Origin of the sequence: Methylobacterium pseudosasicola, from assembly GCF_900114535.1 — a bacterium.
Classification (GTDB): Bacteria; Pseudomonadota; Alphaproteobacteria; order Rhizobiales; family Beijerinckiaceae; genus Methylobacterium; species Methylobacterium pseudosasicola.
Window position 1 is genome coordinate 1 of record NZ_FOTK01000002.1, and the last position, 111112, is coordinate 111112.

Below are 111112 nucleotides of genomic sequence, written 5' to 3' on the forward strand. Positions count from 1 at the left end.
ACCTCCGCCGCGGGGGCGGCCCCCAAGGTGTCCTTGTATCACCTCGTCCTACAGATCCGCGGCGGCTACGAGGGGCTGCTGATCGCTCTGCCCCCTGAGCACTGGACGGCCTGCGGTGCGACCGACCCACCGGCCCTGGCCGCGCGCCTGCTGAGCTTGGCCCGCAGGATCGACCCCGGGCGCGTGACGGTCGGCAGGCGAAAACCCAAAGACCCCGCGGCAGAACCTAAGCGCGCCAGCAGAGGTCACGTCGCAACCGCAAGGATCCTCAACAGCCAAACACCTTAAAAGGGCTGGTCCCGGACCTTTCGAATCCGGGACTTCCGATTGCGCATGATAGACCTGGGGGGAGTAGCCCGCCCCCGGCGCGTCTCTATAATGGCGTGACAAACGCCATAACGAGTCACCGCCATGACCACCCGCATCCCGAACTTCGCCGAGATTCCCTGGACCGGCGAGCCGCTCGCGGTGGCATCGCCGGCCCTCGGTGAACCCTGGATGACCCCGGAGGGCATTCCGGTGAAGGGCCGGTACGGGCCGGAGGACCGGGAGGGCATCGAGTTCCTCGACACCTACCCCGGCATCGCGCCGTTCCTGCGCGGCCCCTACCCGACCATGTACGTGACCCAGCCTTGGACGATCCGGCAATATGCCGGCTTCTCCACGGCCGAGGATTCGAATGCGTTCTACCGGCGCAACCTCGCGGCCGGCCAGAAGGGCCTGTCGGTGGCCTTCGATCTCGCCACCCACCGCGGCTACGATTCCGACCACCCGCGGGTCTCCGGCGATGTCGGCATGGCCGGCGTGGCGATCGACTCGATCTACGACATGCGGACGCTGTTCTCCGGCATCCCGCTCGACGAGATGACCGTGTCGATGACGATGAACGGCGCGGTGCTGCCGATCCTCGCCCTCTACATCGTCGCCGCGGAAGAACAGGGCGTGCCGCCGCAGAAACTCGCCGGCACGATCCAGAACGACATTCTCAAGGAGTTCATGGTCCGCAACACCTACATCTATCCACCCAAGGGATCGATGCGGATTATTTCCGACATTTTTGCCTATACTTCTAAAAATATGCCGAAGTTCAACTCGATCTCGATCTCTGGCTACCACATGCAGGAAGCCGGGGCGACGAACGACCTGGAGCTCGCCTACACGCTGGCCGATGGCGTCGAGTACATCAAGGCCGGTCTCGCCGCCGGCCTGACCATCGACCAGTTCGCCCCGCGCCTGTCGTTCTTCTGGGCGATCTCGACCAATTTCTTCATGGAGATCGCCAAGATGCGGGCCGCGCGCCTGATCTGGGCGAAGCTGGTGAAGGGGTTCGATCCGAAGTCCGACAAATCCCTGGCCCTGCGCACCCACTCCCAGACCTCGGGCTGGTCCCTCACCGCCCAGGACGTGTTCAACAACGTCACCCGCACCAACATCGAGGCGATGGCGGCGACGCAGGGCGGCACGCAATCCCTGCACACCAATGCCCTCGACGAGGCGCTGGCGCTCCCCACCGACTTCTCCGCCCGGATCGCCCGCAACACCCAGCTGTTCCTGCAGCAGGAGAGCGGCACCAGCCGGATCGTCGACCCGTGGGGCGGTTCCTACTACGTCGAAAAACTCACTGCCGACATCGTGGCCCGGGCCTGGGAGCATATCCGCGAGGTCGACCAGCTCGGCGGCATGGCCAAGGCCATCGAGGCCGGCATCCCCAAGCTGCGGATCGAGGAGGCCGCCGCCCGGGCCCAGGCCCGGATCGATTCCGGCCGGCAGACGATCGTGGGCATCAACAAGTTCAAGGCCGACGACGACATGGCCATCGACCTCCTGCGGGTCGACAACGGCAATGTCCGCCGCCTCCAGATCGACAAGCTCAAGCGCCTGCGCTCCGAGCGCGACGAGGCCGCCGTCACGGCCCGGCTCGAGGCGCTGACCAAGGCCGCCGACACCAACGAGAACCTGCTGGCGCTGGCCGTCGACGCCGCGCGTGCCAAGGCCACCGTGGGCGAGATTTCCGAGGCCCTGGAGAAGGCCTGGGGCCGGCACCGCGCCGAGATCCGCTCGATCTCCGGCGTCTATAAGCGCGAGGTTGGGGGCATGTCGCCAGTGGTCGAGGAAGTCCGGGCGCTGGTCGAGGCGTTCGAGGAGAACGATGGCCGCCGGCCGCGCATCCTGGTCGCCAAGATGGGTCAGGACGGGCACGACCGCGGCCAGAAGGTCATCGCCTCGGCGTTTGCCGATCTCGGCTTCGACGTGGATATCGGGCCGCTCTTCGCCACCCCGGCCGAGGCGGCCCGGCAGGCGGTGGAGAACGACGTGCACATCGTCGGCGTCTCGTCGCTCGCGGCCGGTCACCTCACCCTGGTGCCGGAGCTGAAGGCGGCGCTCACCGAGCAGGGCCGCGACGACGTGATGATCGCCATCGGCGGCGTGATCCCGCCAGGCGATTACGACGCCCTGGTGGCGGCGGGCGCCTCGGCGATCTTCCCGCCCGGCACGGTGATCGCCGAGGCCGCGGTCAAGCTGATCCGCGCCCTGAACGAGCGGCTGGGCTACGCGGCGCGCCAGGCGGCGGAGTAGGGTCGGGTCCCGTCTCCCCGATGGTGGGGAGACGGGGCGACGCTCAGTTCAACGCCTGCGGGTCGGCCTCCGTGAGGAAGGCGGCGACCGCGTGGAGGAACTGCATGCGGTTCTTCTCCATCATCACCGTATGCGTGCCCTCCCCGAGCTCGATGAAGCGCTTGTAGGGGGCGTGCGTGAGCTTGGTGAAATATTCCTGCGCCTGGTAGCTCGGCAGATCCGCGTCCCACTCGGCGTGGATGAGCAGCACGGGCACGCGGATGTCGCCCGGGTCGTAGAGCGGCTTGCCCGCCGCCCAGTACGCGTCCTTGTCGGCCACGGTGCCGTTCGGTGCGCGCAGCACCGGCGGCGTTTGCCGGGCGCCGACCGGATCGCTGGCGAAGGTCGCGTCGGCCCACTGGTCGAACCAGCCCGGCGGGATCAGGTCGGCCTGCTTGTCCTCGGGTACGCCGGTGAGCCAGCGCGCCTTGGCGCTGTCCCGGCTGACGCTGCGATAGGCGCCCAGCGGCCCGGGACCGCCGCTCATCAGGGCCGGCGTGCGCGCCAGCCATTGCGGCGCGTAGAGGACCAGCCGGTTGACCCGGTCGTTGTGGGTGCTGGTGTAGAGCCCCATGGTCGAGGTCCCCCAGGACCAGCCCATCAGGTCGATCTTCTCGACGCTGCGCCGCTTCAGGATGAAGTCGACGACCTGCCCCACCACCTTGGCCGCGTCCGGCGTGCGCATGAACGGCGGGTTGTCGGCGGCCGGCGCGCTCATCGGCGCCGGGCGCCCGGATCGCCCGTAGCCCGGCAGGTCCACGAGGTAGACGTCGAAACCCTGGCCGGCGAAGTAGTCCATCGCCGACATCCCGCCGAGCGGCAGGTCGAAGGCCGTGGAGGCCGGGTAGGTGGAGCCGTGCACGAACAGCAGGATCCGGTCGCCCGGGAACCGGTCCGTGCCGGCCGGGTGCTTGTTGCGCACGTAGATGTCGATGCCCGGCTCGCTCCACGGCAGGCGGAATTCCTCCGTCTGCAGCCGGGCCGACGGTGCGGCCGTCGCGGCGGAGGGTGGCAGGGTGCTGGCGAGGCCCGCCGCCGCGAGCGCTCCGAACATCTGTCGCCGCGGCAATCCGGTCTCCGGTCGTGTCCTGCCCTGGCGCGGGCGCGTCTGCGATGGTCCGTCCGACATGTATCCTCCCGGCCGCCTTATCTGGCGGGTCCGGCGATACAACCGTCGCGACCGAGCGGGCGCAACCGCTGGTGAACCGGATCGACACACGAGGAACCGGTTTCGTCGTCCGTTCGGTTTAAACCGCTGTGACAAAGCCGCCGCGATTGTGCGCTGCACGGGTGACGCCGGGTCCCCGGGCAGGCATTGAGGCGGCAGATCCAGGGAGACGCCCGTCCATGACGACTCCGACGACCGTCGACACCACGCCCTTCCCCGACCAGAAGCCGGGCACCTCCGGGCTGCGCAAGAAGGTGCCGGTGTTCCGGCAGCCAAACTACGTCGAGAACTTCGTCCAGGCGATCTTCGACACCCTGCCCGACAAGGCGGGCGCCACCCTGGTGCTCGGCGGCGACGGGCGCTTCCTCAACCGCGAGGTGGTGCAGAAGACCCTCCGGCTCGCCGCCGGCAACGGGTTCGGCCGGGTGCTGGTCGGGCGCGGCGGCTTGCTCTCGACTCCGGCGGCCTCCTGCGTGATCCGCAAATCCCGGGCGATCGGCGGCATCGTCCTGTCGGCGAGCCACAATCCGGGCGGCCCGGACGGGGATTTCGGCATCAAGTTCAACGCGGCCAATGGCGGCCCGGCGCCCGAGACCGTCACCAACGCGATCTTCGAGCGGGCCAAGGCGCTAACCCGCTACAGCCTGGTCGAGGCTCCGGATCTCGACCTCGACACCCTGGGCGAGACCCGGCTCGGCGCCATGACGGTCGCGGTCATCGACCCGGTAGCCGACTACGCCGAGCTGATGCGCACGCTGATCGACTTCGATGCGGTGTCGCGCCTGTTCGCCTCGGGCTTCCGCATGCGCTTCGACGCGATGAGCGCGGTCACCGGCCCCTACGCCACCGCGATCTTGGAGGGGATGCTCGGCGCGCCCGCCGGCACGGTGGTCAACGCGATCCCGAAAGAAGATTTCGGCGGCCATCACCCGGACCCGAACCCGGTCCATTGCCACGACCTGTTCGACCTGATGCAGGGGCCGGACGCCCCCGATTTCGGCGCGGCGTCGGACGGCGACGGCGACCGCAACATGATCGTGGCCCCGGGCCTGTTCGTGACGCCGAGCGACAGCCTCGCCCTGCTCGCCGCCCATGCCCACCGAGCCCCGGGCTATGCGGGCGGGCTGGCCGGCATCGCCCGGTCGATGCCCACGAGCCGCGCCGCCGACCGGGTCGCGGCCGCCCTCGGCATCAAGGCCTACGAGACGCCCACCGGCTGGAAGTTTTTTGGGAACCTGCTCGATGCCGGGCTGATCACCCTGTGCGGCGAGGAGAGCGCCGGCACCGGCTCGAACCACGTGCGCGAGAAGGACGGGCTCTGGGCGGTGCTGCTCTGGCTCAACATCCTGGCCGCCACCGGCGAGCGCGCCGACGCGCTGGTGCGGGCGCATTGGCGGACCCACGGGCGCGACTACTACGCCCGCCACGATTACGAGGAGGTCGAGTCCGACGCCGCCAACGGCCTGATGGCGGCTTTGCGCGAAAAGCTCGCCGGGCTGCCGGGCACGCGGCTCGGCGACCTCACGGTCTCGACAGCGGACGAGTTCGCCTATCGCGATCCCGTCGACGGCTCGCTGACCGAGCGCCAGGGCATCCGGATCAGCTTCGCCGAGGATGCCCGCGTGGTCTTCCGCCTCTCGGGCACCGGCACCGCCGGTGCGACGCTCCGGGTCTATCTGGAGCGCTACGAGGCCGATCCGGCCCGACTCGACCGCCCCGTCGCCGAGGTGCTGGCCCCGGTCGTGGCGGCCGCCCGCGCCATCGCGGAGATCGAGCCCCGCACCGGCCGGGCCGAGCCGAGCGTGGTGACCTGACCGGTTCGGGTTTCCAAAGGGCTCAGCCCTTTGGCGGGGTATCGGAGCGGAGCCCGATGGCAGCGCTCATTGATCCTAGGCGCGCGCATAGACCCGCAACCGGTGCCCGTCCGGATCGACGGCGACGAAGCTCCGGCCGAACTCGAGATCGGTGGGCTTCAGAAGGATCTCCGCCCCCTTGGCCTGCCAGTCGGCGTGGATCGCGTCCACGCGTGCGGCCGTGTCGACCCGGAAGCCGATCTCGCCGCCGCCGCCCGCTTGCGTGGGGGCCGGCACGACATCGTTTCGCACCCAGAGGCTCAGCGCCAGCCCCGAGGGCAGCGCGAACAGGACGAAGGTCGGGCTCGCCTCGACCGGCTCCCGGCCGAGCAGGCGCGCGTAGAGGCGCGCGCTGGCCTCCGGGTCGGTGACGTAGAGAAGGATGTTGCTGGGCTCAGTCATCGGTCGCTCCTGTCGGTGAGGGCGCAACCTCGGTATCCGGCGTAGCTGCCAGATTCCGGCAGCATCAAGCAGCGGGATCAGTGATCCCCTCGACCTGCCGCCAGTCCTTGAGCAGGGCCTGCCGGCGCTTCGGGTAGCGGGAATCCAGCAGCTCCGCGGCGGCGATCCGGTCGGTGCGGAAATGCCGGAAGCCCTGGCGCAGCTCGCACCAGCCCAGCAGGATGCGGGCGGCGTCGAAGAACGCCAGCGCGAACGGCCAGACGATCCGCTCGGACACCGCACCCGCCCCGTCGCGGTAGCGGAGCATCAGCTTGCGCTCGGTGCGGATCGCCCTGCGCAGCAGCGCGGGATCGACCGTCTCAGTCGGAGGGGACGTGCCGGGGCCGACCAGCAGCGCCGCACTCTCGAAGGTCTCGCGCAGGTCGTCGGGCAGGACCGCGCCGATCCGGGCGAGCGCGCTCCGGGCCGCGCCGCTCAGCCGGTCGTCGGCGCGGTCGGCGACCCAGCGGGAACCCAGGACCAGCGCCTCGATCTCCTCCGGGCTGAACATCAGCGGCGGCAGCAGAAAGCCCGGCTTCAGGACGTAGCCGAGTCCGGGCTCCCCTTCGATGGACGCGCCCATCGCCTGGAGGCTCGCGATATCCCGGTAGAGGGTGCGCAGGCTCACGCCGATCGCCTCCGCCAGCACGCGCCCGCTGACCGGGCGCCGGTGCCGCCGCAGGACGTGGAGCAGATCGAACAGGCGTTCCGAGCGGGACATCGGGCGTGTCTACACCCGCATCGCTGCCATCGAATGACAGCATCGGTTAGTCAGGCCCGGTGCTGTCCCGGGCCGAGGTCCTTGACCATGTGCACGGTGATGTCGTCGTCGAGCGTCCGGCCAGGGCCGGCATACAGCTCCTCGCGTTCCACCCGGTAACCGAGGGCGGCGTAGAGGCGCAGGTTCGCCGTGTATTTTTTATTCGTGTAGAGGCGCAACTGCGGCAGGCCGGCCTCGGCGGCGATCGACTCGGCGTGGGTCAGGAGCTCGGTGCCGAAGCCGCGACCTTGATAACTCGGATGGACAGCGACGTTGACGATCAGCAGATCGTCGTCTCTGCGCAGAGTCTCGATCAGCGCGGCCAATTCTTCGCCGGATTGCAGCAGGTCGAACCGGTGGTGCCGCACGGCCTGCGCATAGTCGGCCTGCATCGGCGTCGGCAGGCGGCCGATCAGCGGGATCCATTGGGCGTAGGCCGCCTCCACCAGCGCCCGGATCGCCGCCGCGTCCGCCGGCTCTCCGCGCCGGATCCCAACTGTCTCGGCCACCCCCAAAAAACCTCCTGTGGTTGACCCGGGCGGGTCCATCCCCTAAAGACCCGGCCGTCGATGGGGCTCCGCACGGGGCCCCGTCGCGTTTTCACGCGCACCCGTGGGCGGGATCCTCCCGCCCTGTCGTCCCGGCCTCCAGCGTCCGGGAAAAGGAGGGCGCGTTCCTCAATCTCGGTCACGAGAGGACGCGAAACAATGTCGAAGCGGATTCAGGCGAAGCACAAGCTCGACCGCCGCATGGGCCAGAACATCTGGGGCCGCCCGAAGAGCCCCGTCAACCGCCGCGAATACGGCCCCGGCCAGCACGGCCAGCGCCGCAAGGGCAAGATGAGCGACTTCGGCACGCAGCTGCGCGCCAAGCAGAAGCTCAAGGGCTATTACGGCAACATCACCGAGAAGCAGTTCCGCCGCTACTACGCCGAGGCGATCCGCCTGCGCGGCGATTCCGGCGAGAACCTGGTCGGCCTGCTCGAGCGGCGCCTGGACGCCGTGGTGTACCGGGCGAAGTTCGTGGCGACCCCGTTCGCGGCGCGCCAGTTCGTCAACCACGGTCACGTCAAGGTCAACGGCGTGCGGGTCAACATCCCGAGCTACCAGGTGAAGGCCGGCGATCTCATCGAGGTCAAGGAATCGTCCCGCCAGCTCGAGATCGTCATCGTGGCGACCCAGCTCCCCGAGCGCGACGTGCCGGACTACATCGAGGCCGACCACGCCAAGATGACCGCCCGCGTCACCCGCATCCCCAGCCTGTCCGAGGTGCCCTACCCGGTGCAGATGGAGCCGAACCTCGTCATCGAGTTCTACTCCCGCTGATCTTTTTCTGGGATCACACCCCGGGGCCGAGCCCGCGGGGTGTGTTTCGGAACGTCGACGGACAAAAAAGGGGCTGCCCGCAGGGGCGGCCCCTTTCCGTATCGGGCTCAGCAGCCGTTGCAGATCGTGCCCATCGTGTGGCGCATCTTGCTGTCCCAGGCCTTGGAGCGGGCTTCCGCGGCCTTCTGCGCCTTGATCATCTCGACCTCGTTGACGGGGCGGGGGGCGCCGGTGACGGCCGGACTCGGCGGCTTGGTCTGCCCGGTGGCCGTGACCCGGCGGCCGAGGCGGGTGCCGTCCGGTGTCGGGCTCTGGGCCAGGGCCGGCGCCGCCCCGAGCAGGACGCCCAGGATCACCGCGTGACGGATCGTTGCCATGGACCTGATCTCCCCGTCGGCGGGCTGTTTGACGATCCCGCCTCAACTGTCGATAACCTTAGAGCCGCATCCGATCGCGTTGCAATTGCGTGCGACCCTAAGCCTTTGTTGTGATGCGGCGATGCGCTCCGAGCCGGCATCCGGTTCGGCGGCGAGCGCTCTAGCCGACCGCGGCGGCAAAATCATGGTCCCTGGAGCCGAGCTCGGTCGCGTTGCAATCCGGCTCAGCTCTCAATCCTCGATGGAGCGCGCGCGCTTGCGCCGAACCGGGATCCACTTCGGCGGCGCGCGCTCTGGGCCGGAGGCCCCCCGATGAGCGGCCCGGAGAAGCTTCCCTTGCCCCCGCCCCGGAATCGCCGGGAGGCCGTGGCCGCGGCGCTCGCCCGCCTCGCCCCGCGCCTGCCCGCCTTCGAGGCCGACGCCACCCTCGACCGGGCGCTGGCGAGCCCGGGCCTGCGCGGCGCCGCCCCCGAGACCGCCGCGCGCCTCGCCCTGGTGGCCTATGCCCGCCACGTCTTCACCGATTACGACGACCTCCTGGACGAGGGCTACGACCGCGACAGCGCCCGGCACTTCGTCCTCGACGACCTCAACGCGACGCTGACCGCCTGGGGCGCCGCGCCGATCCCCGAGGAGGAGGCGGAGACCGATCCGGAGGACGCGCCGGGTTAGCGTTTCGTCCCGGTGGCGGGGGGCGGGATGGGGGAATGGGAAAGCCAGGTTTGGCTCACGCGCGACGATGCCGTCCGACAGCCGGGCACCCGTCGCCGGCACGCTGTCGCGGATTACGAGAACGGTGTGTTTTGGAGGAGCTGCTTTCGACCCAATTAAGACCCTGCCGCCATCAGTGTGATTGCTTCGAAGCGGACATCGCCATCTCCAAGCCGGTAGCGGTCTGATGGGAGCGATTGGTGTGAGCCGAAACGGGTCGCGCCCATGCCGCTCCCGAATGAATGTGGATCGGTATCGAAGCTTCGCAAATCGTCTTAAGTTTTTGAAATGAACATTGGTTTTGATCGCGAGGTGGGTCTCGATCGGCGCCGATCGAGACCCACTTCAACGTCAATTTCTGCATTTTGATCAAAGGTCGAGTTGCATTTATTCCGGTGTCAAGCTTTGGTGTCGATGCACAGTCATGGCCGTCTACGGAGCGCCGATCAGGGCTGCTTGCCGGTACTCGCGCGGGGTCACGCTGAAGCGATCCTTGAAGCGCTTGGAGAAATGAGGCTGGCTGCCGAAGCCGCTTCCGTAGGCCAGGACGCCGATCGACAGATGGGCGAAGCCCGGGTCGCACAGGCGCTTAGCTGCGACCTCCAGCCGGCGCCCCCAGATCCAATCGGAGATGTGCTGGTCACGCTCGTGGAACAGCTCCTGAAGCCGGCGCAGCGACACGCCGACCGCGGCGGCCAACTGGGGCGGATCGAGAGTCAGATCGGCGAGGTGGTCCTCAACATAGGCCTTGGCGCGCTGGACCACCACGGTGCCGTGAAGCGGTCTAGGCACGGCGCGCGCCAGCCGCTCGGCGATGTTGGCGACGATCAGGTCTGCGCCGATCAACGCCATGCGGTCGGCCGCATCAGGCGTAAGCTGACGACGCACCCGGATCAGATCATGGAAGAAGTTGGTCACCAGGATAGTGGAAGCGAGATCCGCCCCCATCGTTAGCGACGTGTAGAGCCGCGAGGGCCCGAGTATGCCCTCCAGTCGCTCGCGCGGCAGCTTGAGGAACAGCGCTTGGCTCCCCGCGCTACTCGTCACCACAGCATGGCGACGATCAAGCACGACAATGTCGCCCGGCTGCTGCACCGATTCCCGGCCATCCTGCTGGCACGTCAATGCACCGGCAAGGAGAAAGATGGTGGCGACCGTTCCACCCCCGTCGCGATGCCGCGCGGCATTGGGCATCATCTCGCTCCGTAGAGCGCCCTGTGTGAGGCGCTTCATCCGGAGCGGACCGACGCTGGCGAATTCCATCTTGCACGCGAACGGCCGGTCGTCGAGGCGCTCGATCTCGATGGGGACGAGACGTTCGAGCATGACCTTCCGCCAAGCCTTTAAGCCGTCTGCCGGATGAAGGCTCTCGGTCGAGAATAATATTTCCATATGTAATTCTTTTACATATCACCGTTGCGGAAAGTCGGTATATTTTCTTGAAATCAAGTTGATCGCTGTTTGGCGTAATTCTTTTACAATCCGGTTGCAATGAATAACGAATGCAACTTAGGATTGAGACGAGAAGCTCTAAGGGCGCATGCTGGACGCCGGCTTGATCGCTCAAGTTTATTTTTCAACTATTGATCGCCGACTGCAGAGCGGACATCACGGAAAGTTGTAGATCTATCCGAGGGCGCCGATGGTCCTCCGCTACCGGGGCGGGTTAGGCCTAAAGGGGGTAACGAGGCGAGCGGGCTCGATAATACCTTTCCCGTCGGCGACTGTTCGGGACGGATCATCTCATTTTTGCCGGCTGGTATGGTGGCGGCGAACCACAAAGCCGAGCACTCACTGTCCAGAGGTGCAGACGTGATGCTATTCACATCTATTCGGATCGCACGCTTTCTCGGATCGCATGAGCAAGCATTTGGGGCGGCGCTCCGTCCGCGAGATGAGAAGCGACAGGCGCCGGTCGCCAAGAGTTGTCGTGCGCCGGCGTAGCAGCAAGGTCCATTACGATACGCTTGCCGCTCGGAACCGGACCTTCGCAAATCCATCCGTCCCTGCTGTAGGTCCCTGCCTCATTGAGCAGCCTGCAAGCGGACGTTCTCCCCGTCTGCAACGGGTCGTGAGCGGGCTCGGCGACGATGTCCTCTTCCATGCATTGCCGCCCCAAAGCAGACAGGCCGCAATCCACCCCCAACAGACAATCCGCCCGCACTTCAACCGTCATCGCAACGAGCCGGATTCCGCCGTTGCGAATCATGTCCGGTTCTCCTAGCCTCGTCGCTGTCGCGCTCGCTTGAAGGAGGAGGCCGCATGAACACCGTCTATGCCGTCCTCCCCGTAGGAATCGCTGGCGTCGCCGCCCAGCTCGGCTAGCCGCCTTCCGTCCGCGCCCGGCCGCATGGCCCCGGCGCTCCTGAGCCCCCCTCCCGTCTGACCTCGCCGGTCCGCGTCATCTCCGATGCGGACTCCGCGCCTCTCGGAGCCGACGCCTGTGCGTCGGGCCTATGCATGTCTCTGTCCTCCCCCCGGCGGGCGGGCGCGTTTCGGCGCGTCCTCGCCTTCGTCGTCCACGGCTGGCGCCGGCGCTGGCCCCTCGTCGCCGGCGTCTCCGGCACCATCACGCTGGCCACCTTCGCGGAGGTGATGCTGCCGCTCTACGCGGGCCGGCTGGTCGATGCGTTGACCGGGCCCGAACGCCAGGCGGCCCTGGAGGCCGCCCTGCCCGCCTTCCTGGCGATGACTGCGCTCGGCCTCGCGACCGCGCTGCTGCGGCACGTCGCCTGGAGCCTCGTCGTGCCGCTCTCCCTGCACACCATGAGCGACATGGCCCGGGACGGCTTCGCCCGGGTCCAGCGCTTCTCCACCGAGTGGCACGCCAACACCTTCTCGGGCTCCACCGTCCGAAAGATCTCGCGCGGCATGTGGGCCCTCGACGGGCTCAACGACACGCTGCTGCTGGCGCTGCTGCCGGCCCTGGTCGTGCTCCTGGGCACCGCCCTCGTGCTCGGCCTGCATTGGCCGATCCTCGGCGCGGTGGTGGCGCTCGGGGCCGCCGCCTATGTCGGCGCGGCCGCCCTCCTGTCGACCCGGATCATCGCGCCCGCGGCCGCCCTCTCGAACGCCCTCGACACCCGGCTTGGGGGCGCCCTGAGCGACGCGATCGGCAACAACGCCGTGGTCAAGGCGTTCGGCGCCGAGGGCCGGGAGGAGGCGCGCCTCGCCAGGCTCCTGGCCAAGTGGCAGCGGCGCACGCACCGCACCTGGATGATCATCACCTGGAGCGGCACCGGCCAGCTCGGGCTGCTGCTGGCGCTGCGCACCGCCATCGTCGCCACCGCCCTGGGGCTGTGGTGGCGGGGGGAGGCGAGCCCGGGCGACGTCGCCTACGTGCTCACCACCACCTTCGTGGTGCACGGCTACCTGCGCGAGATCGGCGGCCACATCAACCACCTGCAGCGGGCGGTCAACGAGATGGAGGAGCTGGTCGCCCTGGCGGTCGAGCCCGTCGGCGTCGCCGACCGGCCCGGCGCGGTTCCGCTCGCGGTCGCGGGCGGGACGATCCGCTTCGAGGACGTGCGCTTCCATTACGGCGCGCACGGACACCCGCTCTACGACGGGCTGTCGGTGACGATCCCGGCGGGCCAGCGGGTCGGTCTGGTCGGCCGCTCGGGTTCGGGCAAGACCACCTTCGTCAAGCTGATCCAGCGGCTCTACGATGTCTCGGGCGGGCGGGTGACCATCGACGGGCAGGACGTGGCGGCGGCGAGCCAGGCGAGCCTGCGGGCGCAGGTCGCGATCGTGCCCCAGGAGCCGGTGCTGTTCCACCGCTCGCTGGCCGAGAACATCGCCTATGCCCGGCCCGGCGCCTCGGCCGAGGACATCGAGCGGGCGGCGCGGCTCGCCAACGCGCACGCCTTCATCGCGCGGCTGCCCAAGGGCTACGCCACGCTGGTGGGCGAGCGCGGCGTCAAGCTCTCGGGCGGCGAGCGCCAGCGGGTGGCGCTGGCCCGCGCCTTCCTGGCGGACGCGCCGATCCTGATCCTGGACGAGGCGACCTCGAGCCTCGACTCGGAATCCGAGGCCCTGGTGCAGGAGGCGATGGCGCGGCTGATGCACGGGCGCACCGCGCTCGTCATCGCCCACCGGCTCTCGACCGTGCAGGCGCTGGACCGCATCCTCGTGTTCGACCACGGCCGCATCGTCGAGGACGGCCCCCACGCCGCCCTGATGCGCCGCCCGGGCGGGGCCTACCGGGCCCTGTTCGAGCGGCAATCCGTCCTGGCGGAGAGCGCGTGAGGATCCTGTTCGTCTGCGGCCGGGCCCGCGCCCGCAGCCCGACCGCGGAGCAGGTTTTCGCGCGCCGCCCCGGGGTCGAGACGGCCAGCGCGGGTGTGTCGCCCGACGCCGACGAGCCGGTCGAGGCCGATCATCTCGCCTGGGCGGAGATTGTCGTGGTCATGGAGCGCGCGCATCGGCGCAAGCTGATGCGGCGGTTCGGCCCGGCCCTGCGCCGCGCCCGTCTCGTCTGCCTCGACATCCCCGATGCCTACGGCTTCATGGAGCCGGCGCTGGTGCGCCTGCTCGAGGCGCGGGCCGGACGGTTCCTGCGTACCGAGCGGGTGAGGTCTGATGCTTGATACCGTTCGCGCCCCACTCACAGAGATCTGAACACGGCCGATGCGCGAGGGCCGCCGAGCGCGCCCGCGCCCGCGCCTGCACCGGGCTGGCCTCCGCTCCGGCGATGCATCCCCGAGGTGGTCGCGCCTGTCCGCGCCATGTTGTAGGAGACCGCCGGAGGCCGCCCGGTGCGGCCCAGGGAGCTTTGCGGCACAGCATGAAGATCAGCGCGCGCAACGTCATCAAGGGCACGGTGGTGTCGGTCGACAAGGGCTCGACCACCGCCCATGTGAAGATCGAGATCAGCCCCGGCCAGGTGATCACCGCCTCGATCACCAACGAGGCGGTCGATTCGCTCAAGCTCGTGGCCGGCGGCCCGGCCTACGCGGTGGTGAAGGCCTCCGACGTGATGATCGCGGTCGACTGAGCGGCTTTTCGGCGTCCGGGCGGTCCTTGCACCCGCCCGGCACCCGGATTACCCCCGGCACGGCAGGCTCACGGGCGTGCAGGTCCGTTGACCCAGGGAGTGGCCGTTGAAGACCGTGCTCGGCATCGAGACCACCTGCGACGAGACCGCCGCTGCGGTGGTGTCCGTCGATGAGGACGGGCTCGGGCAGATCCGCGCCAACGAGGTGCTGAGCCAGATCGCCGAGCATGCCGTCTATGGCGGCGTCGTGCCCGAGATCGCCGCCCGCGCCCATGTCGAGGTGCTCGACCGGCTGATCGCCCGCGCCCTCGACAAGGCCGGGATCGGATTCGCCGACCTCGACGGGATCGCGGTGGCGGCCGGGCCCGGGCTGATCGGCGGCGTGCTGGTCGGCCTCGTCACCGCCAAGACCCTGGCGCTGGTCACCCGCAAGCCGCTGCTCGCCGTGAACCATCTCGAGGCCCACGCGCTGACCGCGCGGCTGACCGACAACCTCCCCTTCCCGTACCTGCTGCTGCTCGCCTCGGGCGGACACACCCAGCTCGTCGCCGTGCGCGGGGTCGGCGATTACGTGCGCCTCGGCTCGACGGTGGACGACGCCATCGGCGAGGCGTTCGACAAGGCGGCCAAGCTGCTGGGCCTCGGCTATCCCGGGGGCCCCGAGGTCGAGCGCATGGCCGAATCGGGCGATCCCGAGCGCTTCGCCCTGCCCCGGCCGATGCTTGGCCGGCGCGAGGCCGATTTCTCCCTCTCGGGCCTCAAGACCGCCCTGCGAATCGAGGCCGAGCGGATCGCGCCGCTGGCGGAGCGCGACGTCGCCGACCTGTGCGCCAGCTTCCAGGCCGCCGTGGTCGACGTGGTGGTGGACCGCGCCCGGGTGGCCCTGCGCGCCTTCTCGGGCGTCGCCGGCCGGCCCACCGCCCTGGTGGCGGCGGGCGGCGTCTCGGCCAACGGTGCGATCCGGCGGGCGCTGGCGGCGCTGGCCGGCGAGGCGGGCCTCGGCTTCGTCGCCCCGCCCCTGCCGCTCTGCGGCGACAACGGCGCCATGATCGCCTGGGCCGGGCTGGAGCGGCTGCGCCTCGGGCTCGTCGACGACCTGACGGCGCCCGCCCGCCCCCGCTGGCCGCTCGCCGCCGACCCGGCCCGGGACGCGGTCCCGGCCGGATGAGCGCGGCCGCGGATCGGCGCGCGCACTGGCGGGATCTCGTCGCGCGCCGCCTGCCCGAGGCCGCCCGGCCCGGCTGGCCGGTCCATCTCGACCATTGCTTCGCCCGCATCCTCCTCGACAATGCCTGCGGCGGCCCCTGGCGCGACAGCGTCAAACCGCCCGCCCACGCCACCATGTCGGCCGATGGCCTGGAGCACGCGATCGCTTTGGGCGAGGCGGTGCTCGCCGGCACCGCCGATCTCGCCCTGCTGAACCGGCAGTCTCTAGCCTGGCGCGGCAAGATCGCCACCGCCCCGGTGCCCGACGGCCTCCGGGACGGCGACCTGCTGCTGCGCCGCTGGCGCCCGGCGGATACGGCCCCGTTCGCGGCGCTCAACGCCGACCCGGCGGTGATGGAATTCTTCCCCCGGCTGCGGACGGAGCCGGAGAGCGCCGCCGAGGCGGGCAGCTATGACCGGCGCTTCGTGGCGGACGGGTTCGGCCCCTGGGCTTTGGAGTGGGACAGCCGGTTCGTCGGCTTCGTCGGCGCGTTTCGGATCATGCGGGCCATGCCGTTCCCGGGGGGCGAGCGGATCGGCGCGACCGTGGAGATCGGCTGGCGCCTCGCCCGGGATGCCTGGGGCCAGGGCCTCGCCACACGGGCCGCGCGGCTGACGCTGGCCGACCTCGCCGGGCGCTGCGGCATCCGCAGCGTCGTGGCCTATGCCGCCTCAGGCAATCGCCGCTCGCAGGCGGTCATGGAGCGCCTCGGCATGGTCCAGGCGGAGACGTTCGCGCATCCGGCGGTGCCCGAGGGGCCGCTGCGCAGCCACGTGCTCTATCGGCTCGAACCCGCGGAGATCTCGGCATGAGCGCACCCATCAACGTCGTCGGCGGCGGCGCCTGGGGGACGGCGCTCGCCAACGCCGCCGCCAGCGCCGGGCATCCCGTGACCCTCTGGCTGCGCGACCCGGAGGCCGCCGCCAAGCTCCAGGCCGAGCGGGAAAACCCGCGCTACCTGCCGGGCGTGCCGCTCCATGCAAGCATCCACGCGACCGCCCGGTCCGAAAAGCTCGCGGGCGCCCGGGCGACCCTGCTGGTGGTGCCGGCCCAGACCGTGCGCGGCGTGCTGAAAGCCTTGCGCGATCCCCTGGCCTCGGCCGGGCCGGTGATCCTCTGCGCCAAGGGGATCGAGCGCGGCACCGACAGCTTTTTGAGCGCAGTGGCCGCGCAGGTCCTGCCCCCGGGAACGCCGGTGGCGGTCCTGTCCGGCCCGAGCTTCGCGGCCGACGTCGCCCGCGGCCTGCCCACCGCCGTGACCCTGGCGGCGGCCGATCCGGGCCTCGCCGCCGCGCTGAGCACGCTGCTCTCGGGTCCGAGCTTCCGGCTCTACCACACCGACGACGTGCGCGGCGTCGAGATTGGCGGCGCCGGCAAGAACGTGCTGGCCATCGCCTGCGGGATCGTGGCGGGAAGCGGCCTCGGTGAGAGTGCCCGGGCGGCCCTGATCGCCCGCGCCTTCGCCGAGCTGATGCGCTTCGCCCGGGCCTTCGGCGGCCGGCCCGAGACCCTGATGGGCCTCTCGGGCCTCGGCGACTTGGTGCTCACCGCCTCCTCGCCGCAATCGCGCAACTTCGCCTTCGGCCAGCGCCTCGGCGCCGGCGCCAGCCCGGCGGAGGCCGCCGGCGGCAAGCTCGCCGAGGGCGCCTTCACGGCCGCGGCGCTCGCCGGCCTCGCGGCGGCCCGCGGCATCGAGATGCCGGTGGCCCAGGCCGTGGCCGCGATCGTGGCCGGCCAAGCCGGCGTCGAGGACGTGATCGCCGGCCTGCTGGCCCGGCCGCTGCGCGGCGAGACGGATTAGGGACTGAGTCTACGTAGCTTGATTATGAGGTTGCTGCTTTCGACCTGTTGCAGACGGTCGAGAACATTTAGGCCTATCCCGAAACCGGACGGACGAAAGCGAGGCGTGATCAGCGGTCCGTGCCCGTGAAGGCTTAGGTTTTCCCACGCTCCAACAGCGCGCGGTAATCGGCCAGGGTCATTGTCTCGGAACCGCTTGAATCGATGGTGAGCCGATCACGGTCAGGCAGGACTTCCGCGAACAGATCGATCCTCTTCCAAGCCGGAACCTCGCCCGCACGCTCCTGGCCCGGCACGAAGCCTGACGTCGCCTCCCGCCGGTACTGGTGGATGTAGCGTGGGCAATTCACGAAGACCTCGGCGATGTCGATCTTGATCACCAACTCGGCGCCGGGATGCCGTTCCAGGTCCATCGCCTCACGGGTGATCCGCGCCGTGCCATGGAGGCGGAGGCGATGCGGCGTCTCGAAGTCGATGAACAGGAGGCCGAGCTTCGGATTGGCCGCGAGGTTGCCGACAGTGAGGTACATGCCGTTGCCGTCGTAGCTCGGCAGCTCGATGACGCGCGGGCTCGCCACGCGCACGAAGCCGCTCGCACCCCCCTTGTACGAGCAGGTCGGAAAGCCACGGTGGTCGACGGAGGTGACGAAGACCATGTCCTGCCGCGCGATGAAGGCCTGCTGAGACGCGCTCAGTTCACTCGTCACCGACAGGCTGCGCAGCCGGTTCGCGAGGTCGCCCGTCTCGAATTCCTGCTGGAGGACGCGGTGACGGGGACCGTAGAGGTTGCTGATCGCTCCGAGCGGCGGCGCGAATACGGCCCCGTGGGGTTGAGGCGTGGTGCTCCAGCGCAGGCGCTCCAGGCAGATCGTCCATGCCGACCGGTACCGGTCGGCGATCTCCTGGCGGTCGAGCTGCGTGTGAGTGAGCGTCAACTCGGTCACGTCGGCCCCGAGGGGCCGCAGATCGATCTCGACCCGCGACGGCGGACCGGCGAGCGGTCCCTCGCCGACGTAGTGCCATGTCATCGCGAGGCGCCGCAGCGGTACGATCTCCAGATACTCCCCGGAGACCGCGTAGGCGCGCCCATCCGGGTTGCAGCCTTCGAGGCTGAAGCGACCGCCGACCCTCAGGTCGCAACTCACGTCGCCGACCTCGCCAGCCCCGGGCGTGAGCCAGCGGGCAAGGCGGCGTGGGTCGCTGCAGGCCTCGAACACCAGGGCCGCGGCGGCATCGAGCTGCCTGACCAGGGCGATGGCGATCCGCGGGGGACCTGACGGGGCGTCGGACATGTCGTGGGCGATCCGTCAGGCGATGGCGTCGAGGGCACGGCCCCGCGTCTCGGGCAGGCACAGCGCCGAGACGAGGAAGGCGACGGCGAGGACGACGAGCGCGTACCAGAGGCCGGCATAGATGTTCCCGGTCGCCGTGAAGGCGGAGAAGGCGATGGCCGGCAGGAAGCCGCCAAACCAGCCCCCGACGGTGTAGGGCAGGGAGAGGGCCGTGTTGCGGATGCGGGTCGGGAACAACTCGATCATCCAGGCGGCGAGCGGAGCGGAGGCCAGGGCCACGAACACGTTGAGCAGGCTGAGCAGGGCGATCAGCCCAGCCAAGTTCGTCTTGGCCGGATCGGCCTTCGCGGGGTAGCCCGCCGCCGCCACGGCGCTCGCCAGGGCCTTGGCGAGATCCGCCGTCCGCGCCCCGAGCGTGGGCTTGTCGAGCCCGGTCCCGTCGAAGGAGGCGAGGCTCGCCTCGCCGATCTCGATCCGCACCGGACTGCCGACCGGCAGATCGCGCGTCGCATAGGGCACGCCGAGCTTGGCGACGGCCCGGCGGGCGAGGTCGCAGGAGCTCTCGAACCGGGCGACGCCGAACGGGTCGAACTGACGGCTGCACCCGGCCGGATCGGCGGCGACCACAAGGGGCTTCGCCGCGACCGCCGCCGCGAGGTCCGGATGGGCGACGCGCGTCACGCCCTCGTAGACCGGCCACGCCAGCAAGGCCGTGCCGAGTAAGCCGGCCAGCATGACCGGCTTGCGGCCGATCCGGTCCGAGAGCCAGCCCGCCGCGACCATGGCGGCGACGAGGGCGAGGCTGGAGCCGAGGATCGTGTAGTGCAGGAGGAACGGATCGATCTTCAGGTTCAGCATCAGCAGGTAGATCGGGTAGGAGCCCGTCGCGCTGGCGACCGATTGGCCGGCGACGAGGCCGAAGAGCACGAGGAGCACGACCCGCAGGTTTGCCCATCGTCCCAGGACGTCCCGCACCGGCTGGCGCGACCCGCCCCCGCCCCGGCGCATCCGCAGGAAGAGAGGGGATTCCTGCAGTTTCAGCCGCATGTAGACCGAGACCAGCATCAGCACGGCCGAGAGCAGGAAGGGGATGCGCCAGCCCCACGCCTCGAAGGCGGCCTTCCCCAGCAGCTTCTCGCAGGCGATCACCACAAGGATCGCGAGGACGAGGCCGCAGGCCATGGTGATGCCGACGGCGCTCGTCGCGAGGCCACGCCGGTTCGCCGGTGCATGCTCGGCGATGTAGGTCACCGCGCCTCCGAACTCGCCGCCGAAGGCGAGGCCCTGCACGATGCGTAGGCTCACGAGCAGGGCCGGCGAGGCGACGCCGATGGCCGCGTAGGACGGCAGCAGGCCGATGGCCACCGTGGCGCCGCCCATGATCACGATCGTAAGGAGAAAGGTGTATTTCCGCCCGACGCGGTCGCCCAGGGGCCCGAAGATCAGCCCGCCGAAGGGCCGGGCGAGGAAGGTTACGGCGGCGGAAAGCAGGGTGAAGACATAGGCGTAGGCCTCGTCGAGTCCTGAGAAAAACTGCCGCGCGATGATGGCGGCCATCGGCCCGAACAGGACGAGGTCGTAGGCCTCGAACAACGCCCCGAGGGACGAGGCCAGGATCACCCGCCGGACCCGGGTCCGCTCCGCCGGGATCGCGGTCAGCGCGACCGCGCGGGATGTCGGCTCGGCGCGCGTGGCAGGACGCGGGGCCGCGACGGTCTGGGCCATGGTGATCCTCCCCCCTCTGATCGTTCCGTCTCGGGCACGGCGCCGGCTCAGGAAGGGCCGGCCTCCCGCTTCATCTCGGCGAGCAGGCCCTCCAGCGCGTCGAGGCGCTCGATCCAGAAGATCTCGTAGGCCTGGAGCCAGCGGTGAGCCGCGAGCAGGGCCATCGGTTCGAGGCTGCAGAGATGCGAGCGTCCTCGCACCTGCCGCGTCACCAGCCCCGCGGTCTCCAGGGTCCTCACATGCTTCGAGACGGCGACGCTCGACATCGGGAAGACCAGTGCGAGTTCGCCGAGCCCATGCGGTCGTTCGGCCAGCATCCGCACGATCGCCCGACGCGTCGGGTCGGCGAGGGCGTGAAACAAGGCGTCCAGCGTCGTATCAGATACCTGAACCATACGGTATTATGATAAACTGATTGGTTTTATGTCAAGGCATGATTGCTTGGTGGCTGCGCGCAGGCCAAGTCGTCCATCGTCCCCGCGATCACCATCCGTACCCGCTGCAGGCGCAGGAGATGAGTGGGCCCTACGGACTTCGTCCGTTGCCATTTGCTGAGTGGATCGCACGAACACGGGACTATCTGAAGGCTGACATCGCGTGGGCGGTGGCGCCGTTCACCAACTGAGACTTCGGCTGGTGAGAGAGGCTATGATCAGGCAAGGTACGTTGTCCGCTTCCACGCCTATTTGCTCGGAAGCGGACCGGCGGAAATCCACCCTCCGCGGACTTCATTACGGGCAAGCTGATTGGGTTAAGGCTCTGGGTTCTCAGGGGCCGGTGAATCGCGCACCTCAAGCGGGAAGGCTCCGGCCGCTAACCTTTCCGGTGCTCCCGGAACGCCGCTGTGATCGCCCGGAGCGCGTCCTTGCTGCGCGGGTCGGTCAGGGACGAGTGCAGCACGAGGGCGAGGGAGGGGATCGGCGGCAGGCGCAGCGCGTCGCCGACATCGATCACGTCGGGCGGGGCGAGCCGGCGCGGGAAGGCCGAGACCGCCAGACCCGCCGACAGGGCCGCCCGGATCGCCGCGGTGCCGCCGACGAACACCTCCGTCCAGGGGATGCCGGCCCGGTCCAGCAACTGCGTGGCGACGTCCCGGATGGAGCAACAGGGCGAGGTCGCGGCCAGGCGCAGGGGCTCGCCGGCCCGGTGCTCGAAATGCGGCGCCGCGAACCAGCCGAAATGCTCTGGCCCCAAAAACTCGCTGTCGCGCCGGTCGTCGTCGCTGCGGATGATCGCCGCGTCGATCGTGCCGGCCTCGAACCCGTCGAGCAGGGGGCGGGCATTGTCGAGCAGCACCTCGATCGCCAGTGCCGGGTCGAGGGATTTCAGCCGGGCGAGCAGGCCCGGCACTTCCGGACCCATGACATGGGCGGCGATGCCGAGCCGGAACCGGCGCCGCGGTTCGGCGAGGCCCGCGACCGCCCGCTCATGCGCGGCCAGGAATTCCCGTGCCGAGCCGATGAAGATCTCGCCCTGCGCCGAGAGCCGGACCTGACGGGGCGTGCGCTCGATCAGCCGCTGGCCGAGCCGGTCCTCCAGCCGCCGCAGCTTCACGCTGACGGCGCCCTGCGTCACCCCGAGCGCCTCGGCGGCCCGGGTGAAGCTCCTGTGGTCCGCCACGGTCACGAAGGTCCTAACCGCATCGACGTCGAGGGTGAGCACCGGAACCATCCAGTTTCGTCATCACTGAAATAGAGTGGCATTCGATTGTGTTGTGATCAAGCGCGCGCCAGGCTCCGCCGCGTCCTCGTATCGCCCTCGAAGGTGCGGAGTCATGACGAGCAAGTTGGGTCACCTCAAAGATCTTCCGGAACCGCTCGGCGGGGCAGCTCCGAGTCGCGTTCACGTCGATCGCAAAACCGGAAATAGCCTGGCCCTGGCGGCCCTATGCCTGTCCGCTTTGATGCTGGGACTGGAGATCTCCAGCATCCCGTCGATCCTGCCGACCCTGGAGTGGGCCCTGGGGGCGGATTTCCGGCAGCTCCAATGGATCATGAACGCCTACACGGTGGCCATGACCACCTCCCTGATGGCCATGGGGACCCTGGCCGACCGGTTCGGGCGCCGGCGCGTCTTCCTGATCGGCGTGGCGGCGTTCGGCGCGGCCTCCCTGGCCTGCGGCCTGGCACCGAGCGCCCCGGTGCTGATCGCGGCGCGGTTCCTCCAGGGGGCGAGCGGCGCCGCGATGCTGGCCTGCCAGACCGCGGTCCTGTCGCACCAGTTCCGGGACGGGCCTGAGCGCGGGACGGCCTTCGGCTGGTGGGGGATCGTGTTCGGCTTCGGCCTCGGCTTCGGCCCGCTGATCGGCGGCATCACCGTTGCGGCCGTGAGCTGGGAATGGGTTTTTTGGGTCCATGTCCTGCTGGCGCTGGTCACAATCGGCCTGGCGCGGGCCGGCATCGTCGAATCCTCCGATCCCCAGGCCAGGCGCGTCGACGGTGCCGGCATCGCGACGCTGTCGCTCGCGGTGTTCAGCCTGGTCTACCTGATCACCCGGGGGCAGCCGCTCCGCTGGGGCGATCCGGCGAGCCTGCTGGCGCTCGCCGGCGCCGCGAGCCTCGTGGCGTTCGTCGTCGTCGAGACCCGGGCGGCACGGCCGATGTTCGATTTCGAGGCCTTCCGGAACCGCCGCTTCGCGGGGGCCCTGCTCGGATCGAGCGCGATGAATTTCAGCTTCTGGCCGTTCGTGATCTATCTGCCGATCTACGTCCAGGCGGTGCTGGGCTACGACAGCCTGGGCGCCGGCCTCGTGCTCCTGGCCTACACGCTCCCAACCTTGGTGGTGCCGCCCCTGGCGGAGCGGCTTCTGCTGCGCGACGGCCCGGGCCTGGTCATCCCGCTCGGCCTGTTCACCATCGGCGCCGGCTTCCTGCTGATGCGGCTGGCCGCCATCGGCGCGCAGCCGAGCTGGGGGACGCTGCTGCCCGGCTGCATCCTGGCCGGCACCGGGCTCGGCCTCACCAACACGCCGGTCACCAACACCGCCACGGGCGCCCTGCTCCCGGAGCGCGCCGGGATGGCCTCGGGCATGGATATGAGCGCGCGGATGATGTCGCTCGCCGTCAACATCGCCCTGATGGGCTTCATCCTGCTCCAGGGCGTCCGCTCCGGCCTCGGCCCGCTGGCGCAGGGGACGGTGCTCGACGCCCTCGCGGAGGCGGTGGCCGCCGGCAATCTCGCCGTGGCCGGGGCCCAGGACCTCACCGAGTCGATCGCCCGGCAGGCGTTGGTCCGGGGCTTCGCGTGGGTGATGCTCTATGGCGGGCTCTGCGCCTGGGCTTTTGCGGGCCTCAGCCGGATCGTGCTCGGCCGGGGCGCTTCCGGCCTGTCCGTTTCCGGTTAAGCTGGGCTATGGGAGCGGGCCGCCGCGACGGGGCGGCCCTCGAGAGACGGCGTGATGGCGTACTGGCTGTTCAAATCCGAGCCCGCGACCTGGTCGTGGGCCCAGCAGGTCGAGGCCGGCGCGGCCGGGACGCACTGGAACGGCGTGCGCAACCACCTCGCCAAGAAGCACCTGATGGCCATGCAGGTCGGCGACCGGGGCTTCTTCTACCACTCGAACGAGGGCAAGGCGGTGGTCGGCATCGTCGAGGTGATCCGCCCCTATTACCCCGACCACACCGACGAGACCGGCCGCTTCGGCATGGTCGACCTGAAGGCCGTCGAGCCCCTGCCCCGGCCGGTGACGCTGGACGCGATCAAGGCCGATCCGGCGCTGGCCGACATGGTGCTGGTCAACAATTCCCGCCTGTCGGTGCAGCCGGTCACCGAGGCCGAATGGAACCGCATCCGCGCCCTGGCCGAGGCCCCGTAACGTCCCGGTCTCAAAAGGTCCGAGACCTTTTGCGGGTCCAGGGCGGAGCCCTGGTCGTTCAGGCGGCGCGGTTGAAAGCGTTGCGGGCCGGCACGAAGGCGTCGGCGCCGACATCGACCGGGGGCAGCGTGTCCATCACCCGGGAGGCCGGCAGGGTGACGATCACCTCGGTGCCCTCCCGCGGTCGCGAGGACAGCTGGAACTGGCCGCCGTGGAGCTCCACCAGCCCCTTCACGATCGGCAGGCCGAGGCCCGAGCCCTGCTCAGCGGTCTTGATCGCCAGGGAGCCGCGGCCGAACGAGGACATCACCGTCCCGAGCTCGTCCTCGGGGATGCCGGGGCCGCTGTCCTTCACCGAGACGTATTGCCCGCCCGAGGCGGTCCAGCCGACCTTCAGCCAGATCTCGCCGCCGGGCGGCGTGAACTTCACGGCGTTCGACAGGAGGTTGAGCACGATCTGGCGCAGCGCGCGCTCGTCCGCCCAGAGCCGCGGCAGGGAGCCGTCGACCAGGTCGTGGAAGGTCTGGTTCTTCGCCTTGGCGCGCAGGCCCATCATGTGGCGGCACTCCTCCACGATGTGGGCGAGCTGCACCGCCTCCTCGTTGAGTTCGTAGCGGCCGGCCTCGATGCGCGACAAATCGAGGATCTCGTTGATCAGGTTGAGGAGGTGCATCCCGCTGTCGTGGATGTCGTTCGAGTACTCCCGGTAGGACGGCGCCGTGTGGATGCCGAACACCTCGTTCTTCATCACCTCCGAGAAGCCCAGGATGGCGTTGAGCGGCGTGCGCAGCTCGTGGCTCATGGTGGCGAGGAAGCGGGACTTGGCGAGGTTCGCCTCCTCGGCCCGGCGCCGGGCCTCGTCGGAATTGGCCTTGGCCTGCTCCAGCTCGCCGAACACCGCGTCCTTCTCGGCGCGCGAGCGCAGGGCGCCCACGGTCGAGGCGTAGAGGCGGCGGGACAGGCCCAGGAAGAAGATCTGCGCGCCCGCGGCCATCGCCACCAGCAGCAGCGCGTCCATGCCCTTCGAGAAGGCGGCGAGCGACGCGGTGGCGAGCGCCAGCGGCACCAGGGCGATCACCGCCGCCGCTGGCACGGTCGCGGCCAGCATGGTGGTGACGGCGGCCGCGATCACCAGGCCGAACAGCGCGAAGGTCCAGCCGCCGGTGGCGCCGAGGCCGATCATCGCCGACCAGGACAGGCTCTGCAGCACCTCGCCGAACAGGAAGCGGCGGCGCCAGCGGGCCAGCGGGATCGTCGCCGCGTCGGCGCGCAGGAAGCTGCGGCTCAGCGTGGTGTTGAGCGTGATCATCAGGAACACGCCTAGGGCCCAGAGGGCGGCGACGACGGGCGCGATCCAGAAGGTCGCCGCCGTGGCGAGCGTCGCGGCGAACAGGACCAGCGGGATTCCGGCCCCGGCCCGGTACCGGGCGTAATGCCGCAGCAGCTCGTGGTCGAAGGCCCGCTCCAGGCCGGTCTGCGAGGTCAGCTTCTCGCGGGCCGAGCGGATCTCGCGGGCGACACCGAGGCGTCGCGCCGCCTCCTCCGTCGAAGGGCCGCGACCGCGCTGCACCATCTCGACGGTGAGATCGGACATGGGTCTCTTGAAACTCGGCTCGAACGCGGCGCGGGCCAGCTGGGAAGGGCGGTGATGGCGCCAGGATGGGGCGGATATCTTAAGAAGCGGCTGCCGATATCGGTCGGATCTTAAGCATCGGCCGCTTCGCGGCGACGGGCGCTCCGGGTGTCCGTGTGCTGCCACACATCGTTGCTGGCGCAGGCCCGGTTACGGTAAACGACACGCGTGGCGGGCCGAGTGCCGCGATCCGGTGCGCGCCGGATTCCGCGTGTCGACCGAGGGCCGCCGACCATGCCGAAGCTCACCGTCAACGGCGTCACCCACGAGGTCGACGCCGACCCGGATATGCCGCTGCTCTGGGTGCTGCGGGACCGCCTTGACGCGACTGGCACCAAGTACGGCTGCGGCATCGCGCAATGCGGCGCCTGCACGGTCCATCTCGACGGACAGCCGGTGCGGTCCTGCCAGACGAAGCTCGGCGATGTCGGCACCGCCCAAATCACCACCATCGAGGGCGTCTCCGGCCGGGTGGCCGAGGCGGTCCAGGCCGCGTGGCGCAAGCTCGACGTCGTGCAGTGCGGCTACTGCCAGTCGGGACAGATCATGTCGGCGATCGGGCTCCTGTCCGGCAACGCCAAGCCCAGCGATTTCGACATCGACGGCGCCATGGACGGTAACATCTGCCGCTGCGGCACCTACCAGCGCATCCGCGCCGCGATCCACGAGGCCGCGCGCGACCTCGCCTGAAACCGAACACCCCTCCCCGCGGTCCTGACCGGAGCATCGCCGCCATGCTGAACGCCCGTCGACCGAACCGAGTCCCGCCCCCCGCCCGGACCAGCCGCCGCGGCTTCCTGGCCGGCGCCGGCGCCATCGTGGTCGCCTTCCGGCTGGACGCGAAACCCGCCCGAGCCGCCGCCGGGCCGGATCTCGCGAGCGTCAAGGCCCAGCCCAACGCCTTCGTGCGGATCGCCCCGGACGACACCGTCACGGTGGTGATCAAGCACCTCGACATGGGCCAGGGGAACACCACCGGGCTGGCCACGATCCTGGCCGACGAGCTCGGCGCCGACTGGAAGACGGTCCGCACCGAGTTCGCGCCCGCGGACGCGACGCTCTACAACAACAGCCTGATGGGCCCGATCCAGGGCACCGGCGGCTCCACCGCGGTGGCCAATTCCTGGTTCCAGCTGCGCAAGGCCGGCGCTGCCGCCCGGGAGATGCTGATGGCCGAGGCCGCCTTCCGCTGGAAGGTCCCGGTCGCGGAGATCACCGTCGCGGACGGCGTGGTGCGCCACGCGGCGTCGGGGCGGCAGGCCCGGTTCGGTGAGCTCGCCGCCTCGGCCGCCTCCCTGCCGGTCCCGTCCGAGCCGCGGCTCAAGGACCCGAGCGAGTGGAAACTCATCGGCACGAAGGTGCCGCGCCTCGATTCCGTCGCCAAGACCAACGGCTCGGCGATCTACTCCCTCGACATCCGCCGCCCGAACCAGGTCACCGCCGTCGTCGCCCGCGCCCCGCGCTTCGGCGCCACCGTGAAGACTTTTGACGCTGCCGCCGCCCGCAAGGTCGCGGGCGTGCTCGACGTGGTGCAGGTCCCCACCGGCGTGGCCGTGATCGCCCGGGACACCTGGGCGGCCATGAAGGGCCGCGAGGCGCTCACCGTCACCTGGGACGACAGCGCCGCCGAGACCCGCTCGTCCGACGCGATCCTGGCCGAGTACCGGGAGCGGGCCAAGGCCCCCGGCCTCACCGCCTCGGAGCGGGGCGACCCGCAGGCCGCGCTCAAGGGCGCCGCCAAGGTGATCGAGGCCGAGTTCACCTTCCCGTACCTCGCCCACGCGGCGATGGAGCCCCTGAACGCCACGATCGAGCGGGCGGCCGACGGCAGCTACGACGTCTATGCCGGCTTCCAGTTTCAGACCGTGGAGCAGGCGACCATGGCGGCGATCCTCGGGGTGACCCCCGACCGGGTCCGGCTCCACAGCAACTGGGCCGGCGGCTCCTTCGGCCGCCGGGCGACGCCCACCGCCGACTACCTCGCGGAAGCCGCCACCGTGCTGAAGGCCAGCGGCGAGAAGGTGCCCGTCCACCTCGTCTGGACCCGCGAGGACGACATGGCCGGCGGCTATTACCGCCCGACCGTGCTGCACAAGGTCCGGGCCGGCATCGACGCCAAGGGCGCGGTGGTCGGCTGGGACCACGTCATGGTCGGCAAGTCGATCATGATCGGCTCGCCCTTCGAGGCGATGATCGTCAAGAACGGCATCGATTCGACCACCGTGGAGGGCGCTTCCGACACGCCCTACGCGCTGCCGGCCTACCGGTTCGGCGTCCATAACGGCCGCGAGGGTGTTCCGGTCCTGTGGTGGCGCTCGGTCGGCCACACCCACACGGCGCACGTGATGGAGGTGATGATCGACGAGCTGGCCCATGCCGCCGACGTCGATCCGGTGGCCTACCGGCTGTCGCTGCTCGCGCAGGCGCCGCGCCTCTCCGGCGTGCTGAAGCTCGCCGCCGACAAGGCCGGCTGGACGGGCAAGCCGCAGAACAAGCCGCAAGAGAAGGGGCGCGGCCTCGGGGTGGCGGTCCACGAATCCTTCGGCTCCTACGTCGCCATGGTGGCCGACGTCTCCGCGCAGGAGGCCGGGATCCGGGTGAACCGGATCGTGGCGGCGGTGGATGTCGGCGTCCCGGTCAACCCGGACGTGATCCGCGCCCAGGTCGAGGGCGCGGTCGGCTTCGCCCTGTCGGCGGTGCTGCGCAACCGCATCACCCTGAAGGACGGCCAGGTGCAGGAGCACAATTTCGATGCCTACGAGCCGACCCGCATGAGCGAGATGCCGAAGGTCGAGGTGCATATCGTGCCGAGCCAGGCAGCGCCCACCGGCATCGGCGAGCCCGGCGTCCCGGTGCTGGCGCCGGCCATCGCCAACGCGGTGTTCTCCGCCACCGGCCGGCGCCTGCGCGCCCTGCCTCTTGACCTCTCCGGGGTGAAGGGCGCGTGACGAATCGCACGGCGCGCCCGTCCGCCCCGGCGTAGGACGGACGGGCCTTCCCCCCAAGGCAAGAGACCCGACTGACGACGGCGCGGCGCGACACCGCGCCGTTTTTTTTGGTTTCTGCGCGGCCGCTCGCCATCTTGGAGGCGATGCCCGCACCTGTCCCGTTCGAAGACACCGCCACCCGCCTGCGCGCCTGCCGTCTCTGCCGGGACAGCCCGCTTTACGGGCCGCCCCTGCCCCAGGAGCCGCGGCCGATCGTGCAGGGCAGCACCGGCGCCCGGCTCTGCGTGGCGAGCCAGGCCCCCGGAACCCGCGCCCACCGCACCGGTATGCCGTTCACCGATCCGTCGGGCGTGCGGCTGCGGAGCTGGCTCGGTCTCGACGAGGCGCGGTTCTACGACCCCGCCCAGGTGGCGATCGTGCCGATGGGCTCCTGCTTCCCCGGCCTCGACGCCAAGGGCGGCGACCGGCCGCCGCGCCGGGAATGCGCCGAGCGCTGGCGCTCGGAGCTGTTCTCCGGCCTGCCGAACCTCGATCTCATCCTGGTGATCGGCCAGTACGCGCAGGCCTGGCATCTGGGCCGGATGGAGGACGGCCTGACCGGCACCGTGCGACGCTGGCGCGCGATCCTCGCCGAGCCCCGCCGCCCCCGGGTCCTGCCCCTGCCCCACCCGTCCTGGCGCAACAACGGCTGGCTCAAGCGCGAGCCCTGGTTCGAGGCGGACTTGCTGCCGGTGCTGAAGGCGGAGGTGGCGCGGGTGCTGGGTGGGTGAGCATGCCCTGAACAGGCTCGACGGAGCCGCCATTCGGGCGCTACAAAAATCGTGTGCGGATGGTCTGGGACGAGCCGAAGCGTCAGAGGAACCTCAGGCCTCCGCCCGAGGGGCACGGCCTGGATTTCGCCGACGCGCAGGCCCGTTTCAAATGGGAGACCGCCCTGGTCAGCGAGACCTACGCGAGCAAGACTGGCGGGCGCCGCTTCAAGGCCATCGGTTTCCTGGACTCGCAGCTCTGACCCTCACGTTCGCGGTGCTCGGAACGGAGGTCGTTTCGGCGATCAGCCTGCGCCCTGCGAGCCGGAAGGAGCGGACGGCCTATGACGACGCGTGACATGACCAAGCGAAGGGCGCCACCGCTCAGCGATGCCGAGGAGGCCCTCCTCCAGGCGTCCATCGCCAACAATCCCGATTCGGCGGAACTGACCGACGCCGAACTGGCGCGCCTGCGCCCAGCCCGCGACGTGCTTCCGCCCGCCGTCTACGCCGCCCTGACTCAGGGGCATCCCGTGCAGGATGAGACCGGGCGGGTGCAACTCACCCTGAACGTCGATCCCGACGTGCTCGCCGCCTACAAGGCCGGCGGTCCTGATTGGCAGGCGCGGATGAACCAGGCCCTGGCCGAGGGCATCGCGCGTGGCAAGCGGCGCACCAGGACCGTCAAGCGCGGCTGACGCGCCGGGGCCGGATTGACAGGGATCGCCGCGGCATGGTCGGTGCCGCCAGCCCGAAGGACGCCCCGATGACCGTGAGTGCCGACCCCCGCGACCGCCTGATCGTGGCCCTCGATCTCCCGAGCGTGCCCGAGGCCGAGGCGCTAATCGACCGGATCGGCGATGCCGCGACCTTCTACAAGATCGGCTACCGGCTGGGCTACGCGGGCGGGTTGGCGCTGGCCGAGCGGCTGGCGGCGCGGGGCCTCAAGATTTTCCTCGACCTGAAGCTCCACGACATCGGCAACACCGTCGAGGAGGGCGTGCGCTCGGCCTCGGGCCTGGGCGCCACCTTCCTGACCGTGCACGCCTATCCCCAGACCATGCGGGCGGCCGTCCGCGGACGGGGCGCGGGCCTCAAGATCCTGGCCGTGACGGTGCTGACCTCCTACGACGATGCCGACGCGGCTGAGGCCGGCTACGGCCTGCCGGTGGCCGAGCTGGTCGCCAAGCGCGCCGCCCAGGCCGCGGAGATTGGTATCGACGGCCTGGTCTGCTCGGCGACCGAGGCGGCCTCGGTCCGGCGCATCGTCGGGCCCGACCGGCTGATCGTCACCCCGGGCATCCGCCCGGCGGGCGCCGAGGCCGGCGACCAGAAGCGGGTGATGACCCCCGGGGACGCTCGCAAGGCCGGCATCGATCACGTCGTGGTCGGGCGCCCGATCACCGGCGCCGCCGACCCGCGCGCGGTCGCCCAGGCGATCGTCGCCGACCTGGCCTGATCCCCGGCATTGCCTTCAGGCAACCGGAATCCATCTCAACTCCGCAACCGATGAGGCGCAGGATGGCAAAGGGCTACTGGATCGCGCGGGTCGATGTCCGCGACGCGGAGGCCTACAAGGATTACGTGGCCGCCAACGGCGCCGCCTTCGCCAAGCATGGCGGCCGTTTCCTGGTGCGCGGCGGCGCCTTCGAGGCGGTGATGGGGCAGCCCCGATCCCGCAACGTGGTGATCGAATTCCCGAGCTACGCCGACGCCCTGGCCTGCTGGAACTCCGATCTCTACCAGGCGGCCAAGGCCAAGCAGCGCGGCGGGGTCGAGGCCGAGATCCTGGTGATCGAGGGCTATGACGGCCCGCAGCCCAGCACTTCCGAGCCCGCGCCGGAAGCCGGACGGGCCTCGGAGTAGGCGTGCCGGATCGACCTAGCTCTGTCGGGAAGGATGCAGGATCGCCAGCACCTGGACAACGCTGGCAGCATTATCGACCGCGTAGAAGACGCGATATCGGTAGCGGGATGAGACTGCTTTGCGCACGCCCGCTTCGCCCTGGGCGCGCCCGCTGAAGGGATGGACGCTCAACCGGCCGATCGCGGTTTGGATATCTGCTTCGACGTTGGCGGCGCCGCGGGGATTGCGGAGCATGAGGTAGTCCGCGATGCCGTCGAGATCTGCAAGGGCCGCACGGGTGTAGACGATCCTCAAGGCCTGAAGCGGCGGAACGCGGCTTCGACTTCTGCCGCTGTGGCGAACCGGCCCGCGCGTAGGTCGGCCAAGCCGCGTTGCACAGCGGCGCGTTCCTCATCGCTCATCGGTTCGGGCGAGTCGTGGTTGATACCGACAGGAGGGGCTGTCGTGTCTGCTGGACGCAGCACGCCGCCGTTGCCCGTCAAGGCCGTCGTGCGAGGAGGGAGGCGGCGCGTCATTCGTCGAGCATAAGACCACGCAAGCCTGTGTGGAAGTGCCGCCGAAGCTGCCGTTTCCTGGCTTCGATGCGTGACCTACGCCGGTCCGGCATCAGTCCGCCCCCTCGGCGCGAGGCCCCGCAGCAGGAACGCTGTCATGGCCTCGAGCGAGGGCACCGGCTGAAGCGCGGTCTGCCCGACCAGCAGCGGATGCGTGTAGCGGGCGATGCCGGCATGGATGCAGGCGGCCGCTTCCGCCGGGTCGGCGGCCTCGAACTCGCCGCGCGCCACCCCGTCGCGGATGATGCGCTCGAACCCGGCTGTGACCCGGGCGATGTGATGGCGGCAGACCTCCCAGCTCTCGCCCATGGCCGCCTCGACCATCTCGTGCAGCCGGGGAAACTCTTTGCTGCGCCGGGTGCAGTCGCGGTGCAGCAGGTCGATCGCCGCCACCAGGCGCTCGGTGGCGCTGAGGCCCGGACGGGCGGCCACTTCCGAGACCAGGGCCTCGATCTCGCCGATCAGCCGCTCCAGCACCGCCTCGTTGATCGCCTTCTTCGAGTCGAAGAACCGGTAGACGTTGGCCGGGCTCATCTTCAGCGTCCGGGCGATGTCCGCCACGGTGGTCTTCTGGTAGCCGATCTCGCGAAAATACCCCGCCGCCGTCGCCAGGATCCGGCAGCGGGTGGTCGGTGCGCTCTCCTCCGCGAGCAGGGGGTTCGGGGCATCCAGGGACATGCCCTCTCACTAGGACACGGGCGCGGCGGGCGTCAAAGACCCCGACCGCTCCCGATCCACGATTCCCTGCGGCGGGTCCGCGCGTCCGGAACCCTCTCCGCCCGGACCGATTGCCCCGGCATCCGGCCGCCTCACAGGCGGCGCGCGCGAGACACGCACGATGATCCTGACCGACAAGCGAGCCCTGATCACCGGAGCCGATTCCGGCATCGGGCAGGCCACCGCGGAACTGTTCGCCCGCGAGGGCGCGGACGTAGCGATTACCTACCACACCGACGAGGCGGGCATCCGGGAGACCGCCGCCCGGGTCGAGGCCACGGGCCGCCGGGCCCTGGTTCTGCAACTGGATGTCGGCGACCCGGCCGCGGTGAACGCCGCCTACGACCGCATCGGCAGCGAGCTGGGCGGCCTCGACATCCTGGTGGCCAATGCCGGTCAAGCGATGAGCGGCGTGCCGGTGGCCGAGATGGACGATGCCCTGCTGGAGCGCATCCTGCGGGTGAACCTGATGGGACCACTGTTCTGCGCGCGCCCGTTCATCGGGATGCGTCGGGCGGAGGGCGGCAGCGGCAAGATCGTGTTCGTCTCCTCGGTGGCCCAGCACCTGCCGACCCCCGAGAGCGCCCCCTACGGCATGTCGAAGGCCGGGCTCGGCTCCCTGTGCCGCAGCCTGTCGCGGGAACTCGCCGAGGACCGGATCAACGTCAACAACGTCGCCCCCGGCCTGATCGAGACACCGATGACCGCCGACCGCTTCGAGAAGACCGAGGTGCTCGATCAGTCCCTGGAGCGGATCCCGTGGCACCGGGCCGGCCAGCCGGAAGAGATCGCCCGGGCGATCCTGTATCTCGCCTCGGGCGCGTCCGATTACGTCACCGGCCACACGCTGGTGGTCGATGGCGGCCTGACCATGCAGTGGGGCGGTGCCTGAAACGGCAACGGGCGCCGGGCTTGTTGGCCCGGCGCCCGGCGCTGAAACGAACCTCGTGGTGCGAGGCCGCCGGCGCGATGCCGGGCGGCCGTCGTCGAGCCTACGACCCGAACTGCGAGCCCAGCTGCTCCAGGTACTCGGCCAGGTCGAGGCCGGCGACGCGCTTGCCGTAATCGAAGCGCATGCCCTGGCGGATGTCGATGCTGGCATCGCGGGTGGTCAGGGTGAACGGCCGAACGCACACCCAGGCCCCGTCGCGGCGGTGCTCAAAGTAGCCGAGGATCTCGTGCTTGGCCATGTCCTGCCCTCCGGAATAGTCGTTGAGGACATAACCGTCACGCTGGCGTTCGGTTCGCCGGGCGCGACTGTTTTTCTCGCCCGATCCGAGACGAATCGAGTGTTCGGGTCACGCCGAGCCAGATCTCGGCAGAGCTTGACTATAACAGTTCAAGGCAAGGCGCGCCCGCACCGTCACCCTCGGGGCGGCGCGGGTCTTGGAAAGGCCGGCGTATCCACTCGCGGCGCCGGCCGAGATTCGTCGCGTCAGCGGTCGGCCTTCTCGCCGGCCGTGGTCAGGGCGAGGTAGCGCTCGGTGGTCGGCTTGATCAGCGCGCGCACCGCCTCGGCCATGCCCTGCTCCTCCTTCAGCGATTGTTGGAAGCCGGTCCGGTGGCCCTGCTGGCCGGCCGCGTCGGCGATCGTGAGCAGGGACTCGTAGGCCGCGATCTCGAAATTCTCGAAGGCGTGGTTGGCGTAGGTGTTCTTCAGGATCTCGTCCTGGGCCGGCGTGTGGCCGAGGGCCATCATGTTGCCGACGAAGCCCAAAAACCCCTCCTTGAGCGCCGAGGGGCTGTCACCCAGGCTCTGCAGGGCTTCCTCCAGGCGCTGGCGCTGGCCGTGCGTCTCCTCGATGTGCCGGCGCAGGGCCTTCTCCATCTCCGGATAATGCTCCAGGCGCTCGACCTGCCGCTCCATGATCTGCAGGGCCTGCATCTCGACGGCGTGGGTGTTCTTCAGGGCGGTGACGTAGATGGATCGTGTGTCCAAGGTCATGCTGCAGTCTCGCGAGGGGTGTGGATCGTGGCGATCCGGTCCCCAGGGGAACGCCTCGCGCGCACGGCCAAGTTCCTGCCGGGAAGGTCGCAGGCCCCGCCCCGATCGGCCCCGGGCGCGCCTGCCGAGCGCGTGGCCCCAGGGCCACAGCGACCCCGTCACCGCATGCGGAAAACGGCTTTCCCGCATGGGATGAGGATGAAAAGTCGGGCCGTCACGCCCGCGTCGCACAGCTTGTCCGAGAAGTCCCGGAGCCCACCTCCGGTCCGCCTGTCGGACCCGCGCCTGCACGGGGTGACGATTGATGTCCCGCTTCATCCTTCCGGGCGCCCTGGCGCTCGCCGCCGGCCTCACGGCCCTTCCCGCCCGCGCCCAGGATGTCGCCGCGATGGCGGCCCGGATGGACGCGATGCAGCGGCAGATGCAGGCGATGCAGCAGGAGCTCGCCGCCCTGCGCCGGCAGGCGGGAACGCAGCGCAGCGCGCTGGCCGGCGAGACGCGTGCCCGACGAGCCCTGTCGCACGAGCAGGCGCGCCTCGCCGCGCGGACCGAGCGCCAGCAGCAGGTGGCGCAGGCGGGCGGCCCGGGCGGGGCGCGGCCGGCCACCTCCGAGCATACGCCGGTGATCCTCGCCAACGACCTCGTTTGCAACGCCGGCAGCTACGCGCTGGGGCCGGCGATCTGCTTCACCCCGGGGGGCTTCGTCGAGCTGGCGGGCGTCTTCCGCAACCCCAACCTCGTCTCGGACGTCGCCACCGACTTCAACGGCGTCCCGTTCCGCAACAGCCCGCAGGCGCGCGAGAGCGAGTTCCGCTTCTCCGCCCGGCAGAGTCGCCTGAGCGGCCTGTTCACCGCCAAGGTCGAGCCGACGCTCCAGATCTCGGGCTATTACGAGATCGATTTCCTGGCGGCCGGCACCACCTCGAATTCCCGCGAGAGCAACAGCTACACGCCGCGGGTCCGGCAGATCTTCGCCACCGTCGACGCCCTGGAGTCCGGCTGGCACGTGCTGGCGGGCCAGGCCTGGAGCCTGATCACCACGGACCTCTCCGGGATCACGCCGCTCAAGGAGCAGATCCCGCTCACCATCGACGCGCAATACGTCCCGGGCTTCAACTGGACCCGCAACCCGCAGGTGCGGGTGGTCAAGGACCTGGCGCCGGGCCTCTGGGCCGGCCTGTCGGCGGAATCGCCCCAGAGCGTGCTGCCGCCGAGCCCGTTCGCCGCGCCGGGCCTCGTCAACCTCAACAACACCGGCGACGGTGCCGGCCTGCTCAACACCGCGACCACCTACTCGAACAACAGCGCCCCCGACATCGTCGGCAAGCTCGCCGTCGAGCCGGGCTTCGGCCATTACGAGGTCAAGGGGCTGGTGCGCGTCTTCGACGACCGCCTGAGCGCGACCAACATCACCGCCGCGAGCCGCCTCCCCGGCCGCTCGGACAGCGCCCTGGGCTACGGGATCGGCGGCGCCGCCACCCTGCCGGTGATCGACAAGGGGCTCGACATCCAGGTCAGCGGCCTCGTCGGCCAGGGCATCGGCCGCTACGGCTCGGCGCAGCTGCCGGACTTCGCCCTCAAGGCCGACGGCTCGATTGCGCCGATCCCGGCCTTCCAGCTGCTGACCGGCGCGGTCGCCCATGTCCAGCCGGGCACCGACGTCTACCTCTATGCCGGCTGGGAGCACGCGTCGCGGGCCGGCGCCCGCAACACCACGGGCTACGGCGCGCCGACCCTGGTGGTGACGGGCTGCGCCGTCGAGGGGGCGGCGAGCGGGACCTGCCAGGCGGAGAGCCGGGACATCCGGCAGATCACCGGCGGCTTCTGGCACGACCTGTACAAGGGCCCGTACGGGCGCCTCGTGGCGGGCGCGCAGGCCTCCTACACCGAGCGCGACGCCTTCCGGGGCCTCTACGGGATCCAGCCCTCCGCCCACCTCGTCACCGGGCTGGCCTCGCTGCGCTACTATCCGTTCTGACGGTTAGGCCAGGGAAGCCGGGGCCAAGGCTGCCCTATCGCAGACCCTCCGCCTGCAACGCCGTCTGCACGGCCGGGCGCCCGCGCACCCGGCCGTACCAGGCCTGAAGGTTGTGCAGGCGATCGAAGTGGATGTCGGCCCGGTAATAGGAGGTCAGCCACGGGGCCTGCCCCCAGCCGGTGAGCGCGAACAGGTAGGCATCGGCGACCGTGAAGCTGTCACCCAGGAGGAAATCCTGCGCGGCGAGCTGCCCATCGATCCAGGCATAGCGCGCTTCGAGCTTCGGCTTGGCGGTCTCGACCCAGCGCCCCGCCAGCCGGGCGTAGAGCAGGGGGACGAAGCCCTTGTGGATTTCCGAATTGAGGAAGCCGAGCATCTCCTGAAGGCGGTAGCGCGCGAAGCTGCCGTTCGCCGGGGCGAGACCCGCCGCCGGCTTCAGGTCGGCGAGGTATTGCAGGATGGCGGGGCCCTCCCGCAGGACGGTGCCGTCGCCGAGATCGAGGGCCGGGACGTAGCCGTGCGGGTTGACGGCAAGGTAATCCTCGCCCGCCTCCGTCCTGTGCGTGGCGTGATCGACCCGGCAGATCGTCAGGTCGAGGCCGAGTTCGTGGGCGACGATATGCGGCGCGAGCGAGCAGCTCGCGGGGATGGAATACAGTTTCATGGACAAGCTCTGAAGACGTGCCGTAACGTCGATGCCGGAAACGATGGTTTCCAGACCTTTGCCTAGCGCAGTCGAGACGATGCCGGAAGAACGCAGTAGTTTGAGCGCTGGGCACAAGAATTATACTGTGCCGGGTTCGGGCCCGGGCCGATGAGGGCGACCGTGACCGGGTGCTCCGTCGAGCACGCGATGCACCTGCTCGGCGGCCGCTGGCGCCTGCTGCTGGTGTCCTATCTGATCGACGGCCCGAAACGCTTCAACGAGTTGCGGCGCGACATGCCCGGCATCTCGCAGCGGATGCTGACACTGGATCTGCGCGCCCTCGAAGCCACCGGCCTGATCCGGCGGACCGTGTATCCGACGACGCCGGTGAAGGTGGAGTATGCCCTGACCGAGGACGGGATGCGGCTGAAGAAGGTCGTGTCCGTCGTCCAGGAATTCGGGCTGTGGCTGAAGCAGCGTGACGCGGCCTGAGCGTTTCGCCGCGTCCTGACCCGGTCAGTGCAGGGACAGGTTTGCCGAGGCGCGCTGCCGCTCGGCGAGATGTTTGCCGATCTCGAGCAGCAGGGTTTCCGTCAGGGCGACGATGCGCGTGTCGCCGAGTTCCGAGACGGCGTTGTGTAGGGACAGGCACAGGTCTGCTGTCTTGTTCAGGGCTCCCTCGATCGTGCTCCCGTCCCGGGTGGCGAAGGCGATGCCGGCGGCCTTGCTGTCCGAGATCTCGACCACGACCCCCCGGCCCGTCGTCGGGCGGCCGTCCTCGTCCAGATAGAAATGGCCGCGGGTGAACACCCAGCGCAGCCGCCCTTCCGGGGAGCAGACCCGGTACTCCGCGGTGTAGGAGCCGCCGGATTGCACGCAGTCCAGGATGACCTGCGTGATATGCGCCTGATCCTCGTGATAAACCGCCTTCATGATCTCGGCGAGACCGACGCCCGCGCGCGACCGGGCCGGGCTGATGTTGAACAGCAACGCCGTGACCGGGTCGGCGTGCGCATCGTCGTTGGGGATATCCCACATCCAGAACCCGACGCCGCCCGAGGCTTCGAGCGCCGCGATCAGGGCGGCCTCGGAGACGATGTCGTCGGACTGATCCACCACGATATCCCCCGATATCCGATCGCCTGTCTGCGTCAGCCCGGTTACTGATCGGCACGGCCATGCGGGCCGGCTGTATCAGACATTGTCGATCGAACAGAGCACGCCGGCGCCGGTTGCCCCCTGTCCCCGCCCCGCCGCTCGCCCTCGTCCCCGAATCGCGCTCCGGACGGCCCTCAGACCTTGCCCTTCCAGGGCACCAGCCTGCGTTCCAGCCAGCGCATGCCGAACTCGAACAGGGCGGCGAACAGGCCGATCACCAGGATCCCCATCACCACCACGTCGGTGCGCAGGAAGTTCGAGGCGTTGAGGACGAGCTGGCCGAGCCCGGCCTGGGCCGCCACCATTTCGGCGGCGACCAGGGTTGTCCAGCCCACGCCCATGCCGATCCGCAGGCCGATCAGGATCTCCGGCAGCGCCGCCGGCAGCACCACGTAGCGCAGCACCTGCCAGCGGCTCGCCCCCAGCGCCCGCGCCGCGTTGATCTGGTCGCCGGAGGCGGAGAGCACGCCCGAGCGCGTCGCCAGGGCCACCGGGGCGAAGCAGGCCAGGACGATCAGCAGCACCTTCGACAGCTCGCCGATCCCGAACCAGATGATCATCAGCGGCAGGTAGGCCAGGGGCGGCAGCGGCCGGTAGAATTCGATCAGCGGATCGAGCAGGCCCCGGGCGATCCGGCTCGTCCCCATGGCGAGGCCCGCGGGAATCCCGGCCGCGGCGGCGATCAGGAAGGCGCCGACCACGCGCAGCAGGCTGTCCCGGACATGCATGCCGAGCGGCGCCCCGTCGAGATCGCCGTTCCAGGCCTGCGCGAAGGCCGACAGGATCGCCCCCGGGGGCGGCAGGAACAGCGGCTTGACCCAGCCGGCCTCGGTCGCGAGCGCCCAGAGCGCCAGCACGGCGAGCACCGTCGCGATGCTGACGGCCGGGACCAGCGCTCCGTCGCGCAGGGCGCGGCCGGCTCCGAAACGTCGGCGGGGTGCCGCCTCGGCGGGGGCGGGAGCCGGCGTATCGAGGGGCAAGCCGCTCATCTCAGGCTCCGAGCGCCGGCTCTGCGCGGTGATGGATCTGCCCGAGCACGCGCTCGCGCATGGCGATGAAGTCCGGATCCGACTTCACCGCCCGGGCGTCGCGCCCGGCCAGGAAGGCCCGGGAGAAGGGCAGCGCGATCGTCTCGACGATGCGGCCGGGGCGCGGGCTCATGATCAGCAGCGTGGTGGCGAGGAAGACCGCCTCCTCGACATCGTGGGTGATGAAGAACGCCATCTTGCCGGTCCGGTCCCAGACCCGGAGGATCAGCTCCTGGACCTGCTCGCGGGTGAAGGCGTCGAGCGCGCCCAGCGGCTCGTCCATCAGCAGGGCGCGCGGGTCGCTGGCGAGCGCCCGCGCGATGCCGACCCGCTGCTGCATGCCGCCGGAGAGCTCGTAGACCTTCCGGTCTGCGAAGTCGGCGAGGCCGACGAGGTCGAGCATGGCGCGGGCGATCCGGCGCCGTTCCGCCCGGGGGACGCCGCGCATCTTCGGGCCGAAGGCGACGTTCTCGGCGACATCCAGCCAGGGCATCAGGGCGTGGCGCTGGAACACCACGCCCCGGTCGGCCCCCGGCCCCCGGATCGGCTTGCCGTCGAGCAGGATGCTGCCCGCGCTCGGTTCGAGGAAGCCCGCGATCGCCGACAGCAGGGTGGTCTTGCCGCAGCCCGAGGCGCCCAGCGCGACCACGAACTCCCCCGGCCGGATGGTCAGGTCGATCCCCGAGAGGGCGGCGACGGTGGAGTCCCCCGCCCCGTACTGGACGCTGACGTTGCGGATCTCGATCATGGGCCGCTCCGAACCTGCCGCCGGGGAGCCATCGCTATTTCCGGGCCGCGGCCGCGTAATCGGTGGTGACGAACCGGCCGTAATCCGGCGCCAGCGCCTGCACGCGTCCTTGCGCCTTCAGGAACTCGGCGGTCTCGGTCAGGGCCTTGGCGGCGGCGCCGCCGAGCCAGGCCGGGGAGGCCTGCGCGTCGAGGGTCGGGAAGCGGTAGGCCGCCAGGCTCGCCGGCACCTCCTCGGGGGTCGAGCCGGTGATCTTGGCCGTGGCCTTCACCTCCGGCGCATCGGCGGCCCAGGGCTTGGCCACATAGGCGGCGTCCTGCGCGGCGATGAGCTTCACGAGGGTGACGAGAAAGTCCCGGTTCTTGGCCGCCCAGGCCCGGTCCACCACCAGGCCGTCGAAGGTCGCCTTGCCCTGGCGGGCGATGTCGCCGGCCGAGATCAGCACCGTGCCGGACTTCTTCACCCGGGCCAGCACCGGATCCCAGATGAAGGTCGCGTCGATGTCGCCGCGCTCCCAGGCGGCGGCGATCTCGGGCGGGCGCATGTTGAGGATCGTGACATCCTTCTGGGTCAGCCCGGCCCCCGCCAGCGCCGCGATGAGCTGGTAGTGTGAGGTCGAGACGAACGGCACCGCGACCGTCTTGCCGCGCAGGTCGGCGAGGCTCTTCACGCCGCTGCCGTTGCGCGCGACCAGCTGCTCGGCATCGGCGATCTCGTCCAGGATCCAGAACAATTCGATGTCGAGCCCCTGGGAGGCCGCCGCAGCGATCGGGCTCGATCCCGCCTCGCCGATCTGGACGTTGCCGGACGCCATGGCGCGGATCACGTCGCCGCCGCCGCCGAACTTGCGCCAGTGCACCGTGTAGCCGGTGGCCTTCTCGATGGCGCCCGAATCCATCAGGGCCCGGAACGGCACCACCATGTCTTGATGGGCGAAGGTGACCTCCTTGTCGGCGGCCCCGGCACGGCCGGGCGCCAGGGCGCCGAGGACCAGCGGCGCGAGCGCCGCGAGGATGGCCAACGCGCCGAGTCTGCGGCGATGCGAACCTGCTGGAATCATGAACCTCATCCCCCTCCGGCACCCCGACCCAATGCCGAGCCGGCTTGCCGACGGCAGGGTCGGACAAGTTAAGCTTCGGAGGCAAGGGGATATCGCTCCGGGCCGGTCTCGCGCTTCGCGGACCCGGCCATCCGCCCCGGGCGGGGACGATCGGCAGCGGAAGCCTGTGGACCGCACAAGGCTTCGATAGATTTGCCTTTCAGAATCGAAACCTTTATAAATCCCATCAATTCGATTCAAAAAAATGAATTTAGGCTAGATCATGTCGATCCTGCGATATATTCTTCTCGGACTCTCTGTCTTGTCGTTCGCCATCGTGCTGGTCTTCTGGGCCGTGAGCGGACGTGCGATGGATCTGGTCGTGTTCTTGGTGGCCGCTTTTCTGATCTCCAACAGCATCTATATTCTGTTTTCCAACCCGACATTGAAAACGAGTGCCGTGTTCGACCGTGCGGCAACCGGGCTTGCTTTCGCGTCGCTCGAACTGCAGCACCAGGCCAAGGAGGCCAAGATTCGGGAGGCCGAGGCCGAGCGGATCCGAGCCCAGGAGGCCGAGCAGAACACATCAAAGCTGCGGGCGGCCGAGGAATTCATCAGCTACGTGCGCCAGAACCCGCTCATGCGCCGGCGGCAAACCGTCGAGGTCAAGCAGATCACCCTGCGCAACGATGTGAAGAGCATCGCGCTTCCGGCCCTGGAACTGGCCCGCCCTGCCCCCGTGGAGCTGAACGGCCAGCATCATGTCGATTCGGACCTGGCGAGCATGGCCCCGCCGCCCGGCGCCGTGCCGCGGCTCGGAAGCTAGAGCGTGCGCCGCCGGATCGGCTGCCTCCGCAGCCTCACTGGCGCGGGGTGCACCGTCTCTGGCCACTCCCCTCGACCTTGCCGGTGGCGAAAGTGAACACCGACTTCTCCTCGATCGCGGCGGCGCCGGTGGTCTTCATGAAGCCCGCATAACCTTTGCAGGTCTTCGCGTTCGGCGTGTCGTCAAGGGCGCGCCAGAACGTGAGCCCCCGGGCGTCGAATTTGAATTCCGCCTCATCCTCGCAGCCCGTCGTCGGGTCGCATCGCCCCTGCACCGAATAGCCGGTCTGGAGCCGCTTGCGGCCGGCCGGCACCGCATAGATCACCAGCACCCGGTCCGGGCTGGTGCCGTGGTCGAGGATCAGGTGCGACCCGACCAGCCGGATGTAGAAGAAGGCGTCGGCATCACCCTCCCCCAGCACGACGTCGCCGGGACGCTGCTCCACGCCGCAATCGGCCTTCAAGTCGGCGGTCGTCTTGCGAACCAGAAACCGGTTGCCGACGGAATCGGATTTCTCGGTCGCCAGCACCGTGGCCGCGGGGTTGCGGTAGCAGTGCCAGGCCATGGTGGGTGCGGCAGCTTGCCCGGCCGCCGGCTCCGCCTCCGCCACCGCGCCGGGCGCGCAGAGGGCCAGGACGACGGATACCAGACACCGCACGCGCATCGTCGGAACCTTCAATAGTCTTGAAACCATCTGATTCGCCGATGTGCAATGATAGATGCCGGCCTGGTGCGACCTGTGAGTGTCCGTGACCTACCCGTCAAGGCGATTCGAGTGTGGATCCTCGGCCAAGATGCCCATTTGCTTGTGAAGGTCTCACGGATCCCATCCGGCGGTTGCGGTTTGTGCTGAGACATATCTTCGCTGTGCCCGGAGATGCTGCCGGGATTCATCCGGGCGGGCGGGTCGAGCGTCGCCGGGCCAGATCCGGCGGCGGTGGAACCATTTTGGCGGCCTGCGGCTTGCTGGGCTGGGTCCGGGAAGGATTTGCTCCTCTCGCGGCTCCTAGGAAAATCCCCGCCTCCAATGGCGGCACGAGAGGAAACATCCTTTGCGCACCACGCTCATCACCGCGGCCCTGCTGGCCGCATTCGGCGCCGCCGTCGCGACCCCTGCCTCCGCCGCCCCGCTCGCCCCCGCCGCCGTGACCGCCCCGGCCGACATCGTCTCGACCGTCCAGATGGACCGCATGGAGCGCCGGATGGAGCGTCGCCACATGGAGCGCCGGATGATGCGGCGTCACATGGAGCGGCGCATGATGCACCGTGAGATGCGCCACCGCATGATGCGTCGCGAGATGATGCACCGCATGTGATCGAGGGCTGCCCGGGCCTCGTCCCGGGTGGCGTCGTTTTCGGCCCGGCCGCGGATGACACCGTTGCCGGGCTTTTCGATGCGCGGCGGTTTATCGAACCATCTGGGCCGCAACGCGTTTCAAGCCTCCGATAGGAGACAGGTACGATGAAAGCGTTTTTGGCAGCGGTCGCCGTCGGTTTCGGCGTGATGTCCGCACTCGGGCCGGCCGTGGCGCAGCGCGGCCCCGATTACGGCTATGGCGGCCGCGGTTACGACGACCGGGATCGCGATGACGATTACCGAGGCCGCGACCGGGGCTATCGGGACCGCGGCTACGGCGAGCGCGCCTATGGCGGGTTCGACGAGCGCGAGTACCTGCGCTGCAACCCGGATGTCCGCCGGGCCGTCGCGAACGGCCAGATGGAATCCGGCGCGGCCCATTACCGGACCTTCGGACGCCGCGAAGGCCGCCGCCTGAGCTGCTGACCAAGCACGCCTAACGCGGTCGGGCGCGGTCGCGCAGCAGGTTGAGGATCAACGCGGTCCAGCCGGTCTGGTGCGAGGCGCCGAGGCCCCTTCCGGTATCGCCGTCGAAGAACTCGTGGAACAGCAGGGCTTCCTCGGCGCCGGGCGCCGGGGGGATCGGCGGCCGCGTCCCGAAGGCCGGCCGGCGCCCGTCCGCATCCTTGGCGAACAGGGCGATCAGCCGGTCCTCCAGGGCATCGGCGATCGCGCTCAAGGTCCGCGTCTCGCCTGAGTTGGTCGGGTATTCGACCAAAAACTCGTCGCCGTAATAGGTATGGAAGCGCCGTAACGCCTCGATGATCAGGTAGTTCATCGGCATCCACACCGGCCCGCGCCAGTTCGAATTGCCGCCGAACATGTTCGAGGTCGAATCGGCCGGGTCGTACCGGACCGTGAACGAGGCCCCCAGCTCGTTGAGCATGTAGGGTTCGTCCCGGTGGACCTTCGACAGGGAGCGCACGCCGTAGGGCGAGAGGAACTCGGCCTCGTCGAGCATGCGCCGCAGCAGCGCCTTCATCCGGTGGCCGCGCAGCAGCGACAGGAGCTTGCGGTCCTTCACGCCGCCCTCGTTCCAGCGCGAGACCAACTGGGCGAGGTTCGGCCGGTTCTCCAGCGCCCAGTTCAGGCGCCGGGCGAAGTCCGGTAGCCGCTGGAGCACGGAGGGCTCAATCACCTCCACGGCGAAGAGCGGCACCAGCCCGACCATCGAGCGGACCCGCAAGGGCAGCATCCCGCCGCCGGGGATGTCGACCTCGTCGTAGTAGAATTCATCGACCTCGTCCCAGAGGCCGAACCCCTCGCCACCCCCCTGCCCGCCCATATCGGTCATCGCCTCGGCGATGAGCAGGAAGTGCTCGAAGAACTTCGAGGCGGTGCTCTCGTAGACGTCGTTGTGAAGCGCCAGCTCCAGGGCGATGCGCATCATGTTGAGGGCGTACATCGCCATCCAGGCGGTGCCGTCGGCCTGGTGGACCACCCCGAAGCCGGGGGGCGGCCGGGACCGGTCGAATACCCCGACATTGTCGAGCCCCAGGAAGCCGCCCTGGAAGACGTTGCGCCCCTGCGCGTCCTTGCGGTTCACCCACCAGGTGAAGTTGATCAGCAGCTTGTGGAACACGCCCTCCAGGAAGGCGAGGTCGCCGCGCCCGCCCCGGCGGTCCCGGTCGATCTCGAACACCCGGTAGGCCGCCCAGGCATGGACCGGCGGGTTGGCGTCGCCGAATTCCCATTCGTAGGCGGGGAGCTGCCCGTTCGGGTGCATGTACCATTCGCGGGTGAGCAGCAGGAGCTGCTTCTTGGCGAAGTCCGGGTCGAGCAGGGCCAGCGGCAGGCAGTGGAAGGCGAGGTCCCAGGCGGCGAACCAGGGGTATTCCCAGGTGTCGGGCATCGACAGCACGTCGGCCGCCGCGAAATGGCGCCACTGGCTGTTGCGGCCGCCCTCGCGCTCCCGGGGCGGCACCGGCTGGAGCGGGTCGCCCTCCAGCCAGCGCCGCACGTCGTAGCAATAGAGCTGCTTCGACCAGATCAGGCCGGCGGCGGCCTGCCGGAAGATCGTTTGGGCATCCGGATCCGCGATGCCGTCCTGAAGCGCCTCGTAGAACGCGTCCGCCTCAGCGACGCGGCGCCGGACGACGGCACCCTCGGCGTCGACCGGGCGCACCCTTGAGCCGGCCGACAGGCGCAGGCGGATCCGGGCGGTGGCGCCGGGCTCCAGCCGCAGGGCGTAGTGCAGGCCGAGCTTCGTGCCCGCATCCCGGCGGATCGCCGCGGTCTCGCCCCCGACGATCGCCGCGTGCAGGCCGTCCTTGAACGGCCCGGTCGCGTCGGGCTGTCCGCCGTGGAGCCGGAGATTGGTGTCGTTCTCGCAGAACAGCAGCTCCGGCGCGCCGTCGAAGGCCAAGCGGTAGGGGCCGAGCCGCGGATGCGTGCAGGTCACGCCGCCCTCGGGATCGGCGGCGATGCGCGGGCGGTCCTGCCCGGCCTGCCAGGACCAGGTGTTGCGGAACCAGAGCTGCGGGATCAGGTGGAGTTCGGCGGTCTCCGGGCCCCGGTTGAGCGCTGTGACGACGGCGTGGATGTCGTCGGCATCCGCCTTGGCGTATTCGACGGTGATGTCGAAGAACCGGCCGTCGTCGAAGATCCCGGTCTCCTCGATCTCGTATTCCGGCTGGTCGCGCCCGCGCGCCAGGTTCTCGTTGACCAGCGCCTCGTAGGGGAACGCCGCCTGCGGGTAGCGGTAAAGCAGCTTGAGGTAGGCGTGGCTCGGGACCGCGTCGAGGTAATGGTAGACCTCCTTGACGTCCTCGCCGTGGTTGCCCTCCTGATTGGTCAGACCGAACAGGCGCTCCTTGAGGATGCGGTCGCGGCCGTTCCACAGGGCCAGGGCCAGGCAGAGGCCGCCGCGCTCGTCGCAGATCCCGGCCAGGCCGTCCTCGCCCCAGCGATAGGCGCGCGAGCGGGCCTCCTCGTGCGGCAGCGCGCGCCAGGCATTGCCGTCGGGGCTGTAATCCTCGCGCACGGTGCCCCATTGCCGCTCGCTGAGATACGGCCCCCACTGGGACCAGGCCCGGTCGCCCCTTCCCTGCTCGGCGATCCGGCGGCGCTCCGCCCAATCCACGGTCTCGTCCCCGTACGGACTCATCGGCAGCGCCCCGGATGCGAGGCGGCAGGCGGCCTGGGGTCGAACCTGCGGAGCGGCGGAGGAACGGTCATCGATCTCGATGGGCTGCAACGGACTGGGCTTGCGGATGCATCATCGAAGCCACGCCACCTGAGGTCGGTGGACGCCACGTCCCCTCCGGCGGGATCGGGCCCGGGCGCGCGACGGCATCCTCGGATCTCGCGGCGTCCGGTCGCGAAGGGTGTCAGATAAACCCAACGTCCCGCATCCCTATGCTTGCGGCCTTGACGTTGAGGCACGTTGAAATGAGGGTCAGGCCCGCTGCGCTGCAGATTGATGCACAGCCTATGAGTCTGGCCGAAATGTTGCATGCGGCTGCGAGCGCAGTTTCATCTTCGAGCGCAGGGGCGGGAATGAGAAAAATACTGTCGATGGCTATTGCTGGTCTTCTGACGATCGGCGCTGTACAGGCCCAGGACAAGGGTGGGCCGGTGAAGATCGGTATCTCGGCCGGCGTGACCGGGCCGTATGCGGCCTTCGGCGTGCAGGTCAAGAACGGCGCCAGCCAGGCGATCGAGGACATCAACAAGGCCGGCGGCATCAAGGGCCGGCTGTTCGAGCCCGTCTACGGCGACGACGCCTCCGACCCGAAGCAGGGCGTCTCGGTGGCCAACAAGCTCGCGGCCGAGGGGGTGAAGATGGTGGTAGGCGCCTTCGCCTCCAGCGTCTCGATCCCGGCCTCCGATGTCTATTTCGATGCCGGCATCATCCAGGTCACGCCGTCCTCCACGAACGTGAAGTTCACCGAGCGCGGGCTGTGGAACACCTTCCGCACCTGCGGTCGCGACGACCAGCAGGGCGTGGTGGCCGGTACGTATCTGGCCGACCATTTCAAGGGCAAGCGGATCGCCTTCGTCCACGACAAGTCGGCCTACGGCAAGGGCCTGGCCCAGGAGACCCAGCTGACGCTCAAGGCCAAGGGCGGCAAGGAGGTGCTGTTCGAGGGCGTCAATCCGGGCGAGAAGGACTATTCGGCGCTCGTCTCCAAGCTGAAATCGGCCAACGTCGACGTGGTCTATTACGGCGGCTTCCACACGGAAGCCGGGCTGATCCTGCGCCAGATGCGCGACCAGGGCCTGAAGGCGACCCTCGTCGGCGGCGACGGCCTCGCCCCGAAGGAGTTCGTGCAGATCGCCGGCGACGGCGCCGAGGGCACGCTGATGACCTTCTCGCCGGATGCCCGCAAGAACCCGAACGCCCAGGCCGTGGTCGCGGCGTTCAAGGCCAAGAATATCGATCCCGACGCCTACACCCTCTACGCCTACGCGGCCGTGCAGGTGCTGGCCCGGGCCGTCGCCGAGACCGGCTCCAGCGAGGGCAAGGTGCTGGCCGACTGGCTGCACCAGGGCCAGACGATCGAGACCGTGGTCGGCCCGATCGCCTACGACAAGAAGGGCGACCTCACCCGGCCCGACTACGTCATCTACGCCTGGAAGAAGGGTGCCGACGGCCGGATCGACTACGCCGGCAACGAGCTGGCGCCGTAAGGGCGGCTCGACGCCCCTGACGTGACCCGCGCGCCGCCGGCTCGGTGGCGCGCGCTCCGGGCGGAGCCCCCGCACAGGCTTCGAGGCACCGTTTTCGATCTGGGAGCGTATCGTGAGAGCAACCCTGGCGTTTTGTCTTCTCGGGCTCCTGACGGCTGGCGCCGTGCAGGCGCAGGACACGAGCGGGCCGGTGAAGATCGGCGTCGCCGCGCCCCTGACCGGACCCTACGCGGCCTTCGGGGCGCAGATCCGCAACGGCGCCAGCCAGGCGATCGAGGACCTCAACAAGGCCGGCGGCATCAAGGGCCGGCTGTTCGAGACCGTGGTCGGCGACGACGCCTCCGATCCGAAACAGGGCGTCTCGCTGGCCAACAAGTTCGCCGGCGCCGGCGTCAAGATGGTGGTCGGGACCTTCAATTCCGGCGTGTCGATCCCGGCCTCCGATGTTTACCTCGACGCCGGCATCATCCAGATCACCCCGGCCTCCACCAACGTGAAGTTCACCGAGCGCGGGATGTGGAACACGTTCCGCACCTGCGGCCGGGACGACCAGCAGGGCGCCGTGGCGGGCGCGTATCTCGCTGCGCATTTCAAGGACAAGAAGATCGCCTTCGTCCATGACAAGTCGACCTACGGCAAGGGCTTGGCCGAGGAGACCTTGACGGCGTTCAAGGCCAAGGGCGGCAAGGCGGCGCTGATCGAGGGCATCAACCCGGGCGAGAAGGACTACTCGGCGCTGGTCTCGAAGCTGAAATCGGCCACCATCGATGTCGTCTATTTCGGCGGCTACCACACCGAAGCCGGGCTGATCCTGCGCCAGATGCGCGACCAGGGCCTGCAGGCCATCGTGGCGGGCGGCGACGGAATCACCGACAAGGAATTCGTGCAGATCGCCGGGCCGGCCGCCGAGGGCACGCTGATGACCTTCCCGCCCGACCCGCGCAAGAACCCGAACGCCCAGGCGGTGGTCGCCGCGTTCAAGGCCAAAGGCATCGATCCCGAGGCGTTCACCTTGTACGCCTACGCGGCCGTGCAGGTGCTCGCCAAGGCCGCGGCCGAGACCGGCTCCAGCGACGGCAAGGCGCTCGCGGATTGGCTGCACCAGGGCAAGCCGGTGGAGACCGTGCTGGGCCCGATCGCCTACGACAAGAAGGGCGACATCACCAAGCTCGACTACGTCATGCACGTCTGGACGAAGGGACCCGACGGCAAGATCGACTATGCCGGCCACGAGCTGACGCCGTAAGGTCACGGCCCTGGGAATTTCGGGGCTGCGCGCCCCGAACCCTGCCAAAGGGCCGCGGGCCCTTTGGGATCCCCGTTTCGCCTGTGTCAGCTCACGGGCCTGATGGCGCGTCATGCGGATCCGATGGCGAGCCCGTCATCCTCATGCGGTTGAAGCACGCGGTCGATCAGGCCCCAGTCCAGGGCTTCCTCGGCGGTCATGAAGTAGTCGCGGTCCATCGCCCGCTCGAAATCCTCGTAGGGGCGGCCGCAATGCTCGGCATAGAGCCGGGTCATGCGGTGCTTCGTTTTGCGGGTTTCCTCGGCATGGATGAGGATGTCCGAGGCTTGCCCCTGGAACCCGCCCAGGGGCTGATGGATGTGGATGCTCGCGTTGGGGAGCGCCGCGCGTCTGCCGGGCGCGCCGGCCATCAACAGGAACGACCCCATGGAGCGGGCCGTGCCCATGCAGAGGGTGTGAACCGGTGCCCGGATGTGGCGCATGGTATCGTACATCGCCAATCCGCTGGTCACGACCCCGCCCGGAGAATTGATGTAGAGGTGGATCGGCCTCTTCGGGTTCTCGGCTTCGAGGAACAGCAGCTGCGCGCAGATCAGCGCGGCGACCGTGTCGTTGACCTCGCCGTTGAGGAAGATGATCCGCTCGCGCAGGAGGCGCGAATAGATATCGAAGGACCGCTCGCCGCGGTTGGACTGCTCGACGACGATCGGGACAAGTTGCATCGCTTCGCGCATCGGCGACCCCTAACTCCGCGGATAAGGAAAGATCGACGCGCCGTTTCAGGCGGCGCGCATGAGCGGCGGGTCGTTGGTGTTCGAGGCGGCCCGCAGGTCGGTCAGCTCGTGGATCACCCTGAGACGCGTCCCGCCGGTTCCGTTCGGCGCGATCCGGAACGTCACGATGCTTTCGAGGAACGGGGGCGCATCGTCCCGCAGCCGATACCGAAGCTCTTCGCCGGGGGTGACGGAGATCGCGTCCGGCTCGGCCAAGGCGCTGCCCGGCAGCCAGATCTCGCGCAGCTCGGGCGTATGGAGGGCGCGCCAGACCTTGTGCGGCGGCGCATCGAGCTCGTAATCGCCGGCGATGCCGGTCTCGGCCGCGTCGGGCTCCGCCTCGCTCATTGGTCCATGTCCTTCAGCAGCGCCTTCAGAGCGTCGATGCGCGCGGGCCAGGAGGCGCGATACTTCGACAGCCACTGGGCGATGTGCGTCAGCCCGTCCGGATCGACCTCGTAGTTCACGAAGCGGCCCTGCCGCTCTTCCCGCACCAGTCCGGCGCTCCGAAGTACCGAGAGGTGTTGGGACATCGCCGGCTGGCTGATCGCCATCCCCTCCCGCAGGACGCTGGCGTTCATGCTGCCGGCGGCGAGCTTCTCGAAGATCGCGCGCCGGGTCGGATCGGCCAAGGCTCGGAAGAGATCGTCTTCGCTCATGTCGATACATAAGCAGATACTTATATGATTCGCAAGCCCGACACTCCGACGGCGCGCAACGCGTGAGGCCCGGAAAAGTCCTGGTTTCGAAAGGTCTTCGACCTTTCGCGGGTGCAGGGCGGAGCCCTGCGAAGTTCGGGGCGTCGATTCGACGGAAGCGGGCCCCCTAAGCCGAACGGCCGAGGGCGGCTGCCGCGACAGGGCGGCCGTCGAGGCTTTATGCTCCCCCATCGCGTCGCGGCGCCTGGGGAGGAGCGATGTTCGATTTCAGTCAGCTCCGGTGCTTCGCCGCCGTGGCGGAAGAGCTGCATTTCGGGCGCGCGGCCGCCCGGCTGAACATGACGCAACCGCCCCTGTCGCGGCAGATCCAGGTGCTGGAGCGGATCCTCGACGTGCAGCTCCTGGAGCGGACCAGCCGTTCCGTCCGGCTGACCGCCGCCGGGCGCAGCTTCCTGCCGGAGGCGCAGCGCATCCTGCGGCTGGCCGAGACCGCGACCCACGTCACCCGCCTTGTGGCGGCCGGGCGCGCGGGCGTGCTGAAGCTCGGCTTCACGGCGGCCTCGGCCTACGACTTCCTGCCCCACCTCGTCACAGAGCTGCGGCGGGCGCTGCCCGACGTCACCCTCGCCTTACGCGAGATGGTCAGCAAGGATCAGGTCGAGGAATTGCTCGCCGGCCGCATCGACGCCGCCCTGGTCCGCCCGCCGGTCACCCATCCGGACCTGATCGCCGTCCGGGCGCTGGCCGAGCCCCTCGTGGCGGCGCTGCCGGCCGGACATCCTTTGGCGGTTCGGGATCACCTCACGCCCGGCGATCTCGCCGGCGAACCGCTCGTGGCTTACGCGCCGAACGAGGCCCGCTACTTCCACGACCTGGTCCTGGGCCTGCTGAGCGAGGCCGCGGTCGAGCCCCGGATCGTGCAGCGGCTCACCCAGATCCACTCGATCCTGGCCCTGGTCCGGGCTGCCCTCGGGATCGCCCTGGTGCCGGCGGCGGCCGAGCGCCTGCGATTCGAGGGCGTGGTGTTCCGGCCCCTCGCGCTGCCGGCCCCCCGCCCCGCCGAGCTGGTCCTGGCCTGGCGGCGCGACGCGGACGAGCCGCTGATCGCCCGGCTGGTCGCGATCCTGGCGGAGATGCCGACCGCCTGATCCATGCGCGCGCCGCATCGATCGATCCAGCCTTTGGCTTTGACCTTCGGTGGAAAGGCTGCGCCTGATAGGCTGACGGCACGCAGATGCCGAGACGACCCGGAGGAATCGCCATGGACAGCCTGACCAACCGCTTCAAGGCTGCCCTTGGGGAGGGGCGCCAGCAGATCGGCCTGTGGTGCAGCCTCGCCAGCCCGATCTCCACGGAGATCGTTGCGGGTGCCGGGTTCGACTGGCTGCTCCTCGACATGGAGCACTCGGCCAACGACCTGCGCGACATCTATTTTCAGCTTCAGGCCATGATGGAGAGCGCCACCAACCCGGTGGTGCGGGTGCCGAGCGACGATCCGATCACCATCAAGCGCATCCTCGATGCCGGCGCGCAGTCGCTGATGATTCCCAATGTCGACGATGCCGAGCAGGCCAAGCGGGTTGTGGCGGCGACGCGCTACGCCCCCCGGGGCGTGCGCGGCTTCTCGCAGGCGCCCCGGGCCTCCCGATTCGGCCGGATCCCCGACTATCACACCCGCTGCGAGGCCGAGATCTGCGTGATCGTGCAGGTCGAATCGCGCCGCGCTCTGGACAATCTGGACGCGATTGCCGCCGTCGAAGGCGTCGACGGCGTGTTCATCGGGCCCGGCGACCTCTCCACCAGCCTCGGCTATCTCGGCCAGCAGGGCCATCCGGAGGTGGTCCGCACCATCGAGGCGGCGGTCGGCCGGATCGTGAAGGCCGGCAAGCATGCCGGCATCCTCACGCCGAGTGAGGAGCTGGCCAAGCGCTACATCGCGGCCGGCACCCGGTTCACCGCGGTCGGCTCGGATCTGGGGCTGCTCGCGCGCAACGCCGAGGCCCTGGCCGGGCGTTTCCGCACCGAAGGCTGAGCGAGGAGCATCCGATGCAGGCCGAGATGGACAGTGTCACCCTCGATCGGCCGGCCGGGGACGTGCCGCGCACGATCCGGCTGAGCGCGCACGACAACGTCGCGATCGTGGTCAACGCCTTCGGGCTGCCCGCCGGCACGACCTTCCCAGACGGGTTGCGGCTCACCGAGTTCGTGCCGCAGGGCCACAAGGTGGCGCTCAGTGACATCCCTGAGGGCGGGGAAGTGCGCCGCTACGGCGAGGTGGTCGGCATCGCCACGCAGGACATTCCCCGCGGCGCCTGGGTCGAGGAATCCCGGGTCGCGACACCCACCGCCCCGGCGCTGGACGCGCTGGAACTCGCCACCCGCGTGCCGGCCCCCTTAGCGCCGCTCGAAGGCTATACCTTCGAGGGCTACCGCAACCCGGACGGGTCGGTGGGCACCAAGAACATCCTGGCGATCTCGATCAGCGTGCAATGCGTCGCCGGCACCCTCGACGTGGCGATCCGCCGGATCAAGCAGGAACTGCTGCCGCGCTTCCCCAATGTCGACGACGTGGTCGGGCTGACCCACGCCTATGGCTGCGGCGTCGCCATCAACGCCCCCGAGGCGGTGGTGCCGATCCGGACCCTCCAGAGCCTCGCACAGAACCCGAATTTCGGCGGCGAGGTCATGGTCGTCGGGCTGGGTTGCGAGAAGCTCGTCTCGGAGCGGCTGCTGCCCGATGGCGGTGCCGCCGGGGATGGGGTGGTCCGCCTCCAGGATGAGCGCCACCAGGGTTTTTCCGCGATGCTCGACAGCATCCTGACGATGGCCGAGGCCCGCCTGGAGGTGCTGAACCGGCGCACCCGCGAGACCTGCCCGGCCTCCGAGCTGGTGGTCGGCCTGCAATGCGGCGGCAGCGACGCGTTCTCGGGCGTCACCGCCAACCCGGCGCTGGGCTTCGCGGCCGACCTCCTGGTGCGCTGCGGCGGCACCGTGCTGTTCTCCGAGGTCACGGAGGTGCGCGACGCGATCCACCTGCTGACCCCCCGGGCCAAGAGCCCGGAGGTCGCCCAGGCTCTGATCCGCGAGATGGCCTGGTACGATGCCTATCTCGCCAAGGGTGAGGCCGACCGCCGGGCCAACCCGTCGCCCGGCAACAAGAAGGGCGGCCTCAACAACATCGTCGAGAAGGCCCTCGGCTCGGTGGCCAAATCCGGCACCGGCGCGATTGCGGGCGTGCTGGCGCCGGGCGAGCGGGTGCGCGAGAAGGGCCTGATCTTCGCCGCGACCCCGGCGAGCGACTTCGTCTGCGGCACGCTCCAGCTCGCCTCGGGGATCACCCTGCAGGTCTTCTCCACCGGCCGCGGCACGCCCTACGGCCTCGCGCAGGCCCCGGTGATCAAGGTCGCCACCCGCACGGAGCTGGCCGAGCGCTGGTCCGACCTGATCGACCTCGATGCCGGCCGCATCGCCACCGGCGAGGCCACGATCGAGGAGGTCGGCTGGGAGCTGTTTCACCTGATTCTCGACGTGGCGAGCGGGCGCAAGCGGCCCTGGTCCGACCGCTGGGGCCTGTTCAACGACCTGACCCTGTTCAACCCGGCGCCGATCACCTGAAGCCCGGGCATGCGCGACGCGGCGTCGCAAGCGCGGCCGGACTCTGCTACGCAGCCGGCATCGTGAAGCCGCTGCCGATTCCCACTCCCCGGACCGTGCTCTTCCGCCTGCACTGGGCGCTCGGCCTCACCGCCGGCTTCGTGCTCGCGCTGATGGGCGTGACCGGGGCGCTGATGAGCTACGAGGAGGCGATCACCGCCTTCGCCAACCGCGACCGGACACGGGTCGAGGCGGGGGACCGGGTGCCGCTCGTGCCATCCGCCCTCGCCGCCCGGATCGACGCCCAGGCCGGGGGGCGCCGGGCGAATGTCCTCACCCTGTCGGACGACCCGCAGGCGAGCGTGTTCGTGCGCTTCGCCCGCGATCCCGAGACCCGGGAGCGGCCGCCCTCTGTCTATGCCGATCCCTATGACGGCGCGGTGCTCGGCCCGGTGCGGCTGGAGGCGGCGTTCACGACGGTGCGGGACCTGCACCGCTGGCTGCTGATCCCCGGCGGCTCCAAGGGCTGGGGCCGGACGATCACGGGCGCCTGCACGCTGGCGCTGATCGCCTTCCTGGCGACTGGCCTCTACCTGCGCTGGCCCAAGGTCCATCGCTGGCGGATCTGGCTGAAGCCGAGCCTGTCGCGGCCCGGCCGGCCGCGCTGGTGGTCTCTGCACGCCGTGGCCGGGACTTGGCTCATGCCGATCTACCTGGTCATCGCGCTCACCGGTCTGACCTGGTCCTATCCGTCGTTCAAGGACGGGGTCACCTGGCTTCTCGCCGGGGCGCCGGAGCGGGCGAAGCCCGCCCGCATGGCTGGTCGCCGGGAGACGTTCCCGCCGCCGGAAGCCGGCTCCGAGCCCGCTCTCGATCGCGCCTGGGCGGCGTTCCGGGCCGGGGAGGGACATGAAGCCGGCCTCACGATCCTGACCCTGCCGGGCGCCGACACCAAGGCGATCCGCATCCGCTGGCTGCCCAAGGGCGTCGACGCCCTGAGCGCCCGCAACGAGGCCCGCTACGACGCAACCACGGGCGCCTTGCTCGCCACCGAGCACGCGGCCGACACGCCGCTCGGGCGGCGCCTCGTCGAGAACATCCTGGAGGTGCATCGCGGCCGCTTCTTCGGCGACCTGTTCGCGCTGCTGTTCGGGCTGGCGGCGCTCGCCATGCCGGGCTTCGCCGCCACCGGCCTGACCCTCTACATCCTGCGGCGGCGTGCGGGCACGCGGCGCAGGGGGACCGAGCGGAAGGCGGAGGCGGTCGCGACCGGAAAGAAGCCTCAGCGCGCGCTGACCTGACGGGGGCCGGGGCTCTACTCGGCCGGGCGCGGTGTCCCGGCGGTCCAGTCGACGGCGGCGTCGAATAGGGCGAGCCCGGCACTCGTGAGGCCGCCGAAGGTCTCGTTGTCGAGCAGAAACATCGTCCGCCGCGCCGGGGCGATCGACTCGTAGTCCATCGTCGCCCCCGCCTCGTAGCCGAAGATGACGGCGTGGTCGGGCTCGCCCGGCACCGTAGCGATGATCGCGGCGCCGAGGCCCGGCTTGCCCCAGTTCATCGGCGCGTCCTTGGCGTAGACCGCGTTGACCCCCGCACGCAGGCCGGCCGCCAGGGCGTGGGGGGCGTTGACCAGCCAGACGAAATGCTCGGCCGGCGCCTTGCCGAAGTCGCGGTCGTGCTTCTTGCCGGTCATGCCCAAGTCGTCGAGCAGGTCGCTCTCCCAGGTCAGCACCGGCACCGGGACATCGCGATAGGCGCCGAGCAGGTCGCGGCTGCGGATGTTCGAGGACAGGATGACGAGATCGTAGCCGCGCGCCACCGGCTCGTACTGGCTACCGAGGGTGACCCGGTATCCGCGGCCCTCGAGATGGGCCGCGATCGCCTTGTCGGCGGCGACCCGCGGATTGTCCGGCTTGACCACGATCAGCACCGTGCGGGGCCGCTCGGCCGCGGAGGCGGTCAGCGTCAGGGCCGCCACGGCGGCCGCCCCGAGCAGGAGGCGGATCGATCCGGACCAAGCGAGCCTCCTGCGAGCGCGGGTCGGTGATCCCAACCGTCTCACAGCCGCGCGGTGATCGTGGCCAGCACCGAGAGCGGCGCGCCGGGGAGGTTGTTGAACTGGTTGAACGGCTGCTCGATGTAGCGTCGGTCGGTCAGGTTGCGCGCGTTGATCGAGAACCGGGCGTGCTCGTTGAAATCGTAGAACACCGCCGCGTCGAGCCGGGCATAGCCGCCGACCGTATAGCTGTTGTTGAGGTCGCCGGTGCGGCGGCCGACATAGGTAATCCCGGCCCCGACGTTCCAGCCGCGCAGGAAGCCCTCCTGGAACTGGTAGGTCGACCAGGCACTGCCGCTGAAGGCCGGGGCCCCCACCAGCCGGTTGCCGACCGCGTAGGTCGTGTCCTTGGTGATCCGCGCGTCGAGGAAGCTGACCGCGCCGATGACTTTCCAGCCCGGCAGGATCTGGCCGGCGAGGTCGGCCTCGACGCCCTCGGAGCGCTGCTGGCCGGTGATTACCGAGAAGCCGGTGTTGATCGGGTCTGGGGCCGACACGTTATTGCGGGTGATCTGGAAGGCCGCCGCGGACAGGGTTAGGTCGGGGGTGAGGTCGAGCCGGCTTCCGACCTCGTAGAGTACGCCGGTCTCAGGGTGAGGATTGACGGCGCCGTAGACGTTGTCGGTCTGCGGCTTGAACGAGGTCGCGTAGCTCGCATAGAACGTCAGTGGCTCCACCGGCCGATAGATAAGGCCGACGCGCGGCGAGGTGCCAGACAGTTGCTGGTCGGGCGGGATCGTCCGCGAGGTCGGAATGCGGCTGAAATAATACTGCGTTCCAGTATCGTAGCGGACGCCGACCAACAGTTGCAGGCCAAGCCCGAGATCGATCTGGTCCTGGACGTAGAGGCCATTCAACTCGTTTTTTTGCTTGAGGTCCGACTGGAACTGGAGGCCAACGATGGCGGATCCGGGAACCGGGTTCAGGAAGTTTACGGACGGATAGTTGGTGCTTTGTGTCGTGTAGGCACGCCGGTAGCCGTTGCTGTACTCGATCCCAGCGAGCACGGTGTGTCGGACGCTCAGCAGGTCGAACTTGGCTATCACCTCGCTTTGGCTGTCGACCGAGGCGTAGGTTGAGTAGCCCGCGGTCTCGCGCCGAGCCAGCAGCGTGTTGCGGCTGGCGAAACCGGTGGCGCGCGTCGCAAGGAAGTTGAAGCCGCCCCATTGCGCGTTGAGCACTTCGCGCAGGGTGATGTTCTCGTTGAGATCGTGCTCGACTTTCAGCAGGCCGAAATTCGCCGTGCCGTTGTAGCGGGAGAAGGGCTCGCCGTAATAGCGCGCGATGTTGTCGAGCGGTACGCGGCCGTTCAGGGCGGCAAGCCCCTCATCGTATTGCGTGTCCAGCCGCGTAAACTCGCCGAGGAACGAGACCCGGGTCTCCGGGTTGGGGGTCCACGTGAAGGCTGGCGCCACGAAGGTGCGGGAATTGTCCCGACCGCCGAAGTTGCGGAAGGTCGGATCGGACTGGCCGGCGAAGCTGACGCGCCCGGCCAAGCCGTCCACACCCTCAATTGCGCTCGACACCGAGCCCTGGATCCGGCGGAAGCCGAAGCTGCCGGCCTGCAGGTTGATGTCGCCGGATGGCACGAGGGTCGGCTGCCGGGAGACGATGTTGATCAGGCCGCCGGGATCTCCGCGCCCGTACAGCACCGAGGCCGGCCCCTTCAGCACCTCGATCCGCTCGACGTCGGCCAGATCGCGGGTGACTGCGGAGAAGTTGCCCGCTTGGTTCAGCAGCACGCCGTCGATGGCGTAGGTCTGAGTCCTGAAGCCGCGGATGATAAAGGTATCGCTCCGGCCCTGGATTGTGCCCCCGGGCTGGACGCTGCTGACGTTCTGCAGGGCGTCGCTCAGGCGAATGTCCTGCTGGTCGACCAGCACGTCCCGCGGCACCACCTGCACCGATTGCGGCGTGTCGCGGAGGGGCGTGTCGGTGCGGGTCGCGGTCGCCGAGCGCGTCGCCCGGTAGCCGACCACCGGCCCGTCCGCGCGCTCCACCGCGGGTCCCGTGCCGGTGACGCTCAGTTCCGAGAGGACGACCTCGTCCTGAACCGGATTCGATTGCGCATGAACGATAGTCGTCGAGGCCAGAAGCAGGGCGATCGCCAGTCCGGGCCGCGTATTGGTACAGAAGGAACGATCGCGTGCCGCAAAAATAACGTGGTCTTGATGGCCCTGCAGCATAGTTTTTAGTCGTTCTCATGAAGATCGCCACCACAGGGCGCTTCGATCCTTGAGTACGATGGCGGATCCATTTCAATGCGTGATTGTAATTCGCGGGTTCAGAAGCGCTGGAACTGACCGGGCGTGTCCAACGCATCACACATTGCGATTGGAATAAGTTTAAATGTTCCGGGTTTTCCGACTTAAACGTGTGTGATCTCGAATATGTACGTCCGGACGTTGATCCGGGCCGAAGCCACGATCGGGATCACGGTCCGCATCTGTGGGACTGCTCGAATCAAGGGCGGCTCGCGTCGCGCCGACGGCGGCTGATCCCGGATTGTGCGGCCGAATGCGACCGGCCGGCCTGCGAGAGGGGGGGATTGCAGGCCGGCCGGCCTATCACGCGCGGTTGCCCGACGCGCGATCACGGGGAACTTTGGGTCGAGCCCGCTGGTGTCACCAACGGGTTCGGGCGCTCACACCAGCGCGGTGATCCGCGGCCCGGCGCGGGTTGTGCGCGGGAGGCGGCCGTCGAGCCCGGCCTCCAGCAGGGCGTGGAGCTGGGCCACCGCGGGGCCGGGGTCGTAATCGGGCAGGATCGCGCGGCTGACCAAGATTCCCTTCATCAGCGGGGCGAGCAGCGCGTAGAGTCGGTCCGGATCGCAATCCGGGCTGGTCGCCAGCGCCGAGAAGGTCGCGACGAACCAGTCCTGGGTCTCCGCCTCGGTCCGCGCGGTCAGCGCGGCGATGGCCGGGTTGCGGGTCGCCTCAGACCAGATCTCCATGCGCAGAACCGCGGCCTCGCGGGTGATCGAGACGAAGTACCGGGCGATGATGTCGAGCAAGGCGCCGCGCCGGTCGCCGCTGCGCTCCATCTCTTCGACGAGTTGGGCGCCGCGCTCCCGCTCGCGCTCCACCAGCCCGACGACCAGGGCCTCCTTGGATTCGAAGTAGCGATAGAAATTGCCCGGGCTCATCGCGGCCTCGCGGGCGAGGTCCTGCATGGTGGCGCGGTGGAAGCCGTTGCGCACGAAGCAGGCTTCGGCGGCGTCGAGGATGTGGTCGCGCCGCGCGGCCGGTCCACCACGCGCCTCGGCGCTGGCCGGCACGCTCACGGGGCGAACTGCGCCACCGCGGCGACGCGGCTCTGGTCCTTGGCGGGGATGGTGGCCGTGCAGGCCTGGGCGGTCTGGCTGAGATCGGCGCAGATCCGCGCCTGCCAGCCCTTCGGACCCGCCCCGGTCCAGCTGATCAACGCCATCCAGGCGAGGACCAGCACGGCAGCGAAGGTGAGGTTCGCAGGCTTGCAGAAGGCCCGAATCGTCGCGAGGCTGCGTGCGCTGCCGGTTCCGGACGGATCGAACCTGTCCCCACCGAGATCGGACCAGCGGCCTTCGAGCGACAGAGCCATGGCTCACTCCTGATTGCCTCGCCTTCGTAATGAACGTTCATTCTCATGTCAATGAACGTTCGTTCTCATGTGCGAGACAGGGCGGCCCTTGGCGCGATATGGTTTCCGGAGGGTTGCTTCGGGGCCGTCCTGCTCAGCCAGCGCAGCGACGCAGTAGCCCGATGGAATGGCACATGCATCCGGGGCCGAGGGCGCTGCCTCGGTCCCGGGATCTGGCGGTCAGGCGTGGCCGGCCGGCTTGAGGGCGCCGGTGCGGTCGTGGAAATCCGGGCCGTTGATCGTCCGGGCCACGTGGCCGGCCCGGATCAGGTAGTCGCCGAAATGCTCGCCGGGCTTCCGGCCCTTGGCGAAATCGGCAAACAGCGGATCCAGGGTGTCGCGGATGTCGGAGGCCGCGACATCCTCCTTGTAGAGCTTGCCCAGCCGCGAGCCGTCGAAGGCAGCGCCGAGATAGAGGTGGTAGCGCTCGGGGCCGCGGCCGACGAGGCCGATCTCGGCGATGAACGGGCGGGCGCAGCCGTTGGGGCAGCCGGTGGAGCGGATCGTGATCTCCTCCTCGGCGAGCCCATGGGTGGCCAGGCTCTCCTCCAACTCGGTCATCAGGCTCGGCAGGTAGCGCTCGCTCTCGGCCAAGGCGAGGCCGCAGGTCGGCAGCGCCACGCAGGCGATGGAGTTGCGCCGCAGCGCCCCCGCGCCCTTGGTGATGCCGTACTGATCGACCAGCGCCTCGATCTCGGCGCGCTTGGCCCCGGGCACGTTGGCGATGATCACGTTCTGGTTGGCGGTGAGGCGGAAATCGCCCTCGTGGACCTCGGCGATCTTGCGCAGGCCGGTGAGGAATTGCGGCCCGTCCTCGTAATCCTTGATCCGGCCGGAGGGGACGTAGAGTGTCAGGTGGTGGCGGCCGTCATCGCCCTCGGTCCAGCCGAAGCGGTCGCCGTTGTTGGTGAAGGTGAAGGGCTTCGGCTCGCCGAGCTTCTTGCCGATCCGCGTCTCCACCTCGGCCCGGAAGGCGGCCAGGCCGTAGCGCTCGATCGTGTATTTGAGCCGGGCGTTCTTGCGGTTCTTGCGGTTGCCCCAGTCGCGCTGGACGGTCATCACCGCCTCGGCGACCTTGATGGCGTCCTCGGGCTTCACGAAGCCCATCACGTCGGCGGTGCGCGGGAAGGTATCGGGCTCGCCATGGGTCATGCCCATGCCGCCGCCCACGGTGACGTTCCAGCCGGTGACCTGGTTCTTCTTGTCCAGGATGGCGATGAAGCCGAGGTCGTGGGCGAAGATGTCGACCTCGTTCGAGGGCGGCACCGCCACGACGACCTTGAACTTCCGCGGCAGGTAGGTGCGGCCGTAGACCGGCTCGACCTCCGCCTCCTCCTCGCCGCCGACCACGCGCTCGCCGTCGAGCCAGATCTCGCGCCAGGCGCTGGTCTTCGGCAGCAGGCTGTCCGAGATGTCCTTGGCGAGGGTGTGGGCGGCCTTGTGGGCGCCGACCTGGGCCGGGTTGGTCGCCGCCATGACGTTGCGGTTCACGTCGCCGCAGGCCGCAATCGTGTCGAGCAGGGCCGCGTCGATGGCCGCCATCGTGCGCTTGAGGTTCGACTTGATCACGCCGTGATACTGGAAGGTCTGGCGCGTGGTCGCCCGCAGGGCGCTGCCCGCATAGGTGACCGCGATGTCGTCCAGCGCCAGCCACTGCTTCGGGCTGATCACGCCGCCGGCGATGCGCAGGCGGATCATGAAGCTGTAGGCCTTGTCGAGCTTCTTCTTGGTCCGCTCCGGGCGCAGGTCGCGGTCGTCCTGCATGTACATCCCGTGGAACTTCACGAGCTGCCCGTCATCCTCGGAGATCGCCCCGGTGGCGTGCTTCAGCAGGCCCTCGGCGAGGCCGCCGCGGAGGTAGCCGCTGGCGATCTTGATGTGCTCGTTCGCGGCGAGCTGGGCGGCGCGGGCCGCCTCGGCATCGGTGATCGGCCGCTCCTTGGGCGGGGTCTCGTAGACGCGGGGGGCCGAGGTCGGAGCCAGGGCCTGGGCGTCGGCGTCGTCGCGGGGGCTGTGGTCGTCCATGAGATCACTTCCAAAGTCTCGACTACGGCCCCGCCCCCGATATGGGCGGGATCGTCCCAAATTCCGGATTCAAAAGGTCCAAGACCTTTTGCGGGTGCAGGGCGGAGCCCTGCAGTGGGGCTAGGCCCTGCTTCATCAGGGCTCTGCCCTGACAACCCGCCAAAGGACGATGCGCCCTTTGGAAACCCAGACCTACCCGTGCTCCGTCGGCATACGCTCTAGTAAACGTCCTGCTGGTAGCGGTGGCTGCGCTCCAGGGCCGCAACCTGCGCCTCGGCGTCGGCCGGGTTCAGGCCCTTGGCGGTCTCGTAGGCCCGCACCACCGCGGCGCGCACGTCCTTGGCCATGTTCTTGGCATCGCCGCAGACGTAGAAATAGGCGCCGCCCTCCAGCCAGGAGACCAGCTCCTTGGCGTTGTGGGTGATGCGGTCCTGCACGTAGACCTTCTCCGGCTGGTCCCGGGAGAAGGCCACGTCGATCTTCGTCAGCGCGCCCTCCTCCAGGGCCTCCTGCCATTCGAGCTGGTACAGGAAGTCGTGCAGGAAGTGCCGGTCGCCGAAGAACAGCCAGGAGCGGCCTGGGGCCTCGATGGCGCGGCGCTCCTGCACGAAGGCGCGGAACGGCGCGACGCCGGTGCCGGGGCCGACCATGATGATGTCGGCGGCCGGATCCTGCGGCAGGCGGAAATGCCGGTTCGGCTTTAGCCGCACCCGCAGCTTGGCGCCGTCGCGGATCCGGTCGGCGACGTGGACCGAGGCGACGCCTGAGCGGGCGCGGCCGTGGGTCTCGTAGCGCACCGCCACGATGGCGAGATGGACCTCGTCGCCCACTTCCTTGCGCGAGGACGCGATCGAGTAGGCCCGGGGCGGCAGCGGCCGGGTAATGGTGGTGAGGTGCTCAGGCGTCAGCGTCGCCGGGAAGGTCGCCAGCAGGTCGATCAGGTGCCGTCCCTCGATCCAGGCCCGGACCTCGCCGCTGTCGATCAGCTTCTGCGCGTCCGCGTGGCCGGTCGCCTTGACGAAGCGCTCGATCGTGGCGGCCGAGAGGGTGGTGATGTCGCGCTCGGCGAGCAGCGCCTTGCGCAGGGCCTCGTCGCCCGACAGCCCCGCGGCGGTCAGGATCTCGTCCACCAGCTGCGGGTCGTTCTCGGGGAAGATCTCGAGCGAATCGCCCGGCTCGTAGGCGGGCGCCCCGTCCTCGAAGGCCAGCGCCAGGTGGATGGTCTCCTTGTCCGAGCGCGAGGAGTTGAGGTTCACGTGCTCGACGACCTCGACCACCAGCGGCTCGCGGCTCGGCTCGGCCTCGTCGTCCTCGCCGGGGGCGGCGCGGGCGAAATCCACCGCCACGACGTTGTCGGGCGTCTCGGCCGGGGCGAGGGCCTTGAGGGTGTTCTTGATCCAGTCGGCGGCCGGCTTCTCGAAATCGAGATCGAGGTCGGCGCGCTCGGCGGCGCGCTTGCCGCCCAGGGCCTCGAAGCGCGCGTCGAGCGCCTTACCGATGGCGCAGAATTCCACGTAGGACGTGTCGCCGAGCGCCAGGACGGCGAAGTCCACGCCGTCGATGCGCGGGGCGCCCTCCCCCATCAGTTCGCCATAGGCCCGCACGGCCCGGGCCGGCGGCTCGCCCTCGCCCCAGGTCGCCGCGATGGCGATGAGCTTGCCGGCCTTGGGCAGGGTCGCGACATCGAGGTCGGAGAAATCCATGACCTTCGGCTTGAAGCCCTGCTTGCGCGCCAGCTTGGCGACGTTGCCGGCCAGCGCCTCGGAATTCCCCGATTCGCTCGCATAGACGATCGTCAGCGGCTCGGCCGCCTTGGGCGGGGCGGCAGGGGCCGCCGCCGGCTGGCCGCCGGCGGCATCGAGGCCCGCCAGGAAACCCGCCAGCCACGCGCGCTGCACAGGGGTCGCGCTGCCGAGCACGGCGTCGAGGCTGGCGCGCTCGCCGTCGCCGAACGGGGCGGTGCGCGGAAGGAGATTCTGGCGTGCCATCAGGGGACCATGTCATGGCCTACGGGGCCGGTGTCAATCGAAAACGTTCTTTTTGCAGAACGCGTCTGAACTAGGACATTGCTTTCGTTGCGACGCAACAAAACAGAAAATTATTCTCCCACGACCGAGAGAACCGGCGCCGTTCCGGGGAGGTGACGCCCGGTTTTCGGCGGCGCGGGCAGCGGTAGGGCGGTGGTGGATTTCACCTTTTCCATAGCGAATCGCGAGGTGACGTTCTTCAGCGGCAGCACTGCGATAAGCTGCTTATAGAAACTGTCATAGGCCTGCATGTCGGCCACGACGACGCGCAGCATGTAATCCACATCGCCGGCCATCCGGTAGAATTCCAAGACCTCGGGCATGGCCGAGATGGTCGCGGCGAAGCGCTGCAGCCAGTCCTGGGAATGGTCCGCGGTCTCGATGGAGACGAACACGGTGAGCCCGAGGCCGAGCTTGACCGGATCGAGCACCGCCACCCGCCGGTCGATCACCCCGTCGGCCTCCAGCTTCTGGATGCGCTTCCAGCACGGGGTCTGAGACAGGCCGACGCGCTCGCCGATCGCCGCGATGGAGAGGGTCGCATCCGCCTGCAGCAAGGCGAGAATCTTCAGATCGATGGCGTCCAAAGCTGTCTCCGTAGGGATTCTTCCACGCTGGGCCGCGCGTGGGAGTGTAAGCGTTTCGCGGGGCCGACGAGAAGAATCTTTTATCGTGCGCCGTATCATGCGCGGCGGCCCCGGGGGCGCCACCGCACGCCAAGCCCCCCGGATATGCCCGACAAGCAACCCGCGACGCCTTGACTTCGTTCGGTATAGCGAACATTTCGACCATTCGACAACAGGGGGCGGCGCGGTCCGCGCCCTTTCCCACCATCCAACCTCAGGACATGTCGCGATGACCCGTCCGGACCGAACGCAGGCCGATTCCCTCGCGGACCGGCTGTCGGGGCTCGACCTGCCAGGCCGGCTCCACCTGATCGCCGCCGAGATCCCGGGCCGCCTCGTGTTCACCACGAGCCTCGGCGTCGAGGACCAGGCGCTGACCCACGGGCTGGCGATGGCGGGGCTCGCCAAGGGCCGCGTCGAGATCGTGACCCTCGATACCGGCCGGCTGTTCCCGGAGGCCTACGATACCTGGGCCGAGACCGAATCGGCCTACGGCATCCGAATCGGCGCCTACGCGCCGGAGCGGGGGGCCGTAGAGGCGTTCGTGCGCGACGAAGGCATCAACGGCTTCCGGCGCTCGGTGGCGGCCCGGCAGGCCTGCTGCGGGTTCCGCAAGGTCGAGCCGCTGGGCCGCGCCCTCGACGGGGCGAGCGGCTGGCTCACCGGTCTGCGCGCCGGCCAATCGGCCAACCGCGCCGAGACGCCGCTCGCCGCGTTCGACGCCGAGCGCGGCCTGATCAAGCTCAACCCCCTGGCCGACTGGACCCGGGCGCAGGTCGACAGCTTCGTGCGCGAGAATTTCATTCCCTACAACGTGCTGCACGACCGCGGCTTCCCGTCCATCGGCTGCGCCCCCTGCACCCGCGCCGTGAAGCTCGGCGAGCCGGAACGTGCCGGACGCTGGTGGTGGGAGCAGGAAGAGAAGAAGGAGTGCGGCCTGCATGTCGGGCGGCCCTCCGCGTCGGTGCAACCGGGCCAGGAGCCCGCAATCTTCGAGAGCAACCAGGACGTGAAGACCCGCCAGCCGGAGTTCGCCCGATGAGCGCAGCCCTCGCCGCCGCCGTGTCGCCGGGCGCCCCCGCCTCCGCCGACCGCCTCAGCCACCTGAAGCGGCTGGAGGCCGAGAGCATCCACATCTTCCGGGAGACGGTCGCCGAGGCCGAGAACCCGGTGATGCTCTACTCGATCGGCAAGGATTCCTCGGTCCTGCTGCACCTGGCCCTGAAGGCCTTCGCGCCCGGCACCCTGCCGTTCCCGCTGCTCCACGTCGACACCACGTGGAAGTTCCGCGAGATGATCGCCTTCCGCGACGCCCGGGTGAAGGAACTCGGCCTCGACCTCCTGGTCCACACCAACCCGGACGGGCTCGCCCGCGGCGTCGGGCCGGTGAGCCACGGCTCCGAGGTCCATACCGACGTGATGAAGACCCAGGCGCTGCGCCAGGCGCTCGACAAGTACAAGTTCGACGCGGCCTTCGGCGGCGCCCGCCGGGACGAGGAGGCGAGCCGCGCCAAGGAGCGGATCATCTCGCTCCGCACCGCGCAGCATCGCTGGGATCCCAAGCGCCAGCGCGCGGAGCCCTGGCACCTCTACAACCTCAAGAAGAAGCGCGGCGAGTCCCTGCGGGTGTTCCCGCTCTCGAACTGGACCGAGCTCGATATCTGGCTCTACATCGAGCAGGAAAAGATCCCGATCGTGCCGCTCTACTTCGCCGCCGAGCGCCCGGTGGTGGAGCGCGACGGCCAGCTGATCATGGTCGACGACGACAGGCTGCCCCTGGAGCCGGGAGAGGTTCCGCAGCAGCGCCTCGTGCGCTTCCGGACGCTCGGCTGCTACCCGCTCACCGGGGCGGTGGAGAGCGATGCGGCGACCCTCCCGGAGATCGTCGGCGAGACGCTGGCGGCCCGCACCTCGGAGCGCCAGGGCCGGGTGATCGACAAGGACGGCGCGGGCTCCATGGAGCGCAAGAAGCAGGAAGGCTACTTCTGATGACGGTGCACCAGGATCCCACCGCGTTCAGCGACCGCGCCGCCACCTATCAGGCGTTCCTGGCCGCCCACCAGAACAAGGCCGTGCTGCGCTTCATCGCCTGCGGCTCCGTGGATGACGGCAAGTCGACCCTGATCGGCCGGCTGCTGCATGACACCAAGCAGATCTTCGACGACCAGATCTCGGCGCTCCAGCGCGATTCCCGCCGCCATGGTACGCAGGGGCAGGAGATCGACCTGGCGCTGCTGGTCGACGGCCTTCAGGCCGAGCGCGAGCAGGGCATCACCATCGACGTCGCCTACCGGTTCTTCTCCACCGACAAGCGCTCGTTCATCGTGGCCGACACCCCCGGCCACGAGCAGTACACCCGCAACATGGCCACCGGCGCCTCGACGGCGGACGTGGCGGTGATCCTGGTGGACGCCCGCCAGGGCCTGATCCGTCAGACAAGGCGCCACGCCCTGCTGGTCTCGATGCTCGGTATCCGCCGGGTGGTGCTGGCGGTGAACAAGATGGATCTGGTCGGCTGGTCGCAGGACAAGTTCGATGCGATCCGCGCAGGCTTCGCCGACTTCGCCCGCGAGTTGAATTTCGCTGAGGTCAAGGCGATCCCGCTCTCGGCCAAGAACGGCGACAACGTCGCAGAGCCGGGCATCGCCGCCCCCTGGTACACGGGTGGCACCCTGCTCGACCACTTGGAGACCGTGCCGGTGCACGCGGAGGCGCTCAACGCCCCGTTCCGCATGGCGATCCAGTGGGTCAACCGGCCGAATTCCGAGTTCCGCGGCTATAGCGGGCGGATCGCCAGCGGCCGGGTCCGCCCCGGCGACGCGATCACCATCCAGCCCTCTGGCCGGACCTCGACGGTGGCGCGGATCTACACCGCCGACGGCGACCTGGCCGAGGCCGGCGAGGACGAATCGGTGACGCTGGTGCTGGCCGACCAGATCGATGCCTCGCGCGGTCAGGTGATTGCGGCCTCCGCGGCCCCGCTGCGGATCACCGAGCAGTTCGAAGCCCGCCTGTTCTGGGCGGCCGAGACCGAGCTGGCGCCGGGGGCGAGCCTGCTCGCCAAGATCGGCACCGCCACGGTCAACGCCACCGTGGAACGGATCGTCTCGCGCATCGATCCCGAGACCGGCAATCCGGGCCCGGCCGAGCGCCTCGCCGCCAACGACATCGCGGACGTGGCCCTGCGTCTCGACCGGCCGGTGGCGGTGGACGCCTACGCAGACAACCGCGAAACCGGCAGCCTGATCCTGATCGACCGCGAGACCACCGACACGGCGGCGCTCGGGCTGGTCCTGGCGCCGAAGGGCGAAGCCACACCGGCGGCCTCCACCCCGCTGACCGCCGACGAGAAGGCCCCCAGCCTGCTCGGTCGCTTGGGCCGCCTCTTCGGCCGCTGAGGCGGGAAAGGTCCCGGATCCACAAGGTCCGGGACCTTGTGCGGGTCCAGGGCGGAGCCCTGGTACATCGGGGCTCCGCCCCGATACCCCGCCAAAGGGCTGAGCCCAGCCCTTTCAAGGTGTTTCCGGAAGTGCCGGAACGACCAGACGCGCTCTCCTCCCCCTTGTGGGGAGGAGTTGGAGGTGGGGGTGGTGCAGAAGGCACCGTGACGTTCGATCCTGCACCACCCCCACCCCTGACCCCTCCCCACAAGGGAGAGGGGAAATATGCTTCTCTTTCAATACGTTACAAACATGGAACAGGGTCTCTGCATCCAGCTCAAACACCTTGAAAGGGCTGGGGCTGAGCCCTTTGGGATCCCTTAGGCCGCTTCCGAGACGGCGCCGAGGCCCCAGGCCTGCGCCAGCTGCGTGTAGGACTCGTGCCGCGCCGCCTGGTCGGGTATCGCCGAGACGATCATCAGCTCGTCGGCCTGCGTCCGCGTGACGAGATCCGTGAGCGTCGCTCGCAGGGTTTCCGGCCCGCCCACATGCAGCTTGTCACGGCCGCGCTCGATCTGGGCGCGCTCGGAATCGGAATACGGGTAGGCCAGCGCTTCGTCCAAGCTCGGCAACGGCCGGTACTCGCCGCGCTCCCGCCGCAGGGTCGACAGCCGCGCGCTCGCGGCCAGCCGCTCGGCCTCCGCATCGGTGGCGGCGCAGATCGCCGCCACGGCCAGGATCGCGTGAGGCCGCTCGCCCAGGCGGGTCGGCCGGAACAGGCGGCGATAAGCCAGCATCGGCGCCTCGGCCGGCATCCCGGAAAAGTGCTGCGCGAAGCCGAAGCCGCAGCCGATCTCCCCGGCGAGCTGGGCGCTGTAATCGGACGAGCCGAGCAGAAAGATCGGCGGCAGGGGCACTCCGGCAGGGCTCGCCTGGATCTTGCCGAACGGATGCCCCTCTGGAAATCCGCCGTCCCAGAACAGCAATTCCTGCAGGCGGTCCAAAAAGTCGTCGTTGCCGCCCTCCCCGGGGGCCTCCCGCCGACGCAGGGCCCGGGCAGTGAGCCCGTCGGTGCCGGGCGCGCGCCCGAGGCCGAGATCGATCCGGCCCGGGAACAGCGCCTCCAGCACCCGGAAGCGCTCGGCCACCATCAGCGGCGCGTGGTTCGGCAGCATGATCCCGCCCGAGCCGACCCGGATCGTCCGGGTCGCGGCAGCGATCTGGCCGATCATGATCTCCGGGGCCGGACTCGCCACGTTGGGCAGGGCGTGATGCTCGGCCAGCCAGTAGCGGCGGTAGCCGAGGCCATCGACGTGGCGCGCCAGCGCCAGCGTGTCATGCAGCGCCTGAGCCGGAGTCGAATCGGCGCTGACGAAGGAGAGGTCGAGGACGGAGAGCGGTATCATCGATAGGAGATGGGGAGGCGTGTGGGCCGGTGCGAGGGCCCGATGATCCGCGTCGGCCCGGTCATGGCGCCGGTTCGTCGTCCGGCCGGTCGCTCCGGTACAGCGCCTCGAAATCCCGGCCGCCATAGAACACGTTGGTGATCATCACCCGCTCGGTCTCGACCCGATAGGCGATGATCGCAGATCGTTCGAACGGCACCGTCCGCAGGCTGGGCTCCAGGTCGTCGCGCGGACGACCGCCATGTGGGGCATCGCCGATGCGCCGGCAGCGTTCGATGATCCGCCGGATGAAGCCCTCGGCAATGGCGTTGTCTTGGCTCGCAAGGAGCACGACACGGAAGATGTCCGCGAGATCGATCCGAGCGTCGCGCTGGAACGCGACCGGCAGCCTACGCACGACGGCGATCGTCCAGGGCCTGGGCGAACAGAATTTCCATCTGCGCCTCGACCTCATCGAGACTCAGCGGCGGGCTGGGGTCGTCCAAAGAACGGCGGATGCGGGCGCGGATCGCGTCGAGGCGTTCTGCATCCTCCTGGCGCCGGCTCTGCCAGGCCTGCACTGCGTCCTCCAGAACCTCGCCGAGCGAGGCGTATTCGCCGGCCTCGACGCGCTCGCGCAGGGCACGGACCGTCTCGGGGGGCAGCGTCACGCTGATCGTCTCGGCCGGCGGCATGAATCGCCCTCGTCCATCGCCCTCTTCGAATCGACACGAGACTAGCATGGAATCCGGCCCGCCGCGCAGCCTTGTCCGCACCGCACCGTCGGCCTAGGGTCCCGGCCGCATCGCGGGCGCCCGAGACCGCCGCGCCCCTCACGGAGATCGAAACGCCATGGCTCTCCTCGCCGACGTCCTCTCGCGGGTGAAGCCGTCCGCGACCATCGTGATGACCCAGAAGGCCCGGGACCTGAAAGCCTCCGGCGTCGACGTCATCAGCCTGTCGGTGGGCGAGCCGGATTTCGACACGCCGGACCACATCAAGCAGGCGGCGATCGAGGCGATCCACCGCAACGAGACGCGCTACCCGCCCGTCTCGGGCATCGCGCCCCTGCGCGAGGCGATCGTGCGCAAGTTCAAGCGCGAGAACGGGCTCGACTACAAGGTCTCGCAGACCATCGTGGGCACCGGCGGCAAGCAGGTGCTCTACAACGCCTTCCTCGCCACCCTGAACCCCGGCGACGAGGTGGTCATCCCCCGCCCCTACTGGGTGTCCTACCCGGAGATGGTCGGCCTGTGCGGCGGCACGCCGGTCTTCGCCGATACCGACATGGCGCACGGCTTCAAGCTTCAGCCCGAAGAACTCGACCGGGTGCTGACGCCGAAGACCAAGTGGATCGTGCTCAACTCGCCGTCGAACCCGTCCGGGGCCGCCTACACGCGCGACGAGATGAAGGCGCTCACCGACGTGCTGCTGCGCTATCCCGACGTGCACATCCTCACCGACGACATCTACGAGCACCTGACCTACGGCGACTTCGCCTTCGTCACCCCGGCCCAGGTCGAGCCGCAGCTGATCGAGCGGACGCTGACCATGAACGGCGTCTCCAAGGGCTACGCCATGACCGGCTGGCGGATCGGCTACGCGGCCGGGCCGGAAAAGCTGATCAAGGCGATGGACTTCGTCCAGGGCCAGCAGACCTCCGGGGCGAGCACCATCGCGCAATGGGCCGCGGTAGCCGCCCTCGACGGCCCGCAGGACCACCTGGCCAAGTTCCGGGCGGCGTTCCAGGGCCGGCGCGACCTCGTCGTGTCGATGCTCAACCAGACCAACGGCCTGACCTGCCCGACGCCGGAGGGCGCCTTCTACGTCTACCCGTCCTGCGCGGCGCTGATCGGCAAGACGACCGAGGCCGGCAAGACCATCGAGACCGACGAGGATTTCGTCACCGAGCTGCTTCAGGCCGAGGGCGTGGCCGCCGTGCACGGCTCGGCCTTCGGGCTCGGACCGAACCTGCGCATCTCCTACGCCACCTCGAACGCGGTGCTGGAGGAAGCCTGCCGGCGCATCCAGCGGTTCTGCGGCTCGCTGCGATAGCAGCCTCGGAGGGATCGCCGGATCAGTCGGCGATCCCGAGCACGAGAGCGAGCATCCGGTTCAGGGAGGCGAGGGTATCGCGCTCCAAGCGACCGATGGGCGGGCTGCATTTCGCGCGCGGCATGGCGATGATCTTGTCGGTCATGATCTGCGAGACGCTTCGCAATCCGTTGGCCGCTGATGGTTCGACGGTCAGCCGGAAGAGCGGTGCATCGCGCAGAGTACTCGTGAGGAGGCAGACAAGGATGCTGTCGGTCTCGACGAGCCAATCGGACTGAATGACGAGGGCGGGACGCGGCTTGCCGTATGAACCAGGCGGCGAGACGGTCACGATGTCACCGCGCGTCACGGTTCGGGCCAGTCGAACGCCGACGCGATGAAGTCCAGGGCTTCGGCCTCCTCGGGCGCGCCCTTCAAAAGCGCGGCCTGCCGAGCAGCTTCTTCCTTGAAGCCCGGCGCCAATGGGTCCGGAACCCAGATGCGCACGAGCTTCATGCCATCACGCCGCGGCGCCTGATGATAGCGCTGGGACTTCGGCTGTCCTTCCCGGGGCTTGATCTGGGGCATGAATTGGCGGGTCCGATCGCGCGCCATACTAGGCTTCGACAGCGCTCGTGACTACCATGTCCGGATCTCTGAACCCTCGCGAGCCTCCCATGCCCACCATCGCGGTGATCGCCCCCGGCGCCATGGGCAGCGCCATCGGGGCGCGGCTGGTCGAGCACGGCGCTCGCGTGCTGACCTCCCTCGAAGGGCGCGGAGCGGCGAGCCGGGAACGGGCCGCGGCGGCCGGCATGATCGATGCCGATACGGCCGAGCTCGTGGCCGCCGACATCCTGCTGTCGATCGTGCCGCCCGCCGACGCGGAGGCTCTGGCCCGCCGCCTCGCCCCCGCTCTGGCCGCGGCTCCGCGCAAGCCGGTCTATGTCGATGCCAACGCCGTCAGCCCGGGCACCATCGCGCGGATCGCCGCGATCGTCTCGGAAACCGGGGCGCCGTTCCTCGACGGGGCGATCCTGGGCCTGCCGCCGAAGCCCGGCGCCAAGGGCCCCCGCGTCTACGTCTCGGGGGCCGACACCGCCCCGGCCCTGGTCCTGCGCGAGCTGGGCCTCGACCTTCGGGTCTGTCCTGGCGCCGTCGGCGCGGCCTCCAGCCTCAAGATGAGCTATGCCGGCCTCAACAAGGGGCTGACGGCCCTCGCTGCGATCATGATCCTGGCCGCCGAGCACACCGGGGCCGGCCCGGCGCTGCTCGACGAGCTCGCCGAGAACGAGCCGGCACTGCTCGCCCGGTTCGCCCAGGCCCTGCCCGACATGGCGCCGAAGGCCTATCGCTGGGCGCCCGAGATGGGCGAAATCGCCGATTTCCTCGGGCCGGACGCGGCCGGGCGGCAGGTTTTCTCGGGCTATGCCGATCTCTACGAGCGCTTGGCCGCCGATGCGGGAAAGCCCGAGATCGCCGCGCTGATACGCTTCGCCGCGGCCGCCGCGGAGCGCTGATCGCCGCGGGGGCGCCGAAACGGGCCCCGCTCTGTTGCCGGCTCGGCTGCCACCCTCTACACGGGCGGTCCCCGCGGCCGATGCGCCTGAAGGTTTCGCGAGCCCGCTCGGGCCTGCATGGTAGCGGGGCCGGCAGTGACGGGGTGGTTCGGACCAGTTCTCTGGACCAATCCTGTGAGGCTCAGTGGGCCGAGTTGCTGCAGGAGTGTCGGGAGCGCGGGGAACAGGAACCGCGGGCTCGGCGCAAGGCCCACATAGAATTCCGGCTTATCTCATCCGAGAGCGGGCGCCGATCCAGGCCCCCTGCCCCGATCCGGGACAGCCCGATGCGGCCAGCTTGGCGCTTCGTTCACGCTCCCGCGCGATGATGTGACGAGGCCGGGGATCCGGTCCGGCGTAACCGCGTTCTCTCGGGCCTGACGATCATGCGAGCCCTGCTCACCGGCGGCATCAAGGCGATCCTCGGGATTGCCGCCCTCTCCACCGCCGCCCATTGGACCTTGCGCGTGCAGCGCGAATCCACCCCTGCCAGTCCGATCGCGGCCTTCGCCAGCGTTCCCGATCCGGCCGCCACCGGCTCGATCGAGCCGCGCCGGCCCGTAAGCGCCCCTGCCGTCGTGCCGGCCCCTGTCATGCCCGCCCCGACCGCGGGCCTCGACCAGGGCCACCTCGCTGCCCTGATCGCGGGCGCGACCCCCGCCAAGGCGAAGGTCGCCAAGACGGCGACCAAGACCGCGGCCGCCGAGAAGGTCCCGGCCAAGCGCTGAGCCCGGTACTGCGCCGGCGAACCGTGCCGGCTGCATACTTTCCCTGCGCTGCGACGGGTGCCGCCGCGGGCGCGAGCGTGGCAAAAATATAGGCCTCCAGCGAGATTTGGCAGGCATGAGCACGCAGGTCGCGACATCCGTCGCCAACGACAGGGGCCCCGCCCGGGCGGCCCCGTCACCCGACCTCGCGCGCCGCCGGCGGATCGTCGGCATCGCCCTGATGTGCGGCGCCGTCGCGTTCTTCGCGAGCCTCGATGCCAGCGCCAAGACTCTGGCGCGCGCGGGCGTCGACCCCTTGGTCACGACCTTCATGCGCTACGCCGCCAGCGTCGCGATGATCTCGCTGTTCATCAACCCGGTGCGCACCCCCGGCGTGGTGAAGAGCCGGCGGCTGACCCTCCAGATCGTGCGCTCACTGCTGCTCTTCGCCTCCACGGCCCTGAACTTTTTGGCCCTGCGCTACCTGCAACTCGCCGAGACGATCTCGATCCAGTTCGCCGCGCCGCTCACCGTGGCGCTGCTGGCCGGCCCGTTGCTCGGCGAATGGTCGTCCCGGGGCCGGATGGTGGCGATCGGCGTCGGCTTCATCGGCGTGCTGGTGATCGTGCGCCCCGGGTTCGGCGGGATGCATCCGGCCGCCCTGCTCTGCGTCGCCAACGTCGTGGTCTACGCCTTCTACGCGATCATCACGCGCAAGCTCGCAGCCTACGATTCCACCGCCACGACCATGTTCTACACCGGGCTCGCGGGCCTCGCGCTGATGGCCCCGCTCCTGCCCTGGATCTGGACCAGCCCGGCCAACCTCACCCATTGGGCGCTGCTGTTCGGGGTCGCGCTGTTCGGCACGATCGGGCACTGGTTGCTGGTGCTGGCCCATGCCCGGGCGCCGGCCAACATCCTGGCGCCGTTCATCTATACCCAGCTGCTGTGGTCCGTGACCCTGGGCTTCCTGCTGTTCGGCGACGTGCCGAGCCGGTGGACGGTCGCCGGGGCCATGATCGTGGTCGGCTCCGGCCTCTATCTCCTGGCGCAAGAGACGATCCGCCGGGACAGGCCGGCCGCCTGAGGCGACCGGCCGGTTCGAGGCGAGCTTAGCGGCCCATCCGCTCCTGGCGGTCCAGGCGCTCCTCGCGGCGGTTCTCGCGGGCGCGGCGGGCCGGATCCGGATCGGTGCCGAGCACGCCGCCGACCGTGCCGGTGGCGGCACCCACCGCGCCGCCCACGACACCGCCCACCGGGCCGGCCGCGGCCGAGCCGTCCTCGACGCCGCGCTGGGCGCCCCGGGCGGTGCCCTGGGCCTCGGCGCCGGTGGCGAAGGCCAGCGGGGCGAGGGCGAGGGCGGCGATCATCAGCTTCTTCATGGTCAACTCCTGGTCGTCGTTCGGGACGAGCTCCGCGACTTGCGGGTCGCGGAGGGCGTGCTGGTCAACGGTTCAAGCGCCGAAAGGTCTCATCAGGCATCCCGGGTCCGGCCGCTGGCATCGGGAAGGGGCCGCTGCTAGAGAACGGGTCATGTTCGCTTCGCATGCTCTTCGCGGCCTGGGCCGCAGGCTTCGAATTATTGGCCCGGCCTCCGCGTAAACGAGCGCTCGCTTCGGCGAGGCCGCGCGGAAGTCCGGGATCCTGATGCCGCTCGCCCTGCCCAGATTCCTGTATCCGGCCGGCCCGATGCCGCCGGCCCGACCGCCGATGCGAGATCCGATGACCACCCCCGAGACCGCGGCTGCCCGCGACTATTCCAAGACCCTGTTCCTTCCGCGCACCGAGTTTCCGATGCGCGCCGGCCTGCCGACCCGGGAGCCGCTGCTGCTGGAGCGCTGGGCCGCGATCGACCTCTACGGGAAGATCCGCGCCGCTGCTTCCGGCCGGCCGCGCTTCGTGCTGCACGACGGCCCGCCCTACGCCAACGGCAACATCCATATCGGCACGGCGCTCAACAAGATCCTGAAGGACGTGGTGGTGCGCTCGCAGGGCGCGCTCGGCCTCGATGCCAACTACGTCCCCGGCTGGGACTGCCACGGTCTGCCGATCGAGTGGAAGATCGAGGAGCAGTACCGCGCCAAGGGCCGCAACAAGGACGACGTGCCGGTGATCGAGTTCCGGCAGGAATGCCGGACCTTCGCGGCCCATTGGCTCGACGTGCAGCGGGAGGAGTTCAAGCGACTCGGCGTCACCGGCGACTGGGACCATCCCTACGCGACCATGGCCTACCCGGCCGAGGCGGTGATCGCCGACGAGCTGATGAAGTTCTCGATGAGCGGCCAGCTCTATCGCGGCTCCAAGCCGGTGATGTGGTCGGTGGTCGAGAAGACCGCGCTTGCCGAGGCCGAGGTCGAGTACGAGGAGCATGTCAGCGACACGATCTTCGTCGCCTTCCCGATCCGCGACGGGGCCGACGCGGCGCTGGCGGATGCCAGGGTGGTGATCTGGACCACCACCCCCTGGACCATGCCGGGCAACCGCGCCGTCGCGTATTCCAAAAAAATCGCCTACGGGCTCTACCGGGTGACGCAGGCCCCGGCCGAGAACTGGGCGACCCCCGGCCAGACCTACGTGCTCGCCGACAGCCTGGCCGCCACCGTGTTCAAGGCCGCCCGGGTCGAGGCGTTCGAGCGCGTCGGCGACGTGCGCCCCGAGGTCCTGGCTGGCCTCACCCTGGCGCATCCGCTCAACGGCCGCGGCTACGACTTCGCCGTGCCGATGCTCGACGGCGACCACGTCACCGACGAATCCGGCACCGGCTTCGTCCACACGGCGCCCAGCCACGGCCGCGAGGATTTCGATCTCTGGATGTCCAGCGGCCGGCTGCTCCAGGAGCGCGGCATCGACCCCGCGATCCCTTACACGGTGGATGCGGACGGCGCCCTGACCAAGGCCGCGCCGGGCTTCGAGGGCACCCGGGTGCTCACCGACAAGGGCGAGAAGGGCGACGCCAACAAGGCGGTCATCGCCGCCCTCACCGAGGTCGGGGCATTGGTCGCCCGCGGGGTGCTGCGCCACCAGTACCCGCATTCCTGGCGCTCCAAGAAGCCGGTGATTTTTCGGAATACCCCGCAATGGTTCATCGCCATGGACCGGCCGGTGGACAGCCTGGGCAACCGGTCCCTGCGGGAGGTCGCGCTCCAGAGCATCGACGAAACCCAGTGGGTCCCGCCGCAAGGAAAAAACCGCATCAACGGCATGGTCGGCAACCGGCCGGACTGGGTGGTCTCGCGCCAGCGCGCCTGGGGCGTGCCGATCACCGTGTTCGTCCACCGGGAGAGCGGTGAGATCCTCAAGGACGCTTCCGTCAACGCCCGGATCCGCGACGCCTTCAAGGCGGAGGGCGCCGATGCCTGGTTCCGTGACGACGCGGCGCAGCGCTTCCTGGCGCCGGACCACGACCCGGCCGCCTACGAGAAGGTGACCGACGTCCTCGACGTCTGGTTCGATTCCGGCTCCACCCACGCCTTCGTGCTGGACGATCCGGAGGCGTTCCCGGCGCTCGCCGGCGCGCGGCGCGTCCGCGACGGCGGGCAGGACCGGGTGATGTACCTGGAAGGCTCCGACCAGCACCGGGGCTGGTTCCAGTCCTCGCTGCTCGAATCCTCCGGCACCCGCGGCCGGGCGCCCTACGACATCGTTCTGACCCACGGCTTCGTGCTCGACGGCAAGGGCCTGAAGATGTCGAAGTCGAAGGGCAACGTCGTCGCGCCGCAGAGCATCATCAAGGATTCGGGCGCCGACATCCTGCGCCTCTGGGTCGCCGCCTCGGATTACACCGACGACCTGCGGATCGGCCCGGAGATCATCAAGACGTTTGCCGAGACCTACCGGAAGCTCCGGAACTCCCTGCGCTGGATGCTCGGCTCCCTGGCGCATCGCGTGCCGGGCGACGACGTCGAGTTCCAAAAAATGCCGGAGCTGGAGCGGCTGATCCTGCACCGTCTGGCCGAGCTCGACGGCGAGATCCGTGAGGCTTACGCGACCTACGACACCAAGCGGGTCGTGGCCCTGCTCAACGGCTTCATGACCGGCGACCTGTCGTCGTTCTACTTCGACGTGCGCAAGGACGCGCTCTACTGCGATCCGATCTCGTCGGTGACCCGCCGGGCGGCCCTGCAGGTGATCGACGAGACCTTCCGGCGGGTGGTGGTCTGGCTGGCGCCGGTGCTGGCCTTCACGGCGGAAGAGGCCTGGCTCGACCGCTACCCGTCGCAGGACGGCTCGGTCCATCTCCAGACCCTGCCGGAGACGCCCGCAGCGTGGCTGGACCCGGCCCTCGCGGAGCGCTGGCAAAAAATCCGCAAGGTGCGCCGGGCCGTGACGGGCGCGTTGGAGATCGAGCGCGCGGCCAAGCGCATCGGCGCGAGCCTGGAGGCGGCCCCGACCGTCTACGTCTCGGATCCGGAGCTGCTCGCCGCCCTGGAGGGCTGCGACTTCGCCGATACCTGCATCACCTCCGCGATCACGGTGGTGGCGGGTGAGGGCCCTGCGGACGCGTTCCGGATCGACGAGGTGCGCGGCGTCGCCGTGGTGCCGAGCCCGGCCGAGGGCCGCAAATGCGCCCGCTCCTGGCGCGTCAGCCCGGCGGTGGGCAGCGACCCGGAATTTCCGGACGTGACGCCCCGCGACGCCCAGGCCTTGCGCGAGTGGGACGCGGCGCACCCGGAGGCCAGCGCGGCGTGAGTTTTTTGGGGGGGGGCCTACACCGCCGCCATCTTCCCCTCTCCCCGCTTGCGGGGAAAGGCCCGCACGGACCTTGTCGTCCGTGCGGGAAGCGGAGGCGCAGCCGGAGCGGCGGTGAGGGGGCTTGAACGGATGAGGCTCACTCGGAATCGCCCCCTCACCTTCGGCTGCCGCCTCGCTCCGGCGACAACAAGGTCGCCGGAGCCCTCTCCCCGCATGCGGGGAGAGGGGGGATCAACCGGCCGCCCCCTGCCCCGCCTATGACCCCCACCCGCGCCGGCCTGCTGGCCCTGCTCGTCACCCTGGTCCTCGACCAAGCCTCCAAGCTCGGGCTCTATTTCGGCACCGATCTCGTGCTCACCCAGCCGTGGCGGCTGGCGCCGTTCGCCGATTTCGTGGTGGTCTGGAATCGCGGCGTCTCCTACGGGCTGTTCCAGCAGGAGAGCGGCGTCGGGCGCTGGTTTCTCGTGGCCCTGTCGCTCGCCGCGGCGCTGGGCCTCGGGATCTGGATGACCCGGGCGGGCTCGCGGCTGCTGGCGGTGGCCCTGGGGCTGATCGTCGGCGGCGCGCTCGGCAACGCCATCGACCGGGCCGCCTACGGGGCGGTGTTGGACTTCGTCCACCTCCATGCCGGCGGCTGGTCCTGGTACGTGTTCAACGTGGCCGACGCGGCGATCGTCGCCGGGGTGATCGGCCTGATTCTCGACAGCCTGAGTCCAGCCGGGCGGGCTACGGCGAACGAGGCCGCCCGGAGCGAGCCGGCACCGGGCGATTCGGGGCCGCGCCTGTGATGCGCGCACCACACAGGCCCTGCCCGTCCCAAGCCTCTGGTGCGATGCGGTCAAGGCGCCATACGATCGCCGGAAACCGGTCTCAGGCCGGGACCCGTCGGATCAGGCCGCGTGGCGGCCGTCCCCGCGCCGGATTCCCGGCCGGAACCCGTGAGGCAGCATGACCGGGCACCGCAGGCTTCGTCTCAACCTCCCCGCCCTGGTCGCGCTGACGCCGCTGCTGGCGTGCGGCGCGCAAGCGCAGGAGCGCGGCGAGTTCATGCGCGACGCGCTCTCCGGCATCGGCCTCCTGGAGAAGCGCCAGGACCCGATCGACTATCACGAGCGCCCGCCGCTGGTGATGCCGCCCAAGCTCGACGGCAAGGCCCTGCCCCAGCCCCGGGCCCGCTCCACCAGCACCGCCTGGCCGAAGGATCCCGAAATCGCCGAGCGCGAGCGCGCGGCAGCCGAGCGGCGCCGTCCGGTGGGCAACCAGGCGCGCGGCCGCTACGACGACAACAACGCCACGCTGTCGGTGGACGAGATCCGCGGCGGCCGCCGCGCCGGGGCGAGCGTCACCACCGAGGCCGAGCGCAAGCCCGGCGACACCAACCGCGACGACAGCCTGCTCAGCCCGTTCGACCTGCTCAAGGGCAAGAGCGCCAATGCCGAGCCCTCCGATGTGGAGCCGGCCCGCGACGTCCTGACCGATCCGCCGACCGGATATCGGCAATCGCCAAAGAAGCTGGCCCAGCCGCCGTCGCGGGACCCGATCAACAATGCCAGCCGCGAGCGTGACGAGGCCGACCCCCGGGCCTATCAGCGCCAGCGGGCCCAGCAGTAACCAACCGGCTGTGGCGCCGTTGCAACGGCGGCCCGGCATGGCAACATGACATCTCTGTCCCGGTACGGCTCTTGCCGGCCGGAGACGCGGACGGCCCCGATCCTCGCCAGCGCCCCAGTAGGGCGTCGGCGGCGCCGGGGCCGGCAAAAGGAAAGCGGAATGCACCTGTTCAGGAAGGCGACGCCCACCCTCTTCCCGCTGCGTCCGGGTTCGCCGTATGGCGGCAGCGCCGGCCGGGGCGAGGCCGCGCCGTTCGGGCGCTCCGAGGCGGGCGGACCGGAGGTCACGGCCTTCACCCTCGACAACGGCCTCGACGTGGTGGTCGTGCCCGATCACCGGGCCCCCGTGGCGACCCACATGATCTGGTATCGCAACGGCTCGGCCGATGATCCGTTGGGCCAGTCGGGCATCGCCCACTTCCTCGAGCACCTGATGTTCAAGGGTACCGAGAAGCACCCGGTGGGCGCCTTCTCCAAGGCGGTCTCGGGCCTCGGCGGCCAGGAGAACGCCTTCACCAGCTACGACTACACCGCCTATTTCCAGCGCGTCGCCCGCGACCATCTCGGCACCATGATGGCGTTCGAGGCCGACCGCATGAGCGGCCTCGTCCTGGACGACGCCGTGGTCGCGCCCGAGCGCGACGTGGTGCTGGAGGAGCGGCGCATGCGGGTCGAGACCGACCCCTCCGCCCAGCTCTCCGAGGCGATGGCCGCCTCGCTGTTCGTGCACCACCCCTACGGCATCCCGATCATCGGCTGGATGCACGAGATCGAGGGCCTGAACCGCGAGCACGCGCTGGCCTATTACAAGCGCTTCTACACCCCCGAGAACGCGATCCTCGTGGTGGCCGGCGACGTGACCCCGGACGAGGTCCGCCGGCTCGCCGACGAGACCTACGGCCGCGTCGCCCCCCAGGGCGCCCGTCCCGAGCGCCTGCGGGCGCGGGAGCCCGAGCCCAAGGCCCTGCGCCGGGTCGCGGTCGCCGACCCGAAGGTCGAGCAGCCGACCCTGCAGCGGCTCTACCTGACTCCCTCCTGCATCACCGCCCGCGACGGCGGCTGCCACGACCTGGAGCTGCTGGCCGAGGTGCTGGGCGGCGGATCGACCTCCTACCTCTACCGCAAGCTGGTCATGGAGACCGGCCTCGCGGTGAATGCCGGTGCCTGGTACATGGGCTCGGCGATCGACGAGACCCGGTTCTCCGTCTACGCGGTGCCGGCCGAGGGCGTCTCCCTGGAGGCGCTGGAGGAGGCCGTGGACAAGATCCTGCGCCGCGCCCCCGCGGAGGCGCTCGGCGCCGAGGCGATCGAGCGCGCCAAGACCCGGCTCGTGGCCGAGACCGTCTACTCCTCCGACAGCCAGTCCTCGCTCGCCCGGATCTACGGCTCGGCGCTGGCGATCGGCGAGACCATCGAGGAGGTCCGCCGCTGGCCGACGGATATCGAGGCGGTCTCGCAGGAGCGCCTCAAGGCCGCCGCCGAGCGCTGGCTGACCCCGTCCCGCTCGGTCACCGGCTACCTGACCAAGGCTCAGGACCCCGACGCCCCGGTGGCGATGGCCGCGGAATAGGTTTTCGGGCGCGTCCCGGCGGGCGGTTTTTTGCTCCCGTCGGGACCTGCATCAGGCCGTGAGCTTCGACCGGCTCCGCCGCCCGTGACGAGAAAAAAAGAGGTTCCCATGAGCGTCGCCGAGAACTTGGTCGACACCGCAGCCCCCGCCAATTCCCCCACCACGGCGCTCCCGGTGACCACCGCCGCCGGCATCGAGGCGTGGCACGTCGAATCCCCCGTGGTGCCGATGATCGCCCTGGCCTTCACGTTCGAGGGCGGCGCCGCCCAGGACCCGGCCGGCAAGGCCGGCTGCGCCCAGATGCTGGCTCGGCTCCTCGACGAGGGCGCCGGCGACCTGACCTCCGACGCCTTTCAGGAGCGGCTGGCCGCCCGGGCGATCGAATTGTCCTTCCATGCCGGCCCCGACGCGATCGGCGGCTCGCTCAAGATGCTGGTCAAGCATGCCGACGAGGGCATCGCCCTCCTCGCCCTGGCGCTGGCCAAGCCGCGCCTCGACCCGGACGCGATCGAGCGCGTCCGCGGCCAGGTGATCGCCGGCCTGCGCTACCAGCAGAACGATCCGGGCGTGCTGGCCTCGCGCCGGTTCTTCAAGGAGGCGTTCGCCGGCCACCCCTATGCCCGGCCCTCCTCGGGCACGGTCGAGAGCGTGACCACGATCACCCGGGACGACCTCCTGGCCATGCATGCCCGCATCATCGGGCGTGGCCGGGTGAAGGTCGCGGCGGTGGGCGCCATCGGGGCCGAGCAGCTGGCCGAGGGCCTGAACCGCGCCTTCGGTTCCCTGCCCGAGGCCGGGGCGTTGAAGGCCGTGCCGCGCACCGAGGTGCAGGATCTCGGCCGGCGCATCGTCGTCGATCTCGACGTGCCGCAATCGGTGATCCGCTTCGGCATGGCCGGCGTGCCCTGGCGCGACCCGGACTTCATCCCGGCCTACGTGCTCAACCACATCCTGGGCGGCGGCGCCTTCACGTCGCGCCTGTTCCAGGAGGTGCGCGAGAAGCGCGGGCTGGCCTACTCGGTCGGGACCTCGCTGGTCAGCCACCGCTCCGCCGCGATGACCTGGGGCTACACCGCCACCAAGAACGAGCGCGTCGGCGAGGCCCTGTCGGTGATCGGCGACGAGATCGGCCGGCTGATCACGGACGGGCCGGACGACGACGAGCTGCAGAAGGCCAAGGACTACCTCACCGGCTCCTACGCGCTCGGCTTCGACACCTCGACCAAGATCGCCCACCAGCTGGTGCAGATCGCCTTCGAGGAGCTGGGCATGGACTACATCGCCCGCCGCAACGCCCTGGTCTCGGCCGTGACCCAGGTCGACATCCGCCGCGCCGCCGCCCGGACCTTTGCGGATGGCCGGATGCTGGTGGTCGCCGCCGGCCGGCCGGTCGGGCTCTGAGGGTCCGGGCCGCTTTTTTCCGGCGGCGATCGGGTGCAGAATGCGGTCATGACCGAGCTTCTGGATCGCGCGGTGCAGACCGCCCGCGCGCTGTCCCCCGAGGTGCAGGACGAGATCGCCCGCAGGGTGCTCGCCTATGCGGGCGGGGACGATACGGTGATCGCGCTGACACCGGACGAAGAGGCCGACCTGATCGAGGCGCAGGCTGAAAGGGCGCGCGGCGATTTCGCGACTGAGGCCGAGGTCGACGTCGTCCTGTCCAAATACCGCCGTTGAGGCTGCGGTTTCAAAGGCGCGCCCTGCAGCAGATCGACAGCGCCTCGCATTCCGGGTTGCTGTGCAGACTTATCCCTTGTCCCGAAGCCTACTGCCCCCGTACGCCCACTGCATTCCAGCCGTGTGCTCGCAACGCCGGCGGCCGAACCCTACCTGAGGCGCATCGGAGCGGGACCCCCACAAAACCATGCAGCTCACCGGCATCCATCACCTCACCGCGGTGACCGCCCGCGCGGCGGAGAACGTGGCGTTCTACACCGGCACGCTCGGCCTGCGGCTCGTGAAGAAGACCGTGAATCAGGACGACGTCTCGGCCTATCACCTGTTCTACGCGGACGGGCTGGCGAGCCCCGGCACCGACATCACCTTCTTCGACTGGCCGGCACCCCGGGAGCGGCGGGGGTCGAACAGCATCTCCCGCACCCATCTGCGCGTGCCGGGCGAGAGCGCGGTGGCATGGTGGCACGCACGCCTGCGCGAGGCGGGCACCGTGCTGGCCGAGCCCGCCCTGCGCGACGGCCGCCTCACCGTCGATTTCGAGGATCCCGAGGGCCAACGGCTCGCCCTGGTCGATGACGGCGGCACCGGCCCGGAGCATCCCTGGGACGCCTCCCCGGTTCCGGTGGCCTACCAGATCCGGGGCTTGGGCCCGATCCGCCTGTCCGTGCCGGATCCGGCCCGCACCGCCGCGGTGCTGACCGATCTGCTCGGCATGCGCCGGGTGCGCAGCTTCGAGACCGGCGACGGTCCGGTCGAGGTCTACGCCATGGGCCCCGGCGGCCCGGCTGCCGAGATTCAGCTCCTGGCCGATGCGTCCGCGCCGGCGCAGCAGGGCGCGGGCGCGGTCCATCACGTGGCCTTCCGCATCCCCGACGCGGATTACGAGGCCTGGGCCGACCGGCTGAAGGCCGCCCGGGTGCCGAGCAGCGGGCCGGTGGACCGCTACTACTTCCGCAGCCTGTATTTCCGCGAGCCCAACGGCATCCTGTTCGAGATCGCCACCGACGGTCCGGGCTTCACCGCCGACGAGCCCTTGGAGAGCTTGGGCGCGCGCCTCGCCCTGCCGCCGTTCCTGGAGCCGCGCCGGGCTGCCATCGAGGCGGGGCTGAAGCCGCTCCGGCCGGTGATCGCGGGTTAAAATATTCGAACGATTCCAGGCCATTCACTTCTTCGCCAGGTGTGATCCTGGCGCGCCTTGACGGGCGTGCTGCAACTGCGAAAGAAGCAGCCGATATGGGTATGACATCCGGATCCCGGCGCGCCGACGCGCGGGGTCCGACCCCGCGCCCGCGGGGCGGCGGCGATCCGCCGAACCTCATGCGCCCCGAATCGCCGGGGGCATGGGCCGAGCATTAGAGGATTCGAGGACTGATCCGTCGATGAGCAAGTTCTACGAGGAGCGCGTTCTGTCGGTGCATCACTGGACCGAGAACCTGTTCTCGTTCCGCACCACGCGGGACCCGGCGTTCCGCTTCCGCAACGGCGAGTTCACCATGATCGGCCTCGAGGTCGAGGGGCGGCCGCTGCTGCGCGCCTATTCGGTGGTCTCGGCCAATTACGAGGAGGAGCTGGAGTTCTTCTCGATCAAGGTCCAGGACGGCCCACTGACCTCCAAGCTCCAGCACCTCAAGGTCGGCGACCCGATCATCGTCGGCAAGAAGCCCACCGGCACCCTGGTGCTCGACAACCTGCTGCCCGGCCGCAACCTCTATCTGCTCGGCACCGGCACGGGGCTGGCCCCGTTCCTGTCGATCATCAAGGATCCGGAGAGCTACGAGCGGTTCGAGAAGGTGATCCTGGTCCATGGCTGCCGCCAGGTTCAGGAACTGGCCTACGGCGAGACCATCACCGAGACCCTGCCCAAGCACGAGTTCCTGGGCGACATGATCTCGAGCCAGCTGATCTACTACCCGACCGTGACCCGTGAGCCGTTCCGCAACCGCGGCCGGATCACCGACCTGATGGTCTCGGGCAAGCTGTTCGAGGATATCGGCCTGCCGGCCATGTCGGTTGAGAACGACCGCTTCATGCTCTGCGGCAGCCCCGACATGATCCGCGACACTCGCGAGCTGCTCAGCACCGGCGGCTACGAGGAAGGCAACCACGGCGAAGCCGGCCACTACGTGATCGAGAAAGCCTTCGTCGAGAAGTAGGTTTTTGGGGATTTTGCGTTCAGCCCGGTGCGGTCCGCCGCGCCGGGCTTTTTTGTGTCTTCGCAGCAGGGTTCATCTTCGCCCGTTCGTCATTGCGAGCGCAGCGAAGCAACCCAGGGATCCGCCACGTTCGGGAAACGCGCGCTGCGCTGGGTTGCTTCGCTGCGCTCGCAATGACGGTTCGGCACGAAAACGGGCCGCGGGACGGGATGCCGCTACCGCTCGCCCTGCGGCACCGCCGGCACGCCGTCCGCGAAGGGGCCGCCGCCGCCGGCGCTGAACAGCTTGCGCAGGAAGCCCGGGGCGATGGCCGAGAGCGGGTTCACGCTCACGTCCGGGGAAGCGAGCTTGCCGGAGACGCGGAAATTGACCGCGAACAGACCCTCGTTGTGCCCGCCGCCGAGCAGCGGCCCGAGCAGCGGCAATTGCGAGGCGACGTTGTTGAGCCCGTAGAGCGGCACGAAGGTGCCGTTCATGTCGGTGCGCTCCCGGCCGGTATCGAGCCAGCCCGACAGGGTGAAGCCCATGGCGGCGTTGGAGATCGCCGCGTCGCTGAAATCGACCCGGCTGCCGGTGCGCACGAAATTCGCCCGCATCCGGTCGAAGGTGACGTCGCCGGCCGCCCGGCCCGGAGCGATCCGGCGGCCGCGGGCCGAGTCGGTCTCGGCGGGTTCCGGCCCCTGCGCCATGATGCTCGACAGGGCCGGCTCGTTGCGGAGCGAGAAGTCGCGGATCTGCACGACGCCGGATTGCGGCCCGTCGTTGAGGCCGATCCCGGCATTGAGCCGGCCGCCATACATCCGCCGGTAGACGTCGACGAAGCGCAGGGTCGCGCCGGCATCGGCGGATTCGACCGCCAGGGTCGGCACGCCGCGCTCGCCCCGCGTGACGGTGGCGGCGAACGGCGCCGCCCGGAACCGGCCGGTGATGTTGGCGGCCCGCAGGGTTCGGCCGTGCAGTGACAGGCGCAGGTTGGCGTTGGTCAGCGCCTCGTCGTTGAAGCCCGCCACGATCGGCACCTGAATGTCGGCGTCGATATCCTTCGGGTTAGTCTCCTTCGCCTCCTTGCCGCCCTTGGCATCCGGCCCGCCGAGCGACTTGAGGAACGGCCGCGCATCGACCACCGCGCCGCGGACCACGATCTTGTAGCCGTTGCCGTTGCGGTCGAGGCTGACCCGCAGGTCGTCCCCCGGCGACAGCTTGAGGCTCGTCAGGTCGGCGCGCTCCAGGCCGCCCTCCGGGCTGATCGTGACGCTGCCCCGGGCGGCGGCCGGGGCGGCATCGAGGGCGAAGTCGCGCAGCTCGAGGCTCTGGCCGCTGTCGACCAGCGTGAAGCTGACGCGCCCCGGCTTGCCCGCCGGCTTGGTCAGCCCGGGCACCAGCCCGTCGATGCCGGCCTTGGCGAGATCCGCCTCCACCCGGATCGGCGGCTTGCCGGATCCCGCCCGGCCGATCGGCACCACGGCGCGGACCGGGATCGTGCCGGAGAGCTGCGGCGCCGTCGGCAGGCCCTTCTTGCCGCGCAACGCATCGTCGAGGGCGAGGTTGACCACCGCCTCGCCGGGCTGGCCGACCTTGGGCTGGCGCATGTCGACGGAGATGGGGGCCCCCGCGACCCGGCCGTCACCCTTCAGCGTGAAGGCGCCGCGGTCGTACAGCAGGGAGAACTTGCCCGAATCCAGGCGGTCCTTGCCCATCACCTTGTCGACCGAGAGGTCGGAGAGCGTCCCCGACAGGGTCACGGGCAGGTTCGGCAGGTCGGGCACGTGCTTGAGGTCGAGGGGGAAGTCGACCCGCAGGTCGGCGTTGCCCTTGATCGTGGCTGGGTCGAGATCGACGCTCATCAGGCTCTTGAACAGCTTCGCCTGGAGCACGGAGGCCATGCCGTCGGCACCCCCGGAGAGCCGCATGCCGATCTGCGCCACCACCCGGTCCGGGGTGATCTGCGGGATCACGAAGCTGCCGTCCGTGACCGTGAGCCCCCGGCCGTCCGGGCCGTGGACCTCGGCGGTGACGTTGCGCACCGTGGTCGAGCGCCCGGTGATGGTCCCGGAGACATTGCCCTTCACCACCGGCGGCGCGTCGGCAGTGACGTCCAGCGCCGCGTCCGAGACGCGGAAATCGATGTGCACGGCGTCGTCCGGGGCCGGCTCGCCCTTGGTCGCGGCGGCCAGCACCGTTCCGGACATCTTCACGCGGATATCGACGGCATCGATCCGGCCGCGGCGCAGCTGGTCCACCAGATAGGTCCGGGCCGGCGGCGCGATATGCTCCGGCCACAGGCGCAGCCCGGTCCGGACCTCGCCGTCATGGCCGAGGATGCGCAGGGTCAGGCCGCCCTCGTCGGCAGTGGTGCCGATCGTGCCGGTGATCACCCCCTGGACGCCCGGCGCCGTCACGTTGAGCGCATCGATGGCGATGCCGCCGTCGCGGCCGGTGAGCTGCGCGTCCAGCGCGTCGATCTTCACCGGCGCGTCCTGCGGGGTCGCCCCGCGCAACACAGCGTCGCGGCTCGCCAGCGTCGCGGTCCAGGCCGTGGCGGCGTCCTGCGGGCTGCCGTTCCAGGCGCCGGTCAGGTGGACCGCGTTGCCGGCCCCCCGGTAATCCAGGCCGGTCAGTTCCATGACCCGGCCGGCCTCGTCCCAGTTCAGGGTCGCGTCCAGGCTCTCGACCGTGACCGGGTTGAAGTCCTTCTCCTCGATCAGGAAGGTGCCGTCCCCGGTATGGACCTTGGCGCTCATGGTCTTGATCCGCCCGGCCGCCAGGCTGACATCGGCCCGGGCGGAGAGCTTGAGATCGGTGGTCAGCGGCAGGCTCGATTGGCCCGAGAGCAGCAGCAGGTCGGGCACCGGCAGGTCGTCGAGGGTGATCACGCCGGAGCGCGTCTGCCCCTCGCCGCCCTCGCGCAGGGAGCCGCCGAAACGCCACTCGCCATGGGGGCCGTCGAGCCGCAACTCAAAGTTGCGTGTCCCGTTGACCGGATCGCGTCCGAACAGCCCGTTGACCCGGGCGAACACCGCGCGCTCGCGGCCATCATCGTCGATCAGCCGCAGGCGCGCATCGGTGAGGCGGGCGCGGTCGAGGGCGCCGACGATGCCGCTGGAATCCAGCACCACGCCGAAGATCGACGCCACCGTTGCCGAGAGCGGCGAGACCTTGCCCCGGGCGTCGTCCACGCTCGGCAGCGTGTGCGGCTCGATATCGACCGGGTGATTGGCCTCGGAGGCCGCGAAGGCGATGGAGCCGTCCCGATGCACCAGGGCGGTGGTCTGGGTCTCGCGGAACTCGATCGAGCGCGGCTGCAGGTTGAGATGCAGGAGGCCCCAGGGATCGAGGCTGACCAGGGCCAGCGGCGCCCGGACCACGAGGTCACCCTGCGGATTGCGGATGTCGAGCCCGGAGAAGCGCAGGCTCAGGGCGTTCTCACGGTCGAGCTCGAGGCTGCTGCCGCGGATCCCGATGCTCCAGCCCGGCCCGATCCGCTCGGCCACCGCGGCCGCGACCCGGCGCGACAGGCCGTCGATCTGTAGCGGGCCGTTCGACAGGCGCAGCACCGCCAGGGCGATGCCGCCGCCGACGAGCAGCACCAGGGCGAGCGCGCCGACGAGGCAGAACCCGCCCCAACGCCGTGCCCTCCCCCGAGGCTTGCCTGCCAAGGTCGTCTCGTCCGCCATCGGGACCCTTGTTCCGGGGGCTTCGCACGCGGAACTCCGCGGCCGGTGGATCGAAGCGCGGCCGCGCTTTACAGCGGGCGTGACTCCGAGTTCTGGTCGGGCGGCGCGGCGCAACCTCATGGTGCTGCCGCGCACGGCGGGACTGCACACCATCAATCGGCCGAAAGGAAGGCACGATGCCATTGTCAGAGGGCGATCCGGCCCCCGATTTCGATCTTCCTGCCTCCGGCGGAGGCAGGATCGCGCTGTCGACGCTCAAGGGTCACAAGATCGTGCTCTACTTTTATCCGAAGGACGACACGAGCGGCTGCACCCTTGAGGCGCAGGACTTCAATGGCCTGCTGCCGGCCTTCGCCGAGACCGATGCGAAGGTGATCGGCCTGTCGCCGGACCCGGTGAAGAGCCACGACAAGTTCTGCGGCAAGTACGGCCTCGCCTTCCCCCTCGCCTCCGACGAGGACAAGGGCGTGCTGGAAGCCTACGGGGTCTGGGTCGAGAAGAGCATGTACGGGCGCAAGTACATGGGCGTGGAGCGCACCACCGTGCTGGTCGACCGGGAGGGGCGCATCGCGAAGATCTGGCCGAAGGTGAAGGTGCCCGGCCACGCCGAGGCCGTGCTGGAGGCCGCCCGGGCGCTGCCCTGACCGGGCGGAAGCGCGTGGCGCGACGGATCCTTAACCCTAATCGGGTCTGAATGGCGGCTCCCACGGGGCCGTCTTGATGCATCGCCCGCCGCTACCAAAAATCCTCGCCGCCGGGCTCGCCCTCGCCCTGATCTGGGCGCTCGGCGCCTCCTACCTGATCGTGTTCCATGACGACGTGCTCGCCGGCTTCGTCGCTCGGCAGGGGGCGATGCGGGACGCCTACGAGGCGCGGCTCGCCGAGCTGCAGGACCGGCTCGACCGGGCGGGCCGCGACCGGGCCGGCACCGAATCGCGCCTGGCCGAGCGGGTCGCGGCGGCCCTGGAGCGTCAGGCCGAGCTGGAGCGGCGCCAGGCGGCCCTGGCCGGCCTCGGCGCCCCGACCAACGATCCGCTCACCACCGGCGCACTGCAGCGCCCGGACGAGACCGAGGACGGGTTCGGCCTGCGCCCGGCCGAGGCGGGCGCCCCGCACCGGTTCCCCGCCCTCCCCCGCCGGAGCGCCATCGAGGCCGAGACCGGCCTGATCCGCCTGGAGGCGCGCCTCGACGGCCTGCGGGCCGCCCAGGGCGAGCGCCTCGCCCGGGTGGTCGAGCGGGCCGGCGACACGGTCCGGCGCTTGCGCGGGCTGATCGGCCGCACCGGCCTCGACCCCGATCGCCTCGACCCCGCAACCGCCGGCACCGGCGGCCCGCTGGTCCCCCTCGATGCCCGCGCCCTGGACGGGACCGGCTTCGCCAACAGCTTCGAGAGCGGCGTGGATCTCGCCCGCCGCACGCTCGGCGACGGCGAGCGCCTGCACCGGCTCGCCGCCGCGCTGCCTTTGGCCCGGCCGACAAGCGGCGAGCCTGTCGTGTCGAGCCCGTTCGGCACCCGGCTCGACCCGTTCACCCGGGGGCTGGCGCTCCATACCGGCCTCGACCTCAAGGCCGAGGCCGGCGAGCCCGCCCGCGCTACCGCGCCCGGCCGGGTCAGCGCCGCGGACTATGCCGGCGGCTACGGCAACATGGTCGAGATCGACCACGGCCACGGCGTGGTCACCCGATTCGGCCACCTCGCCCGCATTCTCGTCCGCCCGGGCCAGCGCGTCGCCGCGGGGGACGTGATCGGCGCTGTCGGCTCCACCGGGCGCTCCACCGGAGCGCACCTGCATTACGAGACCCGGATCGACGGCGAGCCGGTCGATCCGCAGCGCTTCCTCGAAGCCGGCGGCGACCTCGCGGCGGCGCTCGCAACCGACTGAGTTGGTGCCGGACTTTTTCGGCCCGTGATATCGTCGTGCGTCCGATCGGAGGCCGCGATGCAGGCTGGGCGCATGAGCGTCGCCGAGTACCGGCGCTGGGTCGAGCCGCGTCCGGACGAGGAACGCTGGGAATTGCTCGACGGGGAGCCGGTGCTGATGGCGCCGCCGAGCGCGCCACCAGCGCATTGTCCTCAATATCTTGCGGCACCTCGACACATTGGCCGAGAGGCGCGGTTGCGGCGCGTATCCGGGCCTCGCGATCCTCAGCGACGCGATGGACGATTACGCGCCCTACCCGGATGTGGTGGTCCATTGCGGGTCGATGCCGCCCAGCGGCTACATCGACGACCCACTGGTGATCGCCGAGGTGCTCTCGCCGGGCACCATGACCAACGACCGGGGCCGCAAGCTCGCTTTCTACGCCACCGTCCCGAGCCTTCAGACCCTGCTGATTGTCTATTCTGACGAGGCCCGGATCGAGGTCTGGCGCCGGGATGCCGGCTGGACGAAGCGGGTCGCCGGGCCGGGCGAATCCATTGCCCTGCCGGAACTCGGCGGTGCTCTGCCGGTGGGTGAGGCCTACGCCCGGGTGGCCTTCTGAACCGGTGCTGTTGCGGGCGCCATTGCGGGTGCTACCATCGCATCGGGATCGGAGGGCGGCGATGGCTGTGGCCGCGCGGCGCGACACGCGCATGGGATGTGCCGAGTTCAAGCGATGGGCGGAGGGCCGCCCGGATGCGGAGCGCTGGGAACTCCTCGACGGTGAGCCCGTGCTCATGTCGCCGCCGCGGGAGCGGCATCAGGCGATCGTCGCCAATCTGATCCGCCGGATCGGTGACCTCGCGGATGGAAAAGGCTGTCGTGCCATGCCGGGCCTCGGGATCGTCAGCCCCGCGCAGGACGATTTCGTGCCGATCCCCGACGTGGTGGTGCGCTGCGGGCCGCCGCTGCCGGACGGCTATGCCGAGGATCCGCTGCTGGTCGCCGAGGTGCTGTCGCCCTCGACCATGAGCCTCGACCGGGGCCGTAAGATCGACTTCTACCGCACGGTGCCGAGCCTCAAGGTCCTGCTGATCGTCTATTCCGACGAGGTCCGCGTTGAGCTGTGGCGCCGGGAGGCCGAGGACTGGGGCGTCCAGGCGCTCGGCCTCGACGGCAGCCTTGCGCTGCCGGAACTCGACGGCACCGTGCCGGTGCGCGACATCTACCGCGGTCTCGCCATCTGAGGCCCCGCACCCGACCGCAACGCGCCGGTTCGTCCGGCCCAGCAGAGCTTCAAGGCACCGACTTGCCCCACTTCGAAGATTTCTACGCGGCCAAGCTGCGCGGCGCCCTCGGCGTGACGGACGCGGAATCCGTGCTCGACCTGCGCGGCGCCAACCGGGCGACCGCGGAGGCGTCCCTCAAGGACATGCTGGAGCGCAGCCGCTTCGCCAAGGGCAAGACCGTGGCGATCCGCCTGGACCCGCCCCCGGAGGGCGGCGGCGAGACCCTGTTCCAGCCGGCGGGCCGCCTGCTCCTCGACGCGAAGCGCCGCGGCCTGATCGAGCGCCTGCATACCCTGCCGGCCCAGGACGGCCTCGGCTTCTACGTCGCCCTGGCCGGCCGCGCGGAGCGGACGCCCATGTGATCTGAGGCGTCGAAGCACAGAGCCGGCAACGGATCGGGTCCGGGCGTCCCGGCGTTGATCGGTCCCACCCCACCGGATGCCGCTCGTGTTGAACCTAGAACTCCGCCCCGCCCGGTGCTGCGCATGAACCCCCTCCCCGGTGGGCGCAACACCATCGAGCGCATCGCCCGCCTCGGCTACGGCGCCCGCGGGATCGTCTACATCGTGGTCGGCGCCCTGGCGCTGCTCGCCGCCATCGGCCAGGGCGGCCGGGCCGGCGACAGCAAGGACGCCCTGCGCGCCGTCCTGGGTGGCCCGTTCGGCGCGGTCCTGGTCGGGCTGATCGCTCTGGGTCTCGCCGGCTTCGCGCTCTGGCGCCTGGTGGAAGGCGTCACCGATGCCGACCGGCGCGGCACCTCGGCCAAGGGGCTGACCGTGCGCGGCGCCCACCTGATCAGCGCCGCGATCTATTTCGGCCTCGCCGTCAGCGCGGCCTCACTCAGCCTCGGTCTCGGCATGAGCGGCGGCGACGGCGTGCATGACGGCACCGCTTGGCTCCTGGCAAAACCCTTCGGCCGCTGGCTCGTGGCGCTCGGCGGCCTTGGGGTGATCGGCGGCGGCTTCGGCTTCCTCGGCAAGGCCTGGCGGGGCGACGTGACCGACCGGTTGTCCCTCGACGCTCAGGCCCGCGACCGCTGGGCCGGCCCGGTCGGCCGCTTCGGTTACGCGGCCCGGGGCATCGCCTTCCTGATCATTGGCGGCTTCCTGGTGGCGGCGGCCTGGCACCAGCGCTCGTCGGAGGCGAAGGGGCTGACCGAGGCCTTCGCGCTGCTGCGCGCCCAGCCCTATGGCTGGATTCTGCTCGCCCTGGTCGCGGCCGGCCACGCCGCCTTCGGAGCCTTCGGACTGATCCAGGCCCGCTACCGGCACATCGACGCCCCCGACATCGACCGGGTCGACGACGCGGCCGGAGCGGCCGTCCGGGCGCTCACCTGAAAGATAAGTCTTTGTAAATCGTCGCCCATGCCCCATGTAGAGTTCACCCTCCGCGCAATACCGTGCCCTGGGCGACGACGCGGAGACGATTATGGCCAGGACTCTGATTACGGGTAAGGCGCAGACCGTAACGACCGAAGACTTCAACGAGCGCGTCAAGACCTTGCTCGTCGATAAGGTCTACCCGCTCAAGGGCCGGACCTACCAGAAGAACTTCAAGACCGGGTTCTCCGGCGCGATCGTCAAGTAGGACGATCCACCGGCTGGGCGCCCCCCGCGGCGTCCGGCCCCGCGTTGACAGGGCGGATGCCGCGGCGGATACCGCGCGGCACCCCATCCGGCCCCCGATGCAGCAGCGCTTCTACAAGATCGCGGTGATGGTGGCCCACGACCTCGCGGCGACCGCCGCCGCCGTGGTGCTCACCTTCCTGTTCCGCTTCCAGGGCGGCATGCTGGACGAGCGCCTGCACGCCCTGCCGCTGCTGCTGCCGCCGTTCCTGCTCTTCGCCGGCCTTGTCTACGGCCGATTCCGGCTGTACCGGACCAAGTGGCGCTTCGCCTCGCTGCAGGATCTCGCCGGGATCGTCCGGGCGTCGAGCGTCCTGGCGCTCGCCCTGCTGGTGACCGACTGGGTCCTGGTCTCGGCCGACCTCTACGGCTTCTACTTCTTCGGCAAGATCGCGATTTTTCTGTACTGGGTCCTGCAGATCTTTCTGCTCGGGGGCGCACGCCTCGCGTTCCGGTACCTGAAGGACACCCGCTCCCGGCAATCGAGCGCCCGGGCGGCCACCGTGCCGACGCTGCTGCTCGGGCGCGGCGGCGATCTCGACGTTCTGATCCGCGCCATCGAGACCGGCTCCGTCCGGAAGCTCGCGCCCCGCGGGATCCTGTCGCCCCGGGCGGACGAGACCGGGCAGTTCATGCGCGGCGTGCCCGTGCTCGGCGGCTTCCGGGATCTCGAACGGGTGGTGGCGGAGCTGGCCGCAGGCGGCGAGCCGGTGCGGCGGCTGGTGGCCGCCCCCAGCGCCCTGGTGCCGGAGGCCGCCCCCGACGACCTCATTGCCCGCGCCCGTCGGCTGGGCCTGCCGCTGGCCCGGGTGGTCGGGCTCGGCGAGGGCGCGCAAGGCCCCGAGCTGGCGCCCCTCGAGATCGAGGACCTGCTCCTGCGCCCCACCGTGGCGATCGACCGGCCGCGCCTGGAAGCGTTCCTGACCGGCCGCCGGGTGGTGGTGACGGGGGGCGGCGGCTCGATCGGCTCGGAGATCTGCCTGCGGGCCGTGGCCTTCGGGGCCGCTGCGGTGCTGGTGCTCGAATCCTCGGAGCCGGCCCTGCACGGCATCCTCAGCCACCCGGCGATCCTGTCCGCGGAGGCCGCGGTCACCGGCGTGCTCGCCGATATCCGCGACCGGGAGCGGACCCACCAGGTCATTGCGGCGTTCCGGCCCGATTGCGTGGTCCACGCCGCCGCGCTCAAGCAGGTGCCCTACCTGGAGCGCGACTGGCAGGAGGGCATCAAGACCAACGTGTTCGGCTCGATCAACGTCGCCGAGGCCGCGGTGGCGGCGGGCGCCCGGGCCCTCGTGATGGTTTCCACCGACAAGGCGATCGAGCCGGTCTCGCAGCTCGGCGTCACCAAGCGCTTCGCCGAGATGGTCGCGCAGGCGCTGGACGCCGAGCAATCCGCCAGGCCGGACCATCCGATCCGGCTGATCGCGGTGCGCTTCGGCAACGTGCTCGGCTCGGTCGGCTCGGTGGTGCCGGTGTTCAAGGCGCAGATCGCCCGGGGCGGCCCGGTCACGGTCACCCATCCCGACATGGTGCGCTACTTCATGACCGTGCGCGAGGCCTGCGACCTCGTGCTGACCGCGGCCTCCCACGCCGATGGCGAGGGCCGCGCCACCCCGGAGGCGGAGCGCGCCGCGGTCTACGTGCTCAAGATGGGCCAGCCGGTGCGGATCGCCGAACTCGCCGAGCGGATGATCCGGCTGGCCGGGTTCGAGCCGGGGTCCGAGATCGAGATCGCCTATACCGGCGCCCGGCCCGGCGAGCGACTCAACGAGATCCTGTTCGCCCGGGAGGAGCCCCGGGTCACCCTGCCAGGCATCGACGGGGTGATGGCCGCCCGCCCGGTCTTCGCCGACCGCGCCCGTCTCGACGCCTGGGTGGCCGAGCTGCGGGCGGCCGTCGCGGCGGGCGACCGGGCGGCCGCGGAAGCGGTGTTCGAGGCGGCGGTGCCGCATTTCCGCGAGCGCCATGCGCAACGGCCGGCCGGGCGGGAACCGGCCTCCTCTGCCGGGGCGACGGTCGAGGCTGAGCCACCGGTTGGTGCGGCGTCTGCCGTGATCGGGTGATGCGTTCGGCTCCCCGGGTCGACCTCGTGTTTCGTCCCACCCAATCCCCTCATCCTGAGGCGACGGAAAGAAGCGGAGGCCTCGAAGGAGCCCTCCAGCCGGCCGCGCGATTCCTGGAGGGCTCCTTCGAGGCCCGCTGACGCGGGCGCCTCAGGATGAGGGGGGATGGGAAAGACCGATCATCGCCCTGAACTTACGCTTCGTCCCGTGCCAGCCGCGCCAGCCCGTCGCGCGTCGGCGCGGCCGGGCGCCATCCGAGCGCCGCGAGGCCGTTGGCGCGAGCTTCTAGGCCCTCGGCCACCCGGGCGAACAGCGCCTCGCGGCCGGTCAGCCGGCAGGCCAGGCCGAGGAGGCCGGCCGGCACCGGGATCAGCCCGGGCTTGCGGCCGAGGCCGGCGCGCAGCGCCGTGAGCATCTCGGCCAGGCTGAGCGGGTCCGGATCGGCGGCGATCAGGGCGGACCGGATCGGATCCGGTGCTCGCAGGACCGCGTCCACGGCCCCCGACAGGCTCTCCAGGGAGATCAGCGAGCGCCGCGCCGCCAGCCCGCCCAGCGGCAGCGGATAGGGGCTGCGGGCGAGGCGCAGGAGCGCGGCCATGTTGCCCTTCACGCCCGCGCCGTAGACCAGGACCGGGCGGAGCGCGACCCAGTCGAGACCGGTCTCGGCCAGCGCCCGCTCGGCCTCCAGCTTGGAGCGGCCGTAGGCGTCGGTGGGCCGGGGCTCGTCGCCCTCCCCGACCACACTCGGCGCGCTGGCGCTGACCTGCGCGCGGATCGAGGACAGGAACACGAACCGGCGCACCTTTGCCCGGGCCGCAGCCTCCGCGAGCTTGCGTGTCGCCTCGGTGTTGAGGGTGCGGTAATCGTCCTCGGGCGCCCCCGACATCGCATGGGCGAGGCCCGCCGAGTGCACCACGGCGTCGACGCCGCTGAGCGCCGCCGCCATGTTGATCGGGCGGGTCAGGTCGCCCACCACCGCGCTCGCAGCGCCTTCCGGCAGGGAGGCCGGCCGGCGCAGCAGCACCCGGACCTTGTAGCCGCGGGCGGTGAGGTCGGCGAGCAGGTGGCGGCCGATGAACCCGGTGGCCCCGGTGAGCGCGATCAATCCGGTCACGGGCTGGCGGCACCTTCGGCATGGGCCGGCGCGGGGGCGCGGGCGAAGCGGCGGAGCAGGGCGGCGACCAGGGCGAGCCCGGCCGCGAGCGTCCCGAGCGTGACCGGCCAGGACGGCCAAAGCAAGGTCGCGGCGGCGAGCCCGGCCAGCACGAGGTTGACCGCGAACACCCGCGCCACGACCCCCGGGACCGTGAGGCCGTGATCGGTGGCGCGCTGGTAGTAATGGCCGCGATGGGCCTCCCAGACCCGCTCGCCCCGGGCGGCCCGGGCGGCCAGCGTCAGGCTGGCATCGGCGATGTAGACGAGCGGCAGCAGCAGGGCGGCGGCGAGCCCCCCCGCCAAGGCGAGCTGGCAGAGCAGCCAGGCGGTGACGAGCCCGATCGGCAGCGAGCCGACATCTCCGAGGAAGAGTTTCGCCACCGGCCGGTTGAACGGCGCGAAGCCGAGCATCGCCCCAAGCAGGCAGGCCGCCACCAGGGCGGGCAGCGGCGCCAGGTATCCGGCGAGCCCGAGCAGCAGCAGCGCCCCGGAGACCGGGACGATCTCGGCCACCGTCAGCCAGTCGAGCCCGTCCATGAAGTTCGTGAGGTTGACGAACCAGATCCCCGCCAGCAGCGCCAAGCCGCGCTCCAGCCACAGGGACGCTCCGGGCAGCAGCTGCCCGTCGAGCTGCCAGACCAGCATCCCGACCACCCCGGCCTGCACGGCGAGCCGCAGCCCGGCCGGCAACGGCCGCAGGTCGTCCACGGCACCGAGGATGGCCAGCACCAGCGTGCCGCTCGCGAGCCGGACCCAGTCCGGCCGGCCGCCGATCTCCGGCGCCGCGATCAGGAGCCCCGAGATCGTCACCAGCGCCGTCACCACGGCGATCCCGCCGCCCTGGGGCGTCGGCACCGTGTGGCTCGACCGGGCGTTCGGTCGCGCCAGGGCGTAGCGCTGCAGGGCCGGGCGCAACCGCAGGATCAACCCGGCCGACAGGGCGGCGGCGAGCAGGACGGCGAGGACGAGGATCGTTGCGAGGGCGGACGGCATCGCGCCGTCCTACGCGATCCGCGGCCCGATCGGGAAGGCGCGCACGCCCCTACGCCGCCCGCACCGTGGCGAGGAAGCGCCCGACCTCGGCGGTCAGGTGCTCGGATTGGCGCGACATCTCGGAGGCGGCTTCGAGCACCTGGGTGGCGGCGGCGCCGGTCTCGCCGGCGGCCTGGGCGAGGCTCGCGATGGTGCCGGTGACCGCGCCGGTGCCGGCCGCCGCCTCGGCGACGTTGCGGACGATCTCCTGGGTGGCCGCGCCCTGCTCTTCGACCGCCGCCGCGATCGAGGTCGCGACCCCGTCGATCTCGCGGATGCGCCGCCCGATCCCGTCGATCGCCGCTACGGCCTGCCCGGTCGAGGCCTGGATCCGGCCGATCTGGCCGGTGATGTCCTCCGTCGCCCGGGCGGTCTGGGCTGCGAGCTCCTTCACCTCGGACGCCACCACGGCGAAGCCGCGGCCGGCCTCTCCGGCCCGGGCCGCCTCGATCGTGGCGTTGAGCGCCAGGAGGTTGGTCTGGCCGGCGATGCCGGAGATCAGCGCGACGACATCGCCGACCTTGGCGGCAGCGGCGCTCAGATCCTGGACCAGGGCCACCGTGTCCAGAGCCTCGGCCACGGCAATCCGTGCCAGGTCCGCCGAGCCGGTCACCTGCCGGCCGATCTCCTGGACCGCCGAGCCCAGCTGCTCCGCGGCGGCCGCGACGGTGGTGACGTTGGCCGCCGCCGCATGGGCTGCCACTGAAACGGTGCCGGACTGGTCGGTCGAGGCCGCGGCGCTGCCGGTCAGGGCGCGGGCGGTGGCTTCCAGCTCGGTCGCGGCCGTGGAGACGCCGCCGACGACGCTGCCGACCGCCTGCTCGAACGCGTCGGCCATGGCATGGGTCGCCGCCCGGCGCTGGGTTTCGGCGTCGGCGCGGGCCTGCGCGGTCTCCGCCTCCAGGGCGCGCGTCCGGATCAGGGTCTCGCGGAATACCACGAGCGCGCCGGCCAGGGTGCCGACCTCGTCCCGGCGGTCCCGCCCCGGGATGGCGACCTCGGCATCCCCCGCGGCGAGGCGTTGCGTCGCCCCGGCGATCACCCGGAGCGGTTTGCTGACGCCGCGCATGACCAGCCCGAAGGCGGCCAGTGCGACCAGGAGGGCGAGGCCGCCGAGGGCCAGCATGTTCCGGTTGGCACCGGCATAGGTCTCAGCGATCAGCGCGCCGCTCGCCTGCGAGGCGGCGGCGTTCAGGCCGACGAGCTTCTCCCAATCGGCCATGATGGCGGCGATGCTGTCCGACATCGCCGTGTTGTAGATCAGCTGGCCGCCGGCGATGTCGCCCGCGCCGGCCTTGGCCACGGCCTCCCGCTGCTGCTCGGCATAGGTCGCTCGGTGCCGCTTGAACGCGTCATAGGCATCGCGCTCTCCTTGAGACAACGGCAGCGCCTCGTAGCGGGCGATCTGGGCGGCGAGCAGCGCGTCGCGCTTGGCGATCTGCCCCTCGACCAGCGTCCGCTGCTCGGGCGTGTCGGCGGTGATCAGGCGTGCGGCATTGACCCGCTGACGCATGATGTTGATGCCGATCCACCCCAGCGCGTCGGTGGCGGGCACGCGCACGTCGCGCAGCTGCCCGGCGGTTGAGTCGATGCCGCGCAGCTCGGCCAGGGAGAGGCCGCAGGTGGCGACGATCAGCAGGACCAGAGCGGCCAGGCATCCGCCGAGCTTGGCCGCGATGGAGATACCCGTGCGAATGTCGCTTCGCCCCGGTCCGATACCGGGCCAGGGGATCGTCCTATCCCTGGACTGTCAAGCTTGGCCCGTGCAGGCCTGCATGGGCGATTCTGCGCCGCCTCAATAAACCTGCGCGCCCTCCCGCGCCGGCTCCGGCTGGCTGCCCTGCCGGTCCAGGCTCTTCTCCACCACCTTGGCCAGGCCGATCATGATCGCGTCGATGGCGTAGTCCTTGGGCGTGTAGACCGCGCGCACGCCCATGTTCTTCAGGACGAGTTCGTCCTCGGGGGAGATGATGCCGCCGACCACCACCGGGATGTGGTCGAGCCCGGCCTCGCGCATCTGGGCACGGACCTCGCGCACCAGCGGCACGTGGCTGCCCGACAGGATTGACAGCCCGACCACGTGGGCGCCGGTCTCCTTGGCCTTGGCGACGATCTCCGCCGGGGTTTGGCGGATGCCGTCGTAGGTGACGTCGAAGCCGACATCCCGGGCGCGCAGCGCGATCTGCTCGGCGCCGTTCGAGTGGCCGTCGAGGCCGGGCTTGCCGACCACGAGCCGCGGCGTCTCGCCGAGCCGCTCGCCGAGATCGGCGATCAGGAGCTTGGCCTCCTCGGCCGCCCCGGACGAGACGGTCTCGACCGTGACGCCGGTGGGCGCCCGGTACTCGCCGAACACCGCGCGCAGGCGCTCGCCCCATTCGCCGGTGGTGACGCCGGCCTTCGCGGCCGCGATCGAGACCGGCATGATGTTGGCGCCCGAGCGTGCGGCCTGCTCCAGGGCGTCGAGCGCTTGGCCGACAGCCCGGTCGTCGCGCTTGCTGCGCCAGTCGCGGATGCGCCCCTGCGCCTCCATCTCCACGGTCTCGGACACGGAGAAGATCGCGCCCTCCCCGGCGGTGAGCGGCGAAGGCTCGCCCTGCTGCCACTTGTTGACGCCGACGACGATCTGCTCGCCGGCCTCAATCGCCGAGATCCGCTTGGCGTTGGACTCGACCAGGGCGCGCTTGAGGGCGCCGGTCTCCACCGCGGCGACCGCGCCGCCGATGCCGCCGATCCGCTCCAGCTCCGCCCGGGTCTCGGCCTTCAGAGCCTCGACCTTGGCCTCGATGACCTTCGAGCCGTCGAAGATATCGTCATATTCCAAAAGATCGGTCTCGAAGGCCAGGATCTGCTGCATCCGCATGGACCATTGCTGGTCCCAGGGCCGCGGCAGGCCCAGCGCCTCGTTCCAGGCCGGCAGCTGCACCGCCCGGGCGCGGGCGCGCTTGGAGAGCGTCACGGCCAGCATCTCGATCAGGATGCGGTGGACGTTGTTTTCCGGCTGCTGCTCCGTCAGGCCGAGGCTGTTGACCTGCACGCCGTAGCGAAAAATCCGCTTCTTCGGGTCGTCGATGCCGTAGCGCTCCTGGGCGATCTCGTCCCAGAGCTCGGCAAACGCCCGCATCTTGCAGATTTCGGTGACGAAGCGCAGCCCGGCATTCACGAAGAACGAGATCCGCCCGAACACGTCGGAGAAGCTTTTCTCGTCGAATTCGGGGTCGTCGCGCACGGTGTCGAGCACCGCGATGGCGATGGCCAGCGCGTAGGACAGCTCCTGGACCGGCGTCGCCCCCGCCTCTTGCAGGTGGTAGGAGCAGACATTCATCGGGTTCCACTTCGGCACGTTCTGGGTCGTGAACAGGATCACGTCCTTGGTCAGCCGGAGCGAGGGCGCGGGCGGGAACACGTAGGTCCCGCGCGACAGGTATTCCTTGATGATGTCGTTCTGGGTGGTGCCCTGGAGGGCGTCGAAGGGCGCGCCCTGCTCCTCGGCCACCGCCAGATAGAGCGCCAGCAGCCACGGGGCCGTGGCGTTGATGGTCATCGAGGTGTTCATCTGGGCGAGCGGGATGTCCTGGAACAGGGTCCGCATGTCGCCGAGATGCGCGATCGAGACGCCGACCTTGCCGACCTCGCCGCGCGCCAACTCGTGGTCGGGGTCGTAGCCGGTCTGGGTCGGCAGGTCGAAGGCCACCGATAGGCCGGTCTGGCCCTTGGCGAGGTTGCCCCGGTAGAGCGCGTTCGATTCCGCGGCGTTGGAATGGCCCGCATAGGTGCGGATGATCCAGGGTTTATCGCGGGGCGTCTTGTCGCCCGTGGTCTCCGCGACGCTCGCGCCCATCGTGGCCTCCCTGTGGTCTTGTTCACTATCCGCGCGCGGGGCGCAGTCTTGGCCGCACCGTAGCGAAGGCCGTCGGGCGCGTCATCCGCGACAGAAGTGCAAGACGGCCCGGGAGGGCCCAGAGAGACTTTAAAAAACTTGTGCGGGCCGGCAGCCGGATTTGAAGGGACCCGCCGATCAGCGCGGCAGCACGAGCGCGCGCGGGGCACCCTCCTTCGGGCCGTCGAAGAATACCAGCAGCCGCTGCCCATCCGCACTCTCGTCGAGGGGCAGCAGCGCCTCCGGCTTCTCCTTCTTCGGGTAGCTGGGCAGATCCAGGCGCTTGCGCGGCGCTCCCGTGCCGTCCCACGCGAACACCGTGTAGTCACCGGCCGCGACCGCGCCGCCCTCCGGGTCGAGCATCGGCCCCGCCAGGATCAGGAAGCCGTCCGGCACCGCCACGAGGTCGCGCACCCCCCGCTTCTGTCCGTGACTATCGGGGCCGAGCGCCACCGTGGCGAGGCTCCCGGCGCCCGGCTTGCCGTCGAACAGGCCGGCGAGGGGGGCCGACACGATCGCCGCGCTGCCATCCGCGAGCACGGGACCGCGCAGGCCGGCATGGAGCCGGCCGCCGCGCACCGCGACGCCCTCGACGGTGACGCCGCCCTCCTCCAGGGCCCTGTCGTGGAAGGGGGCCAGCGCTGGAATGTCGGCGATGATCCGCGCCAGCGCCGCCGTTCCGATGATCTCGGGCTCGGCGCTGAGCTGGCCGGTCTCCGGGTCCACGGTCTTGGGATCGAGGCGGATCCGGAACAGGTGCCGGGTCGCCTCGGCACGCGCCGCGCCTTTGGCCTCCTTGCCGTCCTTGTGCCGTGGGCGACCATGCGAGCCGGTGACGTAGAACGCCCCGTCCGCGTAGGCCACGCCCTCGGCGTCGAGCTCAAGCGGCTTGCCCTCGTGGGTGGCGTCGATCAGCCGGATGAAGCGTCCGGCGACGAGGCTGCCGTCCCGCAGGACCGCCACCTGCGCGCCCTGGGACTCGTCGTCGGCCACGAGGCAGATCCGCGGAAAGCCGGTCTCGGTGGCGCAGGCGATCCCGCTCACGTCCTTGGCCTTGTCGCTCCGCCCGGCCTCGGCGGGATGTTTTGTGTCGGGCTCGCCGAGGAATTTGCCGCTGACCGTCCAGGGCTTGGACGGGTCCTGTGCCGAGACCGTCACGGGCAGGGCCGCCGCGAGCCCGCAGGCGAGCGCGACCCGGAGCAGAGCGGTCGTGGCCGGACGCCCGACGGTGGCCGTGAGGTTGAGCATGGCGCAGCGCATCCCCGCGCGGACTATCGATGCGACCGCGATACGCCAGAGCGGCTTGCGGCGCACCCGAAGAGACGCCGGTCGATGAAAGCCCCTATCATCATCGCGCCCAGCCGGACCCCGCCGTCTCGTGGTATAACGTCGACCGGAACGTTCGACGCCGCATCCTGAAAGGTCTCGGCATCGACACCCGGCAGGCCGCCACCGAATAATACTTGGTCTGCCGGAAAGGCGAATTTGAATACGCAGGCGCCGGCCTTGAGCCGGCGCCTTTTTCACATCTTAAACCCTTGGGTTTCGACTTTCGGCCCACTTGGACGCTTCGGATATCGCCGCTATAGCGCGATGAGAACCGCGGCCTTCAAGAACCACGCGGGACGAGAGGAGAGCGAGATGGCGGCGAGCGCTGCGGTCAGTCCGGCGGCCGGCGAGGTCAAGGACCTCTACGAGATGGGCGAGATCCCGCCGCTGGGTCACGTGCCGGCCAAGATGTACGCCTGGGCGATCCGGCGCGAGCGCCACGGGCCCCCGGAGCAGTCCCACCAGCTCGAGGTGCTACCGGTCTGGGAGATCGGCGACGACGAGGTGCTGGTCTACGTCATGGCCGCGGGCGTGAACTACAACGGCGTCTGGGCGGGCCTCGGCGAGCCGATCTCGCCCTTCGACGTCCACAAGGGCGAATACCACATCGCCGGCTCGGATGCCTCGGGCATCGTCTGGAAGGTCGGCGCCAAGGTGAAGCGCTGGAAGGTCGGCGACGAGGTCATCGTCCACTGCAACCAGGACGACGGCGACGACGAGGAGTGCAACGGCGGCGACCCGATGTTCTCGCCGACCCAGCGGATCTGGGGCTACGAGACGGGGGACGGCTCCTTCGCGCAGTTCTGCCGGGTGCAGTCGCGCCAGCTCATGCACCGGCCCAAGCACCTCACCTGGGAGGAGGCCGCCTGCTACACGCTGACGCTGGCCACCGCCTACCGCATGCTGTTCGGCCACGCGCCGCACACGGTTCGTCCCGGCCAGAACGTGCTGATCTGGGGCGCGTCCGGGGGCCTCGGCGTGTTCGGCGTGCAGCTCTGCGCGGCCTCGGGCGCCAACGCGATCGCTGTGATCTCGGACGATTCGAAGCGCGACTACGTGATGAGCCTCGGCGCCAAGGGCGTCATCAACCGCAAGGACTTCAACTGCTGGGGGCAGCTTCCCACGGTGAACTCGCCCGAGTTCCATGCCTGGACGAAGGAAGCCCGGAAGTTCGGGAAGGCGATCTGGGACATCACCGGCAAGCAGGATGTCGACATCGTCTTCGAGCACCCGGGCGAAGCGACCTTCCCGGTCTCGGCGCTGGTGGTGAAGCGCGGCGGCATGGTGGTGTTCTGCGCCGGCACCACCGGCTTCAACATCACCTTCGACGCCCGCTACGTCTGGATGCGGCAGAAGCGGATCCAGGGCTCGCACTTCGCCCACCTCAAGCAGGCCTCGGCGGCCAACCAGTTCGTGATGGACCGCCGGGTCGACCCGTGCATGAGCGAGGTCTTCCCCTGGGACAAGATCCCCCAGGCCCACACCAAGATGTGGAAGAACCAGCACCCGCCGGGCAACATGGCCTGCCTGGTCAACTCCCCCCGCGCCGGCCTGCGCACGGTCGAGGACGTGATCGAGGCCGGCCCGCTGAAGCGCTGAGGCTGACCCCCGGTCCCCGCTCTCGGGCGGGGGCCGCGCCGCCGGCTCACATCCCGTTCGTCGCCGCACCCCTTGCCCCCGGCCCGGCTGGGAGCGAGAACGGCCGCGCTCGTTCCAGCACCCGAGCCGGGTCGATGACCGATTCGGCGTGAGGCGTGCGGGCGAGCGGGGTGTCGGGCGCGGCCCGGCCCCGGCATCGGGGGTTCTGGACTTGGCCGGCGACGAAGAAGCTTATGTGTACGACGAGGCGACGGGCGAGTGGCTCCCGCCCGGTCAGGCGGCTGCGGCGGCGCCCGGGCCAGCGGAGGTGCGCGATTCGGCCGGCAACGTCCTGGCCGACGGCGACTCGGTCACGCTGATCAAGGACCTGAAGGTCAAGGGCGCGAACCAGACCCTGAAGCAGGGCACGGTCATCCGGTCGATCCGGCTCACGGACGATCCCGAAGAGATCGATTGCCGCCACGACACCATCAAGGGCCTCGTCCTGCGCACCGAATTCGTGCGCAAGCGCTAGATTGTCAGGGTTTCAAAAGGTCCGAGACCAGCCCTTTCAAGGTGTTTGAGCTGGATGCAGAGACCCTGTTCCATGTTTGTAACGTATTGAAAGAGAAGCATATTTCCCCTCTCCCTTGTGGGGAGGGGTCAGGGGTGGGGGTGGTGCAGGATCGAACGTCACGGTGCCTTCTGCACCACCCCCACCTCCAACTCCTCCCCACAAGGGGGAGGAGAGCGCGTCTGGTCGTTCCGGCACTTCCGGAAACACCTTGAAAGGGCTGGGTCCGAGACCTTTTGCGGGTCCAGGGCAGAGCCCTGGGTCGAGCGAAGCGCGATTCCATCGGGGCTCCGCCCCGACACCCAGCCAAAGGGCTGAGCCCTTTGGAAACCCGGTCTCTTACCGGCGCTTGGCCTCCTCCTGCGGCAGGTGCCGCCCGTAGGCTTCCTGCTTCTCGGCGCGCTCCCGGATCAGGTCGGCATAGGCCTGTCGCATCTCGGGGGAGACGCTGACGCTCTTGCCCTTGGCGGGCTTGCGCTTGGGCGCCTTCTTGAAGGTGTTGTTGGTCTCGCTCATGCCGGGCTCCGCGTCGGACCATGGCGGCGGCGCGCGGCCGGCAGGAGGTCCGAGTCGAGTCCCGATTCGGATTCCGGGCCGGCCCGCGAGGCCGGACCTCCGCCCTCTAGCGCATCGCGTGGCCGCGTGCACGGGATCGCGGCCGGTGTTTCGGCAGATTTCCGAGCGGGATGCAGGCTCAAGGCGTCTGATCTGGCGCGTCGCCGAGGGCTCTGCCAAGGTTGCCGTGTCGAGCGTCGGGGGCGGCGATGGATACGCGTGAGGCAGGACACCAACCGGGTCGGGCGATGGTGTCGCGAGGCCGGCGGACGGTCCCACTCCTGGCGGTTCTTTTGCTGGGCGGCCTGACGGCGCCGGGCCTCGCCCAGGACCGTCCGGCAGCCCAGCCGGCCCCGAAAGCTGCCTCCCCCGCCAAGCCAGCCGCGCCCGATCCCGCCTTCGAGGCGACCAAGGCCGCCTTCGAGGTGCTGCCCGAGGCGGAACGCAAGGCGATCCAGGATGCGCTGGTCTGGACCGGCGATTTCAACGCCGTGGTCTCGGGGGCGTTCGGGCGCCGGACTTTCGACGCGCTGACGGCCTACCGGACATGGGCCGGCGGGGCCGATCCCCTCGATCCGCGGGGCCGGGCGGCGCTGCTGGCGGCTGGCGCGGCGGCCAAGACGGCGGCGCGCTTCCGCATCACGACCGATCCCGCCACCGGCGCCGTGATCGGCGTGCCCGAGCGGCTGCTGGCCAAGCGCACCACCCTGCAATCCGGCACCCGCTGGCAGAGCGCAGACGGGCGCGTGACCCTGGAGACCCGGGCCTTCCCGCCCGGCGTTGAGACCCTGGACCACCTGTTCGATGAGGCCACGGCGGCGCGTCTCAACCGCAAGGTGACGTACAAGCTGCGGCGGCCCGACTCGCTCGTGGTCACCGCTGAGACCGGGCCTGGCCTGTCCTACATCCGCTACGATGCCGGGCCGGAGGGCGTGCGCGGATTTCTGATCGGCTACGACCGCGCCCTGGCCGCGGAGGTCGGGCGGCTGGTGATCGCGATGGCCAACGCCTTCGAGCCGTTCCCGGCGGCGGTCGCAAAACCCGCCGCGGACGTTCCACCGGTGGCCGCCGCCGCGCCGCCTGTGCCGATCCCGGCCGGTTCGGGGACCGGGCTCGTGATCGCGCCGGGGCGCGTGCTCACCGCCTCGGCGGTGCTGGAGGGCTGCGCCGCGCTCCGCATCGGCCAGGCCCCCGCCCGGGTGCTGGCGACCGATCCGTCCGGGCTCGCGCTTCTGGAATCAGCGGGCATGCCCGCCCCGGCCCAGTTGGCTGTGCGGGTGGATCCGCTCGCGGCCGATGAAGGTCTGATCGCCCTGGCTCCGGGGCCGGACGGAGTGCTGGCGGCGCCGGCCAATCCGGTGCCGGACGGCGTAATCGCGCCGCTCCAACCAGGCGCGGCCGGCGCGCCGGTGCTCGACCGGTTAGGCCGCCTCGTCGGGCTCGTGGCCCGCTATCCGATGGCGCCGCGCCGGGTCGCCGGAATCGTACCGCCCGCGCGCCTGGCGCTGGTGCCGGCCCGGGCGGTCGCAGCCTTCCTGGCCGGCCAGGGCGTCGCGGAGGCGAAGCCGCGGCCGGAGGGCGGACCCGGTGCTTTGGCGCCCGCGCTCGTCGGGATCGCCTGCCGGTAGGGTCCAGCCCATGCGGTTCGTGGTGGACGATCCCGCCGGACCGATGCTGGTCCGGCGGGGCCTGCGGCCGAGCCGCGCTTAGAGCCGGCCGGTCACCAGCAGGACGATCAGCACGATCAGCAGGATGCCGCCGAGGCCGAAGCCAGGGCCGCGATAGGCGCCGCCGCCCAGGAAGCCGCCGCCGCCGAAGGCCAGGATGATCAGGATGATGAGGAGAATGGTAACAAGTGACATGGAACAGGCTCTCCGGACGGTCGCGCTGATTGCGAGCGTGACCGTTCAAACGCTGCGACAATCCGTTCCGTTCAACGGGATCCCACGCTTTTGTGAGGATATTGGCCGGATGAGGCCGTAGGTCTCAGGCGTGCCAATCTGGCAACACATCCTGCGGCGCCTCGAGCCAGCCCGGCACCGGCAGGTTGCGCTCGGTCAGGAAGGCTGGGTTGAACAGCTTTGAGGCGTAGCGCGCCGCGCCGTCGCACAGGATCGTCACCACCGTGTGGCCGGGACCGAGTTCACGGGCGAGCCGGATCGCCCCGGCGACGTTGATGCCTGACGAGCCGCCCAGCGACAGGCCCTCCTCCCGCATCAGACCGAAGACGATGTCCAGCGCCTCGCGGTCGGGGATCCGGAAGGCGTGGTCCGGGGTGAAGCCGTCGAGGTTTTTCGTAATCCGGCCCTGGCCGATTCCCTCGGTGATCGAGGACCCCTCCGCCTTCAGGGTGCCGGTGGTGTAGTGGGCGTAGAGGGCGGAACCCTCCGGGTCGGAGAGCGCGATGCGCACCCCCGGGTTCCGGGCCCGTAACGCCGCCGCGGTGCCGGCCAGCGTCCCCCCCGTCCCAGCCGCGCAGACGAAGCCGTCGACCCGGCCGCCGGTCTGCGCCCAGATCTCCGGCCCGGTGCCGTCGACATGGGACTGCCGATTGGCGACGTTGTCGAACTGGTCGGCGAAGAACGCGCCCGCCGGCTCGGTCGCCGCGAGTTTTTCGGCCAGCCGCCGGGCGACGTGGACGTAGTTGTTCGGGTTGGCGAACGGCACCGCCGGCACCTCGACGAGGCGCGCGCCGGCGAGCCGCAGGGTCTGCTTCTTCTCCTCGGACTGGGTGACCGGGATGACGATCAGCGTCCGGTAGCCGCGCACGGAAGCCACCAGGGCGAGGCCGATGCCGGTATTGCCGGCCGTGCCCTCCACGATGGTGCCGCCCGGCCGGATCAGGCCTTTCGCCTCGGCATCATGCACGATGGCGAGCGCCGCCCGGTCCTTCACCGACAGGCCGGGATTGAGGAACTCGGCCTTCCCAAAGATCTCGCAGCCGGTCGCCTCGGAGGCGCGGCGCAGCCGGATCAGCGGCGTCTGGCCGATTGCGGCGAGGACATCGGGATGGGCGGTGCGATTCGGGGTCGTCATGAGTGGGAGCCTAGGCGGATGTGCGGCTTCTGACGAGGTTCACCCGAACACATGCCCCCCATTGATCCGCAGCCCGACCGGGTGGCCGGCCGGGTAGCGGATGCCGTCGAAATCCTCCACCGCGAGCACGCGGCCCTGGTCGTCGGCGACCTCGATGCGCTGGCGGCCCTGGCTGCGATAGGAGCTGCGCACCGTGCCGGAGAGATGCGCCGCCTCGGGCTCGGCGAGCTGCAATTGCCAGGGCCGGACGTAGAGCTTGACCGGGCCGATGGTCCCGGACGGTGCCGCCACAGGCGTCTCCCGGCCGCGCACCAGCACCCGGCCGCCCTCGGCGAGCGCTTCCACCTCGACGTGATCCCCTAAGAACTTCATCACCGTGGCCGAGGCCGGGTGTTCCTGGACCTCGTCCGGGGTGCCGACCTGCTCCAGGCGGCCGCGATCCAGCACCGCAACGCGGTCCGAGAGCTCCAGAGCCTCGTCCTGGTCGTGGGTCACGAAGATCGTGGTCTGGCCGGTGCGGTCGTGGATCTCGCGCAGCCAGCGGCGCAGGTCCTTTCGCACTTGGGCGTCCAGGGCGCCGAAGGGCTCGTCCAGGAGCAGGACGCGGGGCTCGACGGCGAGCGCGCGCGCGAGCGCCACCCGCTGGCGCTGGCCGCCGGAGAGCTGCGACGGGTAGCGGTCGCCGAAGCCAGAGAGCCGGATCAGGTCGAGCAGGTCGCCGACCCGACGCTTGATCTCAGGCCTAGCCGGGCGCTCGGCCCGGCGCCGCGCGTTCAGCCCGTAGGCGATGTTGTCGGCCACGCTCATGTGCTTGAACAGGGCGTAGTGCTGGAACACGAAGCCCACCGCCCGCTCCTGCACGGCGAGGCCCGTGGCGTCGTCGTCGCCGAACAGGATCCGCCCCCGGTCCGGCGCGTCGAGCCCGGCGATGATCCGCAGCAGCGTCGTCTTGCCCGAGCCCGAGGGACCGAGCAGCCCGAGCAGCTCCCCCGCCCGCACGTCGATCGACAGGTCGTGCAGCACCGCGGCCGTGTCGAAGGTTTTTGAGATGCCCTCGACCCGGATCGCCGTTGAGGAGCGCTCAGTGAGCCCGGCCGTGTGCGAGCTCGCCCGCGAAGCGCCACTCAAGGATGGATTTGAGGACGAGGGTGATGAGGGCAAGGACAGCGAGGAGCGTAGCGACGGCGAATGAGGCGACGAAGTTGTACTCATTGTAGAGGATCTCCACGTGGAGCGGGATGGTGTTGGTCAGGCCACGGATGTGGCCGGACACCACCGACACCGCCCCGAACTCGCCCATCGCCCGGGCATTGCAGAGGAGCACGCTGTAGAGCAGGCCCCAGCGGATGTTGGGCAGCGTCACCGTGCGGAAGGCGTGCAGGCCCGAGGCGCCGAGCGTCAGCGCCGCCTCCTCCTCCGAGGAGCCCTGCTCCTGCATGAGCGGGATCAGCTCCCGGGCGACGAACGGGAAGGTCACGAACACCGTGGCCAGCACGATCCCCGGCAGGGCGAACAGGATCTGGATCCCGTGATCCATGAGCCAGGTGCCGAACAGCCCCTGCGAGCCGAACAGCAGCACGTAGATCAGCCCCGAGACCACCGGGGAGACCGAGAACGGCAGGTCGATTAGGGTGATCAGCAGCGCCTTGCCGGAGAACTCGAACTTGGCGATCGCCCAGGAGGCCGCCAAGCCGAACACCACGTTGAACGGCACCGCGATCGCCGCCACCGTCAGGGTCAGGCGGATCGCGCTCCAGGCATCGGGCTCCCGGAACGCCGCCAGGAAGGCCTCGATCCCCTTCGAGAAGGCCTGGGTGAACACCGCGATCAGCGGCAGGACCAGGAACAGCGCTAGGAAGGCGATGGCGATTCCGATCAGGACGATGCGGGTGCCGGTGCCCTCCGAGGCGACCGGCTCCCCGCGCGTCGTGGGCGCGAAGGTCGGGGAGAAGATCTCGGACTCAGACATAGCCGAAGCGCCTCCGGCTCCAGGCCTGGATCAGGTTGATGGCAAGCAGCGTCAGGAACGAGATGCCCAGCATGATCGTGGCGATCGCCGCCGCGCCGCCGTAGTCGAACTCGGACAGCTTGATCACGATCAGGAGCGGCGCGATCTCCGAGACGTAGGGCAGGTTGCCGGCGATGAAGATGATCGAGCCGTA

106 protein-coding genes and 2 pseudogenes (1 of these 108 cut by a window edge) are annotated in these 111112 nt (G+C 70.0%); 58 read left to right on the forward strand and 50 right to left on the reverse strand.

The window, feature by feature from the left end; translation table 11 throughout:
• A pseudogene (locus BM228_RS34455) lies at positions 1-288 on the forward strand (hypothetical protein); the annotation flags it as partial.
• A 123-nt stretch (positions 289-411) separates the two neighbouring features.
• Complete coding sequence (gene scpA, locus BM228_RS02160) at positions 412-2577, forward strand: methylmalonyl-CoA mutase (protein WP_092036785.1); 2166 nt, start codon at positions 412-414, stop codon at positions 2575-2577.
• A 43-nt stretch (positions 2578-2620) separates the two neighbouring features.
• Here the strand turns inward: scpA and BM228_RS02165 are convergent, their stop codons facing one another.
• The gene (locus tag BM228_RS02165; RefSeq protein ID WP_092036787.1) at positions 2621-3745 is read right to left on the reverse strand and encodes an alpha/beta hydrolase; all 1125 of its coding nucleotides are present in this window, start codon (positions 3743-3745) and stop codon (positions 2621-2623) included.
• 218 nt (positions 3746-3963) lie between these two features.
• Between BM228_RS02165 and BM228_RS02170 the strand changes: the two genes are divergently transcribed.
• Positions 3964-5598 (forward strand): alpha-D-glucose phosphate-specific phosphoglucomutase, encoded by a 1635-nt coding sequence (locus tag BM228_RS02170; RefSeq protein WP_092036789.1) that lies wholly within the window; start codon positions 3964-3966, stop codon positions 5596-5598.
• A 75-nt stretch (positions 5599-5673) separates the two neighbouring features.
• On the opposite strand, the gene BM228_RS02175 is transcribed toward BM228_RS02170, so the two are convergent.
• The 3 genes from BM228_RS02175 to BM228_RS02185 all read right to left on the reverse strand — a co-directional run bounded on the left by BM228_RS02175 (position 5674) and on the right by BM228_RS02185 (position 7347).
• On the reverse strand, positions 5674-6039 hold the full coding sequence (locus tag BM228_RS02175) for a VOC family protein (RefSeq protein ID WP_092036790.1): 366 nt from the start codon (positions 6037-6039) through the stop codon (positions 5674-5676).
• Between the two features lie 64 nt (positions 6040-6103).
• A complete protein-coding gene (locus BM228_RS02180; protein WP_092036792.1) occupies positions 6104-6799 on the reverse strand; it encodes a helix-turn-helix transcriptional regulator in 696 nt (231 codons plus the stop codon).
• A 50-nt stretch (positions 6800-6849) separates the two neighbouring features.
• Positions 6850-7347 carry a GNAT family N-acetyltransferase gene (locus tag BM228_RS02185; RefSeq protein ID WP_092037324.1) on the reverse strand — a complete coding sequence of 166 codons (498 nt, stop codon included), beginning with the start codon at positions 7345-7347 and terminating at the stop codon, positions 6850-6852.
• Between the two features lie 198 nt (positions 7348-7545).
• Here BM228_RS02185 and rpsD point away from each other — a divergent pair, with 198 nt between their 5' ends.
• Positions 7546-8163, forward strand: a complete 618-nt coding sequence (gene rpsD, locus BM228_RS02190; protein WP_007558459.1) for a 30S ribosomal protein S4 — start codon at positions 7546-7548, stop codon at positions 8161-8163.
• 107 nt (positions 8164-8270) lie between these two features.
• Here rpsD and BM228_RS02195 read toward each other — a convergent pair whose 3' ends face one another.
• Entirely contained in the window at positions 8271-8540 is a 270-nt protein-coding gene (locus BM228_RS02195; protein ID WP_092036793.1) for a hypothetical protein, read from the reverse strand.
• 312 nt (positions 8541-8852) lie between these two features.
• Here BM228_RS02195 and BM228_RS02200 point away from each other — a divergent pair, with 312 nt between their 5' ends.
• Entirely contained in the window at positions 8853-9212 is a 360-nt protein-coding gene (locus tag BM228_RS02200) for a DUF2293 domain-containing protein (protein ID WP_092036795.1), read from the forward strand.
• Between the two features lie 471 nt (positions 9213-9683).
• Here BM228_RS02200 and BM228_RS02205 read toward each other — a convergent pair whose 3' ends face one another.
• Positions 9684-10643, reverse strand: coding sequence for a helix-turn-helix domain-containing protein (locus BM228_RS02205; protein ID WP_092036796.1), 960 nt, complete (start codon positions 10641-10643; stop codon positions 9684-9686).
• 1068 nt (positions 10644-11711) lie between these two features.
• Between BM228_RS02205 and BM228_RS02210 the strand changes: the two genes are divergently transcribed.
• From BM228_RS02210 to BM228_RS02235, 6 genes are all read left to right on the forward strand, one after another.
• Positions 11712-13499 (forward strand): ABC transporter ATP-binding protein, encoded by a 1788-nt coding sequence (locus BM228_RS02210; protein WP_092036798.1) that lies wholly within the window; start codon positions 11712-11714, stop codon positions 13497-13499.
• Positions 13496-13840 carry a low molecular weight protein tyrosine phosphatase family protein gene (locus BM228_RS02215; RefSeq protein WP_092036800.1) on the forward strand — a complete coding sequence of 115 codons (345 nt, stop codon included), beginning with the start codon at positions 13496-13498 and terminating at the stop codon, positions 13838-13840. Before BM228_RS02210 ends, BM228_RS02215 begins: the two co-directional genes overlap by 4 nt.
• A 197-nt stretch (positions 13841-14037) precedes the next feature.
• Entirely contained in the window at positions 14038-14247 is a 210-nt protein-coding gene (locus tag BM228_RS02220; RefSeq protein ID WP_007558473.1) for a TOBE domain-containing protein, read from the forward strand.
• Positions 14248-14353: 106 nt separating this feature from the next.
• Entirely contained in the window at positions 14354-15415 is a 1062-nt protein-coding gene (gene tsaD / locus BM228_RS02225) for a tRNA (adenosine(37)-N6)-threonylcarbamoyltransferase complex transferase subunit TsaD (protein ID WP_092036802.1), read from the forward strand.
• Positions 15412-16266 carry a GNAT family N-acetyltransferase gene (locus tag BM228_RS02230; RefSeq protein ID WP_092036804.1) on the forward strand — a complete coding sequence of 285 codons (855 nt, stop codon included), beginning with the start codon at positions 15412-15414 and terminating at the stop codon, positions 16264-16266. The genes tsaD and BM228_RS02230 overlap by 4 nt, the downstream gene beginning before the upstream one ends.
• A complete protein-coding gene (locus tag BM228_RS02235) occupies positions 16263-17255 on the forward strand; it encodes an NAD(P)H-dependent glycerol-3-phosphate dehydrogenase (protein ID WP_092036806.1) in 993 nt (330 codons plus the stop codon). Before BM228_RS02230 ends, BM228_RS02235 begins: the two co-directional genes overlap by 4 nt.
• 133 nt (positions 17256-17388) lie before the next feature.
• On the opposite strand, the gene BM228_RS02240 is transcribed toward BM228_RS02235, so the two are convergent.
• The 4 genes from BM228_RS02240 to BM228_RS02255 all read right to left on the reverse strand — a co-directional run bounded on the left by BM228_RS02240 (position 17389) and on the right by BM228_RS02255 (position 21942).
• Positions 17389-18546 carry an SRPBCC domain-containing protein gene (locus BM228_RS02240; protein ID WP_092036808.1) on the reverse strand — a complete coding sequence of 386 codons (1158 nt, stop codon included), beginning with the start codon at positions 18544-18546 and terminating at the stop codon, positions 17389-17391.
• 15 nt (positions 18547-18561) lie between these two features.
• A complete protein-coding gene (locus tag BM228_RS02245; protein WP_092036810.1) occupies positions 18562-20271 on the reverse strand; it encodes an MFS transporter in 1710 nt (569 codons plus the stop codon).
• Positions 20272-20318: 47 nt separating this feature from the next.
• Positions 20319-20666 (reverse strand): ArsR/SmtB family transcription factor, encoded by a 348-nt coding sequence (locus tag BM228_RS02250; RefSeq protein ID WP_092036812.1) that lies wholly within the window; start codon positions 20664-20666, stop codon positions 20319-20321.
• A 418-nt stretch (positions 20667-21084) separates the two neighbouring features.
• Positions 21085-21942, reverse strand: a complete 858-nt coding sequence (locus BM228_RS02255) for a LysR family transcriptional regulator (RefSeq protein ID WP_092036814.1) — start codon at positions 21940-21942, stop codon at positions 21085-21087.
• 103 nt (positions 21943-22045) lie between these two features.
• Between BM228_RS02255 and BM228_RS02260 the strand changes: the two genes are divergently transcribed.
• Together BM228_RS02260 and BM228_RS02265 are read left to right on the forward strand one after the other, a co-directional pair.
• Positions 22046-23614: an MFS transporter gene (locus BM228_RS02260; protein WP_092036816.1), complete on the forward strand. Its 1569-nt coding sequence runs from the start codon at positions 22046-22048 to the stop codon at positions 23612-23614.
• A 54-nt stretch (positions 23615-23668) separates the two neighbouring features.
• The gene (locus BM228_RS02265; protein ID WP_092036818.1) at positions 23669-24085 is read left to right on the forward strand and encodes an EVE domain-containing protein; all 417 of its coding nucleotides are present in this window, start codon (positions 23669-23671) and stop codon (positions 24083-24085) included.
• A 58-nt stretch (positions 24086-24143) separates the two neighbouring features.
• On the opposite strand, the gene BM228_RS02270 is transcribed toward BM228_RS02265, so the two are convergent.
• Entirely contained in the window at positions 24144-25679 is a 1536-nt protein-coding gene (locus tag BM228_RS02270; protein ID WP_092036820.1) for a sensor histidine kinase, read from the reverse strand.
• A 273-nt stretch (positions 25680-25952) separates the two neighbouring features.
• Here BM228_RS02270 and BM228_RS02275 point away from each other — a divergent pair, with 273 nt between their 5' ends.
• The 7 genes from BM228_RS02275 to BM228_RS02305 all read left to right on the forward strand — a co-directional run bounded on the left by BM228_RS02275 (position 25953) and on the right by BM228_RS02305 (position 31281).
• Positions 25953-26408, forward strand: a complete 456-nt coding sequence (locus BM228_RS02275; RefSeq protein WP_092036822.1) for a (2Fe-2S)-binding protein — start codon at positions 25953-25955, stop codon at positions 26406-26408.
• Positions 26409-26452: 44 nt separating this feature from the next.
• A complete protein-coding gene (locus BM228_RS02280; RefSeq protein ID WP_092036824.1) occupies positions 26453-28666 on the forward strand; it encodes a xanthine dehydrogenase family protein molybdopterin-binding subunit in 2214 nt (737 codons plus the stop codon).
• A gap of 143 nt (positions 28667-28809) precedes the next feature.
• A complete protein-coding gene (locus tag BM228_RS02285; protein WP_092036826.1) occupies positions 28810-29436 on the forward strand; it encodes a uracil-DNA glycosylase family protein in 627 nt (208 codons plus the stop codon).
• A 59-nt stretch (positions 29437-29495) separates the two neighbouring features.
• On the forward strand, positions 29496-29678 hold the full coding sequence (locus BM228_RS36050) for a BrnT family toxin (protein WP_425284888.1): 183 nt from the start codon (positions 29496-29498) through the stop codon (positions 29676-29678).
• An 81-nt stretch (positions 29679-29759) separates the two neighbouring features.
• Complete coding sequence (locus BM228_RS02295) at positions 29760-30113, forward strand: BrnA antitoxin family protein (protein WP_092036828.1); 354 nt, start codon at positions 29760-29762, stop codon at positions 30111-30113.
• A 68-nt stretch (positions 30114-30181) separates the two neighbouring features.
• Positions 30182-30874, forward strand: coding sequence for an orotidine-5'-phosphate decarboxylase (gene pyrF / locus BM228_RS02300; protein ID WP_092037326.1), 693 nt, complete (start codon positions 30182-30184; stop codon positions 30872-30874).
• Between the two features lie 62 nt (positions 30875-30936).
• The gene (locus BM228_RS02305; RefSeq protein WP_007563362.1) at positions 30937-31281 is read left to right on the forward strand and encodes a DUF1330 domain-containing protein; all 345 of its coding nucleotides are present in this window, start codon (positions 30937-30939) and stop codon (positions 31279-31281) included.
• Positions 31282-31296: 15 nt separating this feature from the next.
• Here the strand turns inward: BM228_RS02305 and BM228_RS02310 are convergent, their stop codons facing one another.
• Entirely contained in the window at positions 31297-31575 is a 279-nt protein-coding gene (locus tag BM228_RS02310; protein ID WP_092036830.1) for a type II toxin-antitoxin system RelE/ParE family toxin, read from the reverse strand.
• 296 nt (positions 31576-31871) lie between these two features.
• A complete protein-coding gene (locus BM228_RS02315) occupies positions 31872-32513 on the reverse strand; it encodes a TetR/AcrR family transcriptional regulator (RefSeq protein WP_092036832.1) in 642 nt (213 codons plus the stop codon).
• A gap of 160 nt (positions 32514-32673) precedes the next feature.
• On the opposite strand from BM228_RS02315, the gene BM228_RS02320 reads away from it, so the two are divergent.
• Positions 32674-33444, forward strand: coding sequence for an SDR family NAD(P)-dependent oxidoreductase (locus tag BM228_RS02320; protein WP_092036834.1), 771 nt, complete (start codon positions 32674-32676; stop codon positions 33442-33444).
• A 100-nt stretch (positions 33445-33544) separates the two neighbouring features.
• On the opposite strand, the gene BM228_RS02325 is transcribed toward BM228_RS02320, so the two are convergent.
• Complete coding sequence (locus tag BM228_RS02325) at positions 33545-33742, reverse strand: hypothetical protein (RefSeq protein WP_092036836.1); 198 nt, start codon at positions 33740-33742, stop codon at positions 33545-33547.
• Between the two features lie 245 nt (positions 33743-33987).
• Positions 33988-34497 carry a ferritin-like domain-containing protein gene (locus BM228_RS02330; protein ID WP_092036838.1) on the reverse strand — a complete coding sequence of 170 codons (510 nt, stop codon included), beginning with the start codon at positions 34495-34497 and terminating at the stop codon, positions 33988-33990.
• A gap of 304 nt (positions 34498-34801) precedes the next feature.
• Here BM228_RS02330 and BM228_RS02335 point away from each other — a divergent pair, with 304 nt between their 5' ends.
• On the forward strand, positions 34802-36475 hold the full coding sequence (locus tag BM228_RS02335) for a hypothetical protein (RefSeq protein ID WP_092036840.1): 1674 nt from the start codon (positions 34802-34804) through the stop codon (positions 36473-36475).
• 34 nt (positions 36476-36509) lie between these two features.
• On the opposite strand, the gene gstA is transcribed toward BM228_RS02335, so the two are convergent.
• A complete protein-coding gene (gene gstA, locus BM228_RS02340) occupies positions 36510-37139 on the reverse strand; it encodes a glutathione transferase GstA (protein ID WP_092036842.1) in 630 nt (209 codons plus the stop codon).
• A 150-nt stretch (positions 37140-37289) separates the two neighbouring features.
• Between gstA and BM228_RS02345 the strand changes: the two genes are divergently transcribed.
• A complete protein-coding gene (locus tag BM228_RS02345; RefSeq protein WP_092036844.1) occupies positions 37290-37613 on the forward strand; it encodes a winged helix-turn-helix transcriptional regulator in 324 nt (107 codons plus the stop codon).
• 24 nt (positions 37614-37637) lie between these two features.
• Here the strand turns inward: BM228_RS02345 and BM228_RS02350 are convergent, their stop codons facing one another.
• The 4 genes from BM228_RS02350 to tauA all read right to left on the reverse strand — a co-directional run bounded on the left by BM228_RS02350 (position 37638) and on the right by tauA (position 41076).
• Positions 37638-38237 carry a PAS domain-containing protein gene (locus tag BM228_RS02350; RefSeq protein WP_092036845.1) on the reverse strand — a complete coding sequence of 200 codons (600 nt, stop codon included), beginning with the start codon at positions 38235-38237 and terminating at the stop codon, positions 37638-37640.
• A gap of 176 nt (positions 38238-38413) precedes the next feature.
• Positions 38414-39268, reverse strand: a complete 855-nt coding sequence (locus BM228_RS02355) for an ABC transporter permease subunit (RefSeq protein ID WP_092036847.1) — start codon at positions 39266-39268, stop codon at positions 38414-38416.
• Position 39269: 1 nt separating this feature from the next.
• Positions 39270-40055 carry a taurine ABC transporter ATP-binding protein gene (locus BM228_RS02360; protein WP_092036849.1) on the reverse strand — a complete coding sequence of 262 codons (786 nt, stop codon included), beginning with the start codon at positions 40053-40055 and terminating at the stop codon, positions 39270-39272.
• A 34-nt stretch (positions 40056-40089) separates the two neighbouring features.
• Positions 40090-41076, reverse strand: coding sequence for a taurine ABC transporter substrate-binding protein (tauA, locus tag BM228_RS02365; protein WP_244536991.1), 987 nt, complete (start codon positions 41074-41076; stop codon positions 40090-40092).
• Between the two features lie 340 nt (positions 41077-41416).
• On the opposite strand from tauA, the gene BM228_RS02370 reads away from it, so the two are divergent.
• Complete coding sequence (locus tag BM228_RS02370; protein WP_092036853.1) at positions 41417-41920, forward strand: hypothetical protein; 504 nt, start codon at positions 41417-41419, stop codon at positions 41918-41920.
• Between the two features lie 34 nt (positions 41921-41954).
• On the opposite strand, the gene BM228_RS02375 is transcribed toward BM228_RS02370, so the two are convergent.
• Positions 41955-42584: a hypothetical protein gene (locus BM228_RS02375; RefSeq protein WP_092036856.1), complete on the reverse strand. Its 630-nt coding sequence runs from the start codon at positions 42582-42584 to the stop codon at positions 41955-41957.
• 388 nt (positions 42585-42972) lie between these two features.
• Between BM228_RS02375 and BM228_RS02380 the strand changes: the two genes are divergently transcribed.
• Together BM228_RS02380 and BM228_RS02385 are read left to right on the forward strand one after the other, a co-directional pair.
• Positions 42973-43236, forward strand: coding sequence for a hypothetical protein (locus BM228_RS02380; protein ID WP_092036858.1), 264 nt, complete (start codon positions 42973-42975; stop codon positions 43234-43236).
• A gap of 146 nt (positions 43237-43382) precedes the next feature.
• The gene (locus BM228_RS02385) at positions 43383-43703 is read left to right on the forward strand and encodes a hypothetical protein (RefSeq protein ID WP_092036860.1); all 321 of its coding nucleotides are present in this window, start codon (positions 43383-43385) and stop codon (positions 43701-43703) included.
• A gap of 10 nt (positions 43704-43713) precedes the next feature.
• Here BM228_RS02385 and BM228_RS02390 read toward each other — a convergent pair whose 3' ends face one another.
• Positions 43714-46383 (reverse strand): MGH1-like glycoside hydrolase domain-containing protein, encoded by a 2670-nt coding sequence (locus tag BM228_RS02390; protein ID WP_092037327.1) that lies wholly within the window; start codon positions 46381-46383, stop codon positions 43714-43716.
• Positions 46384-46793: 410 nt separating this feature from the next.
• Here BM228_RS02390 and BM228_RS02395 point away from each other — a divergent pair, with 410 nt between their 5' ends.
• Together BM228_RS02395 and BM228_RS02400 are read left to right on the forward strand one after the other, a co-directional pair.
• Positions 46794-47909 carry a branched-chain amino acid ABC transporter substrate-binding protein gene (locus BM228_RS02395; RefSeq protein WP_425284889.1) on the forward strand — a complete coding sequence of 372 codons (1116 nt, stop codon included), beginning with the start codon at positions 46794-46796 and terminating at the stop codon, positions 47907-47909.
• A gap of 112 nt (positions 47910-48021) precedes the next feature.
• A complete protein-coding gene (locus BM228_RS02400; protein ID WP_092036864.1) occupies positions 48022-49155 on the forward strand; it encodes a branched-chain amino acid ABC transporter substrate-binding protein in 1134 nt (377 codons plus the stop codon).
• 110 nt (positions 49156-49265) lie between these two features.
• Here BM228_RS02400 and BM228_RS02405 read toward each other — a convergent pair whose 3' ends face one another.
• Genes BM228_RS02405 through BM228_RS02415 form a run of 3 tightly spaced genes read right to left on the reverse strand, consistent with a single transcriptional unit; the run spans position 49266 to position 50605 of the window.
• Complete coding sequence (locus tag BM228_RS02405) at positions 49266-49889, reverse strand: ATP-dependent Clp protease proteolytic subunit (protein ID WP_092036866.1); 624 nt, start codon at positions 49887-49889, stop codon at positions 49266-49268.
• Between the two features lie 45 nt (positions 49890-49934).
• On the reverse strand, positions 49935-50276 hold the full coding sequence (locus tag BM228_RS02410; protein WP_092036868.1) for an SRPBCC family protein: 342 nt from the start codon (positions 50274-50276) through the stop codon (positions 49935-49937).
• Entirely contained in the window at positions 50273-50605 is a 333-nt protein-coding gene (locus BM228_RS02415; RefSeq protein ID WP_092037329.1) for an ArsR/SmtB family transcription factor, read from the reverse strand. Before BM228_RS02415 ends, BM228_RS02410 begins: the two co-directional genes overlap by 4 nt.
• A 239-nt stretch (positions 50606-50844) precedes the next feature.
• On the opposite strand from BM228_RS02415, the gene BM228_RS02420 reads away from it, so the two are divergent.
• From BM228_RS02420 to BM228_RS02435, 4 genes are all read left to right on the forward strand, one after another.
• The gene (locus tag BM228_RS02420; protein ID WP_092036870.1) at positions 50845-51735 is read left to right on the forward strand and encodes a LysR family transcriptional regulator; all 891 of its coding nucleotides are present in this window, start codon (positions 50845-50847) and stop codon (positions 51733-51735) included.
• 113 nt (positions 51736-51848) lie between these two features.
• A complete protein-coding gene (locus tag BM228_RS02425) occupies positions 51849-52619 on the forward strand; it encodes an HpcH/HpaI aldolase family protein (protein ID WP_092036872.1) in 771 nt (256 codons plus the stop codon).
• Positions 52620-52633: 14 nt separating this feature from the next.
• Complete coding sequence (garD, locus tag BM228_RS02430; protein WP_092036874.1) at positions 52634-54202, forward strand: galactarate dehydratase; 1569 nt, start codon at positions 52634-52636, stop codon at positions 54200-54202.
• Positions 54203-54264: 62 nt separating this feature from the next.
• Positions 54265-55482 (forward strand): PepSY-associated TM helix domain-containing protein, encoded by a 1218-nt coding sequence (locus BM228_RS02435; protein WP_244536992.1) that lies wholly within the window; start codon positions 54265-54267, stop codon positions 55480-55482.
• Positions 55483-55496: 14 nt separating this feature from the next.
• Here BM228_RS02435 and BM228_RS02440 read toward each other — a convergent pair whose 3' ends face one another.
• From BM228_RS02440 to BM228_RS02470, 7 genes are all read right to left on the reverse strand, one after another.
• Positions 55497-56234 carry a hypothetical protein gene (locus tag BM228_RS02440; protein WP_208611970.1) on the reverse strand — a complete coding sequence of 246 codons (738 nt, stop codon included), beginning with the start codon at positions 56232-56234 and terminating at the stop codon, positions 55497-55499.
• A gap of 5 nt (positions 56235-56239) precedes the next feature.
• Positions 56240-58423 carry a TonB-dependent siderophore receptor gene (locus BM228_RS02445; protein WP_092036876.1) on the reverse strand — a complete coding sequence of 728 codons (2184 nt, stop codon included), beginning with the start codon at positions 58421-58423 and terminating at the stop codon, positions 56240-56242.
• 458 nt (positions 58424-58881) lie between these two features.
• Entirely contained in the window at positions 58882-59520 is a 639-nt protein-coding gene (locus tag BM228_RS02450; protein WP_092036878.1) for a TetR/AcrR family transcriptional regulator, read from the reverse strand.
• On the reverse strand, positions 59517-59816 hold the full coding sequence (locus BM228_RS02455; protein ID WP_092036880.1) for a hypothetical protein: 300 nt from the start codon (positions 59814-59816) through the stop codon (positions 59517-59519). The genes BM228_RS02450 and BM228_RS02455 overlap by 4 nt, the downstream gene beginning before the upstream one ends.
• 219 nt (positions 59817-60035) lie before the next feature.
• Positions 60036-61880, reverse strand: coding sequence for an NADPH-dependent assimilatory sulfite reductase hemoprotein subunit (locus BM228_RS02460; protein ID WP_092036882.1), 1845 nt, complete (start codon positions 61878-61880; stop codon positions 60036-60038).
• A 218-nt stretch (positions 61881-62098) separates the two neighbouring features.
• Positions 62099-63868, reverse strand: coding sequence for a diflavin oxidoreductase (locus BM228_RS02465; RefSeq protein ID WP_092036884.1), 1770 nt, complete (start codon positions 63866-63868; stop codon positions 62099-62101).
• Between the two features lie 110 nt (positions 63869-63978).
• Entirely contained in the window at positions 63979-64494 is a 516-nt protein-coding gene (locus tag BM228_RS02470; RefSeq protein ID WP_092036886.1) for an Lrp/AsnC family transcriptional regulator, read from the reverse strand.
• 268 nt (positions 64495-64762) lie between these two features.
• Here BM228_RS02470 and BM228_RS02475 point away from each other — a divergent pair, with 268 nt between their 5' ends.
• The 3 genes from BM228_RS02475 to cysN are packed head-to-tail and all read left to right on the forward strand — an operon-like array spanning position 64763 to position 67931.
• Positions 64763-65575, forward strand: coding sequence for a phosphoadenylyl-sulfate reductase (locus BM228_RS02475; RefSeq protein WP_092036888.1), 813 nt, complete (start codon positions 64763-64765; stop codon positions 65573-65575).
• Entirely contained in the window at positions 65572-66522 is a 951-nt protein-coding gene (cysD, locus tag BM228_RS02480; RefSeq protein WP_092036890.1) for a sulfate adenylyltransferase subunit CysD, read from the forward strand. The genes BM228_RS02475 and cysD overlap by 4 nt, the downstream gene beginning before the upstream one ends.
• Entirely contained in the window at positions 66522-67931 is a 1410-nt protein-coding gene (gene cysN, locus BM228_RS02485) for a sulfate adenylyltransferase subunit CysN (protein WP_092036892.1), read from the forward strand. Before cysD ends, cysN begins: the two co-directional genes overlap by 1 nt.
• Positions 67932-68293: 362 nt before the next feature.
• On the opposite strand, the gene BM228_RS02490 is transcribed toward cysN, so the two are convergent.
• From BM228_RS02490 to BM228_RS02500, 3 genes are all read right to left on the reverse strand, one after another.
• Positions 68294-69319 carry an LLM class flavin-dependent oxidoreductase gene (locus BM228_RS02490; protein WP_092036894.1) on the reverse strand — a complete coding sequence of 342 codons (1026 nt, stop codon included), beginning with the start codon at positions 69317-69319 and terminating at the stop codon, positions 68294-68296.
• 61 nt (positions 69320-69380) lie between these two features.
• On the reverse strand, positions 69381-69716 hold the full coding sequence (locus tag BM228_RS02495; RefSeq protein WP_092036896.1) for a type II toxin-antitoxin system RelE/ParE family toxin: 336 nt from the start codon (positions 69714-69716) through the stop codon (positions 69381-69383).
• Positions 69709-69993: a ribbon-helix-helix domain-containing protein gene (locus BM228_RS02500; RefSeq protein ID WP_092036898.1), complete on the reverse strand. Its 285-nt coding sequence runs from the start codon at positions 69991-69993 to the stop codon at positions 69709-69711. Before BM228_RS02500 ends, BM228_RS02495 begins: the two co-directional genes overlap by 8 nt.
• A gap of 157 nt (positions 69994-70150) precedes the next feature.
• Between BM228_RS02500 and BM228_RS02505 the strand changes: the two genes are divergently transcribed.
• Positions 70151-71353, forward strand: coding sequence for a pyridoxal phosphate-dependent aminotransferase (locus BM228_RS02505; RefSeq protein WP_092036900.1), 1203 nt, complete (start codon positions 70151-70153; stop codon positions 71351-71353).
• 22 nt (positions 71354-71375) lie between these two features.
• On the opposite strand, the gene BM228_RS02510 is transcribed toward BM228_RS02505, so the two are convergent.
• Together BM228_RS02510 and BM228_RS02515 are read right to left on the reverse strand one after the other, a co-directional pair.
• A complete protein-coding gene (locus BM228_RS02510; RefSeq protein ID WP_092036902.1) occupies positions 71376-71702 on the reverse strand; it encodes a type II toxin-antitoxin system PemK/MazF family toxin in 327 nt (108 codons plus the stop codon).
• Positions 71699-71920: an antitoxin MazE family protein gene (locus BM228_RS02515; RefSeq protein WP_092037335.1), complete on the reverse strand. Its 222-nt coding sequence runs from the start codon at positions 71918-71920 to the stop codon at positions 71699-71701. The genes BM228_RS02510 and BM228_RS02515 overlap by 4 nt, the downstream gene beginning before the upstream one ends.
• Positions 71921-72009: 89 nt before the next feature.
• On the opposite strand from BM228_RS02515, the gene BM228_RS02520 reads away from it, so the two are divergent.
• From BM228_RS02520 to BM228_RS02530, 3 genes are all read left to right on the forward strand, one after another.
• On the forward strand, positions 72010-72852 hold the full coding sequence (locus tag BM228_RS02520) for an NAD(P)-dependent oxidoreductase (RefSeq protein ID WP_092036904.1): 843 nt from the start codon (positions 72010-72012) through the stop codon (positions 72850-72852).
• 425 nt (positions 72853-73277) lie between these two features.
• On the forward strand, positions 73278-73619 hold the full coding sequence (locus tag BM228_RS02525; protein ID WP_092036906.1) for a hypothetical protein: 342 nt from the start codon (positions 73278-73280) through the stop codon (positions 73617-73619).
• A 115-nt stretch (positions 73620-73734) separates the two neighbouring features.
• A complete protein-coding gene (locus BM228_RS02530; RefSeq protein ID WP_092036908.1) occupies positions 73735-74685 on the forward strand; it encodes a DMT family transporter in 951 nt (316 codons plus the stop codon).
• Between the two features lie 25 nt (positions 74686-74710).
• Here BM228_RS02530 and BM228_RS02535 read toward each other — a convergent pair whose 3' ends face one another.
• A complete protein-coding gene (locus BM228_RS02535) occupies positions 74711-74980 on the reverse strand; it encodes a hypothetical protein (protein ID WP_092036910.1) in 270 nt (89 codons plus the stop codon).
• Positions 74981-75320: 340 nt separating this feature from the next.
• On the opposite strand from BM228_RS02535, the gene ileS reads away from it, so the two are divergent.
• From ileS to BM228_RS02575, 8 genes are all read left to right on the forward strand, one after another.
• On the forward strand, positions 75321-78287 hold the full coding sequence (gene ileS, locus BM228_RS02540) for an isoleucine--tRNA ligase (protein WP_092037337.1): 2967 nt from the start codon (positions 75321-75323) through the stop codon (positions 78285-78287).
• Positions 78288-78547: 260 nt separating this feature from the next.
• Positions 78548-79078 (forward strand): signal peptidase II, encoded by a 531-nt coding sequence (gene lspA / locus BM228_RS02545; protein WP_092036912.1) that lies wholly within the window; start codon positions 78548-78550, stop codon positions 79076-79078.
• Between the two features lie 160 nt (positions 79079-79238).
• On the forward strand, positions 79239-79901 hold the full coding sequence (locus tag BM228_RS02550; RefSeq protein WP_092036914.1) for a hypothetical protein: 663 nt from the start codon (positions 79239-79241) through the stop codon (positions 79899-79901).
• A gap of 159 nt (positions 79902-80060) precedes the next feature.
• Positions 80061-81470, forward strand: coding sequence for a M16 family metallopeptidase (locus tag BM228_RS02555; protein WP_092036915.1), 1410 nt, complete (start codon positions 80061-80063; stop codon positions 81468-81470).
• Positions 81471-81578: 108 nt separating this feature from the next.
• The gene (locus BM228_RS02560) at positions 81579-82871 is read left to right on the forward strand and encodes a M16 family metallopeptidase (protein WP_092036917.1); all 1293 of its coding nucleotides are present in this window, start codon (positions 81579-81581) and stop codon (positions 82869-82871) included.
• Between the two features lie 48 nt (positions 82872-82919).
• On the forward strand, positions 82920-83147 hold the full coding sequence (locus BM228_RS02565; protein ID WP_092036919.1) for a hypothetical protein: 228 nt from the start codon (positions 82920-82922) through the stop codon (positions 83145-83147).
• Between the two features lie 187 nt (positions 83148-83334).
• The gene (locus tag BM228_RS02570; RefSeq protein ID WP_092036921.1) at positions 83335-84285 is read left to right on the forward strand and encodes a ring-cleaving dioxygenase; all 951 of its coding nucleotides are present in this window, start codon (positions 83335-83337) and stop codon (positions 84283-84285) included.
• A gap of 241 nt (positions 84286-84526) precedes the next feature.
• Entirely contained in the window at positions 84527-85300 is a 774-nt protein-coding gene (locus BM228_RS02575) for a ferredoxin--NADP reductase (protein WP_092036923.1), read from the forward strand.
• A gap of 215 nt (positions 85301-85515) precedes the next feature.
• On the opposite strand, the gene BM228_RS02580 is transcribed toward BM228_RS02575, so the two are convergent.
• Positions 85516-88974 (reverse strand): YhdP family protein, encoded by a 3459-nt coding sequence (locus BM228_RS02580; protein WP_092036925.1) that lies wholly within the window; start codon positions 88972-88974, stop codon positions 85516-85518.
• 176 nt (positions 88975-89150) lie between these two features.
• Between BM228_RS02580 and BM228_RS02585 the strand changes: the two genes are divergently transcribed.
• The 8 genes and pseudogenes from BM228_RS02585 to BM228_RS02615 all read left to right on the forward strand — a co-directional run bounded on the left by BM228_RS02585 (position 89151) and on the right by BM228_RS02615 (position 95814).
• A complete protein-coding gene (locus BM228_RS02585) occupies positions 89151-89618 on the forward strand; it encodes a peroxiredoxin (RefSeq protein WP_092036927.1) in 468 nt (155 codons plus the stop codon).
• 76 nt (positions 89619-89694) lie between these two features.
• A complete protein-coding gene (locus BM228_RS02590) occupies positions 89695-90858 on the forward strand; it encodes a M23 family metallopeptidase (RefSeq protein ID WP_092036929.1) in 1164 nt (387 codons plus the stop codon).
• A gap of 57 nt (positions 90859-90915) precedes the next feature.
• Positions 90916-91459, forward strand: a pseudogene (locus BM228_RS02595) (Uma2 family endonuclease).
• 61 nt (positions 91460-91520) lie between these two features.
• Positions 91521-92084: a Uma2 family endonuclease gene (locus BM228_RS02600; RefSeq protein ID WP_092036931.1), complete on the forward strand. Its 564-nt coding sequence runs from the start codon at positions 91521-91523 to the stop codon at positions 92082-92084.
• A gap of 62 nt (positions 92085-92146) precedes the next feature.
• Entirely contained in the window at positions 92147-92488 is a 342-nt protein-coding gene (locus BM228_RS02605; protein ID WP_092036933.1) for a hypothetical protein, read from the forward strand.
• A gap of 123 nt (positions 92489-92611) precedes the next feature.
• Positions 92612-93463: a DUF1206 domain-containing protein gene (locus BM228_RS02610; protein WP_092036934.1), complete on the forward strand. Its 852-nt coding sequence runs from the start codon at positions 92612-92614 to the stop codon at positions 93461-93463.
• A 91-nt stretch (positions 93464-93554) separates the two neighbouring features.
• Positions 93555-93713 (forward strand): hypothetical protein, encoded by a 159-nt coding sequence (locus BM228_RS34460; RefSeq protein WP_167367636.1) that lies wholly within the window; start codon positions 93555-93557, stop codon positions 93711-93713.
• A 97-nt stretch (positions 93714-93810) separates the two neighbouring features.
• The gene (locus tag BM228_RS02615) at positions 93811-95814 is read left to right on the forward strand and encodes an SDR family NAD(P)-dependent oxidoreductase (RefSeq protein ID WP_092036936.1); all 2004 of its coding nucleotides are present in this window, start codon (positions 93811-93813) and stop codon (positions 95812-95814) included.
• 193 nt (positions 95815-96007) lie between these two features.
• Here BM228_RS02615 and BM228_RS02620 read toward each other — a convergent pair whose 3' ends face one another.
• The 5 genes from BM228_RS02620 to BM228_RS02640 form a co-directional block, all read right to left on the reverse strand.
• Positions 96008-96928, reverse strand: a complete 921-nt coding sequence (locus tag BM228_RS02620; protein WP_092036937.1) for an NAD-dependent epimerase/dehydratase family protein — start codon at positions 96926-96928, stop codon at positions 96008-96010.
• On the reverse strand, positions 96925-97962 hold the full coding sequence (locus BM228_RS02625; RefSeq protein WP_092036939.1) for an MraY family glycosyltransferase: 1038 nt from the start codon (positions 97960-97962) through the stop codon (positions 96925-96927). Before BM228_RS02625 ends, BM228_RS02620 begins: the two co-directional genes overlap by 4 nt.
• A gap of 49 nt (positions 97963-98011) precedes the next feature.
• Complete coding sequence (locus tag BM228_RS02630; protein WP_092036940.1) at positions 98012-99697, reverse strand: methyl-accepting chemotaxis protein; 1686 nt, start codon at positions 99695-99697, stop codon at positions 98012-98014.
• 99 nt (positions 99698-99796) lie between these two features.
• Complete coding sequence (locus tag BM228_RS02635; protein WP_092036942.1) at positions 99797-101839, reverse strand: protein meaA; 2043 nt, start codon at positions 101837-101839, stop codon at positions 99797-99799.
• Between the two features lie 177 nt (positions 101840-102016).
• Positions 102017-103126 (reverse strand): DUF3616 domain-containing protein, encoded by a 1110-nt coding sequence (locus BM228_RS02640; protein ID WP_167367637.1) that lies wholly within the window; start codon positions 103124-103126, stop codon positions 102017-102019.
• Positions 103127-103519: 393 nt separating this feature from the next.
• Here BM228_RS02640 and ccrA point away from each other — a divergent pair, with 393 nt between their 5' ends.
• Together ccrA and BM228_RS02650 are read left to right on the forward strand one after the other, a co-directional pair.
• Positions 103520-104806 (forward strand): crotonyl-CoA carboxylase/reductase, encoded by a 1287-nt coding sequence (gene ccrA / locus BM228_RS02645; protein ID WP_092037339.1) that lies wholly within the window; start codon positions 103520-103522, stop codon positions 104804-104806.
• Positions 104807-105017: 211 nt separating this feature from the next.
• Positions 105018-105320 (forward strand): alkylphosphonate utilization protein, encoded by a 303-nt coding sequence (locus tag BM228_RS02650; protein WP_092036945.1) that lies wholly within the window; start codon positions 105018-105020, stop codon positions 105318-105320.
• Between the two features lie 378 nt (positions 105321-105698).
• Here the strand turns inward: BM228_RS02650 and BM228_RS34465 are convergent, their stop codons facing one another.
• Positions 105699-105875 (reverse strand): hypothetical protein, encoded by a 177-nt coding sequence (locus BM228_RS34465; RefSeq protein WP_167367638.1) that lies wholly within the window; start codon positions 105873-105875, stop codon positions 105699-105701.
• Between the two features lie 287 nt (positions 105876-106162).
• Here BM228_RS34465 and BM228_RS02655 point away from each other — a divergent pair, with 287 nt between their 5' ends.
• Complete coding sequence (locus tag BM228_RS02655) at positions 106163-107542, forward strand: S1 family serine peptidase (protein ID WP_244536993.1); 1380 nt, start codon at positions 106163-106165, stop codon at positions 107540-107542.
• A gap of 78 nt (positions 107543-107620) precedes the next feature.
• On the opposite strand, the gene BM228_RS02660 is transcribed toward BM228_RS02655, so the two are convergent.
• From BM228_RS02660 to cysT, 5 genes are all read right to left on the reverse strand, one after another.
• Positions 107621-107776 carry a hypothetical protein gene (locus BM228_RS02660; RefSeq protein ID WP_007563230.1) on the reverse strand — a complete coding sequence of 52 codons (156 nt, stop codon included), beginning with the start codon at positions 107774-107776 and terminating at the stop codon, positions 107621-107623.
• 124 nt (positions 107777-107900) lie between these two features.
• Positions 107901-108950, reverse strand: coding sequence for a cysteine synthase A (locus BM228_RS02665; RefSeq protein ID WP_092036949.1), 1050 nt, complete (start codon positions 108948-108950; stop codon positions 107901-107903).
• Between the two features lie 39 nt (positions 108951-108989).
• The gene (locus BM228_RS02670; RefSeq protein WP_092037341.1) at positions 108990-110015 is read right to left on the reverse strand and encodes a sulfate ABC transporter ATP-binding protein; all 1026 of its coding nucleotides are present in this window, start codon (positions 110013-110015) and stop codon (positions 108990-108992) included.
• Between the two features lie 16 nt (positions 110016-110031).
• Positions 110032-110919, reverse strand: a complete 888-nt coding sequence (cysW, locus tag BM228_RS02675) for a sulfate ABC transporter permease subunit CysW (protein ID WP_092036951.1) — start codon at positions 110917-110919, stop codon at positions 110032-110034.
• A protein-coding gene (cysT, locus tag BM228_RS02680; RefSeq protein ID WP_092036953.1) for a sulfate ABC transporter permease subunit CysT crosses the window boundary here: on the reverse strand, positions 110912-111112 show its final stretch. 654 nt of this gene lie beyond the right edge of the window; the window shows 201 of its 855 coding nt (coding positions 655-855); its start codon lies off the right edge, out of view; the stop codon is at positions 110912-110914. Before cysT ends, cysW begins: the two co-directional genes overlap by 8 nt.

What these genes read in the sequence shown, in the direction of transcription:
- scpA (WP_092036785.1), top strand. Translation starts at nt 412, where the DNA reads ATGACCACCCGCATCCCGAACTTCGCCGAGATTCCCTGGACCGGCGAG.
- BM228_RS02165 (WP_092036787.1), bottom strand. Translation starts at nt 3,745, where the DNA reads ATGTCGGACGGACCATCGCAGACGCGCCCGCGCCAGGGCAGGACACGA.
- BM228_RS02170 (WP_092036789.1), top strand. Translation starts at nt 3,964, where the DNA reads ATGACGACTCCGACGACCGTCGACACCACGCCCTTCCCCGACCAGAAG.
- BM228_RS02175 (WP_092036790.1), bottom strand. Translation starts at nt 6,039, where the DNA reads ATGACTGAGCCCAGCAACATCCTTCTCTACGTCACCGACCCGGAGGCC.
- BM228_RS02180 (WP_092036792.1), bottom strand. Translation starts at nt 6,799, where the DNA reads ATGTCCCGCTCGGAACGCCTGTTCGATCTGCTCCACGTCCTGCGGCGG.
- rpsD (WP_007558459.1), top strand. Translation starts at nt 7,546, where the DNA reads ATGTCGAAGCGGATTCAGGCGAAGCACAAGCTCGACCGCCGCATGGGC.
- BM228_RS02195 (WP_092036793.1), bottom strand. Translation starts at nt 8,540, where the DNA reads ATGGCAACGATCCGTCACGCGGTGATCCTGGGCGTCCTGCTCGGGGCG.
- BM228_RS02200 (WP_092036795.1), top strand. Translation starts at nt 8,853, where the DNA reads ATGAGCGGCCCGGAGAAGCTTCCCTTGCCCCCGCCCCGGAATCGCCGG.
- BM228_RS02205 (WP_092036796.1), bottom strand. Translation starts at nt 10,643, where the DNA reads ATGGAAATATTATTCTCGACCGAGAGCCTTCATCCGGCAGACGGCTTA.
- BM228_RS02210 (WP_092036798.1), top strand. Translation starts at nt 11,712, where the DNA reads ATGTCTCTGTCCTCCCCCCGGCGGGCGGGCGCGTTTCGGCGCGTCCTC.
- BM228_RS02220 (WP_007558473.1), top strand. Translation starts at nt 14,038, where the DNA reads ATGAAGATCAGCGCGCGCAACGTCATCAAGGGCACGGTGGTGTCGGTC.
- BM228_RS02230 (WP_092036804.1), top strand. Translation starts at nt 15,412, where the DNA reads ATGAGCGCGGCCGCGGATCGGCGCGCGCACTGGCGGGATCTCGTCGCG.
- BM228_RS02235 (WP_092036806.1), top strand. Translation starts at nt 16,263, where the DNA reads ATGAGCGCACCCATCAACGTCGTCGGCGGCGGCGCCTGGGGGACGGCG.
- BM228_RS02240 (WP_092036808.1), bottom strand. Translation starts at nt 18,546, where the DNA reads ATGTCCGACGCCCCGTCAGGTCCCCCGCGGATCGCCATCGCCCTGGTC.
- BM228_RS02245 (WP_092036810.1), bottom strand. Translation starts at nt 20,271, where the DNA reads ATGGCCCAGACCGTCGCGGCCCCGCGTCCTGCCACGCGCGCCGAGCCG.
- BM228_RS02250 (WP_092036812.1), bottom strand. Translation starts at nt 20,666, where the DNA reads ATGGTTCAGGTATCTGATACGACGCTGGACGCCTTGTTTCACGCCCTC.
- BM228_RS02255 (WP_092036814.1), bottom strand. Translation starts at nt 21,942, where the DNA reads ATGGTTCCGGTGCTCACCCTCGACGTCGATGCGGTTAGGACCTTCGTG.
- BM228_RS02260 (WP_092036816.1), top strand. Translation starts at nt 22,046, where the DNA reads ATGACGAGCAAGTTGGGTCACCTCAAAGATCTTCCGGAACCGCTCGGC.
- BM228_RS02265 (WP_092036818.1), top strand. Translation starts at nt 23,669, where the DNA reads ATGGCGTACTGGCTGTTCAAATCCGAGCCCGCGACCTGGTCGTGGGCC.
- BM228_RS02270 (WP_092036820.1), bottom strand. Translation starts at nt 25,679, where the DNA reads ATGTCCGATCTCACCGTCGAGATGGTGCAGCGCGGTCGCGGCCCTTCG.
- BM228_RS02275 (WP_092036822.1), top strand. Translation starts at nt 25,953, where the DNA reads ATGCCGAAGCTCACCGTCAACGGCGTCACCCACGAGGTCGACGCCGAC.
- BM228_RS02280 (WP_092036824.1), top strand. Translation starts at nt 26,453, where the DNA reads ATGCTGAACGCCCGTCGACCGAACCGAGTCCCGCCCCCCGCCCGGACC.
- BM228_RS02285 (WP_092036826.1), top strand. Translation starts at nt 28,810, where the DNA reads ATGCCCGCACCTGTCCCGTTCGAAGACACCGCCACCCGCCTGCGCGCC.
- BM228_RS36050 (WP_425284888.1), top strand. Translation starts at nt 29,496, where the DNA reads ATGGTCTGGGACGAGCCGAAGCGTCAGAGGAACCTCAGGCCTCCGCCC.
- BM228_RS02295 (WP_092036828.1), top strand. Translation starts at nt 29,760, where the DNA reads ATGACGACGCGTGACATGACCAAGCGAAGGGCGCCACCGCTCAGCGAT.
- pyrF (WP_092037326.1), top strand. Translation starts at nt 30,182, where the DNA reads ATGACCGTGAGTGCCGACCCCCGCGACCGCCTGATCGTGGCCCTCGAT.
- BM228_RS02305 (WP_007563362.1), top strand. Translation starts at nt 30,937, where the DNA reads ATGGCAAAGGGCTACTGGATCGCGCGGGTCGATGTCCGCGACGCGGAG.
- BM228_RS02315 (WP_092036832.1), bottom strand. Translation starts at nt 32,513, where the DNA reads ATGTCCCTGGATGCCCCGAACCCCCTGCTCGCGGAGGAGAGCGCACCG.
- BM228_RS02320 (WP_092036834.1), top strand. Translation starts at nt 32,674, where the DNA reads ATGATCCTGACCGACAAGCGAGCCCTGATCACCGGAGCCGATTCCGGC.
- BM228_RS02325 (WP_092036836.1), bottom strand. Translation starts at nt 33,742, where the DNA reads ATGGCCAAGCACGAGATCCTCGGCTACTTTGAGCACCGCCGCGACGGG.
- BM228_RS02330 (WP_092036838.1), bottom strand. Translation starts at nt 34,497, where the DNA reads ATGACCTTGGACACACGATCCATCTACGTCACCGCCCTGAAGAACACC.
- BM228_RS02335 (WP_092036840.1), top strand. Translation starts at nt 34,802, where the DNA reads ATGTCCCGCTTCATCCTTCCGGGCGCCCTGGCGCTCGCCGCCGGCCTC.
- gstA (WP_092036842.1), bottom strand. Translation starts at nt 37,139, where the DNA reads ATGAAACTGTATTCCATCCCCGCGAGCTGCTCGCTCGCGCCGCATATC.
- BM228_RS02345 (WP_092036844.1), top strand. Translation starts at nt 37,290, where the DNA reads ATGAGGGCGACCGTGACCGGGTGCTCCGTCGAGCACGCGATGCACCTG.
- BM228_RS02355 (WP_092036847.1), bottom strand. Translation starts at nt 39,268, where the DNA reads ATGAGCGGCTTGCCCCTCGATACGCCGGCTCCCGCCCCCGCCGAGGCG.
- BM228_RS02360 (WP_092036849.1), bottom strand. Translation starts at nt 40,055, where the DNA reads ATGATCGAGATCCGCAACGTCAGCGTCCAGTACGGGGCGGGGGACTCC.
- BM228_RS02375 (WP_092036856.1), bottom strand. Translation starts at nt 42,584, where the DNA reads ATGCGCGTGCGGTGTCTGGTATCCGTCGTCCTGGCCCTCTGCGCGCCC.
- BM228_RS02385 (WP_092036860.1), top strand. Translation starts at nt 43,383, where the DNA reads ATGAAAGCGTTTTTGGCAGCGGTCGCCGTCGGTTTCGGCGTGATGTCC.
- BM228_RS02390 (WP_092037327.1), bottom strand. Translation starts at nt 46,383, where the DNA reads ATGAGTCCGTACGGGGACGAGACCGTGGATTGGGCGGAGCGCCGCCGG.
- BM228_RS02395 (WP_425284889.1), top strand. Translation starts at nt 46,794, where the DNA reads ATGGCTATTGCTGGTCTTCTGACGATCGGCGCTGTACAGGCCCAGGAC.
- BM228_RS02405 (WP_092036866.1), bottom strand. Translation starts at nt 49,889, where the DNA reads ATGCGCGAAGCGATGCAACTTGTCCCGATCGTCGTCGAGCAGTCCAAC.
- BM228_RS02410 (WP_092036868.1), bottom strand. Translation starts at nt 50,276, where the DNA reads ATGAGCGAGGCGGAGCCCGACGCGGCCGAGACCGGCATCGCCGGCGAT.
- BM228_RS02420 (WP_092036870.1), top strand. Translation starts at nt 50,845, where the DNA reads ATGTTCGATTTCAGTCAGCTCCGGTGCTTCGCCGCCGTGGCGGAAGAG.
- BM228_RS02425 (WP_092036872.1), top strand. Translation starts at nt 51,849, where the DNA reads ATGGACAGCCTGACCAACCGCTTCAAGGCTGCCCTTGGGGAGGGGCGC.
- garD (WP_092036874.1), top strand. Translation starts at nt 52,634, where the DNA reads ATGCAGGCCGAGATGGACAGTGTCACCCTCGATCGGCCGGCCGGGGAC.
- BM228_RS02445 (WP_092036876.1), bottom strand. Translation starts at nt 58,423, where the DNA reads ATGCTGCAGGGCCATCAAGACCACGTTATTTTTGCGGCACGCGATCGT.
- BM228_RS02455 (WP_092036880.1), bottom strand. Translation starts at nt 59,816, where the DNA reads ATGGCTCTGTCGCTCGAAGGCCGCTGGTCCGATCTCGGTGGGGACAGG.
- BM228_RS02460 (WP_092036882.1), bottom strand. Translation starts at nt 61,880, where the DNA reads ATGGACGACCACAGCCCCCGCGACGACGCCGACGCCCAGGCCCTGGCT.
- BM228_RS02465 (WP_092036884.1), bottom strand. Translation starts at nt 63,868, where the DNA reads ATGGCACGCCAGAATCTCCTTCCGCGCACCGCCCCGTTCGGCGACGGC.
- BM228_RS02475 (WP_092036888.1), top strand. Translation starts at nt 64,763, where the DNA reads ATGACCCGTCCGGACCGAACGCAGGCCGATTCCCTCGCGGACCGGCTG.
- cysD (WP_092036890.1), top strand. Translation starts at nt 65,572, where the DNA reads ATGAGCGCAGCCCTCGCCGCCGCCGTGTCGCCGGGCGCCCCCGCCTCC.
- cysN (WP_092036892.1), top strand. Translation starts at nt 66,522, where the DNA reads ATGACGGTGCACCAGGATCCCACCGCGTTCAGCGACCGCGCCGCCACC.
- BM228_RS02490 (WP_092036894.1), bottom strand. Translation starts at nt 69,319, where the DNA reads ATGATACCGCTCTCCGTCCTCGACCTCTCCTTCGTCAGCGCCGATTCG.
- BM228_RS02500 (WP_092036898.1), bottom strand. Translation starts at nt 69,993, where the DNA reads ATGCCGCCGGCCGAGACGATCAGCGTGACGCTGCCCCCCGAGACGGTC.
- BM228_RS02505 (WP_092036900.1), top strand. Translation starts at nt 70,151, where the DNA reads ATGGCTCTCCTCGCCGACGTCCTCTCGCGGGTGAAGCCGTCCGCGACC.
- BM228_RS02515 (WP_092037335.1), bottom strand. Translation starts at nt 71,920, where the DNA reads ATGCCCCAGATCAAGCCCCGGGAAGGACAGCCGAAGTCCCAGCGCTAT.
- BM228_RS02520 (WP_092036904.1), top strand. Translation starts at nt 72,010, where the DNA reads ATGCCCACCATCGCGGTGATCGCCCCCGGCGCCATGGGCAGCGCCATC.
- BM228_RS02525 (WP_092036906.1), top strand. Translation starts at nt 73,278, where the DNA reads ATGCGAGCCCTGCTCACCGGCGGCATCAAGGCGATCCTCGGGATTGCC.
- BM228_RS02530 (WP_092036908.1), top strand. Translation starts at nt 73,735, where the DNA reads ATGAGCACGCAGGTCGCGACATCCGTCGCCAACGACAGGGGCCCCGCC.
- BM228_RS02535 (WP_092036910.1), bottom strand. Translation starts at nt 74,980, where the DNA reads ATGAAGAAGCTGATGATCGCCGCCCTCGCCCTCGCCCCGCTGGCCTTC.
- ileS (WP_092037337.1), top strand. Translation starts at nt 75,321, where the DNA reads ATGACCACCCCCGAGACCGCGGCTGCCCGCGACTATTCCAAGACCCTG.
- lspA (WP_092036912.1), top strand. Translation starts at nt 78,548, where the DNA reads ATGACCCCCACCCGCGCCGGCCTGCTGGCCCTGCTCGTCACCCTGGTC.
- BM228_RS02550 (WP_092036914.1), top strand. Translation starts at nt 79,239, where the DNA reads ATGACCGGGCACCGCAGGCTTCGTCTCAACCTCCCCGCCCTGGTCGCG.
- BM228_RS02555 (WP_092036915.1), top strand. Translation starts at nt 80,061, where the DNA reads ATGCACCTGTTCAGGAAGGCGACGCCCACCCTCTTCCCGCTGCGTCCG.
- BM228_RS02560 (WP_092036917.1), top strand. Translation starts at nt 81,579, where the DNA reads ATGAGCGTCGCCGAGAACTTGGTCGACACCGCAGCCCCCGCCAATTCC.
- BM228_RS02565 (WP_092036919.1), top strand. Translation starts at nt 82,920, where the DNA reads ATGACCGAGCTTCTGGATCGCGCGGTGCAGACCGCCCGCGCGCTGTCC.
- BM228_RS02570 (WP_092036921.1), top strand. Translation starts at nt 83,335, where the DNA reads ATGCAGCTCACCGGCATCCATCACCTCACCGCGGTGACCGCCCGCGCG.
- BM228_RS02575 (WP_092036923.1), top strand. Translation starts at nt 84,527, where the DNA reads ATGAGCAAGTTCTACGAGGAGCGCGTTCTGTCGGTGCATCACTGGACC.
- BM228_RS02580 (WP_092036925.1), bottom strand. Translation starts at nt 88,974, where the DNA reads ATGGCGGACGAGACGACCTTGGCAGGCAAGCCTCGGGGGAGGGCACGG.
- BM228_RS02585 (WP_092036927.1), top strand. Translation starts at nt 89,151, where the DNA reads ATGCCATTGTCAGAGGGCGATCCGGCCCCCGATTTCGATCTTCCTGCC.
- BM228_RS02590 (WP_092036929.1), top strand. Translation starts at nt 89,695, where the DNA reads ATGCATCGCCCGCCGCTACCAAAAATCCTCGCCGCCGGGCTCGCCCTC.
- BM228_RS02600 (WP_092036931.1), top strand. Translation starts at nt 91,521, where the DNA reads ATGGCTGTGGCCGCGCGGCGCGACACGCGCATGGGATGTGCCGAGTTC.
- BM228_RS02610 (WP_092036934.1), top strand. Translation starts at nt 92,612, where the DNA reads ATGAACCCCCTCCCCGGTGGGCGCAACACCATCGAGCGCATCGCCCGC.
- BM228_RS34460 (WP_167367636.1), top strand. Translation starts at nt 93,555, where the DNA reads ATGGCCAGGACTCTGATTACGGGTAAGGCGCAGACCGTAACGACCGAA.
- BM228_RS02615 (WP_092036936.1), top strand. Translation starts at nt 93,811, where the DNA reads ATGCAGCAGCGCTTCTACAAGATCGCGGTGATGGTGGCCCACGACCTC.
- BM228_RS02625 (WP_092036939.1), bottom strand. Translation starts at nt 97,962, where the DNA reads ATGCCGTCCGCCCTCGCAACGATCCTCGTCCTCGCCGTCCTGCTCGCC.
- BM228_RS02635 (WP_092036942.1), bottom strand. Translation starts at nt 101,839, where the DNA reads ATGGGCGCGAGCGTCGCGGAGACCACGGGCGACAAGACGCCCCGCGAT.
- BM228_RS02640 (WP_167367637.1), bottom strand. Translation starts at nt 103,126, where the DNA reads ATGCTCAACCTCACGGCCACCGTCGGGCGTCCGGCCACGACCGCTCTG.
- ccrA (WP_092037339.1), top strand. Translation starts at nt 103,520, where the DNA reads ATGGCGGCGAGCGCTGCGGTCAGTCCGGCGGCCGGCGAGGTCAAGGAC.
- BM228_RS34465 (WP_167367638.1), bottom strand. Translation starts at nt 105,875, where the DNA reads ATGAGCGAGACCAACAACACCTTCAAGAAGGCGCCCAAGCGCAAGCCC.
- BM228_RS02655 (WP_244536993.1), top strand. Translation starts at nt 106,163, where the DNA reads ATGGTGTCGCGAGGCCGGCGGACGGTCCCACTCCTGGCGGTTCTTTTG.
- BM228_RS02660 (WP_007563230.1), bottom strand. Translation starts at nt 107,776, where the DNA reads ATGTCACTTGTTACCATTCTCCTCATCATCCTGATCATCCTGGCCTTC.
- BM228_RS02665 (WP_092036949.1), bottom strand. Translation starts at nt 108,950, where the DNA reads ATGACGACCCCGAATCGCACCGCCCATCCCGATGTCCTCGCCGCAATC.
- cysW (WP_092036951.1), bottom strand. Translation starts at nt 110,919, where the DNA reads ATGTCTGAGTCCGAGATCTTCTCCCCGACCTTCGCGCCCACGACGCGC.